Origin of the sequence: Agromyces sp. C10, assembly GCF_023217995.1 — a bacterium.
Lineage (GTDB): Bacteria > Actinomycetota > Actinomycetes > Actinomycetales > Microbacteriaceae > Agromyces > Agromyces indicus.
Map to the genome: position 1 here is coordinate 1 of NZ_JALPSX010000014.1, position 107,206 is coordinate 107,206.

The following is a 107,206-nucleotide window of genomic DNA, read 5'->3' on the forward strand; positions in this document are numbered from 1 at the left end:
CACGGGAGTCCGGCCGCGATGAGCTCGTCGCGCAGGCCGACCGCCCCGCCGGTGACGTCCGACCAAGTCCAGCGAGCGACCTCGCGTCCGTGGTGGCGCTTGAGGCGGCGCTCGCGCTCCTTCTCGCGCCACAGCACCTCCGCCGGCAGCGCGCCCCGCAGGTACTCGTCCGCCGAGTACTTGACGAAACCGTCGAACTCCCGCTGACGCCGAACTCCGGCCAGTCGAAGTCCACGACGGCCACCGAACCGTCCGGGTCGACGAATCGGCGTTGCAGCAGCGGCGGCGGGAACCCGAGGAGGTGGATGTGCGCCCGGCTGAGGGATTCGCCGGCACTCGCCGCCAGTGGGTCGCCGAGTTCGATCGCCCTGCGCGCCGTTCGGGTCCCGCGTCCGGCCGATGTCACCAGCTCGACCAGGTCATCCCGGCGCACCCCGCCGAGCCGGATCGGATCGGCGGACCGCACCTGCCCGTCGACGAACCGCCACGGCAACGTGCGGGTCGCGGGTCGCAGGGCCGCGTCGACGGCGGCCATCGCCGCCGGAAACGCTCGGGAGCGGGCGAGGTCGGCGGTGGTCCGCGCGAGGTCGGTGGTGCGAACCCCGTGCACTCGAGTCACCTGGTCTTCCCGCAGGACTCCCCGGTACCACCGGACGGCCGTCGATGATGCGGGCGGCGTGCGATCGGTGGTCGACAGGTGGACCCAGGAGGGGAGCGGGCGAGCCGTCGGCAGGCCGAGCAGCAGGGCAGCGCTCTCGCCCACCAGCACGGGGTCGTCCGGGCGTCGCCGAAGCGTGGCCGCGATCTGCAGGAGGTGCCGCTGCTCCGGTGTCAGCGCCATCCATGCCGAGCGCTCGGCGTACGCCCCGGGTAGGACGCGAAGCAGCTCTCCGTTCGCGGCTTCGCGCTGCAATCGCCGAGCGGATCGGCCCGACCCCAGCTCGTCGGCGACGTAGGAGATCGGAATGGGGAACTCGTGAGCCGTCATGCGCCCACGCTCGCGAGTCCCGCTGCACGGCGCGGGCGTCCCGGCGGCATCTGTGCGCCCCCGCCGCGGATGCCGGGTTGGGCAGGAGCAGTGGGCGCGAGCGCGCGTCTCCACGACGGGCGCGCGACCGCGGCCACGCGCGCTCGTCGCGAACCTGCGCGCTCAGACTTGGTCGGGCGAGCGCGGGCGGGGGGAGGGGAGCGGGTCAGGCCTCGCCGCGGGCGGCCCACCAGGCGAGGAGGCGCTCGCGTGCGGCATCCGTGCCGATGGGGCCCTCGTCGAGCCGCACGTCGAGGAGGTACTTGTACGCCTCGCCGACCACCGGCCCCGGACGGATGCCGAGCGTCGCCATGATCTCCTGCCCGTCGAGCTCGGGGCGGACTGCGGCGAGCTCCTCCTCCTCCGCGAGGCGGGCGATGCGCTCCTCGAGGTCGTCGTACGCGAAGCCGAGGCGGTCGGCCTTGCGGCGGTTGCGCGTCGTGACATCCGCTCGGGTGAGGATGTGCAGGCGCTCGAGCTGGTCGCCGGCGTCGCGCACGTAGCGGCGCACCGCCGAGTCGGACCACGCGCCGTCCGTGTAGCCGAAGAACCGCAGGTGCAGCTCGATCAGGCGCGCGACCGCCTTGATGGTGTCGTTGTCGAACCGAAGTTCGCGCAGGCGCTTCTTGGCGAGCTTGGCGCCGACGATGTCGTGGTGGTGGAACGACACGGCCCCGCCCGGCTCGAGCCGGCGCGTGGCGGGCTTGCCGATGTCGTGCAGCAACGCGGCGAGTCGCACGACGAGGTCCGGCGACTCGAGCCGACCGCGCGACACCTCGTAGTCGATGGCCTGGTCGAGCACCGTGAGCGAGTGCTCGTAGACGTCCTTGTGGTGGTGGTGCTCGTCGATCTCGAGCTTCAGGGCGGGGATCTCGGGCAGCACGCGCGCGGCGATCCCGGTGTCGACGAGCAGGCGGATGCCGCGCCGCGGGGCATCGGTGCAGAGCAGCTTCGACAGCTCGTCGCGCACGCGCTCCGCCGAGATGCGGTCGATCTCGGGGGCGAGCGCCGACATCGCCGCGAGGGTGCCCTCCTCGACCTCGAACCCGAGCTGGGACGCGAAGCGTGCGGCGCGCATCATCCGCAGCGGGTCGTCGCCGAACGACACCTCGGGCTCGGACGGCGTGCGGAGGACGCCGGCGATGAGGTCCTCGACGCCGCCCGACGGGTCGACCAGCGCGATCTGCGGCAGGCGCAGCGCGAGCGCGTTGACGGTGAAGTCGCGGCGGACGAGGTCGTCCTCGAGCGAGGTGCCGAAGACGACCTCGGGCTTGCGGGACGTGCCGTCGTACGCGTCCGCGCGGTACGTGGTGATCTCGACCGTGTGGCCGTGGACCTTCGCCCCGATGGTGCCGAAGTCGCGGCCGATGTCCCAGTGCGCCTCGGCGATGGGCTTGACGACCTCGAGGATCTCGTCGGGCGTGGCATCCGTGGTGAAGTCGAGGTCGTTGGTGCCGCGACCGAGGAACGCGTCGCGCACCGGCCCGCCCACGAGCGCGAGCTCGTACCCGGCGGCGGCGAACGCCTCGGCGAGCTTCGCGACGGTCGGCGAGGCCGCGAGACCACTGAGGCGGTCGAGGGCCTGCGCCACGCTCTGCATTGCTCCATGTTAGGCAGGGCGGCGAGGGCGATGCGTCGCGCGCCCGGCCCGCGAACCGGGGGCGGGCCGCCGAGACGTGGGTGACGGATGCCGCGAGGCGAACGGTGACGGACGCCCCATCCACACCCGACGGGCTCAGGGACGGCACGCCGTAGAATCGCTCGCATGCCGGCCGAGTCGACCACTCCTCGACGCCTCCGCCGACTCCTCGCCTTCACCGCGTCCGCGGCGATGTCCGCGCTCGTCGCGATGGGCGCCGCGGCTCCTGCCGCGGCAGCGTCCGCCGCCGCAGGCGTCGGTCCCGGCGGCCTCGGCGTCGTCGGCGTCGTCGCGCCCGCCGCACGGAACGGGTCGGGCCTGACGGCCGAGGCGACGGAGGACGGGGTGCGCGTCAGCGTGGCCCCCGCGGGTGCGACGGCCGTCGTCGCGGGGGCGGGCATCGACGTGGTCGTCGAGGTCGTCAACCGCACCGGCGAGGCGCTCGGCGCCGGCACGATCGCGCTGGACGTCGCGACGTCGGCGGTCTCCGACGCCGCGGACGTCGACGCCTGGTCCACGGGCGACTCCGCGGAGCGGCCCGAGGCGCGACGCGTCGCCGAGCGGGCCTCGGCCTCGCTGGCCGCCGGTGCCGCGACGACGCTCACGTTCACCATCCCACCGGATGCCACGGGGGAGTCCTGGCCCGCCGTGGGCGTCGCCGCGTCGCTCGAGATCGACGGCGACACGGTCGCCGCATCCACGTCGGTGCTCGCGAACTCGCGGGTCCCCGCCGCCGACCCGGTTGGCCTCGCGCTCGCGTACCCGCTCACGACGCCGCCGATCGAGGAGGGCCTGATCCCGGCGGAGCGCCTCGAGGCGTGGACGGCGCCGACCGGCGCGCTCACCCGCCAGTTGGAGGCGGTCTCCGGCGCCGCCGTCGCGATCGGCGTCGATCCCCGGATCCCCGCGTCGATCCGCGTGCTCGGCTCGTCCGCCCCGCAGACCGCCGTCGAGTGGCTCGCCGAGCTCGAGCGGATGCCGAACGAGGTGTTCCCGCTCGCCTACGCCGACGCCGACCTCGCCGCGCAGGCGCAGGCCGGGCTGGACGCGCCGCTCGAGCCGCTCGGCTTCGACGATGCGATCGACCCGGCCGACTTCACCGAGGGCGGCGAGGAGGACGGCACCACCGCGTCCCCCGGCCGGATCCCCGACGCGGAGGCGCTCCTCGACTGGACCTTCACGCGCACCGACATCGCCTGGCCGGCCGATGACACCGTCGCATCGGGCGACCTCGACGTCTTCGCCGCGGGCGGGCTCACGACCGCCATCCTCTCGCCCGGCAACGTCGAGCCCGTCGAGGACGCGGTGAGCGCCGGCGCGACGATCGACGGTCGCGCGGCCGCGGTCGCGGACGCCCGGGTGACGCCGGCGCTGCGCCGGGCCGCGGACGCGGCATCCGACACGGAATGGCGCGCCGCGACCTCGCGGGTGCTCGCCGAGCTCGCACTGGCGGCCGACGAGGGCGTCTCCACGGTCCTCGGCACGTTCGGACGCTCGGGAGGCGACGGCTCGGACCGCGTCGCCGCGACGCTGTCGGCGCTGGCCTCCACGCCCTGGTCGCAGCCGGCGACGCTCGTGGACACCGTCGGCGCGCCGCCCGTCGAGCGCACGCTCGTCTCCACGGCCGAATCGCAGCAGCGCCTCGACAACGTGGGTCGCATGCTCACCGCCGAGCAGGCGGTGGCCGACTTCTCCGACGTGCTCGTCGACCCGAGCGTGCTCACCGCGCCGACCCGGCGCGACCTGCTCGCACTGCTGTCCACGGGATGGATCCCGCAGCCGACCGAGTGGACCGCCGCCGTGGGGCGCTGGCTCGTCGACCGTCGCGCCATCACCGACGCCGTGTCGGTCGTCTCGAGCAGCACCGTGCTGGTCGTCGCGAGCGAGACCGGCATCCCGATCACCATCCTCAACGCGCTCCCGTACCCCGTCGAGGTGGTCGTCTCCGTCGCCCCGTCGAACGGCCGGCTCATCGTCGAGGACTCCGTCGACGTCACCGTCGAGCCCGAGACGCGCAGCACGGTGAGCGTTCCGGTGGCCGCGGGCGTCGGCAGCGGCGAGGTGAACCTCGAGGTCTCGCTCGCCTCGCCCGACGGCACGCCCATCGGCGACGCGGTCATCGTGCCCGCCAACGTGCAGGCCGACTGGGAAGGCGTCGGCGCGGCGGTGCTCGCGGCGATCGCCGTGGCGGTGTTCGCGATCGGCGTGCTGCGCAGCGTGCGCCGGCGCCGGCGCGACCGCGGGGCGGGCGCCGAGGGCGCCGCGGGTCCGGCGGAGACGGACGCCGCGGGTCCGGACGCCGAGCCCGAGAGCAGGGTAGCGTTCGACACCGCAGCACCCGAGCACACCGAGACCACCGAGGAACGACCGAATGGCTGAAGACCGGATCGCCCGAGCGAGTCTCTTCCTGGCGTCCGGCACGATCGTGTCGCGCCTGCTCGGGTTCCTCAAGGCCATCGTGCTCGCGGGCGTGGTCGGCGTCGCCTACTCGCAGAGCGCCGACGCGTTCGCCATCGCCAACGGCCTGCCGAGCATCCTGTTCGCCATCGTCGCGGGCGGCGTGCTGAGCGCGGTGCTCGTGCCGCAGATCGTGCGCGCGAGCGTGCACGCCGACGGCGGCGCCGCCTACGTCAATAAGCTGCTGACGCTCGCGCTCGTGCTCATCGGCGCGGCGACGATCCTCGCGACCGCGGCGGCACCGCTGCTCGTCCTGCTCTGGGGCGGGAGCAACCCGTCGATCGTGCCGCTCGCGACGGCGTTCGCGTTCTGGAGCCTGCCCCAGATCTTCTTCTACGGCCTGTACGCGCTGCTCGGCGAGGTGCTCAACGCCCGCCGCAACTTCGGCCCGTACACCTGGGTGCCCGCGCTGAACAACCTCGTCGCGATCGCCGGCTTCCTCATCTTCGGCTTCGTCTTCGGCTTCGACCCGACCGGCCAGCGCACGCCCGACGACTGGACCGCCGCGATGGTCGCGACGCTCGCCGGCTCCGCCACGCTCGGCATCGTGACGCAGGCGGTGTCGCTGTTCTGGTTCTGGCGACGCATCGGGCTGCGCTACCGACCGGACTTCCACTGGCGCGGCGTCGGCCTGCGGTCGGCGGGACGCATGGCCGGCTGGACCTTCGGCATGCTGCTGCTGTCGACGGCCGCGGGCATCGTGCAGACGCAGGTGGTCGCGACGGCGTCCAACCAGGGCGCGGCGAACGCGGCGATGGACACCGCCTGGCTGATCTTCATGCTCCCGCACTCGGTCATCACGGTGTCGATCGCGACCGCCTACTTCACGCGCATGAGCGAGCACGGGCGCGACGGCCGACACGAGCTGCTGCTCCACGACCTGACCTCGGCCGCCCGCACGGTCGTGACCCTGCTCGCGTTCGCCTCCGTGGCGCTCATCGTCATCGCGTACCCGTTCGCACGCGTCTTCCAGTCGGGCGACTTCGCGCTCGTCGCCGCCGTCGCCGACGTCATCATCGCGTTCGCGATCGGACTCGTCGGGTTCAGCGTGCTGTTCCTCGTGCAGCGCACGTTCTACGCGCTGAACGACACCCGCACGCCCTTCTTCTTCACGCTCTTCCAGGTGCTCGTCTTCACCACCCTCGCCCTCGTGGCGCTCGCGACGCTTCCGAAGGAATGGCTCGCCGTGGGCGTCGCGGCCTCGACGACCATCGCCGGAGGCCTGCAGCTCGCCGCCGCGCTCGTGCTGCTCCGACGGCGCCTCGGGACGATCGGCATCCGTTCGGTCGCCGTGTCGCTCGGGCGCGCGATGGCGGCGCTCATCGTCCCCGCCGCCGTGGGCGTCGCCCTCGTCTGGTGGCTCGGCGGCTTCGAGGAGGGCGGGTTCGCGGTGTCAGACCGCATCAGCGCGCTGCTGTCCATGGCCCTCGTCGGCACGGTCATGGCGGTGCTGTACGCGGCCTTCCTCCTGCTGTTCCGCTCACCCGAGTTCCGGGCTCTCGCGGTCCCCGTCGTCAGCCGCCTCCGTCGCCGCTGAGCGAGCTGGGAGCGGCCTGCGAGCCGCGCCGTGGGCCGGAATAGCGGCCGCCTAGACTGTGTTCACCTAGTCGTGGCATCCGCTCGGTAGGATGCCGCGAATCATCGCAGGACGAACAGGAGCGGGTTTGCGCGACATCATCATCATCGGTTCGGGACCGGCCGGGTTCACCGCCGCGATCTACGCCGCGCGCGCCGAGCTGAAGCCGCTCCTCATCGCCAGCTCGGTCGAGATCGGCGGCGAGCTGATGAACACGACCGAGGTCGAGAACTTCCCCGGCTTCCCCGAGGGCATCATGGGGCCCGACCTCATGGGCAAGATGCAGGCCCAGGCCGAGCGGTTCGGCACCGAGGTCGTCTACGACGACGTCGTGGAGCTCGACGTCGAGGGCCCGGTCAAGCGGGTCAAGCTGGGCAACGGAGGCGAGCACGAGGCTCGCGCCGTGATCTTCGCGACGGGATCGGCCTACCGCAAGCTCGGGCTGCCCGAGGAGGAGCGACTCTCCGGCTACGGCCTCTCGTGGTGCGCCACGTGCGACGGCTTCTTCTTCCGCGAGAAGACGATCGCCGTGGTCGGCGGCGGCGACTCCGCGATGGAGGAGGCGACGTTCCTCACCCGCTTCGCCGACAAGGTCTACGTGATCCACCGCCGCGACGAGCTCAAGGCGTCGAAGATCATGCAGAAGCGCGCGTTCGACAACCCCAAGATCGAGTTCATCTGGAACGCCGAGGTCGCCGCCATCCTGGGCGATGCTCAGGTCAGCGGCGTCACCCTGCGCGACACCGTGACCGGTGAGGAGCGCGCGCTCGACCTCGACGGGCTGTTCGTGGCGATCGGCAACGACCCGCGCACGCACCTCGTGCACGGCAAGCTCGACCTCACGCACGAGGGCACCATCGCGGTGCAGGGTCGCTCGTCGCGGACCTCGGTGCCGGGTGTCTTCGCCGCGGGCGACGTCATCGACCCGACCTACCGGCAGGCCGTGACGGCCGCCGGATCGGGCACCGTGGCGGCGCTCGACGCCGAGCACTACCTCGCCGCGCTCGACGACACCGACGACCAGCCGGCGGCCGCCGAGGCCGAGGCCATCGAGGTGGACGAGGCCGTCGCCGCCGACCTGGCGCGCGTCGACTGAGTATTCCGACCGCAGCATCCGTGCTCGGCGTCCGACGCCGGCGGCATCCGCTTCACGCAAAGGAGAGAGACACATGACTGCACGTGCAGTGACCGAGGCCACCTTCGACCAGGAGGTGCTCAAGAACGACCGAGCCGTGCTCGTCGACTTCTGGGCCGAGTGGTGCGGTCCGTGCCGCGCCGTGAGCCCCATCCTCGACCAGATCGCGACCGAGCACTCCGACAAGCTCGACATCGTCAAGCTCAACGTCGACGAGAACCCCGGCCTGGCCATGAAGTACCAGATCACCGCCATTCCCGCGATGAAGGTGTTCAAGGGCGGGGAGGTCGTGCACACGGTGATCGGCGCGAAGCCGAAGCCCGCGCTCGAGGCCGACCTGGCCGAGTTCATCGGCTGAGTCCGCTCCACTCGTCACGGCCCGTCCCGGTTCATCCGGGGCAGGCCGTCGTCGTCTCCGCGCATTCCCGGCGATCGGCGTCGCTCGGCCCCCGGCATGTCGAACCGATGCCGCGTGCGGCATGCACGCGCGCCGCGTCACGCAGCGGCATCCGCTTCGGGCCCCTCGCCGGCTGCTGACTAGCATGGGAACCCTGAGCAGAACGGAACCAGCAGTGACCCCTGACGGAGTGCCCCAGCGGACCGGCAACAACCTCGACCCCTGGTATGCGAACTACGCCGAGCGAGCCGCCGGCTTCGCCGCCTCCGAGGTGCGCGCCCTCTTCGCCGTCGCCTCCCGCCCCGAGGTCGTGTCGCTCGCCGGCGGGATGCCGTACGTGTCGGCGCTGCCGCAGGAGCTCATCACCTCGGCGTTCGAGCAGGTGATGCGCGAGCAGGGCCCGGTGGCGCTGCAGTACGGGTCCGGTCAGGGCATCCCGACGCTGCGCGAGCACATCGTCGAGGTGATGTCGCTGGAGGGCATCCGCGGCTCCGTGGACAACGTGGTGACCTCGACCGGCTCGCAGCAGGCCCTCGACCTCGTCGCCAAGCTCTTCCTCGACCCCGGCGACGTGGTGCTCGCCGAGGCGCCCTCCTACGTCGGTGCGATGGGCGTCTTCCGCTCCTATCAGGCGTCGGTGGTCCACGTCGCGATGGACGACGACGGCCTGATCCCGGAGGCGCTCCGCCAGACCATCGCGCACCTGCGCGGCCAGGGTCGACGGATCAAGTTCCTCTACACGATCCCGAACTTCCACAACCCGGCGGGGGTCACCCTCTCGGCCGAGCGGCGCCCGGAGATCCTCGAGATCTGCCGTTCCAACGAGATCCTCGTCCTGGAGGACAACCCGTACGGCCTCCTGCACTTCGACGAACCGGCGCCGCACGCCCTGCGCTCGATGGACGCCGAGGGGGTCATCTACCTCGGGTCGTTCTCGAAGACGCTGGCGCCCGGGTTCCGGGTGGGTTGGGCGCTGGCGCCGCACGCGATCCGCGAGAAGCTCATCCTCGCAGCGGAGTCGGCGATCCTGTCGCCGTCGTCCTTCAGTCAGCTCGTCGTTTCGGAGTACCTGTCGCAGGCGGACTGGCGCGGCCAGATCGACGCGTTCCGCGGTGTCTACCGCGAACGCAAGGACGCGATGATCGAGGCGCTGGGGGAGTACCTGCCGCAGCTGTCGTGGACCAACCCCAACGGCGGGTTCTACGTCTGGGTGACGCTGCCGGACGTCCTCGACTCGAAGCAGATGCTTCCCCGCGCGGTGCGCGAGCTGGTCGCGTACACGCCCGGCACGGCGTTCTTCGCCGACGGCCGCGGTCGGCACGCCATCCGCCTCTCGTTCTGCTATCCCACGCCCGACGCGATCCGGCTCGGGATCCGGCGCCTGGCCACGGTGGTCAACGGCGAGCTCGACCTGCTCGACACGTTCGCCGGCACCGGCCCACTGCAGCTGCCCGATCGCCCGGGCATCGAACCCGCCCCGCCCACCGACCTCAAGTAGCGGAGAAGTCCCTGATCATGAGCGAATCCACTGGTCTCTCCGTCGTCGTCCTCGCGGGCGGCATCTCGCACGAGCGCGATGTCTCGCTGCGGTCGGGCCGACGCGTCGCCGACGCGCTCATCGAGGCGGGCCACCGCGTCGAGGTCCGCGATCCGGATGCCGGACTCCTCCCGTACCTCGCCGAGCGCCGCCCGGATGCGGTGTTCCCGGCGCTGCACGGATCGAGCGGCGAGGACGGCTCCCTGCTCGAGCTGCTCGCGGCCCTCGGCGTGCCGACCGTCGGTTCGACGGGCGCGGCCGCCCGCCGCGCCTGGTCCAAGCCCGTGGCGAGCTCGCTCGTCGCGCAGGCGGGCATCGCCGTGCCCGAGTCGATCGTGCTCTCGCACGAGGCGTTCCGCGAACTCGGCGCCTCGAGCGTGCTCCGAGTCGTGCGCGCGGCGATGCAGGGCGACCTGGTCGTGAAGCCCGCGTCGGGCGGTTCGGCCCAGGGCGTCTCCATCGTGGACGACCCGACGGAGTTGCCGCGGGCCATGGTCGAGGCGTTCACATACGCCGAAGTCGCCATCGTGGAGCGTCGCATCGTGGGGACCGAGATCGCCGTCGCCGTGATCGGGACCGGTGACGAGGCGCGCGCGCTGACGGCGGTCGAGATCGTGCCCACGACCGGGGTCTACTCGTTCCAGGAACGCTACAACGCGGGGGAGACCACGTTCTTCGCTCCGAGCCGGCTCGATGATGCGGTCGTCGACGCCGCGACGGATGCCGCGCTGCTGGCCCACCGCACGCTCGGGCTCAGGGATCTGTCGCGCGTCGACCTGATCGTCGACGGACAGGGCACGCCGTGGTTCCTCGAGGCGAACGTGCTGCCCGGGCTCACGGAGACGTCGCTGCTCCCGCTCGCCATCGAGGCGTCCGGCGCGACGGCGTCGGCGGTCTACGACGAACTCGTGCGCGCGGCGGTCGCCCGCGACGCGTAGCTCCTGCCTGGACCGCGGAGCGGCCCGTCCGCGTCAGAGTCCTTCGAGGTCCGCGCCGAGTTCGGTGAGGATCCGGCGAAGGTCCTGAACGGTCGCGAAATCGATGCTGATCTGGCCCTTTCGTGCGCCGAGGGTGATCTTGACCCGGGTGTCGAGGCGATCGCCGAGGCGGCCCGAGAGGTCGTCGAGGAACTCCTGACGCTTCCCAGCGGCCGGCTTCGGTCGCCCGGGCTTCGGAGTTTCAGCCACGATGGCCTCGGCAGCCCGCACCGAGAGGTCCTCGTTGACGATCTTGTCGGCCAGACGCTGCATGGCCTCCGGGTCGCCGGCCGCCAGGATGGCGCGCGCGTGGCCGGCACTGAGCACGCCGGCCGCCACGCGCATCTGCACCGGCTCGGGCAGCTTGAGGAGACGGAGGGTGTTCGAGATCTGCGGGCGTGAGCGGCCGATCCTCGTCGCCAGCTCCTCCTGGGTGATGCCGAAGTCGGCGAGGAGTTGCTGGTACGCACTCGCCTCCTCGAGCGGGTTCAGCTGCGATCGATGCAGGTTCTCGAGGAGCGCATCGCGCAGCATCGCCTCGTTGGCCGTGTCCTTGATGACCGCCGGAATGGAGTCGAGGCCGGCTGCCTTCGTCGCGCGCAGGCGCCGCTCGCCCATCACGAGCTCGTACTTGCCCGCCTGGTCGGGGTGCGGTCGCACCACGATCGGCTGGAGGACGCCGAATTCCTTGACGCTGTGGATCAGCTCGGCGAGGTCCTCCTCGTCGAACACGGTGCGCGGCTGCTGGGCGTTCGGGACGATGTCGTGCGGGTTCAGCCGAGCGAGGTGCGCCCCAGGAACGGTCACGAGGTTGGCATCCGCGGCGTTCTCGACGGCCTCGACGGCTGCCTTGGGGGCCTCGCTGTCGGGGAAGAAGACATCCACCGGCCGAGTGGCGCGCGGGGCGTCGTCGGTGGTGGGGATGAGCGCGCCGATACCGCGGCCGAGGCCGGTCCGCTTCGTTGCCATCAGTTGGTCTCCTTGCTCTCCGACGCACCACGCCGGGCGATCTCTGCGGCAGCCTCGCGGTACGACAGCGAGCCGCTCGACGCGAAGTCGTAGCTGATCACGCTCTGCCCGTAGCTCGGCGCCTCGGACACTCGAACGGACCGAGGGATGATCGTGTCGAGCGTCTGGGTGGGGAAGTGGTCGCGAACCTCCTGCGCGACCTGCTGCGCGAGGTTGGTGCGCGAGTCGTACATCGTCAGCAGGATCGTGCTGAGGCGAAGTTCGGGATTGAGGTGCTTCTCGATCAGTTCGATATTGCTGAGCAGCTGCGACAGGCCCTCGAGTGCGTAGTACTCGCACTGGATCGGGATGAGCACCTCGCGCGCCGCGACGAACGCGTTGATCGTGAGCAGGCCCAACGACGGCGGGCAGTCGATGAAGACGTAGTCGTACGGCCGCTCCATCGTCTCGAGGTGGGCATCGAGCGCTCGGCGGAGGCGTTGCTCCCGCGCGACCAATGACACGAGTTCGATCTCGGCTCCGGCGAGGTGGATCGTGGCCGGCACGCAATCCAGCCGCTCGTGCTCGCTCGACGTCTGGATCACCTCGGCGAGGGGCAGGTCGGAGACGAGGACTTCGTAGACGCTCTGTCGCTCCGACCGGTGGTCGACGCCGAGGGCCGTCGATGCGTTGCCCTGCGGGTCGAGGTCGATCACGAGCACGCGGGCGCCGGCTCGAGCGAGGGCCGCGGCCAGGTTCACGGCGGACGTGGTCTTGCCGACGCCGCCCTTCTGGTTCGAGATCGTCAGGACGCGCGTCGACGGGGGCAGGGGCAGAACCGCCTCATCGAGCGCGAGGCGCCGGCGGGTCTCGTCGGCAATCTGATCGGCCAGGGGGGTTCCTCCGTCTGCGTGGGGTGTTTCACGTGAAACATCGGTGGCGAGCGTATCGCCTGCGGGGTGGGCTGCGGCGGACGGCGGCACTACCTCGGCGGTGCCCGCCGTCGCCGACGGGCGGTCGACCGATTCGTCCGCGTCTCGCGCTTCGCCTTGGGAAGGGTACTCCACCGGCTGCGCCGGTCGCGCCATCGTCACGGGCGCCTCGATGTCGATCGGCGGCGCCGGTCTTTCGCCGGCGACGTCACCTTCCGTGGTCGGCGCGTCCGAGGGGAGTCCGGGCGATGCGGTGGATGCGTCCTCCGCGGGGTCTGCGCTCGAGGCGTCGGCGGTCGGGGCGGGGGCCTCTGGCGACTCGCCCAGGTGCGCGGCGCTGTCGTCAGCGGCCACCGGCGAGGCGACGAGAGTGGTCGGCGCCGGAGCGGCTGAAGCGGATTCAGCCGCGGCTTCGCGGGATTCGGGCTCGTCTCGGCTCGGCTGCAGGCTCGACACCGTCTCGGCCGTCGCGTCGCCCACGATCTCCCGGATGATCTCCTCGAGCAGGCGGTCGGGGGCGCTGGACGGCAGGGGAGTGGGCGCTGTCGCGCTGGGCGATCCCTCGTCGTTGAGCGCAGCCGCGGTGGCGGCATCCCAGTCATATGCGGCCCTCGGTGCCGCCGGCTGCGGTGACGCAGGGGCCTCGACGGGTGTGCGGCCCGGTCCGTGGGCGACCGGAGACGAAGGCTGCGGGGCGGCCGTCGCGCTCGTCAGGCGGGGCTCCGGCCCGGCGGTCGGCCCGATCGGCCCGGTCGACCCTGGTTGATCGTCCGTTGACGGCGCGCTCGGCGGGTCGGACGGTCCATCGTTGCGCGACGGATTCACGAGGTCGTCGAATGCGCGGCGATCACCACGCGGTTCCGCGTAGGCGGTGGGCATGAATTCCGACGACGGCGCGTCGCCGCCGTGCGTTTCGTACGCCTCGATCCGACTCGGCTCGGGTGCGGCGGGCGCTGGCGTCGGCTCCGGTCGCGGCTTTCGTCGATGGAACCAGCCGCGTCCCCCACCGTTCGCCATTCCCACTCCAGACCTGCCGTCGAGATCGCCGCCATCGGGCCGGCTGCGTTCTTCGAGTTCCAAGCCTAACCGCCGCATCGGACGCGGGAACGGCGACGCCCCGGCCGTCCGTCGCCGTCCGCCATCGCGACCGCGCCTCGACCTTCGAGCGCCCGGCGACTCAGGCGTTTCACGTGAAACGCCCCATCGGGTTTCGCGCGCTCGTCTGCTTCTGGCGCCCTCCGCTCCGCGACGGGCCCGCCCGGGCCCGCCATGAATGCCCCGTAGCCGCTCCGCCGGCGACGGAGAGACATCTCGGGCAGCTCCCTATGAGAACGGGAGAAGAATGGCCCCTATTGATCGTCACGCCCGCGGGAGCGTGGCGCAGGGTGCGACGGTGTCGCCCGAGGGTCCTGGAGGCGTCGGTGCGGACGGGGGGAGACGCCGCAGTCTTCCGCGGCGCGGGCTCTGCCGACGTGGACGGGTCGGCCGCGCGGGCGGATCGTCGCGAAGCGTGCAGGACGACTGTACCGCCGCTCTTCCCGAGACGGTGACCCGGTGGGTGTCAGAGCCGGGCGGCTGGCGATCCGGGTCAATCGACCTTCCTCGGACGACTGAGGCGACGGCGTGCAGTCTCCGGAGCCACTGTAAGTTGCCAAGGCCGCGAGGCGCGCCATTTGCACATGGCCAGCAATCCGAGCGCCCGGCCGACCCATCACACGACCGCGGTGATCGGCCGTCTGCATGAGCGCGTACGCGTTACCCGGGCAGCCTGAAGCTCGCGGACCCGCGGTTTGAGATTCGCGCGGTACGTCTGGTTCCGCGGGATGGGAACTGGCCTCGAGGCGTTTCACCTGAAACCTCGTGCGCGCATGCCCGTTCACGTCCCAGCGCCGTACGCGTTTCACGTGAAACGGACGCGGACTCCGAAGCCTTCAGACGCGCGAGGAGGTGGCCCCTGCCTCGCGACTCTCAATGGGCGTGCCGGAAGCCGAGCTCCGCGGGCGGCGGCGGAGTCGCGCCGCCCATCGCGCGCTGCCCAAGCCCCCCTCAGTGGGCGGGTATCAGGCAAGGGCGCGTCATCCCCGGCGCTCCTGAGAGCATCGGCGGCATTCACCCCTCGGCCACCCCTCGTCGACGAGCGGGTCGGCGTGCCGGTGCGACGTACGACGAGCATCCTTGGGTACGGACAGCAATCGCCCCCGTGCGGCCTCACGTCGGGCTGGAGCCAGACGAATCGGGCATCGCAGCGTGGTCGGCGGAATCGGCAGCCCGAAAGGACGTTCCGCGCCTTGCTCCGCCAGCGGTCGCAGCGCCCGGAGCGAGTCAGCAGGCCGAAGAGGGTCCAGATCGCAGGGGAGGGCGCGCGCGACGGGAGCCGTCGAGCGAGTTCCGCTTGCCCGACCGCCCGAGAGCGTTCCGGTGCATTGCGTTCTGCGCGTTCGGACCCCCGATACGTAGGCGGGCACGTCAAGTCCGTCGATCCCGGAACCCCCACGCTCGCGGTGGACTTCACGCCGCTGGGCGAGACGACCCTCGGGTGGGCACGACTGCCTCGTGGTGGGCACCGGCCGCGCACGGGGTGGCGTCACCTGGCCGGCGACCGAGCAGCACATGCATCGGCGCACCCCCGGAGGATCGTCGACACCTCTCGCGTCTCGCCTGAACGCGACAGGCCATCGCCCAGACCAAATGGAACAGACCGGTACACCCGGTCCCGGGACAAGGGTGCCGCCATGGGACGGGCCGGGGGAGAGGCGAAGTGAAACTGTCGCCCCGCGCCCAGAGAACGGCGCGAGGCGGAGGTGTCGACCGTCGCTTCGCGAACCGTTACGCCGCCGTGGTGCCATGCGCTGACACGGCGGAGGATCACCGGGCTCGCCTGGCGCGGCGAACGACGAACCCGAGTCGGTCGCGCGGTGCAGCCCGCACCGCACGACTTCGTCGAACCCCGCCCGACATCACACCGAACAGCGAGGCACTCCCGCCCTGGCGCGCACCTCGAGGAGCCCCGCCGTCGCCGCTGAGCAGCTTCCGTTTCACGTGAAACGCCGCGGATGCGGCAGCGAACGATCGCCTATGCCGCAGGCACGCGCGCCCGGAACACCCGGGTCACGTCGTCGACCACGCCCTCGCCGAGCACGACGACGTCGACGTCCTGCAGCTTGAACTTCCGGATCGCCTTCTCGGCCGCGCCCATCTCGCCGGTCACGCCGGCGCCCTTCATGAGCAGCAACTCCCCGCCCGGCGCCAGCAGCGGGGACGTGATCGGGATGAGCGTCCGGAGTGCGCTCACCGCTCGGGCCGTCACCTGATCCAGCCGGCCGGCGAGCTTCGCCTCCTCAGCACGCGCGCGCACCACGTCGACGTTCTCGAGGCCGAGTTCGTCCACTTGCCGGTTGAGCCACGCCACCCGACGCTCCATCGGTTCGATGAGCGTGAGGTGCACGTCGGGGCGGGCGATGGCGAGCACCAGGCCGGGAAGCCCTGCGCCCGAGCCCACGTCGCCGACGCGGCCAGGACGGAGGAGTGGCGCGACGAGGCCGGAGTTCACGACGTGACGACTCCACAGCCGCGGGAGTTCGAGGGGACCGATGAGCCCGAGCTCCTCGCCGTGGCGAGCGAGGTGCTCGGTGAACTGCCGGACGATCGGCAGCCGATCGCCGAACACGGTCGCAGCCGAGGGCGGCTCCGGCTCGAGGGCGTCCTGCCAGTCGGGGGAGTTGTCAGTCATGTTCCACGTGAAACGTCGAGTTCGGCGGTCAGCCGATGCGCGTGATCACGGTGTGGCGGTCGGCGCCCTCGCCGCGCGACTCCGAGTGGAGCCCACGCTCGGCGACCAGGTCGTGGACGAGCTTGCGCTCGTACGACGACATGGGCGGGAGCGCAGCCTCAGCGGCGCCCTCCTCGAGGCGCTCGGCCGCGCGTGCGACGAGTCGCCCGAGCTCGTCACGGCGGGCATCGCGCGAGCCGCCGATGTCGAGGATGAGCCGCGAGAACGCGCCCGTCTTGGTCTGCACCGCCAGGCGAGTGAGCTCCTGCAGGGCGGAGACCACCTCGGACTTCGCGAGCAGCGAGAGGTTCGCGCCCTCGGAAGCGTGCACCGACACGTAGGCGCGACCGTTGCGGGCGTCGATGTCGATGTCGCCGTCGAGGTCGCTGATGTCGAGGAGCTCCTCGATGTAATCGGCCGCGATGTCGCCCTCCTCCTCGAGCTGCTCGAGGGTTCGGTTGGCCGCGTCGGGCTTGACGTCGGTCATCGGGGTCACTTCCTCTTCTTCTTCGCGCGGTTCTTGCTGACCGGCTGCTGACGCTGGGTGGTCTTCTTCTCGGGCTCCTCCGAGGCGGTGCCATCCGTCGGACCGTCGACGACGAGCTTGCCCTTCTTGGCCAGGCGAGCTTCACGCGCCTTGGCAGCCTCGCTGCCGGGGGTCGGCATGTTGCGGATGACGATGAACTGCTGACCCATGGTCCAGAAGTTCGAGACGAGCCAGTAGAACATGACGCCGAGGGGGAAGGCGACACCCGAGACGGCGAACACGAGGGGGAGCAGGTAGAGCAGGATCCGCTGCTGGCGGAACATGGGGCTCGCCTTGGTCTCCGGCGACATGTTCTTCGAGACGATCTGCAGCTGCGTGATGAACTGCGACGCGGTCATCAGGATGATCATGACGACGGCCACGACCATGACCTGCCACGGTCCGCCGGCGTTCATCGCCTCGATGAAAGTCGCCTTGAGCGGCGCCCCGAGGAACGTCGCGTTCGCGAAGGACTCGGCGAGCTCGGGAGTGAGGACGCCGACACCGCCACGCTCGGCGTTGCGCGAGGCGTCGTTCAGCACCGAGAAGAGGCCGAAGAAGATCGGCATCTGCAGCAGCAGCGGGAGGCAGGACGAGAGCGGGTTCGTGCCGGTCCGCTTGTAGAGGTCCATGGTCTCGCGAGACATGGCCTCGCGCGAGAACTGGTCCTTCTTGCCCTTGTACTTGTCCTGGATCTTCTTCAGCTGCGGCGCGACCTCGAGCATGCGGCGCTGGCTCTTGATCTGTCGCACGAAGATCGGGATCAGCGCGGCACGGACGACGATGACGAGGCCGACGATCGAAAGCACCCACGTGATGCCGGCCTCGAAGGGCAGGCCCACGAACGTCCACAGGGAGTGGAACGCGACGAGGATCAGCTCGATGACCCATTTGATGGGCCAGAGGATGATGCTGAAGATGTCCATTGGAGCGGGTCAGTCCTTTCGGGACATGGGGGAGAGGTCCTGGTCCGCGGCGTCGCGGGTGACGGATGCCGCAGCGGAGGGATCGGCGACGGCGTGCGCGTGCCCGGCGTGGCCCCCGACGGGCTCGGCGGCGACTCCGCCCGCCGCGGTCGCGGCAGCACGTCGGCGCCTGTGGCGGACGCGCCGGACGTGGCGTGCTTCGCTCGGCGCAGCGGGGGCCCACCCGGCGGGGATCACGAACCCGAAGCGGGTGAGGCGGAACCGACGCACGCGCGGCATGGGCACGTCGTCGACGCCGCCGCGCGACCATGGGTTGCAGCGGACGATCCGCCAGGCGGTGAGGGCGGATCCGATCACCAGTCCGCGGTGCTGCACCGCGCCCAGTCCGTACGCGGAGCACGACGGGTAGTAGCGGCAGACATCGCCGTAGAGGGGCGAGACCACGGCGCGGTAGGCGCGGATGAGCACGACGCCCACGTTGCGGGGCAGGAGCCAGACGAACCAGGCGAGGTCTCGCACGTCACGCATCTTTCGCTGCGAGGGGGCGGGCTGCGGCATCCGCTGCGATGGCGGGTCGCGAGCGGGAGGCGGACCGCCGCTCGTGCACGTGGAGTGCCGAGACCACGTCGGCCCGGAGGGCGTGGAAGTCGGCGTCGGCCGCCGTGGGCAGCGCGCGCACGACGACGTCGACGGCGGAGACGCCGCCGTCGACGAGCTCGCGGCACGCGGCCTTCAGCCGGCGGCGCACGAGGTTGCGCCGCACGGCCGAGCCGACCTTCTTGGAGACGATGAAGCCGAAGCGCGCGTCGGTGCCCGACTCCCGTGAGCGGAGGTAGCTCACGGTGTGGGCACCGGCGACCTTCGCACCACGGCGCACGATGGACCGGTAGTCATCGGCGCTCGTGACGCGATTCGCTTTGGCGAGCACCGATCGCTTACGCGGAGAGTTCGGTGCGGCCCTTGGCGCGGCGGGCCGACAGGATGGCGCGGCCGGCGCGCGTGCGCATGCGGGCGCGGAAGCCGTGCTTGCGGGCGCGGCGGCGGTTGTTGGGCTGGAACGTACGCTTGCTCATTCTTCTTCTCCGGCTTCAGGGATCTCCTCGACGGGCGCGTCAACGGTGCGCCGGCGGGAAAACTCGGTGCCCGAAAGGGCTGCGGTCAACTGATTAAAACTACGGCCTGCGGATGCGGCGGTCAAACCGAGCGCACCCCGAACCGGATATTCTCCACCGATCCCCAGCTTGCCGCGCGGAACGACACGCCCGCGCGTCGTGGATCCGCCGATCGGCATTTGTCGGGGGCACTCGCATTCGCTAGCGTGTGAACCCAGTTATCCCCAGCCTGTGCGGCGGAATCTCGCGCTTCTCGCAACTTCGCTCACAGGCCGTGGAGAACGCTGTGAACAGAGCCTTCGGGCCGCTCCACCTGTCGTTCGGGGGAGCGACGAGCGGCCGGACGACGGTGCGAGATTGCGGGGAGCGATGACAGAACAGCCCATTTCCGACACGTGGGCGACGGTCCTCGACCGGTTGTCGGGAGATGAGGCGATCACGCCGATGCTCCAGGGCTTCCTGAACCTGGTGGAGCCGAAGGGCATCGCGGCGGGCACGTTCTACCTCGAGGTCCCGAACGACTTCACGGCGAGCATGCTCAACCAGCGCATGCGCGTCTCCCTCCTCTCCGCGATGAGCGCGATCGACGCGCCGTCGCCGGTGACCTCGTTCTACGTCGTCGTGAATCCCGAGCTGGAGGACGTGCGGCCGTCGGTCGATCACGCCGGCCCGGGCGGAGCGCTCGGCGACGGCGCGGGGCTCGGGGGCGCGGCATCCGACGGCCTGCCCGACCCGGTGGAGCTGCCGGCGTCGCACCAGTCGGTGTTCGACAGTCCGACGAACCCCGACCGTCCGCGTGATGCCCGCCTGAACCCGAAGTACTCGTTCGACAGCTTCGTCATCGGCCAGTCGAACCGCTTCGCCCACGCCGCGGCGGTCGCCGTGGCCGAGGCCCCCGCGAAGGCCTACAACCCGCTGTTCATCTACGGCGACTCGGGCCTCGGCAAGACGCACCTCCTGCACGCCATCGGCCACTACGCGATGAGCCTCTATCCCGGCATCCGCGTTCGGTACGTGTCGTCGGAGGAGTTCACGAACGACTTCATCAACTCGATCGCGAACAACCGCGGTTCGCTCTTCCAGCAGCGCTACCGCAACATCGACATCCTGCTGATCGACGACATCCAGTTCCTGCAGGGCAAGGCGGAGACGCAGGAGGCGTTCTTCCACACGTTCAACACGCTGCACGACCACAACAAGCAGGTCGTGATCACGAGCGACGTGCCGCCGAAGCACCTGACCGGCTTCGAGGACCGCATGCGCAGCCGGTTCGAGTGGGGCCTCATCACCGATGTGCAGGCGCCCGACCTCGAGACCCGCATCGCGATCCTGCGCAAGAAGGCGCAGAACGAGCGCCTCCAGGTGCCCGACGACATCCTCGAGTACATGGCGTCGAAGGTGTCGAGCAACATCCGCGAGCTCGAGGGCACGCTGATCCGGGTGACGGCGTTCGCGAGCCTGAACCGCACGCCGGTCGACATGCCGCTCGTGCAGACGGTGCTGAAGGACCTCATCACGGATGACACCGACAACGTCGTCGCGCCGGTCGACATCATCACGGCGACGGCCGAGTACTTCAAGCTCACGGTCGACGACCTGTACGGGTCGAGCCGGTCCCAGGCGGTCGCGACAGCGCGGCAGATCGCGATGTACCTCTGCCGTGAGCTCACGAGCCTGAGCCTGCCGAAGATCGGGCAGCTGTTCGGCAACCGCGACCACACGACGGTGATGTACGCGAACAAGAAGATCTCGGAGCTCATGAAGGAGCGTCGCTCGATCTACAACCAGGTGACCGAGCTCACCGCGCGCATCAAGCAGCAGGCCCGCTTCCGCTGATCGCGTCCGTGCAGCGGATGCCGCCGGCATCCGCTCGCCCCTCGACACCGCCGCACCAGCGGGGTCGACCGGGGGTCGTTCGGCGTACCTGCGAAACGCCTGAGCCAATTCCACACAGGTGTGGACAATCTGTGGATTGTTAACGAGCAACCACGTCGCGACTGTGCACACCGTGTGTCGACCTGTGCAGAACTCCGAACACGCGTCGGAGACGTCGAGCCCTCGCCACGGGGATCTCCACACACCGTGCACAGCCCGGACGGGCCGCTCGCCCCGTCGTTCCGGGCATCTCCGAACGCCATCCACAGTTTCCACACCGGTTAACACCGTTAAGAGACAGATGGTTAATCCGCGGCGTCCGACAACCTCGGACGGCGGCGCTCCGCTTCGGGCGCGTGCGTGCGGAAATGCCCCGCGTCCGGAGTGACCGTGCGGATAGCATGGGAGCCATCCAGCACCTCCACGACGGGAGAACCGTGAAGTTCCAGGTCAATCGCGACGTCTTCAGTGAGGCCGTGTCCTTCGCCGTCAAGCTGCTCCCGCAGCGCACGACCCTGCCGATCCTGTCGGGGGTGCTGATCCAGGCGAACGACGACGGCCTCGTCCTCTCCTCGTTCGACTACGAGGTGTCGTCGCGCACCGAGATCAAGGCCGACGTCGAGGAGCCCGGCACCGTCCTGGTCTCCGGACGACTGCTGGCCGAGATCGCCGGCCGCCTGCCGAACGCCCCGGTGAAGGTATCGACCGAGGAGTCGCGCATCTCGGTGACGTGCGGCTCGGCGAGCTTCACCCTCCTCTCGATGCCGGTCGAGGAGTACCCCTCGATCCCCGAGATCGGTGAGCAGACCGGGCTCGTGCCGGCGGAGGAGTTCGCCTCGGCCGTCTCGCAGGTCGCGGTCGCCGCGTCGCGCGACGACGTCACCCCGGTCATCACCGGCGTGCAGCTCGAGGTGCGCGAGAACAACGTGAGCCTCGTCGCGACCGACCGGTACCGGGTCGCGATCCGCGAGATCGAGTGGGACGGCGGCGGCGTGGCCGGCGAGGGCGTCGACGCCCTGACCGCGCTCGTGCCCGCACGCACGCTGCAGGAGGTCGGCAAGACCTTCGGCCACTCCGGCAACCTCTCCATCGCCATCACGAGCCGCGACGACCGCGAGCTCATCGCGTTCTCGGCCGACCGGAAGACCGTCACGAGCCTGCTCATCAAGGGCAACTTCCCGCCCGTGCGCCGGCTGTTCCCCGAGACCGTCGACAACTACGCCGTGATGAACACGGCCGAGCTCATCGAGGCGACCCGACGCGTCGCGCTCGTGCTCGAGCGCGAGGCCGCGCTCCGCTACACGTTCACGGCCGAAGGCCTCACCCTCGAGGCGATCGGCTCGGAGCAGGCCCAGGCGTCGGAGTCGATCGACGCGATCCTCACCGGTGACGAGACCGTCGTCTCGCTGAAGCCGCAGTTCCTGCTCGACGGCCTGCAGGCGGTGCCGAGCGAGTTCGTGCGCATCTCGTTCACCAAGACCGAGAACCCGAACAAGCCCGGTCCGGTGCTCATCACGAGCCAGACCTCGCGCGAGCAGGCGGGCGCCGACAGCTACCGCTACCTGCTGCAGCCGAACCTCCTCCTGCGCTGACCGCCGGCGGCGATGTCCGCGGGGCCGGGTAGCGTGGTGGTTCGCAGGAAGGGAGCCGCATCGTGCACGTCGCCAGGCTCTCGCTCACCGATTACCGCAACTACCGCACGGCCGAGCTCGCGTTCGAGCCGGGCGCGACGGTCATCGTCGGCCGCAACGGCCAGGGCAAGACGAACTTGGTCGAGTCGATCGGCTACCTCGCCACACTCGGCTCGCACCGGGTCTCGAGCGACCAGGCGCTGATCCGCGCGGGTGCCGACGCGGCGGTGGTGCGCGCCGTCCTGTCGCACGGCGGTCGCGAGGTGCTCCTCGAGTTGCAGCTCAACCGCCAGGGTGCGAACCGGGCGCAGGTGAACCGCGCCGCGGCGAAGCCCCGCGACCTGCCGCGGTACGCCCACACCGTCCTGTTCGCTCCGGAGGACCTGGCGATCGTCCGCGGCGAGCCGTCGGTGCGCCGCCGCATGCTCGACGGCCTGCTCGTGCAGCGCATCCCGCGCCTGGCGGGGGTCATGGCCGACTACGAGCGCGTGCTCAAGCAGCGCAACTCGCTGTTGAAGAGCGCCCGCGCCCGCGGTCTCGCCGCAGCGCAGCTCACGACGCTCGACATCTGGGATGAGCGCCTCGTCGGCCTCGGCGCCGAGCTCATCGATCGCCGCCTCGAGCTCGTCGACGAGCTCCGCGAGCCGCTCGCCGCCGCCTACCGCTCGATCGTCGACGCCGACCACCGCCCGGAACTCCAGCCCGTCCTGTCGATCGACGGTGCCGATCCCGACGACGAGACGACGGATGCCGCATCCGGCGGCACCGCGACGGCCCTCGAAGCCGCCGCCGACCGGCCCGGCACGGCCGAGCGGTTCGCCGCCGCGCTGACGGCGCTGCGGCGCCGCGAGCTCGAGCGCGGGGTCACCCTCGCCGGTCCGCACCGCGACGACGTCCTCCTGCTGCTCAACGGCCTGCCCGCCAAGGGGTATGCGAGCCACGGCGAGTCATGGTCGTTCGCGCTCGCGCTCCGGCTCGCGTCGGCCGAGCTGCTCCGCCGGGACTCGGCCACGGGCGATCCGGTCCTGGTGCTCGACGACGTGTTCGCCGAACTCGACCGTCGCCGGCGCGAGCGGCTGGCGGCGGCGATCGGCGAATACGAGCAGGTGCTGATCACCGCGGCCGTGCTGGAAGACGTGCCCGAACCCCTGGCGGGCCGCGTGATCCACATCGACGCGGGCCGCGTGGTCGATGCTCCGACGGATCCGGGCGCCGACGTCACGCTCGAGGCGGAGGCGTCCGGTGTCTGAGGCGGCGCGCACCTACCAGCACTTCCGCGAGATCTTCGGCGGTGAGCCCCGGATCCGGCCGGGCCGCGCCCGCACGCGCCAGCGTGAGGCCGCCGGCAGCGAGCCGTTCGCGCCCGGGCGCGACCCGAAGCCGCTCGGTGCGACGATCGACGCCCTCACCGCGCAACTCGGCTGGAGCGGTCCGCTGTCGCAGCACGAGCTGCTCGCGACGTGGCCCGACATCGCCGGCCCCGAGATCGCGCAGCACTCCGAGCCGATCGCGATCGAGGGCGGGATGCTGCAGGTGCGCTGCGAGTCGACGGCGTGGGCGACCCAGTTGCGGATGATGCGATCGGAACTGCTCCGCGCGATCGCCGAGCGGTACCCGAATGCGGGTGTGGAGAACATCCGCTTCCAAGGGCCGGACGCCCCCACCTGGAAAAGGGGTCCCAGATCGGTTCCAGGGCGTGGTCCGCGCGACACCTACGGTTGAGAGGGCAAAATCGGTCACTCGGGCGCTCACGAGGCCGCAGATCGGCGCGGAGCGCCTTGGACCGGTCGCGTTGTTGATAGGATCAAGGGTCGCCAGAACGACGGTTTGGAGCCCGATTCACCCATGACAGCGGAACCGACGAAGGCCCAGCAGACGCCGGAATACGGCGCCGACGCGATCCAGGTTCTCGAGGGCCTCGAAGCGGTCCGCAAGCGGCCGGGTATGTACATCGGCTCGACGGGTCCGCGCGGCCTGCACCACCTCGTGTACGAGATCGTCGACAACTCGGTCGACGAGGCGCTCGCGGGTCACTGCGACACCATCGACGTCACGATCCTCGCCGACGGCGGGGTCCGCGTGGTCGACAACGGCCGCGGCATCCCCGTCGACATCCACAAGACCGAGGGGCGATCCACTGTCGAGGTCGTGCTCACGGTGCTCCACGCCGGCGGCAAGTTCGGCGGCGGCGGGTACGCGGTCTCCGGCGGCCTCCACGGCGTCGGCTCGTCGGTCGTCAACGCGCTCTCGTCGCGCCTCGAGGTCGAGGTCAAGCGCCAGGGCCACGTGTGGCGCCAGTCCTACACGGTCGGCGTGCCCGACGCGCCGCTCGAGCAGGGCGAGACGACGGATGCCACGGGCACCTCGATCACCTTCTGGCCGAGCGAGGACATCTTCGAGACCGTCGAGTTCGACTACGAGACGCTCCGCGCGCGCTTCCAGCAGTACGCGTTCCTCAACAAGGGGCTCCGCATCAACCTCACCGACCTGCGCGAGATCTCGCAGCTCTCGGACGGCGAGGAGGACGAGCAGGGTCACCGCCACGACAGCTTCCTGTACGAGCGCGGCCTGGTCGACTACGTCGAGTACCTCAACCGCTCCAAGAAGACCGACCTCGTCAACGACGAGATCATCTCGTTCGAGGCGGAGGACACCGAGCGCCACATCGCTCTCGAGGTCGCGATGCAGTGGACCACGGCCTACACGGAGTCGGTGCACACCTACGCCAACACGATCAACACCCACGAGGGCGGCACCCACGAGGAGGGCTTCCGCGCAGCGCTCACGACGCTCGTGAACCGGTACGCGCGCGAGAAGAACCTCCTGAAGGAGAAGGACGCGAACTTCTCCGGCGAGGATGTCCGCGAGGGGCTCACCGCCGTCATCTCGGTCAAGCTCTCGGAGCCGCAGTTCGAGGGGCAGACCAAGACGAAGCTCGGCAACACCGAGGCCAAGTCGTACGTGCAGCGCGTGACGAGCGAGCAGCTCGGCGACTGGTTCGACCGCAACCCGAACGCGGCCAAGGAGGTCATCCGGAAGGCGCTTCAGGCCGCGACCGCGCGCCTGGCGGCGCGCAAGGCGCGCGAGGCGACCCGGCGCAAGGGCCTGCTCGAGTCGGGCGGCATGCCCGGCAAGCTGAAGGACTGCCAGTCGAAGGACCCGTCGATCTCCGAGATCTTCATCGTCGAGGGCGACTCGGCCGGCGGCTCGGCCGTCCAGGGCCGCAACCCCGAGACGCAGGCGATCCTCCCGATCCGCGGCAAGATCCTCAACGTCGAGCGCGCGCGGCTCGACCGGGCCCTCGCGAACGCCGAGGTGCAGGCGATGATCACGGCATTCGGCGCCGGGCTCGGCGAGGACTTCGACCCCGAGAAGGTCCGGTACCACAAGATCGTGCTCATGGCCGACGCGGATGTCGACGGCCAGCACATCACGACGCTGCTGCTCACGCTGCTCTTCCGCTACATGCGGCCGCTCATCGAGCTCGGCTACGTGTACCTCGCGCAGCCGCCGCTGTACCGCATCAAGTGGTCCAACGCCGACCACGAGTACGTCTTCTCCGACCGCGAGCGCGATGCTCTGCTCGAGGACGGGCTCGCGCAGGGCAAGCGGATCCCGAAGGACAACGCGGTGCAGCGCTACAAGGGTCTCGGCGAGATGAACCACCAGGAGCTCTGGGACACGACGATGAACCCGGAGACCCGCACCCTCCTGCAGGTCACCATGGACGACGCGGCCGCGGCCGACGAGATCTTCTCGACCCTGATGGGCGACGACGTGGAGTCGCGCCGCAGCTTCATCCAGAAGAACGCGAAGGACGTGCGCTTCCTTGACATCTGACATCGTGAACCCGGGCGCCGACGAGAACGGCGAGGGCAACGGCATCCACGGTCGCATCGACCAGGTCGACCTCCAGCTCGAGATGCAGCGGTCGTACCTCGACTACGCCATGAGCGTCATCGTCGGGCGCGCGCTGCCCGACGTGCGCGACGGCCTGAAGCCCGTGCACCGCCGCGTCATCTACGCGATGTACGACGGCGGGTACCGGCCCGACAAGGCGTTCTCGAAGTGCTCGCGCGTCGTCGGCGACGTCATGGGCCAGTTCCACCCGCACGGCGACACGGCGATCTACGACGCGCTCGTCCGCCTCGTGCAGCCGTGGTCGATGCGCTACCCGCTGGCGCTCGGCCAGGGCAACTTCGGTTCGCCCGGCAACGACGGCGCGGCGGCGCCCCGGTACACCGAGACGAAGATGGCCCCGCTCGCGCTCGAGATGGTGCGCGACATCGAGAAGGACACCGTCGACTTCGGCGACAACTACGACGGTCGCACGCAGGAGCCGACAATCCTGCCGTCGCGCTTCCCGAACCTGCTGGTCAACGGCTCGGTCGGCATCGCGGTCGGCATGGCGACGAACATCCCGCCGCACAACCTGAGCGAGGTCGCGGCCGGTGCCCAGTGGTACCTCGAGCACCCGGACGCCACGCGCGAGGAGCTGCAGGAGGCGCTGATCCAGCGCATCAAGGGGCCCGACTTCCCGACGGGCGCCCAGATCCTCGGCACCCGCGGCATCCTCGACGCCTATCGCACGGGCCGCGGCTCGATCACGATGCGCGCCGTGGTCAACGTGGAGGAGATCCAGGGCCGCACGTGCCTCGTGGTCACCGAGCTGCCGTACCAGGTGAACCCCGACAACCTGGCGATCAAGATCGCCGACCTCGTGAAGGACGGCAAGCTCAGCGGCATCGCCGACATCCGCGACGAGTCGTCGGGTCGCACCGGCCAGCGACTCGTCATCGTGCTGAAGCGCGACGCGGTGGCCAAGGTCGTGCTGAACAACCTGTACAAGCACACGCAGCTGCAGGACAACTTCGGCGCGAACATGCTCGCGATCGTCGACGGCGTGCCGCGCACGCTGCCGATCGACGGCTTCATCGCCCACTGGGTCGACCACCAGATCGAGGTCATCGTCCGTCGCACCCGGTACCTCCTCAAGGAGGCCGAGGCGCAGGCGCACATCCAGCGCGGGTACGTGAAGGCGCTCGACGCGCTCGACGAGGTCATCGCGCTCATCCGCCGGTCGCCCGACGTCGACGAGGCCCGCACCGGGCTCATGGAGCTCCTCGACGTCGACCAGCTCCAGGCCGACGCGATCCTCGCCATGCAGCTGCGCCGCCTCGCGGCCCTCGAGCGCCAGAAGATCATCGACCGCCTCGCCGAGCTCGAGGAGCAGATCGCCGAGTACCAGGCGATCCTCGCCGACGAGTCCCGCCAGCGCGGACTCGTCTCCGACGAACTCGCCGAGATCGTCGACAAGTTCGGCGACGAGCGCCGCACGCACATCGTGCCCGGGTTCGACGGCGACATGTCGATGGAGGACCTCATCCCCGAAGAGGAGATGGTGGTCACGGTCACGCGCGGCGGCTACGTGAAGCGCACGCGCAGCGACAACTACCGGTCGCAGCATCGCGGCGGCAAGGGCGTCAAGGGCGCGCAGTTGCGAGCGGATGACGTCGTGGACCACTTCTTCGTCACGACGACCCACCACTGGCTCCTGTTCTTCACCAACCAGGGCCGCGTGTACCGGGCGAAGACGTACGAGGTGCAGGAGGGCGGCCGCGACGCCAAGGGCCAGCACGTCGCCAACCTCCTCGAGCTGCAGCCTGACGAGCAGATCGCCGAGATCCTCGACATCCGCGACTACGAGGTCGCGAAGTACCTCGTCCTCGCGACGCGCGACGGCCTCGTGAAGAAGACGGAGCTGACCGCGTACGACACCAACCGCTCGCGCGGCGTCATCGCGATCAACCTCCGCGACGGCGACGAGCTCGTCTCCGCGATGCTGGTCGACGAGCACGACGAGATCCTGCTCGTGTCGAAGAAGGGCATGTCGCTCCGCTTCGAGGCGACGGATGACGCGCTCCGCCCCATGGGGCGCGCCACGTCGGGTGTGAAGGGCATGAGCTTCCGCGCCGGCGACGAGCTGCTCGCGGCATCCGTCGTGCCGGGGTCGACCGAGGCCGAGGCCGCCGAGGCCGCCGCGGCACCGCCGGACGCGTCGGGCCAGAAGACGAGCCCCTCCGACGCGTACGTGTTCATCGTCACCGAGGGCGGCTATGCCAAGCGCACCCGCGTCGAGGAGTACCGCAAGCAGCAGCGAGGCGGACTCGGCATCAAGGTGGCCAAGCTGAACGACGATCGCGGCACGCTCGCCGGCGCGCTCATCGTCTCGCGCAACGACGAGGTGCTCGTGGTTCTTGCCAGCGGCAAGGTGGTACGCTCTGACGTCGCCGAGGTCCCCGCCAAGGGCAGGGACACGATGGGCGTGGTCTTCGCGAAGTTCGTCGCCGATGATCGCATCATCGCCATCGCGAAGAATTCCGAGCGGAATCTCGCGGAGGAGGCCGCCGAGACCGATGCGGCCGAGACCGCGGGAGAGGAGTGACCGTCATGAGTAGCGTCGCCGACAAGCTGGCCAAGAAGACCAACCGCAAGCCCCCGGGCAAGCAGGTGCGCCTGCGCCTGGTGTACATCGACTTCTGGTCGGCGGTGAAGCTGTCCTTCCTGGTCGCCGTGTGCCTCGCGGTGGTGAACATCGTGGCGTCGTTCCTCGTCTTCACGGTGCTGAGCTCGACCGGCATCTTCGAGCAGGTGAACAGCCTGGTCCAGGATGTCGCGGGCGCCGGCACCGACCTGCGCACGTTCTTCTCGCTCGGCAACGTGATGGGTTTCGCCGTCATCGTGTCGCTGCTGAACCTCGTCGTGACGACCGCCCTCGGCGCCGTCGTGGCGGTGCTGTACAACCTCAGCGTGAAGATCACGGGCGGCATCCTGGTCGGCTTCACCAACAGCTGATCGACCGGCTCCGGCTCGATTCGGAGATTCCCGCAGGGTCGGGTAGTCTGTCCTTCGGCCGAAATTCGGGGCTATAGCTCAGGCGGTTAGAGCGCTTCGCTGATAACGAAGAGGTCCCAGGTTCAAGTCCTGGTAGCCCCACTCCGATAACTCCACAACCGGATGCCACGCCATCCGCCTCGGGGCCTTAGCTCAGTTGGTAGAGCGCCTGCTTTGCAAGCAGGATGTCAGGAGTTCGAATCTCCTAGGCTCCACACTCCGTCGGCATGGCCGACCTCCCTCGCGGGAGTCCGACCTTCCCGGCAGTCATCGATGACGAGGCCCCTGTGACGCTCTCCCGACGCACCGCCCTCACGTGGATCGCGGCCTCGACCGCTGTTGCGACGCTCGGCGCCTGCGCCCCGCAGCCCTCCAGCGGATCCGCCGCGCCGACCCCGTCGCCGTCGGGCGGGGCGCGCCCCACGCCCACCCCGACGCCGACCCCGACGCCCACGCCGACTCCGACGGTCCCCGCGGCCCCGGACCTCGCGGCGATCGAGGAGCGCTACCGCACCGCGGTTCCGGCCGAGTGGGGCCTCCACGTGACGGGCGTGGTGAACCGGGCGCCCGAGGGCAGCACGGCGATCGCGCTCACGTTCGACGGCTGCGGCGGGTCCGGTGGCAGCGGGGTCGATCTCACCCTCATCGATGCGCTGCGCCGGCGGGAGGTCCCGGCGACCCTCTTCCTCAACCTCCGCTGGATCGAGGCGAATCCCGAACTCGCACGGGAGCTGGCCGCAGTGCCCTTCTTCGAGCTGGCCAACCACGGCACCGTCCACCGCCCGCTCTCCGTGAACGGGCGCTCCGCGTACGGCATCCAGGGCACGGGCTCGGTGCGCGAGGTCATCGACGAGGTGTGGACCAACCACCAGGCGCTCACCGAGCTCGTCGGGCGCCCGCCCCGCTGGTTCCGATCGGGCACCGCGCACTACGACGAGGTGGCCGTCCGCATCGTCGGGGATCTCGGCGAGACGGTCGTGGGGTTCGACGTCAACGGCGATGCCGGTGCGACGTTCGACGCCGGCACGGTCGAGGCATCCGTTCGATCGGCCACGCCGGGGTCGATCGTCATCGCGCACCTGAACCAGCCGTCGTCGGGCACGGCCCGGGGCGTCGACGCCGCGCTCGACCGCATGCTCGCCGACGGGGCGGTCTTCGGCTTCCCCGACGGCGCCGTACGACTCGCGCCGTGACCCGGGCGGAGTCGCCCTCCGAAGAATTTCCCATTCAGGTGCATCCGTTTCCGCGGTTCCGCCGGTAGTACTGGATGACGGGTGAACACGCACCCGACGACAGAAGGGGAAGTCCAATGAAGCGCATTCTCGCCACCGGATTCATCGCCGGACTCGCCACGTTCGGCTTCGCCGGCGCCGCGCACGCCGCGCCCGCCGACGCCGCGTGCTTCGGCCAGATCCACAAGACCCTCAACACCGAGGGCGCGCTCGGCTTCAACGGCGTCGGGGAGGTCGTCAAGGCAGCGGGCGGCCAGGGCAAGAACGAGACTGCGCGCGGGATCTGCGCCGGCTGAACGCACCCCTGACGCGCGAGGCACCGTCGTCGGCGGTCCGGAATCCACACATCCGGGCCGCCGTCGGCGTCTCGGAACGCCGATGACGTCGCCGCCGGTTGATACGGTCGTCGTCATGGGCACCGGCTCGCCGTCGTCGGGGCGCGCACGGGCGATCGCCGACCGGCTCCGCGCGGCCGGGAGCGTGTTCGCCGAGGAGGAGGCCGCCATCCTGCTCGATGCGGCGAGGGATGACGCCGAGCTCGCCTCGCTCGTCGCCCGCCGCGTCGCAGGTGAGCCGATCGAGCCGCTCGTGGGCTGGGTCCGCTTCGGTCCGCTCCGCCTCGAGGTCGGACCGGGCGTGTTCGTTCCGCGCCAGCGCTCGCTGCTGCTGGCGCGCGCCGCCGTGCGGGTCGTGCGGGCGCAGGACGAGCCGGTCGTGCTGGAGCCCTTCTGCGGCGTCGCCCCGATCGCGGCCACGGTGGCCGCCGCGGTTCCGACGGCCGAGATCCACGTCACGGACGTCGACGCGACACCGCTCCGGTTCGCGCGACGGAACCTGCCGTCCGGCGCGCAGGTGTACCAGGGCGCCGGGCTCGCGCACCTTCCCATGGCGCTTCGCGGTCGGGTCTCGCTCGCGGCATCCGTGCCGCCGTACGTGCCCGACGGCGATCGACATCTCGTGCCCCGAGAGGCGCTCGAGCACGAGCCGCCGGCCGCGCTGTTCGCCGGCGCGGACGGCCTCGATCACGTGCGCGATCTCGTGACCGGGCTCGCAGGATGGCTGCGCCCGGACGGACGGGCAATCATCGAGCTGCACCGGTCGCAGTGGAGCGCCGCCGCCGAGCATGCGCGGGCGCAGGGGTGGCGCGCGTCGCGTCGCACCGGCTCGGACGGCCAGACGGTGCTCCTCGATCTGCGGGCCGGGTAATACAGTGGCGTGATGGACATCCGCATCGCCGCGTACGGGGTCATCATCCGCGACGATGCCATCCTGCTCTCGCACTGGAACGAGCACGGGCGCTCGGCGTGGACCCTGCCCGGCGGGGGGATCGAACTGCCCGAGCATCCCTACGACGCCGCGATCCGCGAGATCCAGGAGGAGACCGGCTACGACGCCGAGATCGAGCGGCTCCTGGGGATCGACACGATGGTGGTGCCCGCGGCGAGACGGCACCACGGTTCGGCTTCGCTCTACGCGATGCGGGTCGTCTACCGCGCGCGCGTGACCGGCGGCGAACTGCGCAACGAGGTCGGCGGCTCGAGCGACGAGGCCCGCTGGTTCCCGCTCGACGAGGTGCGGAACCTGACCCGGGTGAGCCTGCTGGACATCGCCCTGCGCATGAACGACGAGCAACCCGCCGCCGGCATCCTGCCGAAGCGCTGAGCGCGCCAGCCCCGGAGACGGCGACGGCCCCGTCCGGCGGGCGGACGGGGCCGTGCGGTCGGGTCCTGCACGGTGGCCATGACGATCAGAGCGTCCGGGCCAGCAGGGCGAGGGTGGTGAAGTTCGACTCGCGCAGGCGGTCGGCCTCGCGCTGGAGCTCCGCGCGACGGCGCGGGTCCTCGCGGAGGCGACGTGCCTCGGAGGCCCGGCTCCACGCCAGGAGCGCGAGGCCCGCACGGCGCGCGAGGCGCTCCTGCAGGCGGCCGGCTCCGGCTCGAACGGCGTGCGCCGGTTGAGCGGTCGAACGTTGGGCGGTGAGTGCGGTGTTCACGGTGGTGTCCTTCTTCGGAGGTGGTGCGAACGGATGGCGCGCGCGGCAACGCGCACCGGGAGGAGACGAGTGGGAGCCCCGGGACGTCGCGCGGCGGCATCCGTCGTCGGCATGGACGCGGAGGAGCCGCTCGGATCGAGTCGAGGGGAGTGGCCGGCGGCTCGAGGCGTCGGGAGACGCGGAGCGATGAGCGGATGCCGGTGTGACGGGCGCTGCTCAGGAACGAGCGAGCATCGTCAGGCGGGTGCGGACCCTGCGGTCAGCGCGCGAGCGCGAACGGTCAGCAGGCCGCGAAGGGGGCGCCGAGGAAGGCGACCTCAGCGCGGATCGGGGTGTGCGTGTGCCGGATCATCATGTGGGTCTCGCCTCCTCTCGTTTGCCGTCGTGGCGGGCCGAGAGACGACATTAGCGGGAACCGCGATCGGATTGCAAGGGAATTCCCAGAATCTGGTGAAAGCGCCCACTGGCGCCTCGAGTTCGTGCTCGAGTGCGAGCCGGAGCGCGTGCGCGAGCGTGCCCCGAACACGGCGAAGGCCCCCGCCCGGATGGGCGAGGGCCTTCGAGAAACCGTGGTGCGTCAGATCACCGGCGACGGGCTGGCCTCGGAGCCGGCCGTGCTCGATGCCGACGGCATCGGCTCGTCGTCGGCGACCCACAGCTCGTCGTCGGCGCGGAACGTCTGCCAGACCGCGTAGGCCACACCGGCCGCGGCGATCACTCCGGCCCCGATGGCGAGGTACGTACCTACGCCGGGACCCTGCTTCTGCTTCACCACCGCAGCGGCACGCGGCGACACGCGCGCGAGCGCGCGGCGGACCCGCGTGTCGTTGGCGACGTCGCCGACGGACATGATCGCGCCCAGTGCCGTGCCGAGCGCACGCTCGGCGGTCCGGCCGGCGCCTCGGGCGACCGTGCGGGCCTGGTCGAGGCCCGGACGGACGTAGCTCTCGTAGCCCGTGCGCACTCGCGGAACGACCTCCTCCTGCGCGAGCAGGTTCAGCTGGTGGCTCGCCTCGCGGGCGACCTTGGCCGCCTGGTCGAGCACGTCCTGCTGGCCCCCCCACAGTTCCTCTGCACTGCTGCGCAGCCGCTTGAGTTCCTTCCGGCGCTTGCGTGACAGGCTCATCTCGACCTCCATCGTTGTGCAGCGAACTCCTCCATCCTGCCACCGAACCGGCTGGATGTGGGGTGGGAGTACGGGGGGTTGCATACCGCGCGGCGAATCCCCACGTGCGAGAATCGACGTCATGCCGAATCCCACCGCAGTCGCGACGATCACCACCAACCACGGCGACATCAAGGTCGATCTGTACGGCCACCACGCCCCCAAGACCGTCGAGAACTTCATCGGCCTCGCGACGGGCGAGATCGAGTGGACCCACCCCGCCACCGGCCAGAAGTCCACCGACCCGCTGTACGACGGCGTCATCTTCCACCGCATCATCCCCGGCTTCATGATCCAGGGCGGCGACCCGCTCGGTCAGGGCGTGGGCGGCCCGGGCTACCGCTTCGACGACGAGATCCACCCCGAGCTCGACTTCTCCGAGCCCTACGTCCTGGCCATGGCGAACGCCGGCATCCAGGGCGGTCGCGGCACGAACGGCTCGCAGTTCTTCATCACGGTCGGCCCGACCACGTGGCTGCACGGCAAGCACACCATCTTCGGCAAGGTGACGGATGCCGCGAGCCAGGCGGTGGTCGACAAGCTCGCCGCCGTGCCGACCGACGGCCGCGACCGTCCGCTCGACGACGTCGTGATCGAGAAGATCACGGTCGACCGCCGCTGAGTCCCCGACGGTGAGCGACGCGGCGCCCGAGCGCGAGAGCTTCTGCTACCGGCATCCGGACCGCCAGAGCTTCGTGCTCTGCCAGCGGTGCGGCCGCACGATCTGCGGTGAGTGCCAGACGCCGGCTCCGGTCGGGGTGATCTGCCCGGAGTGCATGCGCGAGCAGCGCGCGACGGCGCCGCGGACCAAGCCCGCCGTGCTGACGCGGGCGCGGTCGGCCGCGGAGCGCGGGGCGCCCGTCGTCACCTACTCGATCATCGGCGTGACGCTGGTGGTCTTCGTGCTGCAGCTCATCCCGGGGTTGGCGGTGACCGACCGCCTGCTCTATGCGGGCGTGTACTCGCTGCCGTTCAACTTCGAGCCGTGGCGCATGCTGACCGCGCTCGTCGTGCACTCGACCGGGCTGCTCTTCCACGTGGCCCTGAACATGTACACGCTGTGGATCTTCGGCCAGCTGCTCGAGGGCGTGCTCGGGCGGTGGCGGTTCCTGACGCTGTACCTCATCTCGGGGTTCGCGGGCTCGGTCGCCGTGCTGTGGCTCGCCGACCCGCGCACGGGCGTCGTCGGCGCCTCGGGGGCGATCTTCGGCCTCATGGGCGCGTTCCTCGTCATCCAGCGCCGCCTGGGCGGCAACGCGACCCAGCTGCTCATCCTCGTCGGCATCAACCTCGTCATCGGGTTCGTGCCGGGCTTCAACATCTCGTGGCAGGCCCACCTCGGCGGCCTCATCGGCGGCGCCCTCGTCGGCCTCATCTACGTCGAGACGCGCAAGCGCGACCAGCGCGGGCTCCAGGTCGGCCTGCTCGCGGCCCTGGTGGCCGTGCTGGTGGTGCTCTCGCTGCGGTACTTCTACCTTCCGCTCTTCTGAGCGGGGTGCGGCCTCGAGTCGGGGTTATCCACAACGCTGTCCACAGTTGGGGAGAGTTACACCGGTGTGATTCCGAACATCGTCCGGAAATCCGCGTTTTCCCGGCGTCCACAGCTTGTGGATGGTGTGGAGAACCCTGTGGATGATGTGGATAACACTGTGCAGAGATACGACGAAGGGGCGGATGCCGCAGCATCCGCCCCCTTCGTATCGTCGCCGGTCAGCGCCAGCGTGTGGTCATCAGGAAGCCGATGAAGGCGATGCCGAACCCGATCAGGATGTTCCACGACCCGAGGTCGGCCACCGGAAGCGCACCCTGGCTCACGTAGAACACGATGATCCAGAGGAGGCCGAGCAGCATGAACCCGAACATGACGGGCTTGAACCAGACGGGATTCGGCGCGTCCTCGCCGCTCGGCTGCTCCGCGCGAGCGGGCTTCGAAGAATTCGTGCGTGCCATGCCCGAGATTCTAGTCGATCCGCCGCGGGCACTCGGAGACCGCACATCCGAGGGCGAATAGAATCGCCCGTATGCCCGGAGGCCTGATCGAGGACCGGGTCGATCCCGCCGACGCCGAGGAACGGCCCGAGCGATCCGGCGCGCCCGAACCCGCGCGTTCCCGGGTGAGCTTCGTCGGCGTCCTCGGCGAACTCCTCGTCACGGCCGGCGTCCTCATCCTGCTCTTCCTGGGCTGGCAGCTCTGGTGGAACGACGCCATCATGGCGTCGCAGCAGTCGGATGCGGCATCCGTGCTCTCGTCGGAGTGGCGCGAACAGGCGCGGGCCCAGCACGGCGACACCCCGCCGCCCTCGCCCGAGGGCTACGGCGACCCCGTCGTCGACACCACCGCGTACGGCAACGGCGAGGCCTTCGCGGTCATGTACGTGCCGCGGTTCGGCGAGAACTCCCAGCGCGGGATCGCCGAGGGCATCGGCCTCGACGTGCTCAACAGCTTCCAGCTCGGGGTCGGCCACTACCCCGGAACGCAGATGCCCGGCGAGGTGGGCAACTTCGCCATCGCCTCGCATCGCAGCGCGTACGGCGGCGGGATGCACGAGATCGAGCAGCTGCAGCTCGGCGACGGCATCTTCATCCAGACGCGCGACGGCTGGTACACCTACCGGTTCCGCGACTTCGAGTACGTCACGCCCGACACGGTCGACGTGCTCGCGCCCGTGCCGCACCGACCGGACCTCCAGCCCACGGACCGCATCATCACGCTCACGAGCTGCAACCCCCTCTACTCGACCGCCGAGCGCATCATCGCGTACGGCGTCCTCGAGTCGTGGCAGCCCATCAGCGCCGGCCCGCCGGACGAGATCGCCGCGCAGGTCGCGGCGTGGGGGGAGTAGGACGTGTACGCAGCGCTCTGGCGCATCCTTCCCGGACCCGTCTGGGTCCGCATCCTGCTGCTCGCGGTGATCGCCGCCGCAGTGGTGTTCGCGCTGTTCACCTGGGTTTTCCCCTGGCTGGACGGCATCGTCAACCCAATCGACGTCACGGTGGAGCAATGACCCGGATCCTCGTCATCGACAACTACGACAGCTTCGTCTACACGCTGAACGGCTACCTGCAGGAGCTCGGCGCCGAGACCGAGGTCGTCCGCAACGACGACATCGCCGTGGCGGACGTCGCCGCACGCATCGCCGAGTACGACGGCGTCCTCATCTCGCCCGGACCGGGCAAGCCCGCCGACGCGGGCGTCTCGATCCCCGTGGTCGACGCCGCGCTCGAGTCGGGGCAACCGCTGCTGGGAGTGTGCCTCGGACACCAGGCGATCGCGGAGGCGTTCGGAGCGACGGTCACGAACGCCGAGGAGCTCATGCACGGCAAGACGTCGCGCATCGTGCACGACGACAGCGCGTTCTACGCGGGCGTGCCGCAGCCGTTCACGGCGACCAGGTACCACTCGCTCGCCGTCGTGGACGGCACCGTGCCGAGCGACCTCGTGGTGACCAGCCGCACGCAGGGCGGGGTCATCATGGGACTCCGGCACGAGTCCGCGCCGATCCACGGCGTCCAGTTCCACCCGGAGTCGGTGCTGACCGAGGGCGGCTACCGCATGCTCGGCAACTGGCTCGCCGACACCGGACTCGCCGAGGCGTCCGAGCGCGCACGCGCGCTGAACCCGCTCGTCAGGGTCGCTCAGCCCGCGCAGTAGACGAGCTCGACCTCGGACTTCTGCGGCACGTCGCCGGGCGCCAGCGACTGGCGCACGACCGGCGACCCGGCCTGCGACGGGCAGTCCGGATCGGGCACGGGCACGGGCGTGAGCTGCAGCGTGGAGGAGCCGAGGTACGACGAGGCGGCCTGCAGCGACTGGCCGGTGAGGTCGGGCAGCGTGACGTTGCCGCTCGAGACCGTGAAGTTGACCGTCGATCCGGTCTCGACCGAGGCGCCGGCCTCCGGATCGGTGCCGAGCACCGTGCCCGCTGCGACGGTCGGAGAGTTCTGCCGTGTCTCGCTTCCGGCCACCAGTCCCGCGCCCTCGAGGTCGGCCTTGGCCTCCTCGAGCGTCTTGTTCACGACATCCGGGACCGCGACCGCCTCGCGACCCGTCGAGATGAACACCCGGATCGGCGTGCCCGTGTCGACGATCTCGCCCTCGGCGGGCTCGGTCCGGATCACCTCGCCCGCGGGCACGGTGTCGTTCGTCTCGTCGATCCGCGTCGCGGGGAGCGTCAGCGCCTGCAGTTCGTTCGCCGCCTCCTCCCACGTCGCGCCGGCGAGCGAAGGCACTTGCCTCGCGTTCGACGGCAGGTCGTCGGCGGGCTGGAGGTTGAAGGCCCAGTACATGACCGCGACGACGATGACGACGACCGCGATGATGCCCGACCAAATCCAGATCGCCGGTGGGCGCCGCTGCGTGCGCGTCATCGTGTCGTCCTCGGCGAGCTGGCGCAGGGCCAGCTCGGACGTCGACAGCGACCCGGTGTCGGTGCCGAAGAACAGCGCCGTCTCGTCGACCTTCCGATTCACGGGCACCCGGCCCGCCGCCGCCTCCTCGACCTCGGCCCGGAACTCCGCGGCGGTCTGGTAGCGGATGTCGCGGTCCTTCGCGAGCGCGTGCAGGACCACGACATCGAGGGCGGGCGAGACCTTGGGGTTGATGACGCTCGGCTTGACCGGCCGCTCGCTCACGTGCTGGTACGCGACCGCGACCGGGGTGTCGCCGCGGAAGGGCGGACGCCCGGTCAGCATCTCGAAGAGCACGACGCCGGTGCTGTAGAGGTCGGTGCGCGCGTCGACCGGTTCGCCCTTCGCCTGCTCGGGCGAGAAGTACGAGGCCGTGCCGAGGATCGCGGTGGTCTGCGCGACCGTCGTGGCGGAGTCGGAGACCGCACGCGCGATGCCGAAGTCCATCACCTTCACCTGGCCGGTGGTCGTGATCATGATGTTGCCCGGCTTGATGTCGCGGTGCACGACCCCGGCGCGATGCGAGTACTCGAGCGCGGTGAGGACGCCCTCGATGACGCGCGCCGCCGCGAGCGGCTCGAGCGGGCCCTCGTGGATGATGTCCTTCAGCAGCCGGCCCTCGACGTACTCCATGACGATGAAGGGCAGCTGCACCTCATGACCGGAGCGGTCGAGCACCGTCTCCTCGCCGGCGTCGAAGACGCGCACGATGGTCGGATGCGCCATCCGTGCGGCCGACTGCGCCTCCTGCCGGAACCGCATGCGGAACGACGGGTCGGTCGCGAGCTGGGGCTTCAGCAGCTTGATCGCGACCTGTCGGCCGAGGCGCGTGTCGGTGCCCTCGTGGACGTCGGCCATGCCACCGCGCCCGATGAGCGCACCCACGCGGTATCGACCCGCGAGCATGCGACCTTCATCGTTCACGGTTCCTCCGATCGGTAGGGCTCTCGGCTGCGGACTAGGGCGCGACGGTCACCGGGGCGGCCGGCGAGAACGGCGAGTCGAGCTGGCCGCAGAAGTACCGGTAGGTCACCTCGAACGACTGGCTGCCGGCCTGCACGTTGACGCTCCGCGTGTTGGCGCCGACGGGGCTCGGCGCGGTCGCGTCTCCCGTCACGGCGACCTCGTACCCGCTGAGCTGTTGGCCGGAGGGGCAGCTCGCCGCGGGCCAGCTGACCTCGACGAGACCGCCCGGCTCGACCTCGGCCGGGTTCACGGTGGGCGCGTTGCCCGGGGCGCTCGGGGTCTCGGGAGCGCCGAGGTAGGTGACCGTGATCGCGGAACCGACGGCGAGGGTGCCGCTCGGGTTCACGTCGGAGACGGTGTTGGCCTGGTCGGGCGAGGTCGCCGCCGCACCCTGCTGGGTCGTGACGGCGAATCCGGCCTGCTCGAGCTCGGCGCGCACCTCGTCGACGTTCCGGCCGATGTAGGCGGCGCGGTCGACGACGACGGTCTGCGGCGCCTCAGAGGTGGGCGGCGGGGGCGCCTCGCTCGTCGTCTGCGGAGGTGCCGACGTGGTCTGCGGCGGCGTCGAGCGCGTGGGGTTCGGCTCGTCGTCGCCGCCGCCGAGGGCGAGGGCGATCAGCGTGCCGATGAGCACGAGCGCGAGCAGGATGATGAGCACGATCAGCGGCCAGGTCCACGGGCTGCGCTTCTTCTTCTCAGGCTCGCCGAGCTCTTCCTCGGTCTCGGTCGTGGTGACCGCGGCCGCGCCGGCCGGGAGGACGGTCGTTGCGGCCGTTCCCGGGCCGGACTGCTGGGGCAGGATCGCCGTGGCGGCGGTCGCGCCGGCCGCGGCGCCGAGCACCGCGGGGACCGCGGCGGCAGCGCCGCGCACGTCGCCCCGACGGAGGGCGTTCGCCGCGCGCGCCAGGTGCGCGGCGGTCTGCGGCCGATCGGCCGGGTTCTTCGCGATGCACGAGTAGACGAGGTTGCGCACCGGCTCGGACACCGTCACCGGAAGGTCGGGCGGCGTCTCGTTGATCTGCGCCATCGCGATCGCGACCTGCGACTCGCCGGTGAAGGGACGGCGGCCCGCGAGCGCCTCGTAGGCGACGATGCCGAGCGAGTAGATGTCGGTCGTCGGCGAGGCCGGGTGTCCGGACGCCTGCTCGGGCGAGAGGTACTGCACGGTGCCCATGACCTGGCCGGTCGCGGTGAGCGGCACCTGGTCGGCGATCCGGGCGATGCCGAAGTCGGTGATCTTGACGCGCCCGTCGGGCGTGATGAGCAGGTTGCCGGGCTTGATGTCGCGGTGCACGAGGCCCGCGGCGTGCGCCGCCTGCAGCGCGCTCGCGGTCTGGGCGACGATGTCGAGCACCTTGTCGGTGGGGAGCACGTGCTCGCGCTCGAGGATCGTCGAGAGGGCCTCGCCGGGGACGAGTTCCATCACGAGGAAGGCGCTGCCCTCCTCCTCGCCGTAGTCGAAGACGTTCGCGATGCCCTCGTGGTTGACCAGCGCAGCGTGGCGGGCCTCGGCGCGGAACCGCTCGAGGAAACCGGGGTCGCCGAGGTACTCGTCCTTGAGGATCTTGATGGCGACCTGCCGCCCGATGACGAGGTCGGTGGCCTGCCACACCTCGCCCATGCCGCCGATGGCGATCCGGGACTGCAGTTCGTAGCGCCCACCGAAGGTGAGCCCTGCGCTCGGTCTCATTTGTTCAGCACCGCCTCTAGTACCTTCTTCGCAACCGGCGCGGCAACACCGTTGCCGAACCCTTCCTGACCTAGTCCCCCGCCGTCTTCCACGAGGACCGTGATCGCATACTGAGGGTCGTCGGCGGGGGCGAACCCGGTGAACCAGAGGGTGTATGGATCGTCCTCGCCGTTCTCCGCGGTTCCGGTCTTACCGGCCACGCTGACGCCGTCTATTCTTGCATTACTCGCCGCGCCGTTCTCGACGCCGTCGACCATCATCTCGGTCATCGTCTGGGCGGTCTGCGCGCTGATCGCACGGCCGAACTCCGAGGCCGAGAACTCCTCGATCGTGCGGAAGTCGGGTGCCGTGATCGAGTCGACCAGGTCGGGGTTCATGACGATCCCGTCGTTGGCGATCGCCGCCGAGACCATCGCCATCTGCAGGGGCGTCGCCCGCACGTCGCCCTGTCCGAATCCGGTGAGCGCGGTCTGCGGCTCGTCCGGGTCGCCGGGGTACGTGCTCGTCTCGGTCGGGTTGGGCGTCGTGAAGTTGGAGTTGAACCCGAACTTCTCCGCCTGCGCGCGGATCGCGTCGTCGCCGAGCTGGAGTGCGAGCTCGGCGAACGGGATGTTGCACGAGAGCCGGAGCGCCGTCGCCAGCGTGACCTCCGAGCCGCCGCCGCACGTGCCACCGCTCGAGTTGCGGACGACCGAGCTCGTGCCGGGCAGCGTGAACTCGGCCGGGTTGGGGAAGGTGCTGTCGGGCGTGAACTGCCCCGACTCCAGCGCGGCGGCGGTCATGACGAGCTTGAACACCGATCCGGGCGGGTTCATGTCGCCGCCCGTGGCGCGGTTGAAGAGCGGGTCGCCCGGATCCTCGACGAGCGCCTGGTAGGTCTCCTCGACCTGCGTTCCGCTGTGCACTGCGAGGGCGTTCGGGTCGTACGTGGGCTTGGTGACCATGGCGAGGATGCGGCCGGTCGCGGGCTCGGTCACGATGACCGCGCCCGTGTAGTCGCCCAGCGCGTCCCAGGCCGCCTGCTGCGCGACCGGATCGATCGCGACCTCCACGGAGGCGCCCATGGGGTCCTGTCCGGAGATCAGCCGGTTCAGGGAGTCGAAGAACTGGGACTCGGACTGGCCGCTCAGCACGGGGTTGAGCGACTGCTCCAGGCCGGTCGCCTCTCCGTTCACCGGGATGAAGCCGGTGATGGGCGCGTAGAGCGGCCCGTTGGCGTAGATCCGTTGGAACTTGTAGTCGTCGTCGCTCGGCTCGGAGTACGCGATGGGCTCCCCGCCGACGAGGATGGGTCCGCGTTCGACCGAGTAGCTCTCGTACAGGGTGCGCGCGTTCCGCGGGTCGGCGGCGAGGTTCGACGCCTGGACGTACTGGATGACGGTCGTCGCGACGAACAACGTCAGGAACATGAGGAGGGCGACGATCGTCACCCGCTTGAGCTCGCGGTTCATCCGTCGATCACCAGCCTCGGGTGGTTGCGAACCGTGTCGGACAGTCGGAGGAGGAGGGCCACGATGATCCAGTTCGCCACGAGCGAGGATCCGCCGGCGGCGAGGAACGGCGTGGTGAGGCCCGTCAGGGGGATGACGCGGGTCACGCCGCCGACGACGATGAAGACCTGCAGCGCGACCACGAACGACAGGCCCACGCCGAGGAGCTTGCCGAAGTCGTCCTGGCCGGCGAACCCGATGCGGAAACCGCGCGCGACGAAGAGGACGTACAGCCCGAGGATCACGAAGACGCCCGCGAGCCCGAGCTCCTCGCCGAGGCTCGCGATGATGTAGTCGCTCTGCGGCACGGGCGTGAGGTCGGGACGGCCCTGGCCGAGCCCCGTACCGATCAGGCCGCCGTTCGCGAGCCCGAACAGCCCCTGCACGAGCTGGTAGGACCCGCCGGCCGCCTCGTAGACCTCGGGGTTGAATGCGTCGAGCCAGTTCCGGAATCGGCCGTTGACGTACTCGAGCGTCTGGCTCGCGAAGATCGCGCCGCCGAAGAACAGCGTCAGGCCGAGGACGACCCAGGAGAGCCGGCTGGTCGCGACGTACAGCATGACGAGGAACAGGCCGAAGTAGAGGAGCGCCGTTCCGAGGTCGCGCTGGAAGACGATGACCGACATCGATAGCGCCCAGACCACGAGCAGCGGTCCGAGGTCGCGGGCCCGCGGGAACTTCATCCCGAGGAACCGGCGGCCCACCATGGACAGCGAGTCGCGGTTGCGCACGAGGTAGCCGGCGAAGAACACGGCCAGCGCGATCTTCGCGATCTCACCCGGCTGGAACGTGGCGATGTCGCCGAATCCGATCCAGACCCGCGCTCCGCTCACCTCGCGTCCGAGCCCCGGGACGAGCGGCAGCAGGAGCAGCACGATCGCGATGAGTCCCGACACGTAGGTGTAGCGGAACAGGGTCCGGTGGTTGCGCAGCAGCAGGATCGTCGCGATCGCGGCGATGATCGCGATCGCGCTCCACACGATCTGGCGTACCGCGGCGCTCTGCCAGCCCGCGTCGCCGTACGCGATGTCGATGCGGTAGATCATCGCGATGCCGAGGCCGTTGAGCAGCGTCGCGATCGGCAGGAGGAACGGGTCGGCGTCGCGCGCGACGAACCGCATCGCGATGTGCAGGCCGAACACGAGCGCCGACAGGCCGGCGCCGAGCAGCACGAGCTGGGTGTCGACGCGTCCCATCGCACCGAGCTGCACGAGCACGATCGCGCCCGCGTTGATGAGGCACGCGGCGAGCAGCAGCCAGAACTCGAGGTTGCGCAGCTTCTGGGGCAGGCGGATGCGGCGGACGCCCTCGGTCGCGGGCGCGCGCTCGTCGGGTCGGGTGGCGCGGTCAGTCAACGGATTCCCCCAATCGCGCCACGATCCGCCGCGCCTCCTCGAGGGAGCCGGCGCTGATCGTCTGTTCGACGCGTTGCTGGTCGTAGGTCCGCAGGTCGGCGATGTCGATCGGCGTCTCGGAGTGCAGCTGGCTCAGGGTGATCGGGCCGAGATCCTGCTGGATGCCCTGGTAGATCGCCACGCGCCCGTTGTAGTCGCCCACGTAGTAGCGGGTCTGGGTCCACTGGTAGCCGACGACGAACGCGGTGACGATCGCGCCGATGAGGAGGACGATCCACAGGCTCCAGATCATCCGGCGGCGCCGGCGTCGGCGTTCGTCCTCTTCGATCAGCTCGTCGAAGTACTCCTCCGAGTCCGGCTCGAAGTGCGTCTCCTGCACCGGGTGCGGTCGGAACGGGGTGAGGCGGATGCCGGGTCGCCGGGCGGGTTCGGGCGTGCCGAAGGCGAGCGGCGCGGCGGCGGAGCCGACGACGAGCGGCGGCGTGTCGGGCGCGGGCGGGTCGCCGATGTCGACGACGACGACGGTGACGTTGTCGGGCGCGCCGCCGTCGAGGGACGCCTTGACGAGGCGGTCGGCGACCTGCTTCGCGCCTGCGTCGGACGAGAGCATCTCGTGGATCTCGTCGAACGGGACCACGCCCGAGAGCCCGTCGGAGCAGAGCATCCACCGGTCGCCCGGGTGCGTGTCGATGACGAGCGTGTCGATCTCCGGCGAGGCCTCCACGTCGCCGAGCACGCGCATGAGCACCGAGCGCCGCGGGTGCACCATGGCCTCCTCGGCGGTGATGCGGCCGGCGTCGACGAGTCGCTGCACGAACGTGTGGTCGGTGGAGACCTGGCTCAGCTCGCCCGAACGCAGGAGGTAGACGCGCGAGTCGCCGATGTGGGCGATGACGACGCGGTCCTGCTGCACGAGCATCGCACTCACCGTGGTGCCCATGCCGGTCAGCTCCGAGTGGTCGGCGACCGTCTCCTCGAGCGTGCGGTTGGCCGAGAGCAGCGCCTGCTCGAGCGCGGCCACGGCCTCGGCGGATGACGGGTAGTCGGTGTCGGCGACCTCGGCGATGCGCTGCGTGGCGATCGCGCTCGCGACGTCGCCGCCGGCGTGGCCGCCCATGCCGTCGGCGACGAGGAACAGCCGGCGCCCGGCGTACCCGGAGTCCTGGTTGTTCGAGCGGACCCGTCCGACGTGCGAGACCGCAGCGCTCGCCTTGACGCTGGCCATGGGCTACCGCCGCAGCTCGAACGTCGTCGCCCCCACCTTGACGGTGGCTCCGAGCGGGATGGGCTGCGGCACGGTGACCCGGGAGCCGTTGAGGAACGTGCCGTTGGTGGAGTCGAGGTCCTGGATCATCCAGCGGCCGTTCCACAGCATGAGCCGGGCGTGATGCGTCGAGGTGTAGTCGTCGCGGATGATGATCGCCGAGTCGCTGGACCGGCCGATCGTGATCTCATCGCGACCGAGGGGGAACTCGGCGCCCGCCTTGGCGCCGGAGGTGATCACGAGCCGGGTGGCGTTCTCGCTCGTGGCATCCGCGCCGCCGCCGCCGGAGGGCGGCGCCGGACGGTTCACCGCGGCGGTGGGGGCCGCGGGTCCGGCCGACGGGGCCGGTGCAGGTCCCGCGGCCGCGACATCCGGCTGCAGCTTCCGCACGCGCTGGCCGAAGAGGTCGCTGCGGAGCGCGTACACGATCGCGAAGACGAACACCCACAGCAGCACGAGGAAGCCGAGCTGGAGGACGAGGAGGGTCAGTTCACTCATTCGGCCGGCCCCCAGAAACCGCCCGCATCGCGGCGCTGACCGGGGTCGACTCGTCGCCCGACGGCGGTGTCGGACGGATCGGCTTGGGCGAGCACCCGGAACACGATACGCGAGCGCCCGATGCTGATGACGGAGTCGGGCTCGAGCACCGCCTCCTTCACGGGGGCGCCGTTCAACTGCGTGCCGTTCGTCGATCCGAGGTCGCGCAGGCGCGCGCGCTGGCCGTCCCACTGCACCTCGACGTGGCGGCGCGAGGCGCCGGCGTCGTCGAGCGTGACATCCGCTTCGCTGCCGCGGCCGATCACGGTGCGGCCCTTGAGGAGCGGGTACCGCCGGCCGTCGACGTCGAGGACCGGGGTCCACGCGACACGGCCCTTCACGTTCTGCGAGTCGACCTGGACCATGCCCTCGGACAGGCTCGTGTCGGCCTGCAGCTCGATGCGGATGCCGCCGGCGAACTGGAAGCGCTGGCTCGCCGCATGCTTCTGCACGAGGTCGACGAGTTCGTCGATGAGCGCCGGTCCGAGCGACGACATGCGCTCGTAGTCGGCAGGCGACATGCGCACCGCGAACCGGTTCGGCACGAGCACGCGGTCGCGTGACACGACCGCCGCCTTCGTGTCGATCTCGCGCTTGAGCGCCGCGGTGATCTCGACGGGCTGCAGCCCCGAGCGGAAGGTCTTCGCGAAGGCGCCGTTGACGGCGCGCTCGAGACCCTTCTCGAAGTTGTCCAGTAGGCCCACAGGTCTCCCGTCCGGTCCGTGACTCGACTGACATGCTAGCCCCAGCCCGTGCGAACGCGCCGGGGACGGCCCGGAACCAGGCGGTTCCGGGATGCGGCGTCAGTCGAAGACGGCGGCCGCCTCCTCTTCGTCGACGTCGAGCGACAGCGTCGGGATCGACGCGGTCAGCAGGGTGCCGTCGGCGCGGCGGGTGCCGCGCACGTTCTGCATGGTCGGCGCACCCACGCGGCGCGCGCCGTGGCCGTCGAGCGCGACGACGAGCGGGGCACCGGGGGTGACGACGAGACGCTCGCCGCGCACCTCGAGCGGCACCGTGGCATCCGCTTCGCCGTCTTCGATCGTGAACCGGATCGCCTCGGCCGTCAGGTCGACGCGGATCCGCGTGCCGCGCAGCGTGAGCCGGAACGAGAGGCGGTCCCAGCCGTCGGGCAGGCGCGGGTCGAACGTGAACCGGCCGTTGTGGTCGCGGAAGCCGCCGAAGCCGGAGACGAGCCCCGCCCAGACGCCGCCCGTCGACGCGACGTGCACGCCGTCGGCCGCGTTGTGGTGCAGGTCGGCGAGGTCGACGAACAGCGCCGAGCGGAAGTACCGCAGCGCCAGCTCGTGGTAGCCCACCTCGGCCGCGATGATCGACTGCACGACCGCCGACAGGGTCGAGTCGCCCGTGGTCAGCGGGTCGTAGTACTCGAAGTCGGCGAGCTTCTCCTCGGTCGTGAAGCGGTCGCCCTGCAGGTAGAGGGCGAGCACGACGTCGGCCTGCTTCAGCACCTGGAAGCGGTAGATCACCAGCGGGTGGTAGTGCAGCAGCAGCGGCAGGTGGTTGTCGGGGGTGTGCTCGAGGTCCCACAGTTCCTTCTCGAGGAAGGCCGAGTCCTGCGGGTGCACGCCGAGCTGCGGGTCGAACGGGATGTGCATGTGCGCCGCCGCGCGCCGCCAGCTCGCCACCTCGGCCGGTGTCACGCCGAGCCGCTCGACGAGGCGCTTGTGGGCGTCGGGGTGGTTCACCTGCAGGTTGTCGACAGCGGATGCCGCGGCCGCGAGGTTCGCCCGCGCCATGACGTTCGTGTAGAGGTTGTCGTTCACGACCGTCGTGTACTCGTCGGGGCCCGTGACGCCGTGGATGTGGAAGACGTCGTCGGTGTTGGTGCGCCAGAAGCCGAGGTCCTCCCACATGCGGGCGGTCTCGACGAGGATGTCGATCGCGCCGCGCGCGAGGAAGTCCTCGTCGCCCGTGGCCGCCACGTACTGGCACAGGGCGTAGGCGATGTCGGCGTCGATGTGGTACTGCGCGGTGCCGGCGGCGTAGTACGCGCTCGACTCGAGCCCGTTGATCGTGCGCCACGGGAAGAGGGCCCCGCGCTGGTTCAGCTCGAGCGCGCGGGCGCGGGCGGCGTCCAGCATCCGCTGCCGGAACCGCAGCACGTTGCGGGCCACGATCGGCGCCGTGTAGCTGAGGAACGGCATCACGTAGATCTCGGAGTCCCAGAAGTAGTGGCCGCCGTAGCCCGAGCCGGAGACGCCCTTTGCCGCGACGCCGCCGCCGTCGGTGCGGGCGGTCGCCTGCGCGAGCTGGAACAGGTTCCAGCGCGTCGCCTGCTGCAGCTCCGGCTGGCCGGCGATCTCGACGTCGGACCGCGCCCAGTAGTCGTCGAGCCAGTCGTGCTGCTGCTCGAACAGCTCGGCCACGCCGACCTCGGCGCCGCGGTCGAGCGTGCGGTCGCAGCGGTCGACGAGCTCGCGCGCCGGCACCTTGCGGGCGGTGTGGTAGCTGATCAGCTTGGTGATGCGGATCGGCACGCCCTGACGTGCCCGCACCCGGTAGGTGTGCTTCGCGAGGTCGTCCCCGATCGAGCCGGTCTCCGTGAACTCGTTCTCGGTCGCGATCGAGTGCCGGGCGCCGACCGAGATGGTCATGCCCGAGTTCGTGCACTGGTAGCCGAGGATGTAGTGCCCGCCGTCGCGGCGCTGCACGCGGGGCTGGAGCACGCGCTCGGTGAAGGTCTCGGCCTTCCGGGGGTCGAACGCGCCGGGCGTCTCGGTCACGCCGGCCCGGTACTCGTCGCGGCCGTCCTGCCGGTTGAGGATCTGGCTGGAGATCGTCACCGCGGCGTCGGCGTCGAGCAACTCGACCTCGTAGTCGATGACGCCCAGGTGGCGGTCGGTGAAGCTCGTCATGCGGCGGCTGGTGATGAGCACGCGCTTGCCCGACGGCGTGCGCCACTCGATACGGCGGCTGAGGAAGCCAAGACGGAAGTCGAGGCGGCGCTCGTACGACATGATCTCCGCCTCGGTGATGACCAGCGGCTCGTCGTCGACGTACAGGCGGATCGTCTTGGCATCCGGCGCATTCACGATGGTCTGGCCGACCCGCGCGAAGCCGAACGCCTCCTCGGCGTGGCGGATGGGCCAGGTCTCGTGGAAGCCGTTGATGAAGGTGCCGTGCATGTGGCCGTCACGGCCCTCTTCGACATTGCCGCGCAGGCCGAGGTAGCCGTTGCCCACGGCGAACAGCGTCTCGGTGCGGCCCATGTCGTCGGCGCCGAACTCGGTCTCGACGAGCGCCCACTCGTCGACGGGGAAGATCGAGCGGTTCAGGGGGTCGGTGTCGGCGAACCTCATGCGCGGTCCTCTTCGGTGGTGGTGCGTGCGGGGGTCGTGGGGTCGCCGTCATTGCGAACGGCGGATGCCTCGCCGGCGCGCTCGAGCGCCGGGATCAGCTCGTCGAGCTCGTCGACGATCACGTCGGCGCCGAGTTCGATCAGCGCGTCGCGGCCCACGCCGCGGTCGACGCCGACGACGAGGGCGAACGGACCGGACGCGCCGGCCTTCACGCCGGACTCCGCATCCTCGATGACGGCGCACTCCTCGGGCGGCAGCCCGAGCAGCTCGGCCGCGCGCAGGAACATGTCGGGCGCGGGCTTGCCGGGGATGCCCTCGCGCGCGGCGACCGCGCCGTCGACGACGACCTCGAACCGGTCGGCGATGCCCGCCGCCTCGAGCACCGCGGGCGCGTTCTTCGAGCTGGAGACGACGGCGACCTCGCCGCCGGCGCGCTCGATCGCGTCGAGCAAGGCGACGCTCGCCGCATACGGCCGCACGCCCTCCTCGGCGAGGGTCTGGTTGAACGCGTCGTTCTTGCGGTTGCCGAGCCCGTGGACGGTGTCGAGCGTCGCGGCATCCGTCACCCCGCCCTCGGGCAGGGTGATGCCCCGGCTGGCCAGCAGCGAGCGGACCCCGTCGTAGCGCGGCTTGCCGTCGATGTAGGCGTAGTAGTCGGCGTCGCGGTAGGGCTCGGCGCCGTGCCCCTCGAGGAACGGCGCGAACAGCCGGGCCCACGCGTGCATGTGCACCACGGCCGTCGGCGTGAGCACCCCGTCGAGGTCGAAGAGCCAGCCGCGGATGCCGCCGAGCTCGACCTCGGACGGGTCGGCGGGCGCGCTGCCGCGCAGGCTCGCGCGATCGTCGCGGGGGTGGGTCACGGGCGATCCTTTCGATCGGGGGAACTGGTCGGGGCGCCGGTGCCGGTAGTCAAGGCTATGCCCGCGTCGAGGGGCGGCGCGAGGGGTTGCAGCGACTCCGAGCGGATGCCGCGGTCGAGCGGTTCGGGGGAGGAGGAGTGGGCGGGTGCCACGCGGAGGTATGTTAGTCTCGGTTGGCTGGTTCGCACCTGTGTGGGAGCTGGTATGCGCAAGTGGCGGAATAGGCAGACGCGCACGGTTCAGGTCCGTGTGCCCGTGAGGGCGTGGGGGTTCAACTCCCCCCTTGCGCACCACTGAAGGAACGGCCCGGGTCATCGACCCGGGCCGTTCTTCGTTTCCGCGGCGATCGACGCCCGGGTGACTAGGCTGCCGGGCATGCACGCGTTCCTGCGCTCGTTCGTCCTCCCGGCGCTCGGGGCGATCGCGGTGCTCGCCGCCGCGGGCCGGGTCATCCGGGTCGTGGGCGGCGACGACCCGCGCGAGGACCGGGCGGTCCGCGCGCTCCAGTCCGCGTTCGGGCACGGAGCCGACGCCGCTCCCGTCGAGCCGACCGAGCGTCGCGAGGTGCTCGACCGGGTCACCGGTCCGCTCTCGTGGTATTCGGGCGTCCCGCAGACGATCGCGAACGGGGCGTTCTGGTGCGGCTGGATCGCGGTGCTCACGCGCGACTGGCGCTCCGCCGCAGCCCCCGGCGCGGCGCTCGCGCTCGAGACCGCGTGCTTCGTCGGTTCCGCGGCCCTCGTGGGTCGACCGCGACCCGATGGCGTGTGGCGGCCCGAGCAGCCGCACGCGACCTCGTCGTTCCCCTCCGGGCACACGGCGGCGGCCGTCGCGCTCCACACCACGCTGGCCGACCTCGTCGACCGGTACGGCCTGCGCGGGTCTCGCGTCCTCGGGCCGCTGCTGCGGTACGTGATCCCGGGCGGCATCGCGTTCTCGCGCATCTATCGCGGGCAGCACCACGTCTCGGACACGGTCGCGGGGGTCCTGCTCGGGAGGTGGAGCTCCCGAGTGGTCCGGCGGGCACTGCTGTCGCCGTAGGCGGGTCGCCGTCTGGTCACCGGCCGAACGCCGACGGCAATCGCATTGCCGGAGCGGGCTGCTCAGAGGAGCGTCGGCTCGTCGCCCAAGGGCTCGATGAGGCCCGGGTCGTGGGGGTCGATGCGGCGGTGGTTGTTCACGCGCGGGTCGACCTCGTACTCGGTGATCGTCGGCACGACCCGGTCGGACTGCGCGAGGAGGAACTCGACCATGGCCTGCGCGTCGCCGGGGGAGAGCTTGACGGGGTCGAGGTAATGGTCGACCGCGTCGAGGGGGAGGTAGACCGGCATCCGGTCGTGGATCTCGCCGGACGCATCGCGCGCCTCGCGCGTGATGATCGAGGTCGAGACCTCCCAGGTGTCGTCGTCGAGCTTGCGCGCGGTGGAGATCGCGGCGGCGGCGAGCAGGTCGTCGGGCCCGTGAAGGTAGTGGGCGCGCTTCTTGCCCGGCTCGCCCGTCCATTCGTAGTAGCCGCGCATCGGCACGATGCAGCGGCCGGACGCGAACGCCCCTTTCCACAGCCCGTTCGTCGCGACCGTCTCGATGCGACTGTTGAACTGCGGCCGCTTCGACTCCTTCATGAACGCGGGATGGAAGTCCCAGCGAGCCGGCTCGAGCCGCCGGACGAACTCGCCCGTGTCGGACTTCGCCCGCTCGCGCACGATCGGGATGGTGTCGGTGGGCGCGAGGCTGTAGGAGGGCCGCCAGTCGGCGAAGTCGTTCTCGGCGTCGAAGACCGCGGTCAGGTCGTCGACCTCCTGCGAGACCACGAAACGTCCGCACATGAGCACCCCTCCGATCCGGATGACGCGAGCCTACGCCCCGCGACCGACAGATCGGTCGGTAATGTGAGGAAAGCTCGGAAAGCGGTTGCTGACATTCGGCCGATTCATAGCTATGTTGGGGCCAGAGATGGCCCCAGTAGGGCTCGAGCCGCACGACGAGGTGCGGCTCGACTGCGTCCCGAAGGGCTCGATCGCTACCGCGAAAGAGAGGGCACCACTTCCATGAGAAACACGACTCAACCCGTGCGACGGCGCAGGCGCGCCATCGCCGCGGCCGGAGCCTTCGTGCTCGGCGCGTCGCTGATGACCGCCACGGCCGCCGCCGCCGAGGACGACCCCCGCGTCGGCATGCCCGGCGGCTACCTCGACGCCCCCGTCGCCACGAGCGGCGTCGAGCTGCTCGAGAGCATCCCGCGCCAGGGCGCGTTCGACGCCGCCCCGGGCAACTTCAGCTATGTGAACTCCGACCTGGCCTTCACGGGCGACCACGCCATCGTGGGCAACTACAACGGCTTCCAGGTCTACGACGTCTCCGACCCGGCCGCTCCGACGCTGAAGTCGCAGTTCGTCTGCCCCGGCGGCCAGGGTGACGTCTCGGTCTACGGCGACCTGCTGTTCATGTCGGTCGAGGAGGCGCGCGGTCGCATCGACTGCGGCACGACGGCGATGCCCTCGGTGAGCGCGGAGCGCTTCCGCGGCATCCGGATCTTCGACATCAGCGACATCGACAACCCCGTGCAGCTGCCCGGCGTGCAGACCTGCCGTGGCTCGCACACCCACACGGTCGTCACCGACCCGGATGACCCGAACAACGTGTACCTCTACAACTCGGGCACGTCGAGCATCCGCTCGGCCCTCGAGCTGGCGGGCTGCAGCACCGGCAATGCGACGAGCGAGAACCCCACGCAGTGGCGCATCGACGTCATCAAGGTGCCGCTCGCGGCCCCTGAGACGGCCTCGATCGTGAGCCAGCCGCGCATCTTCCAGAACTACGAGACCGGCGCGGTCAACGGCCTGCAGAACGGCCCGACCCAGCCGCGTCACCCGTCGGGCGGCACCTACTCGCCGAGCCCGAACACCAACACCTGCCACGACATCACGGCCTTCCCGGAGATCGGGCTCGCCGCCGGCGCGTGCCAGGGCAACGGCATCCTCCTCGACATCTCCGACCCGGTGAACCCGGTGCGCACCGATGCCGTGGCGGACGTCAACTTCGCGTACTGGCACTCGGCGACCTTCAACAACGACGGCACGAAGGTGGTCTTCACCGACGAGTGGGGCGGCGGCACCGGAGCACGATGCCTGCCCGACCAGCCGGCGTGGGGCGCCAACGCGCTCTTCGACATCGTCGACGGCAAGCTGCAGTTCGCCAGCTACTACAAGCTGCCCGCACCGCAGACCGCCCAGGAGAACTGCGTCGCCCACAACGGCACGCTGATCCCGGTCCCGGGCCGCGACATCATGGTGCAGGCCTGGTACCAGGGCGGCATGTCGATCTTCGACTTCACCGACACGAAGAACCCGAAGGAGATCGCCTTCCTCGACCGCGGTCCGCTCAACCCCAGCGCACTGACCCTCAGCGGCTACTGGTCGACCTACTGGTACAACGGCAACATCCTCGGCAGCGAGATCGCTCGAGGGTTCGACTCGATGGCCCTCACCCCGACCGCACAGCTGTCGGCCAACGAGATCGCCGCCGCCGGTGAGATCGAGTGGGATGAGCTCAACGCGCAGCTCCAGGTCCAGTACGCGCACGAGCCGAGCTTCACCGTGGTCCGGGCGTACCTCGACCAGGCCGTGCGTGCCGGCACGTTGGGCGGCAAGGCGCTGACCGAGGTCAACAAGCACCTCGAGCAGGCCGAGAAGCTGGTGTCGACGGGCGCGAGCGGCCGATCCGTGATCGCCCAGCTCGACAACGCGGCACGCAAGTCGGGCGCGGCGGTCGACTCGAACCTCGTCACCGGGCTGAACGCCCTGGCGGGAACCTTCCGCTGATCGCCTCGGGCGGGGAGCTCGGTCGGGTTCCCCGCCCCGGAACCACGAAGCCCCGGCGGTGACCTACCGCCGGGGCTTCATCGATCCCGCGTCGACGCGTCGAGATCAGGAGGTGCGGTCGGCGAGCATCTGCTGCATCCGCGTGATCTCGATCCCCTGGTCGCTCTCGACGTGACGGGCGAACTCGCCGATCGATGCCTCCTGTCCGCCGCCGGCGGCCCACAGGTCGGCGGTCATCTCCATCGCCCCCTGGTGGTGCTGGATCATGTACTGGAGGAACAGCCGGTCGAACTCGGCGCCCTTCGCCGCCTCGAGCTCGGCGAGCTGCTCGTCGGTGAGCATGCCGGGCATGTCGTGGCCGCCGCCGTGGCCGCCGTGCTCGTCGCGAAGCGGCGTGCCGCGCTCCTGCAGCCAGGCCGCCATCTGGTCCATCTCGCCGTCCTGGCTGATCTGCATCCGCTCCGCGAGCAGGCGGATGTCGCGGTCGCGGGTGCGATCCTCGACGTAGCCGGTCATGGCCAGCGCCTGCTCGTGATGCAGGATCATCATCTGCATGTACTCGATGTCGGCCTCGGTGTGGCCGGCCTGCTCGAGCGAGGCCGCCTCCTCGGGCGACATGGTGCGGTTCGGCTCTCCCGGTGCGCCGAGCTGCACGATCGGACCGGTCGGCTCCGGCACCTCGGGCGCACCGGGCGTGCAGGCGGTCAGGCCCAAGCCGAGCGCGACCGTCGTGCCGAACACCAGGGATCGCCGGAGCACCGTCATCCTGAATACCTCATCTTCGTCGAAGAGCATCGGACGACCGGCGATGGGTGCCACCGCCGGTCGGATGCGTTCCATTCAACTCGAAACCGGCGGCATGCGCGAATGGCGCCGAGCGGACGTTCAGGCGGCGGTCAGCGACCGCCGAACTCCTCCTGGTCGTCCTCCGGGTCGGCCACGTCCTCCATGACGACCTCGGTGTCCTCCTCGCCGACGCCCTCGCTCTCGAGCTCGAGCTCGTACTCGACCTCCGCCTCGCGGCCCTTGTCGAAACCCCGGCCCAGCGGGTTGTCGAAGTTGATGGTCATGGGGTTCCCCTTCCCTCATCGCGGGCACCGCTCGGTCGTCGGGCGGGTCGCGTGCAGTCAGGCTAGTCCGGCGGGCCCTGCCGGTGGAACGGGTTGACGCGGATCAGCGGCGCCGCAGCGCGAGGATGCGCTCGAACGCGGCATCCGCCACCGGGTCGACCTGCTGCAGCTCGGGGTGCGCGTCGTGGAACTCGATGATGCGCCGCGCGCCCTCGTCGAACGTCACGGTCGTGCGGAACTCCGGCACGAGCGCCTTCACCTTCGCGTTGTCGAACACCATCGAGTGCGCCTTGTCGCCGAGCAGTCCCGGCCCCCACTCCGGGTGCACGGCGGCGATGGTCTCGGATGCCACGTGCACGAACCCGGGATCGGCGACGCCCGCCGCGTCCGCCAACCAGCCGTAGATCTGGTTCCAGGTGGGCGCGTGGTCGCCCGTGATGTGGAACGTGTCGCCGACGGCCATCGGGTTGCCGAGGAGGCCGACGAAGGCGACGGCGAAGTCCGAGTGGTGGGTGATGGTCCACAGGCTCGTGCCGTCGCCGTGCACGATGACGGGCCGGCCGGCGCGCATCCGGGCGATGTCGGTCCAGTGCCCCAGCGTCGGCAGCAGCGTCGCGTCGTAGGTGTGGGACGGGCGCACGATCGTCGCCGGGAATCCGCGCTCGCGCATGGCCGCGACGAGCAGGTCCTCGCAGGCGATCTTGTCGCGCGAGTAGTCCCAGACGGGGTTCACGAGCGGCGTCGACTCGGTGACCGGGAGCCGGCTCGGCGGCGTCTGGTACGCCGAGGCCGAGCTGATGAAGACGTACTGGCCGATGCGTCCCTCGAACAGCTCGAGGTCGACCCGCACGTGGTCGGGTGTGAACGCGGTGAACTCGCACACGACGTCGAACTCGAGCGGGTCGCCGCCCTGCCGGCCGAGGGCCTCGCGCACCGAGTCGGGGTCGCGGATGTCGCCGACGACCTGCCGCACCTCCGGTGGCAGCGGCCGGAGGCTCGACGATCCGCCGCGGTTCAGCACCGTCACGTCGTGTCCGACGGCCACCGCGCGGGCGACGCACGCCGAGCTGATGATGCCGCTGCCGCCGATGAAGAGGATCCGCTTCGAGCTCATCGGACCATGCTGTCATCTTCGGGGGGTGGTGGGGGTCTCGGTACGGGCGCTTCGCGCGCTACTCGACCACCGGGTGGTCAGCCGGTGCGGCCCGCCCAGGGGTCGTAGTCGACGAGGAGCGGTTCCTGCTCGGGCCGCTCGCCCTCGGGCACGTGCTGCAGGTTGATGCGCACGCGGTACCAGAGCGAGCTCGATCCGCGCATGCCGTCGAGCATGACGTCGGCGGGCGACAGGTGCGCCACCACGTCGGCGTGCGCCGACTTCCAGCGTTCGAGCGCGTCGAGGGCCTCGGGCTTGGTCTCGGTGCGGGCGACCTCGATGAGCGGCATCCGCGACTCGCGGCGACCGGTGCCGCCCGACGCGTTCGACCCGCGCGGCGCCTTCTCGGCCGGGCCGAGCTCCTCTGCCAGGCGGAGCAGCCCCTCGAGCCCGCCGGCGGCATCGTCGATGCCTGCGTGCGGGTCGCCCAGCTCAGCGAAGCGCTCGAGCACGGTGGCCACGGTGAACTCCTCCGGTCGACGCGTGCGCACCTCGGCCCAGTCGAGCGGCGTCGAGACCCGAGCGTCGGGCAGCGGGCGCACCGAGTAGGCGGATGCCACGGTGCGGTCCTTCGCGTTCTGGTTGAAGTCGACGAAGACGCTCTCGCCGCGCTCCTCCTTCCACCAGCGCGCGGTGGCGAGCCCCGGTGCACGGCGCTCGACCTCGCGCGCCAGGGTCTCGGCGGCGAGGCGCACCTCGCGGTAGTCCCACTCGGGGCGGATGCGGACGAGCAGGTGCATGCCCCGCGAGCCCGAGGTCTTCGGCCAGCCCACGAGCCCGTGGTCGTCGAGCACGTCGCGCGCGATCATCGCGACGTCGACGATCTGCGACCAGTCGACGCCCGGCATCGGATCGAGGTCCACGCGCAGCTCGTCCGGGTGGTCGAGGTCCTCCGCCCGCACGGGATGCGGGTTGAGGTCGAGGCAGCCGAGGTTCACGACCCAGGCCAGGCCCGCGGCATCCCGAACCACCGCCTCTTCGGCCGACGTGCCCGACGCGTACCGGAGCGTCGCGGTGTCGATGAAGTCCGGATGGTTCTCCGGGACGCGCTTCTGGAAGAACGGCTCCTGCCCGATGCCCTTCACGAAGCGCTTGAGCACCATGGGCCTGCCGCCCGCGCCCCGCAGCGCGCCGTCGGCGACGGCGACGTAGTAGTTCACGAGGTCGAGCTTGGTGAGGCCGGCGTCGGGGAAGACGACCTTGCCGGGATGGCTCACGCGGACGTCGTGGCCCCCGACGTCGAGGACCACCGCGTCATCCTTCGCGGCCGCCACGACACCACACTATGGGGTGACGGATGCCGGCGCGACGGGCACGCCGTGCCCGTCGCCGGAGCCGGACGGGCCGTCCTCCTCGCCGCCCCAGTCCTGCTCGGCGGCGTCCGCCTCGTCGTCGACGGCCGGCGCGGCCGGGAGCAGCTGCATGAGGATCGCCCCGGCCAGGCAGGCCGCGCCGACCAGCGCGAGCAGCGACGCGACGGGTGAGGCGTCGCCGATCGGCCCGCCGAAGGTCGACGCGAGCTGTTCGCCGAGCCCGATGCCCGCGCCCCACAGGAAGAAGCTCGTCGCGTGGATGAGCAGCAGTCCGCAGGTGACCACGAGGTGGGTGTTCACGAGCCCGCGCGCCGCACCGACGAGGGCGGCGACGGCTGCGGCGATCGTGACGAACGCGGCGCCGAACGCCCACACGGCCGGCGTGGCGTCCACCCCGCCGGGGCCGGACCCGAGCACGAGGTAGATCTGACCCATGTCGAGCGCCGGCACCCGCGCGAGCGGATTCCACAGCAGCAGGTGCAGGGCGCCCAGCGCGATCACGAGGAGGTTCGCCGTCGCGAGCACGGCGACCGCGACCGGCACGCGCCCCGGCGGTGACGGATCACGGCGGTGCTCCGCGACCCCGAAGACGATGAGCGCGTACCCGATGACGGCCGCGGCGAGGGCGAGGAGGATGAGGAACGGCGAGCGCGCCGCGCCCGACAGCTGCACCACGATGGGCGTCGCCACGGCGGCCGCCACCGCGAGGGCGCGTCGCCAGGCGGCCGGTTCGCCCGCGGTCAGCAGGAGGGCCGTGCCCACCGGCAGCGCGACCCACACGCCGGCGAACTCCATCGCCTGCGAGGCCGCCGCGACGATGGCGCGCCACTGCTCGGAGGGGAACGTGAGCAGCGCGAGGTCGACCGACACGCTCGTCGCCGCCAGGATCACCGCCGCCGCGAGGAACGAGATGCCCGCGCGCGCGTGCCGACCCGCGAAGGGGGAGCGTCGCGGCATCCGGGCCATGGCGACCTCATCTCGTGCTCGGCAGCGCGTGCCGTTGCCACCAGATTGGCACGGATGCCGGTGTCAGGGAACCGGGTTGCGTTCCGTCGGCACCGGATCCTGCCGCTCGCCCCGCTCGGAACGGGGAACGGCGGCGTGCGCCCACGGGTGCAGCAGGTCGAGGAGGACGAGCACCGCGGCGAGCTCGACCACGCCCATCACGAAGTACAGCGCCTGCAGCGGGCTGAACGGGATGTAGACCATCTGGACGAACATCCACACGAGGATGCCGAAGCCGGCCACCGCGGCCGCGAGCATCGCCCAGCGCATGCGGCGCGCGACCATCACGAGCGCGACGGCCTGCGTGCCGCCCACCACGAGGCCGAGCGCGAGGCCCGGCAGGAGCGTCGACGCGAACGGCGAGCCCGCGAGGTACGAGTCCGGGATCGCGATCGGCGATCCGCCGAGGTCGACGACCGCGCCGATCACGAGCATCACGCCGCCCAGCACCGACGTCACCGCCGTGAAGCCCAGCGCGGTCAGCAGGACGATCCGCGCGACGCGCTGCAGCGACATCCGTCACCACCCCCTCGTTCGGACCTCTCCAGCATGGCGCCGCCGGGCCGTCGGCCGGGGGACCAAAGCCCCGGCGTCAGTCGCGCATCTGCACGCGCAGCCGGTCCATCGGCAGTGCGGGGATGTGCCGGAGGCTGATCCGCAGGTCCTGGTCGGGCACCGAGAACGGGCGCGTCGCGGCGAGCTGCGCGAACCGGGCGGTGAGCGCGATCGTCGCGGCCTCGCCCGGGCATCGGTGCCCGGTGGCGGCGTCCCCGCCGCCCTGCGGGACGAGGGTGTTCGGATCGCCGTCCCAGCCCTCGAACCGCTCGGGCAGGAACCGTCCCGGTTCCTCCCAGATGCGCTCGTCGTGGTTCGTCGCGTAGAGGTCGAGGATGACGCGATCGCCGGGCTCGAAGTCGCGGCCGCGCCAGTCGAACGGGCGCTGCACCGTGCCGGAGATGACGGGAAAGAACGGGTAGAAGCGCCGCACCTCGTTGGCGACGCGGGTCGCCGCGTCGGCGTCGCGCTCGACCTTCGCATGCCACTGCGGGTGGGTGTGCATGGCGTGCACGGTGAAGACGAGGTACCGGCTGACCGCGACGATCGGACGCAGCAGGTTCAGCACCTCGACGGCGGCGACCTCCTCGGGCAGCGGTGCGCCGTGGTCGTCGGAGCCGTCGGCGATCGTGCGGATCGCCGAGTCGGGATCGGCCTGCACGCGGGCCGCCCGCACGTCGGCGACGAGCTCGGCGGCCCACTCCTCGGCACCGCGGCGCCGCACCCTGGCGACCCAGTTCACCGGGCCGATCGAGCTCGCCCGGTCGACCATCGCGGCGAGCCGGCCGGCGAGGTCGCGGTCATCGACGCGGTCGGCCGGGATGCCCGCCCACGACAGCGCCGCGCGCGTCAGCACGAGGTTGCCGAGGTCGTACAGGGGCACCTCGTGGCCGGCGTGCTCGGCGCGCACGCGGGTCCACTCGCGTTCGAACGCCGCGACGAGCCGGGCGACGCTCGCGTCGTCGAGCATGCGCATGAACATGCTCTTGCGGTGCCGGTGGGGCGGGCCCTCGAGGGTCTGCACGCTGCCTTCGTCCTGCAGCAGGTGCTGCACTGACGACGGCATGGCGCGTTCGCGCGAGAACCGGTCGCCCTCGTAGAAGACGGATGCCGCCTCGCGCCCGTGCATCACGGTCGCGCGCATCCCGGCCAGCCGAGCCTCGAACGCGTCGCTGCCGAGCTTCCGGAACCGGCGGGTGCCGTAGAGGTAGCCGTTCTTGAGGAACGCCAGCGTGTCGTCGGGGGCGGGTGAGCGGGGGATCACGGTAGGGGTGTCGCTCATCGTTCCACGGTAGGCCGGATCGGCCGGGAGCGGGGACGGGGTTGACGATCGTCCGCCCTGCACCGCTCAGTCGGGACGATCGGATCCCGCCCCGACGGGAGCCTCGGTCCCATCCGTCCGCTCGACGAGCGCCGCGGCCTCCGCCGCGGTGAGCGGCTCGGCGAGGGTCACCGCGGGCGTGCGCGCCGGCGGCTCGGTGCGGAACCCGATCGACTTGTGCGAGCCGTCGCAGAACGGGCGCGTCGCCGACGCGCCGCAGCGGCACAGCGCCATGGTGCGGCGCTGGCCGTCGAGCGGTCGGCCCTGTTCGTCGACGAGGTCGATGTCGCCGCGCACGATCAGCGGCCCGTTGGCGCAGGCGGTGACGGTGACCGGTCGGGCGGATGCCGCGTCGCCGGACGTGCGGCTCATGGGAGCGGCATCCGCAGCGCCGACTCGCCGCGCTCGAACGCCTCGCGGAGCCCGCCCCACAGGCGGCCGTCGATCGTGAGGCACGCCGACGCCCCGAACAGGATGTCGTCGACGAGCGCGGGCTCGGTCTCCGCGAGCCCGCCGGCGAGGTCGTTCGCCGCGAGCTGCTCGTGCACCGCGTCGGCCTCGACGTGCTCGTCGAAGTACTCGACGACCTGCGGGTCGAAGCCGAGCCGGCGCAGGCCGCGCGCGTAGGCGCGGCACGGCAGCGACGAGGTCATCTCGTAGGCGGCGAGGTGGCCGACGATGGCGCCGCGCCACCGCCGGTGCAGGCCGAAGAACGACATGAGGTTCATCGACGCGTAGACGCGCGCCGGGACGTGGTCGGCGTAGGCGCCGTACCGGTCGTCGAGCCCCGCCGCGCGGAGCGCCGCCCCGTAGAGCGCCGCATGCTGGCGTTCGGGGCGGCCGTCGCCGTACTCGTCGGCCTGGATCTCGACGAGCGCCACCTTGGCACGGCCGTGCAGGCGCGGGATCGCCCACGTGTGCGGGTCGGCCTCCTTGAGCGTGTAGATCGACCGGCAGGCGAGCACCTCGCGCACCTGCTCCTCGGTCGCGTCGCGCTCGACCCACGCCGAGAGCCCCGGGGTGTCGTCGAGCGACGTCAGCTCGAAGAGGGCCTCGGGCACACCGCGCGTGGCGGTCGGCTGCGGCACCGTCCGTCGGAGCGCGAGCTCGAACGCGCGCTCGAGGTCGAGCCGCACCTGCAGCAGCCGCGGCTCCCACTCCCAGCTCTCGGGCACGCCCTCGATGCCGCCGTAGTGCAGCTCGTAGAGGAGGAACAGCGCGAGCTGGATGTCGTCGTCGTCGAGCACGTCGCGCGTGCGGGCGAGCGCACCGGTCGCGCTCGCGTCGACGAGGTCGAGCCCCGCCAGGCGCTGGTGCGTCATGGTGCGCAGCAGCGCCGCGCTGAGCGGTCCGCGCGGCGACGGCGGCGACATGGGCCGCATGGGGTCGGATGTCCCGTGGCCGGTCGGCTCGCCGTCGGGTCCGTCGTGCCCCGGATCGATCGGGGTCGGGGCGTCGGTCAACGTCACGTACCGCCTCCTCGCTTGTCGTGCTCGTCACGCTACGACGGTGCGACGCGGGCAGGCAGGGGGTTGACCGCCTCCGCGGGCCGGACTACGGCGCGACGGGCGCTCGGGTCAGTCGGTCGCGACCGGCGGCGCGGCCGCGTCGAGCGCGCGCTCGAGGTCGCGGACCAGGTCGTCGGGGTGCTCGAGTCCGACCGACAGGCGCACGAGTCCCTCGGGGATCGTCTCGGCCTCCGCGGGCCAGCGCCGACGCCGCTCGAGCGTCGACTCGACGCCGCCGAGGCTCGTGGCGTGCAGCCACACGCGCGTCGACTCGGCGACCCGCTCCGCGGCATCCGCCCCGCCCCGGACCACGATCGACACGATCGTGCCGAAGCCCGGGTACCGCACCTCCTCGAGCGCCGGATGCCCGTCGAGGCGCTCGGCGATCGCCCGCGCCGTCGACTGCATGCGCTCGAGCCGCACGGGCAGGGTGCGCAGGCCGCGCAGCGCGAGGAACGCCTCGAAGGCGCCCGGGATCGCGCCGTTGAGCCGACGCCGCTGCTCGATGCGGGCGAGCAGCTCCTCGTCGCGGCCGATCACGGCGCCCATGAGCACGTCGCTGTGGCCGGCGATCGACTTCGTCGCCGAGTGCACCGAGAGGTGCGCGCCCGCGTCGAGCGGATGCTGCAGCAGCGGACCCGCGAAGGTGTTGTCGACCGCGAACAGGGCCCCGGCATCGCGCGCGGCTCGGCCGATCGCGTCGAGGTCGGCGATCTCGAGGGCGGGGTTGGTGGGCGACTCGATCCAGACCAGGTCGGCGCCGGCCGCGGCATCCGCCACCTGCGGCGCGTCGCGCACGTCGATGTAGCGCACCTCGACCTCGCGGGCGGCGGCGAGGTCGTCGAGCTGGCCGATCGTGCCCGTGTAGGAGTGGCGGGGGGCGACGACGACGCCGCGCGTCGGCACGAGGTCGAACACGGCCGCGATCGCGGCGATGCCCGAGGCGAACGACACGCAGCGGCCGCCCTCGAGGGCGCCGAGGGCCTCCTCGAACGCGGTCCAGGAGGGATTGCCGTAGCGACCGTAGGCGACCGGCCCGCCCGCCGAGTAGGTCGAGGTGAGGTGCACCGGCGTGTTGAGCGGCCCGTCGGGCACGCGCTCGGGCCGGCCGGCGTGGACGGCGAGCGTCTCGGGGTGCAGGTCGTGCAGGTCGTCGTGGTGGGTCACTGGGGCTCCTCGGGTCCGTGCGTCATCCGATCCTCCCGCACTCGACGCGGTGGCCGGGGTGGGTTGCGGCGCGCGTTCCTTGACGCGAGCGCGCGGTCTCGCGACGGGCGCGCGGCCAACGCGCCGCGCGCTCGTCGCGGATCCGCGCGCTCGGGTGCCTCTGTCGAGGCTCCGCGTCAGGGGGAGGGCGCACACTGGAGGGGTGACCCCCGACCTCGCCCTCGACTGGCGGGCGCCGCACGAGACCTCGGTCGTGCAGACGCTCGGCCCGCTGCGGCGCGGCCCGGGCGATCCGGCGTTCGCGCTGGGGCCCGACGGGTCGGTGTGGCGCACCACGTCGACGGATGCCGGAGCGGCGACCCTGCGCGTCCGGCAGCTCGGTCCCGACCTGGTGCGGTGCGAGGCGTGGGGTCCGGGGGCCGAGGCGGCCATCGCGCTCGCGCCGTCGATGCTGGGGGAGCGCGACGACACGTCGGGGTTCGCCCCCGACCTGCCGGTGCTCGCCGACGCGCACCGCCGCAATCCGGGCCTGCGCGTGCCGCGCACCGCGCGCGTGATGGAGGCGCTCGTGCCCGCGATCCTCGAGCAGAAGGTGATCTCGCTGCAGGCGCACGCCTCGTGGCGCCGACTGCTCCAGCGCTTCGGGGCGGTCGCACCGGGGCCGACGCCCCGTCCCATGCGGGTCGTGCCGTCGGCGAGCGGATGGCGCGCCATCCCGTCGTGGGAATGGCACCGTGCGGGCGTCGACCCGCGCCGTGCGGCGACCGTGCAGCGCGTCGCGGCGTACGCCGACCGCCTCGAGGAGGCGGCGGACCTGCCGCCGGCGGAGGCGATCGCGCGCCTCACGCACCTCCCGGGCGTCGGGATCTGGACCGCTGCTGAGGTCGCCCAGCGCGCGCTCGGCGACGCCGACGCGGTCTCGGTCGGCGACTACCACATCGCGAACTACGTGGGCCATGCGCTGTACGGGCGCGACATGGCCGACGACGAGATGCTCGAGGCGCTCGCGCCGTGGGCGGGGCATCGGTACCGCGTCATCCGCCTGCTCATGGCCGCGGGCGTGCCGGGCCGGCCGAGGCGCGGGCCGCGCATGGCGTTCGTCGACCACCGGGCGTACTGAGGCGAGCGGATGCCGCGGCTCGAGCCGCGCCCTCTCCCGCCGCCGAGGGGACGCAACACGCCGTGCCGCAACGGCGGCCGCCGGCGTGTTGCGTCCCCTCGAGGGTGAGTGACGGGCGACCCTCGGCTCAGCGCGAGCCGGTGACGTCGAGCAGCTGCGAGAGCTCGCCGAGCGCGCCGGGGACGAGGCGGTAGTACGCCCAGGTGCCGCGCTTGCTCCGGGTCAGGAACCCGGCCTCCATCAGGATCTTCAGGTGGTGCGACACCGTCGGCTGGCTGAGGCCGACGGGCTCGATGAGGTCGCACACGCACGCCTCCTCGCCGTCGGAGGCGGCGACGATCGACACGAGGCGCAGGCGGGTCGGGTCGGCGAGGGCCCTGAGCTTGCGGGCCAGGAGGTCGGCCTGGTCGGGCGCGATCGCCTCGCGCGTCAACGGCGCGCAGCAGACGGCGGCGGTCGGCTCGGCCATCGGGAGCAGCTGCGGGGTCGTGGTCATACCGGCATCCTAGCTCGAATATTGACAAACTTCGATGGACTGGCCACACTCTGTATCGAAGTTCATCGATATCTCGGAGGCGCGCCCACCATGACCCTGATCGACCTCACCGCGCAGAGCCTGCAGGACCGCCGGCTCGCCACCCTCCCCGTGGCGATCATCGGCGCCGGCCCGGTCGGGCTGGCCGCCGCGGCCAACCTCGTCGAGCGCGGACTGGACTTCGTCGTCTACGAAGCCGGCGACGAGGTCGCCGCCAGCATCCGCACCTGGGGCCACACGCGGCTCTTCTCGCCCTGGAAGCACGTCGTCGACCCCGCCTCGCGTCGACTGCTCGAGGCCACGGGGTGGCTGGTGCCCGCACCCGACTCGCTGCCGTCCGGGGCCGAGCTCGTGGAGCGCTACCTCGAGCCCCTCGCGGCGCTCGAGCCGATCGCCTCCCGCATCCGGACCGGCGTGACGGTCGAGGCGGTCACCCGCCGCGGGATGGACCGCACGCGGACCGCGAACCGCGCGGCGACGCCCTTCCTGCTGCGCGTGCGCACCGCAGACGGCGTCGACGAGTTCACGGCGCGCGCCGTGATCGACGCCTCCGGCACGTACGACCAGCCCAACTCGCTCGCGTCGTCGGGCCTCGACCCGCTCGGGCTCGCCGAGGTCGCCGACCGCGTCACCCACGCGCTGCCCGACGTGCTCGGGCGCGAGCGCGCGCGCTTCGCCGGACGGCACACCACCGTCGTGGGGGCCGGCCACTCCGCGGCGAACACCCTGCTCGCGCTCGCCGAACTCGCCGAGGAGGAGCCGACGACCCGGATCACCTGGCTCATCCGCAACGCGAACGCGGTGCGCGTCACCACGTCGGAGGACGACGAGCTCGTCGCCCGCGCCACCATCGGCCGCCGGGTCGACCGGCTCGTGGCATCCGGACGCATCGAGGTCGTCGACCGGTTCGAGACGGTGCGGCTCGGCCGCACGGATGCGGGCGTGCGACTCTACGGCCTGCGCGGAGACGACCTCGTCGAGCACGAGACCGACCTCGTCGTGAACGCCACCGGGTTCCGCCCCAACCTCGACATGCTGCGCGAGATCCGCCTCGACCTCGATGAGATCGTGCAGGCGCCGCGCCGGCTCGCTCCGCTCATCGACCCCAACCTGCACACGTGCGGCACGGTCGAACCGCACGGGTTCGCCGAGCTCGAGCACCCCGAGCCGGGATTCTTCCTGGCGGGCATGAAGAGCTACGGTCGCGCGCCGACGTTCCTGCTCGCGACGGGGTACGAGCAGGTCCGCTCGATCACGGCCTGGATCGCGGGCGACCAGGCGGCGGCCCGCAACGTCGAGCTCGTGCTGCCCGCGACGGGCGTGTGCTCGACGAGCCTGCCCGCCGCCGCGGGTTCCTCGGGCTGCTGCGGGTGACGCGGGCGGTCGCGGGCTAGCCGGAGTCCGCGGCGCGGTGCTTCTCGGCGAGGCGCTCGAGCTGCCACTCGTCGACGTCGGTCAGCCAGTCGAGGAGAGCGCCCGGCCCGACCCGGGGATCGGCCGGGCTGCGGCCGTCGCGAACGGCCTCGACGTAGGCGCGATCCAGTTCGAGGCGCGCGCGGAAGTCCGCGGCGTCGCCGACCGACCCGTGGCCGGGGACGATGACCGCCACGCGATCCGCCAGTCGCTCGAACCGCTCCAGCGCGGCGAGGTGGTCGCCGACCGGGTCGTCGGCCGCCAGGTCGAGGAACGGCATCAGGATGTCGGAGAGCATGTCGCCGGCGACGAGCACACCCTGCGGCTCGAGCAGCACGGCCGCGTGGCCCGGGGCGTGGGCGCGATGCTCGATGATGCGCGCCGTGGGTCCGCGCCACGGCACGGTCGCGGCGTCGGCCGGCAGGGCGGTGATCAGGCCGAGCAGCTCCATGGGGATGTCATCGGCGTGCTCGGGCGGCAGACCCTCCGCGATCTGGTCGATCCAGTCGGGCTGCGAGAGCAGGTCGCGCATGGCCCGGGCGTTCCGAGCCGTGCCGTAGCGCGGCGCGTCGCCGAGGTCCGGGTGCCACAGCACGTGGTCCCAGTCCGGATGCGTGGAGAACGCCGCGACGACCGGCCGGCCCGTGTCCCGCAGTTCCCGGGCGAGCTCCGCCAGCTCGGCACGCGTGATGCCCGGGTCGATGAGGAGCACCCCCTCGTGGCCCTCGACGACCACGGCGTTGCTCTGGAGGAACTCGCTCTCGTGGACGTGCACGCCCTCGGCGACCTGCTTCAGCATGGTTCCTCCGCTCGCGGTCCGGACCCGTTGCTGCCGAACGCTACACCCGACCTCCGAGATCGCGCCTCAGTCGTCGAGCGCGAGGGTCATGAACACGCTGTTCGGGTCCGGGCGGTAGTCGCCGAACGGGTCGCAGTCGACGAAGCCGTACTTCGCGTAGAGGGTGCGCGCCGGGCGGAAGAACTCCTGCGACCCGGTCTCGAGGCTGAGGCGGCGGTAGCCGCGACGGGTCGCCTCGGCGAGGACGTGCTCGAGCAGGCGGGCACCGAGGCCGCGACCGCGGGCCGCGGCATCCGTTCGCATCGACTTGAGTTCGCCGTGCGTCTCGTCGAGCTGCTTGAGCGCGACGCAGCCCACGAGCTCGTCGCCCTCGGCGATGGTCCAGAACGTGACCTCGGGCACCGCGAGACCCGAGACGTCGAGCGCGTGCACGCTCTCGGCGGGCGAGGTCGCGAACATGTCGGCCAGGTGGTCCTCGAGCAGGCGCGTCACGCGCGGGTCGCGGAGGTCGCCGAGGTCGATGGAGAGCGTCGTCACCCGACAATGGTCGCCGACCGGTGTTTCGGACACGTGTCGGCGCCGCGCCGGCGGGCGCTCAGGCGGACGCGCGCTCGGGCAGGATCTCGGCGATGAGGGCCTCGACGCGACGGCGGATGTCGTCGCGGATCGGCCGCACGGCCTCGATGCCCTGGCCGGCCGGGTCGTCGAGCTCCCAGTCCTCGTAGCGCTTGCCCGGGAAGATCGGGCACGCGTCGCCGCAGCCCATGGTGATCACGACGTCGGACTCCTTCACGGCCTCGGTGGTGAGCACCTTGGGCGTGTTGCCGGCGATGTCGATGCCCTCCTCGGCCATCGCCTCGACGGCGACCGGGTTGATCTGGTCCTTCGGGGCGGAGCCGGCCGAGAGCACCTCGACGCGGTCGCCGCCGAGCTCGCGCAGGTAGCCGGCGGCCATCTGGGAGCGGCCGGCGTTGTGGACGCACACGAACAGGACGGTGGGCTTCTCGGTCATGACAAAAGCATAGACCAGCATCTATGCGATGTCGAGCGAGGCGAGCAGGTCCCGCACGTGCGCCTCGATGCGATCCCGGATGTCGCGGACCCGCTCGAGCGGCAGGCCCAGCGGGTCGTCGAGCTCCCAGTCGAGATAGCGGCGGCCGGGATAGATCGGACACGCGTCGCCGCAGCCCATCGTCACGACGACATCGGCCGCGCGGACCACCTCGTCGGTCAACGGCTTCGGGAACTCGCCGCCGACCGGGACGCCGATCTCGTCCAGCGCCGAGACGACCGCGGGCCGGAGCGCGTCGGCGGGCGCCGAGCCGGCCGTGCGCACGTGCACGCGGTCCCCGGCCAGGTGCCGCAGGATCGCGGCGGCCATCTGCGAGCGGCCCGCGTTCTGCACGCACACGAACAGCACCTCGGGCACCGAACGACCCCCATCGGCGCGCGGCTGCTGCGGCTCCGCCGTCGCCAACGCGCTCAGCCGCTCCGCGGCGAACTGCGCCGTGAGCGACGGCAGCCGCCGCGTGATCCCCGACCGCTCCGCGAGCAGCTCGTGGCTCTCGCGCACGTACCTCGCCACGGTCTCCGGGCCGAACACGCCGGCGAAGCGATCGGCGAGGTCGCTCGCGATGCGCTCCAGCACCGCGGCATCCGTCGTGGGATCGGCCGCCGATGCCGGCGCGCCCAGGAGGTCGCCGACCCGCTCGGCCTGGTCGGGCGCGACCGAGTACCACGCGCGCCGTCCCTCCGGCGTGCGCACGAGCACGCCCTCGTCGTGCAGCGCCTTCGCGTGGTGCGACACCGTCGGCTGCCGCAGCCCCAGCTCGGCGGCGAGCTCGGTGACCGTGGCGCGACCGTCGGGCCGCGCGAGGATCAGTGAGAGCATGCGCGCGCGCGTCGGATCGGCGATCAGCGCGAGGCCGCTCGCCGCGGCATCCGCTCGACCCGAGACCATAGATCACAGTCTATGCAAGTGACGGATGCCGCGGCCGAGTGACCTTCGGCCCTCACCGCCGACCCGCCTGCCGGGAGGCTGGACGCAGGCCGCACCCGCCGCGGTCGACGAAGGGGTGGTGCAGGTGTTCACGAGGACCGTGGTCGCATGGGACGGCTCGCCGCACGCCGAGGCCGCGCTCCGCTGGGCCGCCGCCCGAGGCAGCGACGAGGTGCTCGAACTCGTGCACGTCATCCCCGGCGAGGACCAGGCCAGCGAGTACCTGCGGGCGACCGGCGAGCTCTCGGAGCAGCGCGTCGCCCTCATGGATCGCGCCGGGGCCCTGCGCGCCGAGCACCCCGGCCGCACCATCACCACGCACACCGTGCACGGCCGACCCGAGAAGGAGCTCGGCGGACGCATGGGCCACGACGTGCTCGTCGTCGTCGGCACCTCGTCCCACGGCCGCGAGACCGCATGGACGCTCGGCGCCCGGCTCGCCGCGCACCGTTCGCGCGGCTCCGTCGCCGTCATCCCGGCCGACTGGGAGGCGACCGCGCGGCGCAACATCGTCGTCGGCGTCGACGGCTCCGTCGAATCGATGGCCGCGGTGCGCGTCGGCGTGGAGGAGGCCCGGCGCACGGGCGACGAACTCGAGCTCGTGCACTCCTGGGTCGTGCCGACCAGCTGGAACTCCGCCTACGTCGAGTACCTCGGCGACGTGCAGCTCATGGAGGACATGCGCCGCGACGTGCTCGACGAGGCGCTCGACTACGCGCGCTCGCTCGGCGGCGCGCCCGCCGGACGCCTCGAGCAGGGCGGCGCCGCGCCCATCCTCGCCGAACGCAGCCGCACCGCGAACCTCGTCATCGTCGGCAGCCACGCGACGGGCGGCATGGCCAGGTTCCTGCTCGGCTCGGTCAGCCATGACCTGCTCCTCGAAGCCGTCGGTCCCGTCATCGTCGTCAGCGACAACGAGTAGCCATGCCCGTCTCCCTCCGGTTCCTCGGCGGCGCCGACTCCGTCACCGGCTCCCGGTACCTCGTCGAGACGGATGCCGCGCGCGTGCTCGTCGACTGCGGGCTGTTCCAGGGCTACAAGGTGCTGCGGGAGCGGAACCGGCATCCGTTCCCGGTCCCGCCGGAGTCGATCGACGCGGTCGTGCTCACCCACGCGCACCTCGACCACTCCGGATACCTTCCCGCGCTCGTCCGCGACGGGTTCGCGGGACCCATCGTCGCGACGCCCGGGACGATCGAGCTCTGCCGGGTCATGCTCGCCGACAGCGCCTACCTCATGGAGGAGGAGGCGCGGCACGCCGCCCGGCGCGGCTGGTCGCGGCACGCCGACCCCCGCCCCGTCTACACGTCCGACGACGTGAAGGCGGCGCTCGGGCGGTTCCGCGAACTCGACTTCGGCGAGCCCCGGTCCATCGCCGACGGCGTGGACGTGCGCCTCGCGCCGGCCGGGCACATCCTCGGCGCCGCGCAGGTGCGCCTCTGCGCCGAGGGACGCACGCTGCACTTCACCGGCGACCTCGGCCGCCACGACGACCCGCTCATGCGCGCGCCCGCCGACCTCGAGCCGTGCGACGTGCTCGTCACCGAGGGCACCTACGGCGACCGCGCCCACACCGATGAGGACCCCGCCGACCGCCTCGGCGAGGTCGTCACCCGCGTGACCCGGCGCGGCGGCGTCGTGCTCATCCCGGCCTTCGCCGTCGGACGCACCGAGACCGTGCTGCTGCACCTCGCGCGACTCGCGGACCGCGGCGAGCTGCCCGACGTGCCCATCTACCTGAACAGCCCCATGGCCGTCGACGTCGCCTCCATCTACGAGCGGTACCCCGAGGAGCACCGCCTCGACCACGACCGGCTCACGCGCATGTACCGCCTCGCGACCCGCATCAGCACGGTCGACGACTCCAAGCTGCTCAACCTGCGCGGCGGGCCGATGATCATCATCTCCGCCAGTGGCATGCTCACCGGCGGCCGCATCCTGCACCACATCCGGGCCTACGGCCCCGACCGGCGCAACGCGATCGTGCTCACGGGCTTCCAGGCGGGCGGCACGCGCGGCGCCGCACTCGCCGCGGGGGAGCGGACGCTCCGCATCTTCGGCGAGGACGTCCCGATCCGCGCCGACGTCGTGATGATCGACAGCATGTCGGCCCACCCCGACGCCGACGAGATCCTCGACTGGCTCCGCGGCGCGGCATCCGCCCCCGGCATGACCTACGTGACCCACGGCGAGGCGCACGCCGCCGACGCCCTGCGAGCCCGCATCAAGCACGAGCTCGGCTGGCCGGTGCGCGTGCCCGAGCACGGCGAACGGGTTGCGGTCGAACCGGCGCCCGACCCGGTGGGGGCGCCCGCGGGCGTCGAACGCATCGAGGACGTCGGACCCGTCGAGGCGTTCGACGCCGCCATCTGACCGGATCCACGACCCGAGGAGGAGACATGGACGAGCAGGACGACCGGCCACCCACCCGCCACCTGGAGGAGGACGAGTGCTGGCAGCTCATCGAGGCCGCCCCCTACGGCCGCGTCGCGGCGGCCGCCGCCGGTGAGGTCGACATCTTCCCGGTGAACCACCGCGTCGACCACGAGGGCGTCGACGGTCGGGCGATCGTGTTCCGCACCGCTCCCGGCACGAAGCTCCTCGAACTCACCATCCACTCGAACGTCGCGTTCGAGGTCGACGGCTTCACCGACGACGAGGCGTACAGCGTCATCGTCAAGGGCGAGGCGCGCGAACTCGAGCGCTCGAGCGAGATCGAGCACGCGGAGGGGCTCGGCGTCACGCCGTGGGCACCCGAGACCAAGGACCGCTGGGTCCGCATCCAGCCGAGCGACGTGCACGGCCGGGCCTTCCAGCGCCGCCGCGTCGAGGGGTAGGCCCGGAACGCGCCTCAGCCGTCGATGAGCGCGTCGAGCGACGAGTGCAGGTGCCGGGTCACGAGAGCGGATGACGCGTGCCGGGCGCCCGCCTCGAGCGCCTGGTCGACGTCGGCGCCGTCGAGCCGCGCATGCAGCGCGGCCGACATGAACGCGTCGCCCGCGCCGTTCGTGTCGACGACCTCGACGGGCACGGCGTCGACGCGGTGCTCGGTCACGGGGCCGTCCGCGGACTCGCGGGCCACCGCGACCGCGCCCTCGGCGCCGAGCGTGCACACCACGAGCTGCGCCCCGCCGTCGATCACCTCGCGCATGAACGGCAGCGGGTCGGGGCCGATGCGGTCGCCGTTCATGAACACGGCCTGCGCGGCGTCGATGAAGGCCCGGTGGAACTCGGCCGTGCCGTCGTAGTCGTGGATGTCGGTCCAGATCGGCCGGCCGGACGCCCGAGCGTCGGGGATCATGCGCCGCGAGCGCTCCGAGAGGTCGAGCACGATCGCGGCGGCGTCCTCCATCGCGGTCGTGAGGCGGTGGTCCTCGGGGCTCGGGTGGTCGTCGGGCGTCGAGAGGTAGATGGAGACGCGCTCGCCGAGGGGCGTCATGAGGTTCAGGTGCCGCTCGGTGCGGGCGCCGTCGACGACGTGCAGGTCGAGGCCCGGCACGCGCCCGAGGATGTCGCGCAGGCGCTCGCCGTCGGCATCCGGACCGATGAGCGTGTGCAGCTCGACCGGCCGGCCGAACGCCGCGAGCCCGAGCGCCTTGCCGGCCCCGGTGCCGCCGACGGTCTCGTGGTCGTCGAGCGCGAACTGCATGTGCGGCCGCGGCTCGGGCAGGCGCTCGAGCAGGACGATCTCGTTCCATGACGCCGGTCCCGAGATGATCACCCTGTCGCCCACGCGCTGCTCCCATCCGCGCCGCGACGGTCGCGGCACCCGGTCCATCCTGCCGTGACGGATGCCGCGGCGCGACCGTGGTCGGACGATGTGGGCGGACCCGACTACGCTGTCGGCACCCCGGCAGTCCCCCGAAGGAGTTCCCCATGCCCCGGTTCGACCTGCCCGTCGACGAGCTCCGCACGTATCGCCCCGACGTGCCCGAGCCCGACGACTTCGACGCGTTCTGGGCCGACACGCTCGCGGCGTCCCGCGCCGTCGCCGAGCCGCCGCGGCTCACCCGGGTCGACTCGCCGCTCGCGCTCGTCGACGTGATCGACGTCGAGTTCTCGGGGTACGCGGGCGACCCGGTGAAGGGGTGGCTCCTCGTGCCGGCGGGCGCCTCCGGCCCCCTCCCGGCGGTCGTCGAGTACGTCGGCTACGGCGGCGGTCGGGGCCTCCCGCACGAGCGACTCGGCTGGGCGGCCTCCGGGTACGCCCACTTCCTCATGGACACCCGCGGGCAGGGCAGCTCGTGGGGCACGGGCGGCGGCACGCCCGACCCGCACGGCACCGGCCCGTCGCACCCCGGCTTCATGACCCGCGGCATCCACGACCCCGCCGAGTACTACTACCGGCGCGTGATGACCGACGCCGTGCTCGCGGTGGATGCGATCCGCTCGCTCGACGTCGTCGACGCGTCGCGCGTCGCGGTGGCGGGGATGTCGCAGGGCGGCGGGCTCGCGCTCGCCGCGGCGGGGCTCGTCGAGGGGCTCGTCGGCGCGATGCCCGACGTGCCGTTCCTCTGCCACTTCGAGCGGGCGGTCGGCATGACCGACAAGGATCCCTACAGCGAGATCGTCCGGTTCCTGTCGGTGCACCGCGACGCCGGACCCACGGTGTTCCGCACCCTGTCGTACTTCGACGGCGTGCACTTCGCCCGCCGCGCGACGGCGCCGGCGTTCGTGTCGGTCGCGCTCATGGACACGATCTGCCCGCCGTCCACCGTGTACGCGGCCGTGAACCACCACGCCGTCGCCGCCGAGGTCGTCGAGTACGCGTTCAACGACCACGAGGGCGGACTCGGCGTGCACTGGCAGCGCCAGGCGGCGTGGCTCGCCGAGCGGCTCGACACCCTCGCCGACGAGACCGCCGCCTGACGCGCGCGACGGCCGCTGCGCGGCGGCCCGTCGCGATCGGAGTCACTCGTGCGAGATGTACCGCTCGATCTCGTCGTCCGAGACGGCGATGCCCGCCTCCTCGAGGCGCTGACGGAGCAGGGCATGCTCGTCGTGCGCGTGGCCCATCTTCATGTCCTCGCGAACCTGCACGAGGATGCCGCGGATCTGCTCGCTGCGGCTCGCCTCGGTGGCACCGTCCTCGATGGGGGCGTTCTGGAAGCCGGGCTGCTCGGCCATGGGGTCCTCCCTTCGGGCGGCCCGTGCGGGCCGTCACGATCGATCGTGCCCCACGGCGCGGCATCCGTCGAGGCGTTGACAGGCGAGCGGATGCCGCAGCGCGGGGCCGCGGCATCCGCTCGCCGTCTGCCGTCCCGCGTCAGCGACGCGCGAGGTACGCCTCGATGCGGTCGAACGCACCGACCCAGGCCTGCGAGGCGAAGAAATCGCGGATCTCGGGCGTCGGGAAGCCCGACTGCACGACGCTCATGAGCGTGCCGCCGTCGACGGGCTCGAACGTGACCACGATGCGGGTGGTCATCGTCTGGCCGCTCGGGTCGCTGCCGGTGGATTCGGTGACGAGCCGGCGGGGCCGGTCGATCTCGAGGAACACCTGCTCCTCGCGGAAGAGGGTGTCGCGATCGGGTCCCCAGACGGCGACCTGGCGGCCGCCGACCCGGAGGTCGACCTCGATCTCGACCACGCCGGGCTCCTCGTCGAGGATCGAGAACCAGATCTTCTGCTGCTCGGCGTCGGTGTAGGCGTCGAAGACCTCCTCGGGCGTGGCGGGGAGCGTGCGTTCGGCGCGCAGCTCGATGGCCTCGGTGGTGTCGGCGGTGGCGCCGCCGGTCTGCTCGGTCATGATGCGTCCTTTCCGGTGTCGTTCGGTGTGGCGTTGCGCAGGGTGAAGTAGGCCTCGAGACCGTCGAGACGGCGCTCCCAGAGGCGCTGGTAGAAGGAGATCCACGCCATGGCGTCGTCCAATCGCTCGGCGCCCAGGCGGCACTGCCGGGTGCGCCCGACCTTCTCGGTGGTGGCGAGGCCCGCCTCGACGAGGACGTCGACGTGCTTGCGGATGCCCGTGAGGGTCATGCCGGCGGTCTCGGCCAGCTCGCTGATCGTGGCGGGCCCGTCGCCGAGCCGCACCAGGATGTCGCGTCGGGTGGTGTCGGCGAGGGCGGCGAACGCCCGGTCGAGCACCTCATGTTGAACCATGCGGTTCAGTGTAGGTCACTGAACCGAAATGTTCAATATCGGGATCTCCGCTTCCGAGGGGACGCAACACGCCGTGCCCGTCCGCGGCGCCGCGGCGTGTTGCGTCCCCTCGCGAGCGCGAGCGCGAGCGGGAGCGGGAGCGGGGGGCGGGGGCGGGCTACGGGCCCGGCGGGCGGACCGGACGACGGCTTGGCGCGGCATCCGTCGTCAGGTCACGGTGACGAGCACGCGCTGCCACCCGGTGGAACCGTCGGGCGCGATCGGGGCGCGCTCCTCGACCTGCAGTTCGCCGTCGCGGTTCACGGCCCGCGCCGTGACGTAGTGCGTGCCCGGCGTCGCCTCCCACTCCAGGTACCACTGCACCCAGGTGTCGACGTTGACGGGCGCCGAGAGCGTCGCCGGCTGCCAGTCGCCGTCGTCGATGCGCACCTCGACGCGCTCGATGCCCACCGTCTGCGCCCACGCCACGCCCGCGATCACCGCCGAGCCCGCCGCGACCGGCGTCCCCGAGCGCGGGGTGTCGATGCGCGACGAGAACTTGATCGGCGCCTCGGCGCTGTAGCCGCGAGGCGTCCAGTACGCCTCGTCGGCCGCGAACGTGGTGACCTTCAGCTCGGTGAGCCACTTCGTGGCGGACACGTACCCATACAGCCCGGGCACCACCATCCGCACGGGGAAGCCGTGCTCGAGCGGCAGCGGCTCGCCGTTCATGCCGACCGCGAGGATCGCGTCGCGGCCGGGGTCGGTGAGCGCGTCGAGGGGCGTCGACGCCGTGAAGCCGTCGACGCTGCGGGAGAGCACCATGTCGGCGCCCGACTGCGGCCCGGCGAGGGCGAGCACGTCGCGGATCGGCACGCCGACCCACTTCGCGGTGCCGAGCAGGTCGCCGCCGACCTCGTTCGACACGCACGTGAGCGTGATCGAGTACTCGTCGAGCCCCATCCCGACGAGCTGGTCGAACGTGAGCTCGACGCGCCGCCCGACGAGGCCGTCGATGACGAGCCGCCAGGTCGCCGGGTCGACCTCGGGCACCGTGAGCGCGGTGTCGACGCGGTAGAAGTCGGCGTTCGGCGTGTAGAGCGGCGTCAGGCCCGGCAGGTCGAGCTCTGCGCCGGTCGGCACGGTCACGGTCGACCGCGGGGCGGGCAGCCGCAGCGCCTCGCGGATCGCGTCGATCGACGAGGTCGCGGCGGCGACCACGCGCGACCCGACGCCCACCACGAACGCGGATGCCGCGGCGATCCCGGCCAGCGCGAAGAACCCGCGACGGTCGACACCGGCTCGTGCGGTTGCCTCGTCGGGCGCGACACCATCCGGTGCGGTGTCGGCGACGGATGCCGCGGCATCCGCTGTTCGGACGTCGCCGGCCCACGCCCGCAGCCGCCGTACGAGCAGTTCGAGGATGACGATGCCGGCCGCCGCACCCACCACCGGGGGGACCCAGGCGAGCGGGGTCGCGCCGGCCCGCGTGACGATCGCCGCGAGCGACAGCGCGCCGGCGATCCCGAGCGCCACCGACCCGAGCGGCGGGCGAGCGAACTGCAGCACGCCCGCGATCGCGCTCGCGACGAGGACCGCGATGCCGAGGCTGCCGAGGAGCACGACCTTGTCGTACGCGCCGAACGCGGCGATCGCGAACTCCTTCACGGGCTGCGGCACGATGTCGATGACGAACGCGCCGACCGCGAGGATGGGGCTGCCGTCGCGCGCCACGAGGAGCGCTGCGAGCTCGGCGGCGGCGAGGAACACGCCCGCGGCGACGATCCCGGAGACGGCCGCCCAGATCCGGAAGCGCCGCTGCGACGCGCCGGCAGCGGTCGCGTCGCCGGCCTGCTCCCGCGCGTGCGGTCGTGCGCTGCGCGCCATGCGACTGCCTCCCTCGGCGGGCCGCGATCGGGCCCGCACGAGAGTGGTTCGCGGCGGGCGCGGCTTCGGATTGCGGCGCCCCGCGTCCGGCGTGGCCGCGCGCCGCTGTCGGCGGCTCGTGATCGGGTGGGCGCATGGGGTTCGACGCGCGGTTCCTGGGGCTCGAGGCGGCGCTGCCCGCCGTGCCCGAGACGGATGCCGCGGCATCCGTCGCCCTCGACTACCTGCACTTCACCGTGGTGCTCGACACCGGCCGCAGGTTCGCCCGCGTGACCGGCGTGAACATCGACGGCGCGCAGCTCGTCGACGTGCCGCGCGGCGACGCCTGGCGGTTCGACGAGCGCATCCCCGAGGCGTGGCAGGCCGGGCCCGACGTCTACGCGCGCAACGACCTCGACCGCGGGCACCTCGTGCGACGCCGCGACCCGGTATGGGGGCCGCCGGATGTCGCGGCCCGCGCCAACGCCGACACGTTCCGGTATCCGAACGCGGCGCCGCAGCAGGCCGCGTTCAACCAGTCGCTCGAGCTGTGGAACGGGCTCGAGGATCACGTGCTCGCGTACGCGACGGTGCACGCGCAGCGCCTCAGCGTGTTCACGGCGCCGGTGCTCGACCCGGGCGACCCCGAGTACCGCGGCATCCGCGTGCCCCTGCGGTTCTTCAAGGTCGTCGCGTGGCGGTCGGGCGACGAGCTCGCGACCGCGGGGTTCGTGCTCGACCAGTCGCCGCTGCTCGACCTCGACGAGGCGGCGCGCGCGGCGCAGGCCGAGCGCGAGCGGGCGCGGCTCGCCGGGGGAGCGATCGCCGTGCCCGACCTGGGGCCGTTCCGCACCTTCCAGGTACCCGTCGCCGACGTGGCCGAGCTCGCCCGGCTCGAGATGGGCGCGCTGGCAGGCGCCGACCGGATGCCGCGTGCCGTGGCCGCCGCGGACTGGCGTCCGATCACGACGCCCGACGAAGTGCTGCTCGGTCCCTGAACGAAGGAAGGTGCCTTCGACCCTCCCGCCCGGGCCCTCGTGGTGACAGGCTGGGCGCATGGCGGAGTCCGAGACGCTGCGGACCGACGTGCTCGTCGTCGGGGCGGGCCCGAGCGGGCTCATGGCGGCCAACGTGCTCGCGAAGCTCGGCGTCGACGCGATCATCGCCGACGGCAAGCACGGCCCGACCCGCGAGTCGCGGGCGCTCGTCGTGCAGGCGCGCTCCATGGAGCTCTACGACCAGCTCGACCTCGCCGACCGCGTGGTGGCCGAGCGCGCCGAGGCCGTCGGGGCGGTGCTCGCGTTCCGTCACCGCGTGCTCGGGCGGGTGCCGCTCCGCGAGTTCGGCCGCGGCACGACGCCGTTCCCCGAGATCACGGTGCTCGAGCAGAGCCGCAACGAGCGGATCCTCGTCGACGGGCTCACCGCGCGCGGCCGCGCCGTGCAGTGGGGGCTCCGCCTGGTCGCGATCGAGCGGGGCACGGCATCCGTCACCGCCGTGTTCGAGCGGGTGCCGGATGACGCGGGGTCGCCCGGCGCCGGCGACGGGCCCGCGACGGTGCGCATCGAAGCGCGGTACCTCATCGGCGCCGACGGCGCGCACTCCGCGGTGCGCGAGCTCAGCGGCATCCGCTTCGAGGGCGTCACGAACGAGCACACGTTCTTCGTCGCCGACGCGCTCGGCGCGACCGGACTCGTCGACGGGCACGTGAACATCCGGATGGCGCCCGACGACCTCCTGCTGTCGTTCCCGATGGGCGAGCCCGGGCACGCGCGCATCCTCGGGGTGGTGCGCGACGCCGACCTCGAGGGCGGGCAGTTGCCCGAGCGGCTCGTGCGGTCGCGCATCGCGCGCGGGTTCACGGTCGGATACCGGTCGTCGACGTGGTTCGCGACGTACCGGCTGCACCACCGGGTCGCCGAGCGCTTCCGCGAGGGGCGGTGCTTCCTCATCGGCGACGCCGCGCACATCCACTCGCCCGTCGGCGGGCAGGGCATGAACACGGGGCTGCAGGACGCCCACAACCTCGCGTGCGCGCTCGCCGACGTGCTGGTCTCGCGCATGCCCCATCGGCGGCTCGACCGGTACGAGGCCGAGCGGCGGCCCGTCGCGCGGCGGCTCGTGGCGACCACCGACCGGCTGTTCGGACTCGTCACGGCCGACTCGGTACTGACGCGGTTCATCCGCGGGCGCGCCGTCCCCGCACTCGGTCCCGCCGCCGTGCGCGTGCTGCCGCGGGTCATCGGGGGCCGACGGCTGTTCGGGTTCCTGTCGCAGACGCGCATCAGGTACCGGATGTCACCCGAGCCGCCGACCCGCTCTCAAGCGCGTGACGACGTCGTCGGCAAGCGGCTGCCGTACACGGGCGCCGACCCGTCGAACTTCGACGCGCTGCGGTCGATGCGCTGGCAGGTGCACGGGTACGGCGCCCCCGCCGACCTGGTGCACCGCGTCGCCGAGCGGCTCGGGACGGAGGCGCACGTGTTCCCGCCCGACGCCGGCGGACGCCTGCGGTCGGATCGGCTCTACCTGGTGCGCCCCGACGGGTTCGTCGCGGCCGAGGCGAGCGTCGCCGCCGGACGCCGGGCCGGACGGGACGCCGTGCCGGCGCGGTTCCGCGAGCAGCTCGACGGGTGATGCCGCTCAGCCGGCGCGCTGACGCCGGCGCGCTCACGCCGGCGCGCTCAGCCGGCGCGCTCAGCCCGCGGTCGGCGCGCCCGGGCTCTCCGCGGCATCCGCACCCGCACCCCCGGCGGCGGCCGCCGGCACGACCGCGACCCGGGCCGACCAGCTCGACGCGTCCCGCGACATCGTCCACGGTTCGATGCGGCGCAGCCCGTGGCATCCGAGCACGACCTTCGCCACCCCGTCGGCGAGGTCGCGCGACGACGGCGGGTTGGTCCGGGTGAGCTCGTCGAGGCTGAACGCGTCGACCGCGATCGGCTCGAGACCGCCCGCCGGGTACAGCAGCAGGTCCCACGACTCGACGTCGTCGGTCACGACGACCCGGCGCAACTCCACGCGCCCCGCGAGCTGCACCTCGTCGTCGGTCAGGCTTCCGAATGGCTTCGTCATGCGCGCACCCCTGATCACAGCCGACCACAGCGGCGACCGCGGGCGGCGCAGGCGCGGGGGCGAGTCGCGCCGCGCAGGTCGTATCGTCGAGTGGTGCCCCACGAGACCACGCCCGCGCCGGCGGCCGCGATGACGGATGCCACGCTCCGCCGCCGCCGCTTCGCCGGTGCGTCGACGCAGCTGGGCACCGAGGTGTCGATCAACTTCGGCTCGTCGCTCGCGGGGCTCGTGATCCCCGTCGTCGGCTCGTTCGTGGTCGTCGCGGTGCGCCAGCTCGTCATGGCGATCGCGGTGCTCCCGTTCTACCGACCCAAGCGCGCCGAGCTCACCTGGCGGCGGCTCCGGCCGGCGCTCGCGCTCGGCGTGGTGCTCGCGGTGATGAACGTGACCTTCTACGAGTCCGTCGACCGGCTCGGGCTCGGGATCGCGGCGACGATCGAGTTCCTCGGTCCGCTCGCGATCGCGCTGTTCACCTCCCGGCGGCTGCTCGACCTCGCGTGCGCGCTCGCGGCGGGGGCGGGCGTGCTGCTCCTCATCGGCCCGTGGGCCGGCGGTTCGGGCGAGACGGATGCCGCGGCATCCGCTTCGGGCGTCGACCCGATCGGCGTGGTGCTCGCGCTCACCGCGGCGGCGAGTTGGGCGGCGTACATCCTGCTGACGCGTCGCGTGGCGACCCGGCTGCCCGGACTGGAGGGGCTCACGGTCGCGAGCCTCGTCTCGCTCGCGCTGCTCGTGCCGTTCGCCGTGGCGACCCTCGACGTGGGCGCGCTCGACTGGCGCATCATCGGGCTGCTGCTGGGAGTGGGCGTGCTGTCGTCGGCGCTGCCGTACAGCCTCGACACGTACATCCTGCGGCGCATCACGCCGCGGCTCTACGCGATCATCACGAGCTTCGGGCCGGTGATCGCCGCGATCTTCGGCGCGCTGGTGCTCGGCGAGCGGTTCACGCTCGTCGAGGCGATCGCGATCGTCGTCGTGTGCGGCGCCGCCGGGCTCGCCCTCGCCACGCAGCGCGACCGCCCGGTCACCCCGCTCGAGGCGACGGCCCAGGCGATCCCCTGATCGTGTCGCGGCCCGCCCGCCCGGGCGTCCGAGGCCGGCGCCCGGGTCGGTGCCGTGTCGGACGCCGCGGGCCGGGACCGCGTCGGACGCGAATCGTCGCTCGGGCGCGGCCACTCCGACGATCCGCGTCCACGGCGCGCTCGACGCGCGGGGGGTGGGGCCGCACGTCGCCGCGGGCGTAGCGTGGAGACGATCGCACGGCACGGGCGCCGCGCGACGCGACGTCGAGGAGGACGCGGATGGCGGTCATCGGGTGGATCGGGCTCGGACACATGGGCGGGCCCATGGCCACCCACCTCGCCCGGGCCGGGCACGAGGTCGTCGGGTTCGACGTCGACGCGCGCATGGCCGAGCAGGCGCGGGCCGGCGGCATCCGCACGGTGACGGATGCCGCGACCGCCGTGCGCGACGCCGACGCCGTCTTCACGTCGCTGCCCCGGTCCGAGCACTCGCGCCAGGTCCTCATCGGCGACGCCGGGCAGCCGGGCGTCTTCGACCGCGTGCGTGCGGGCACGCTCGTCCTCGACACGTCGACGGTCGACGTCGAGACCTCGCGCGCGTGCCACGAAGCGGCGGCGGCCCGCGGCATCCGTTTCGTCGACGCACCCGTCTCGGGCGGCATCGCGGGCGCGCACGCCGGAACGCTCACGTTCATGCTCGGCGGTGAAGCGGATGCCACCGCCGAGGCGGCGGCCCTCGTCGACCCGATGGCCGGGCACGTCTTCACCGTCGGCGGGCCGACGTCGGGCATCGCGGCGAAGCTCGCGAACAACCTCATGCTGTTCATCACCCTGCAGGCGTCGTCGGAGGGGGCGCGGCTCGCGGAGGCGCTCGGCCTTGACCCGGCGGTGTTCCACGACATCGCGACCGTGTCATCCGGCGACTCGTGGCCGCTTCGGACCTGGTACCCGGTGCCCGGCGTCGTCGAGACGAGCCCCGCGAACCGCAACTTCGACGCGACGTTCACGACCGGGCTCGCGGCGAAGGACCTGTCGTACGCGCTCGCCGCGGGCGACGCCGCCGGGCTCGACCTCGCGGCGGGGCGGCTCGCGATGGAGCGCTTCGAGCGCCTCATCGACGAGGGCTACGTCGACAAGGACTGCAGCCTCGTCGTGAAGTACGTCGGCCGCGACGGTCGCACCCCCGGCTTCGACCCCGCCGCCTGACCCGCCTGACCCCGCCGCCCGTCTCTCCCGCCTCTCACGGGCCGCGAAATGACGCAAACGGTTCCCGCGCGCGTCCCGAGGCGCACTCTGCGTCATCTCGCCGAACGTCCGGGGCGGGCGGGCGGGCGGCCGGGGCGGGCGGCGGGCCGGCGCGGTCTTCCCGGGCTCGCCCTCCGCCGGCCCTTCCCCCGACCCCCGGCCCTCCCGGCGCGCCCACCTGCCGACCCCTTCGCCTGACCGCCTGTCTCTCCCGCCCCTCCCGCCCCTCTGGGGCCGCGAAATGACGGAAACGGTTCCGGCGCGCGGCCGGAAGCGCAGGTTGCGTCATTTCGCGGAACGTCCGGGGCGGGGCGGGGCGGGGAGGGTACGGGGCGGGGAGGGGGAGGGGCGACATCCGTTCACCGAGGATCGGTACGGTGGAACGGGTGCGATTCGAGGAGGTGCGCATGGGCCGGTTCCGACTGCCGTGGCAGCGGCGCGAACCACGCCGCAAGATGGCCCCGTTCGACCGGTCGCGCCTGCCCGAGGTCACCCCCGCCACCTTCGACGACATGCTTGAGGAAGGCCTGCTCATGGCCGAGTCGGCGGCACGGATGGCGCTGAAGAACCGCCTCCTCGTCGACGCGCTCCGCAGCGACGAGCCGTACTCCGACGAGCGCGCCGCGGACCGCGCCCGCTCGGTCCTCTACGAGCTCGTGCAGGAGGCCGACGAGGCCGCCGAGCACGTGGCCGAGGAACGCGAGGTCGCCGCGAAGCGCGAGGGCCGCTCGCAGCACCAGCACGACTACCATCGCGACGACCTCCTGAACCTGCGGCGACGCGAGAAGGTGCACGCCGCCATCGCGAAGGAGCTGTGGACCCGCCGGTCCGACGACGAGTACGTCGCCGGGCTCATCGAGCGCGCCCGCGACGACGCATGGGACGAACTCAGCCGGGTCATCGAGCAGGAGCTCGACCGTCGCTGGCCGCGCTACGACGAGGAGCCCGACTACGCCGAGCACCGCTCCGAGCGGATGGCGGACGTCGGCGACGACCTCCTGCGCGACCTCGCACGACTCGAGGCGCAGCGGGCCGTCGAGGCGATCCCCGAGTACTGACGGTCGGGCGCGGCATCCGCCACACTGAACGGATGACGCGCAACTGGACCCCGCTCGCCGTCGTGTACCTCGTGGTCGCCGTCGCCGGCCTCGTCGGCACCTGGACCTACAACGCCATCGCGATCGCGCAGGGGAACGACTTCATCGGCGACCTCGTCTCGAGCGGACCGGCGGTGTCGTCGATCACGACCGACCTGCTCGTCGTCGCGGTCGCGGGCAGCATCCTCATCGTGGTCGAGTCGCGGCGCCTCGGGATGCGCTTCGCGTGGGCGTACATCCTCGGGTCGGCGCTCACCGCGTTCGCGTTCACGTTCCCGTTGTGGCTCGCGATGCGCGAGCGCCGGCTGGCGGCGCGCCGGGCCGAGGCCGATAGCGTGGGCGCATGAGCGACGCCGACCGCGCCCCCGCCGCCCCCTGGAACGCCGGACGCTGGAGCCGCGACCCTGTCGCGGTGCACGTCGACGGCGATGCGATCGTCGTCGAGGCCGCCGAGGGCAGCGACTACTGGCGCACCACCCACTACGGCTTCGTGCACGACGACGGGCACGCCCTGCTCGCCCCGTGGCCGACGGATGCCGCGGTCGAGGTGTCGTTCGACACGTCGACGCTCACGGGCCTGTACGACCAGGCGGGCCTGTTCCTGCACCTCGACGGTGAGAACTGGGTCAAGGCCGGGATCGAGATGAGCGACGGCGTGCCGCACCTCGGCGCGGTCGTGACGAACCGGATGTCGGACTGGTCGCTCGCGCCCGTGCCCGACTGGGCGGGGCAGGTCGTGACGATCCGAGCGAGCCGCTCGGGCGTCGAGGCCGACGCGATCACGCTGCGCGCCCGCGCCGGCGAGGGGGAGTGGCGCACCATCCGGGTGGCGCCCTTCGACGCGAACGCGGCGACCGCCGGGCCCATGGTCTGCGCTCCGACGCGGGCGGGCCTCGAGGTGCGCTTCACCGGGTGGGCGTTCGTTCCCTCCGACGTCGACCTGCACGAGGACCCGCCCGCCGCCTGACGGCTAGGGCGCGATGTGGTGGCTCGCCCGGAACACGTCGCCCGGGTCGACCTCGCGCTTCACCGCGCGGAGGCGGTCGAGCGTGGCGGGCGGGTAGATCGCCGTCACGTCGTCGCCGAACTCCGGCGAGAAGTTGGAGTACGCGCCGCTCGTGAACGCGATCGCCTCATCCACGCCCGCGCGCGCCGCCGCGACCTGATCGTCGGTCGCGTCGGCCGGGAGGATGCCGTTGACGGCGACGAGCGCGCGGCCGTCGCGATGGGCGACCGCCGTGGCATCCGTCGGCACGCGGGAGAACGCCCCGCCGAGCGCGCGCAGCAGCAGCATCGTCGGCACCTCGCGGTCGAGCGCCCGAACGAAGGCGTCGAGCGCCGCGTCGGAGAGGTCGGGGACGAAGCCGTTGCCGCCGACGAAGCGGAACGGCGGTTCGCCGGGCGGCGCGGCCTCGAGGAGGTCGGGGTACGCGACGGGCCCCAGCGACACGTCGGCGACCGAGGGCAGCGACAGCAGCGGCTCGAGGAGGTTTCGGAGCTCCTCCTCCGAACCGACGAGCGCGACCGACATCTGGGGGCCGGCGGGCATCTCGGGCATGAGCGGCGGCATCACGAGCAGCGTGGAGTTCAGCTCGTCGGGCCCGTCGCGGAAGACGTCCCTCCAGGCGCCGACCACCGCGCGCACGTCGGACTGGTCGAAGCGCACGTGCCCGCCGACGAGTCCGTCGACCGGCTGGGCCTCGAAGGTGAACCTCGTGACCACGCCGAAGTTGCCGCCGCCGCCGCGGAGGGCCCAGAACAGCTCGGGGTGCGAGTCGGCGCTCACCTGGAGCACGTCGCCCGCGGCCGTCACCAGCTCGACCTCGCGGAGGAGGTCGACCGTGAGCCCGTGCGTGCGCGCGAACCAGCCGAGCCCCCCGCCGAGCGCGAGCCCGCCCACGCCGACATCCGTCGTGTCGCCCGAGGTGACGACGAGCCCGTGCGGGGTCAGCGCGGCGGCCACGTCGCCCCAGTGGGCGCCGCCGCCGACGTGCACCAGACGCGAGCCGTCGTCGGCGAGCTCGACGGCGTTCAGTGCGGAGAGGTCGATGACCAGCCCGCCGGTGGCGGGCGCCGATCCGTGGCCGCCGCTCTTCACGGCGATCGGCGTGCCGGCCGCGACGGCGGCCCGCACGGCCTCGGCGACCTCGGCGGCGGAGGCGGGGCGCACGACGACGTCGGGCGTTCCGGAGCCGGCGAACACCGCGGCGCCGGCCTCGTACTCGGGGGTGCCGGGCGCGTGCACGCGCTGCGGCATCCGTTCACTCAGTTCGGCGATGAACGACATGGGGGTCAGTCTGGACCCGGCCGCCGATATCCTGCGAGCCCCGATCAGGGCACGAATCGTGCAGATCCCGCCAGAGGATCCCGGTGCGGGCCTCCGGCCTTCCTCGACCGCCGGAGGGTCACTCGCCGCTCGGGTGCGCCCCCGCCGCGTCGATGATCCACGCGTTCGCGAACGCGCGCTCGCGCCAGGCCGCGTACCGGCCGGAGACGCCGCCGTGCCCGGCCGCCATCTCGACCTTCAGCAGCGGGTCGGCGCCGACCTCGCGCAGGCGCGCGACCCACTTCGCGGGCTCGACGTAGAGCACGCGCGTGTCGTTCAGCGACGTGATCGCGAGGATCCGCGGATAGGTGACGGGGTGCACGTTCTCGTACGGCGAGTACGAGCGCATGTAGGCGTACACCTCGGGATCGTCGAGCGGGTTGCCCCACTCGTCCCACTCGATGACGGTCAGCGGCAGCGACGGGTCGAGGATCGACGTCAGCGGGTCGACGAACGGCACCTCCGCGACGATGCCCGCGAAGAGCCGCGGCGCGAGGTTCGCGACGGCGCCCATGAGCAGCCCGCCCGCCGAGCCGCCCTGCGCCACCAGGTGATCGGGCGTCGTGATGTCGTTGTCGACCAGGTGCTCGGCGGCCGCGATGAAGTCGGTGAACGTGTGCTTCTTGTGCAGCTTCTTGCCGTGCTCGTACCAGAGCCGGCCCATCTCACCGCCGCCGCGCACGTGCGCGACCGCGAAGACCATGCCGCGGTCGAGCAGCGACAGCCGCGGGATGCCGAAGCCCGGGTCGATCGCGTGCTCGTACGAGCCGTAGCCGTAGAGCAGCGTCGGGGCGGGCTCGCCGAGGGTCACCAGGTCGTGCCGGTAGACGAGCGAGATCGGCACCTTCGTGCCATCCGGAGCCGTCGCCCATTCGCGCTTCTGCGCGTACCGCTCGGGGTGGTAGTCGCCGAGCACCGCCTGCTGCTTGCGCACGGTCCGGGTGCCGGATGCCACGTCGACGTCGATCACGGTCGACGGCGTCACGAACGAGCCGTACCCGATGCGCAGCGACGGCTGCTCCCACGCCGGGTTCCCGCTGACGCCCACCGAGCACAGCTCCTCGTCGAAGGCGAGCTCGTGCAGCGTGTCGTCGGGGGTGGCGTCGGCGGGAAGTCCCTGCGGCGGCACCTTGGCAATCGCCACCCGCGGCAGGCCGTCGCGCCGGTACTCGAGCGCCACGAAGTCGCGGAACGCGTGCGCCGCCTCGATGCGCATGCGCGGGTCGTGGGGGAGCAGCATCCGCCTCGGCCCCTGCGGGTCGTCGGCGGCGACGCTCACGAGCTCGAAGTTCACGGCGTCGCCCTCGTTGTGCACGATGAGCAGCCGGTCGCGGCCGCCGGCGACGACGTGCTCGACGTCGTACTCGACGCCGTCGCGACGCGGCCACACGACCCGGAACTCGCCCGCCGGGTCGGCGGCGTCGAGCAGCCAGGTCTCGCTCGTCACGTGCGACCCGGCCTCGAGCACGAGGTACCTGCGGCTGCGCGTGAGGCCGACGCCGAGCCAGAAGCGCTCGTCGGGTTCGTGGAACACCCGCACGTCGGATGACGCGGGCGTGCCGACCTCGTGCCGCCAAATGGTGTCGGGCCGCCAGGCGTCGTCGACGGTCGCGTAGAACAGGTACCGCCCCGACGGCTCGAACACGGCGCCCGCGGCGGTGCCGGGGATCTCGTCGTCGAGCACGCGCCCCGACCCGTCGAGCGCGCGCAGCCGGATCGTGTACCGCTCGTCGCCCTCGACGTCGACCGCGTAGAGCAGGGTCGACCCGTCGGCGGTGAGGTCGAAGCTGCCGAGCGAGAAGAACTCGTGGCCCTTCGCCTCGTCGTTGTCGTCGAGCAGCACCTGCTCGCCGGGCAGGGGCGAGCCGTCCTCGGGGATCGCGGGGGGCTCCCAGTCGTCGGCGCCGCGCACGGGCACGCGGCAGTGGATGCCGTACTGCAGCCCCTCGACGGTGCGCGAGTAGTACCACCAGTCGCCCTCGCGCGTGGGCACGCTGAGGTCGGTCTCCTTCGTGCGGCGCTTGATCTCCTCGAACACCTGCTCCTGCAGGACCGCGAGATGCCGCGTCTTCGCCTTCGTGTAGGCGTTCTCCTGCTCGAGGTGGGCGATCACCGCCGGGTCATCCTTGTCGCGCAGCCACTCGTAGTGGTCGACCACGACGTCGCCGTGGTGGGTGCGTTCGGTCGGTCGCTTCTCGGTCACCGGAGGAGTCAGCACGACCCCACGCTACGCGGCCCGCCCGCTTCGCGGCATCCGTTCACAGCGTTCATGGGGCGAGCGGATGTCGCGTCGGCAGGCCGTGCGGCCCGTCACCGTTCGCGCGCCCACCCCCGGCGGTCGCCCCGCCCTTCGGTGCCGCGAGTGTCCAACGGATGCCGCTCCCCGGTGCCCCGCCCCGCATCCGTTGGACACTCGAACCCCCCCCGGGGGGCGCGCGGAGCGGTCGCGACGGCGGGGGCGAGTCAGGCGACGGATGCCGCGAGCTCGACCTCCACGGCGGCGCGCACGCGCGCGAGGGCTTCGGCGAGCTGGGTGTCGGTGGGGGAGCCGTAGCCGAGCACCAGGCCGGCGGGGCCCTCGCCGGGCACGGCCGAGTAGTCGGCGAGCGGCGAGACGGCGACGCCGTCGACGGCGAGTCGGGCGACCACCCGGGCCGCCACCTCGTGCGACGGCAGTCGGAGCACCGCGTGGAGTCCGCCGTCGAGCCCGGTGAGGCTCGCGCCCGCGATGCGCGACAGCCCGTCGAGCACCATCCGGCGGCGGTGCGCGTAGTCGCGACGGGCCGCGGCGATGTGCCGGCGGACCGCGCCACCGGCGAGCAGCTCGGCCATCGCCTCCTGGGCGATGCCCGGCACGGGGCACGTCTCGTCGTCGCGGACGCTCGCGACGGCCTCGCGGAGCGGGGTGTCGCCGGGCAGCACCAGGTAGCCGAGTCGCAGCCACGGCGTGAGCACCTTCGAGAAGCTGCCCACCAGCACCGTGCGGCCGCCCCGGTCGAGCGAGGCGAGCGCCGGCAGCGGGGCGCCGACATGACGGAACTCGCTGTCGTAGTCGTCCTCGATGACGACGACACCGGATGCCGCGGCCCAGTCGAGCAGTTCGAGCCGAGCGGCGACCGGGAGCCGCCCGCCGAGCGGGTACTGGTGGTGGGGCGTCACCATGACCGCGTGCGGGGCGGGGCGGATGCTGCGGAGTGCCGCCACGTCGATGCCGTCGGCGTCGACGGGCACGGGCACGGTGCGGAACGCCCCGCGGCGTCCGATGACCCGCCGCGCCGACGGATACCCGGGGTGCTCGACCGCGACGCGCGGCGTGCCGTCGACGAGCACGCGCAGTGCCGACGCGAGGAGGGCCACCGCGTCGCTCGTGCCCGCGGTCACGACGACGTCGTCCGGCGAGCAGGCGAGCCCGCGCGCGTGGCGGAGGTGGTCGGCGATCTCCCGCCGCAGGCGCGGCGAGCCGAAGTCGGGCGGGATGTCGCCCGGGACCGACATCCGCGACGCGTGCCGCCAGGCCGCGCGCCAGGCCCGCTCGTCGAGCCGCGCGGTCGATGGGAGCCCGGGACGCAGCTCGAGCATCCCCGGGGTGCTCGCGGTGGACGTGACATCCGTCACGCGCGCGCGCCGTTCGCGAATCGTCGCTTCGGCGCCCGCGAAGCGACGATCCGCGTCCGCCGCGACGGGGCCAGCCGCGACGGCGGGGTCGGCGTCGACGGCGGGGTCGGGCGCGACGAGCGGCGCGACGCGCGTGGGCGCACCCTGGCGCAGCTCGAGGTAGCCCTCGCCGGCGAGCTGGTCGTACGCGGCGACGACCGAGCTGCGTGCGACCCCGAGCTCGCTCGAGAGCGCGCGCGTCGAGGGCACCGGGTCGCCCGGGCGGAGCCGCCCGTCGAGGATGCCGCGGCGCAGGCCCTCCACGAGCTGCTGGCCGAGCGGCCGGGCGTCGTCGCGGTCGATGACGAGCAGCGGTCCGTCCATCGGGACCTCCTTCGCGGCGCACTGGACTGGTCGAGCACGCGGGAACTGGTCTGCCAACCATACCAGCCGCGCTCGCATGCTGGACGCATGACCACCGCCACCGCCACCGCCCGTCGCATCCGTCGCCTGCCCGACCGGCAGACCACCGACCGCTTCGCCCTCCACGACCTGCTCGACAGCGAACTCGTCGGCCACCTCGCGGTCGCCGTCGACGGCGTCCCGGTCATCGTGCCCATGGGCTACGCGCGAGTGGGGGAGCACGTGCTGCTGCACGGCTCGACCGGCGGCGGATTCGCCCTGCGCGCGGCATCCGCTCGTCGGTCCGTCGCCTTCTCGGTGACGGCGCTCGACGGCCTGGTCTACGCGCGCAGCCTGTTCGACAGCTCGATGAACTACCGCAGCGCGACCGTGCAGGGCGTGCTCGAGGCCGTGCCGGCCGATGAGACGGATGCCGCGCTGCTGGCGCTCTCCGAACGGCTCATGCCCGGACGCCCGGCCGAGGTGCGCGGCATGCACCGCAAGGAGGTCGCGGCGACCCGCGTGCTGCGCCTGGCCCTCGACGACGTCGTGATGAAGCAGCGCTCGGGCGGCCCCTCGGAGGAGCCCGACGACGGCGAGGACCACTCGACGTGGGCCGGTGTCGTCCCCCTCGAGCGGCGCTGGGGCGCGCCGATCGCCTCAGGGCTCACCCCTGCTGGGACGCCCGTTCCGGATTCGGTGATCGCCCTGTCGACCGGCAACGGGGCCGACGCCACGCCGAGGTAGGCGAATACGCCGATCGCCCGATGTCCTGAGGGTGCCTCAGGAACGAGGCTCGGGACGTCCCGGGGCACCGCCCGGGCGACCTGGAATCAATGGAAGGAGGTGCGTGATGTTCGCAGCGATGCTCGTGCTCGCCCTCATCTCGGTGTGGGCCGTGTCCGCCGCCGTGGTCGAGTTCCGCAACGACGGATACCGCCGCACGCCCACCCTCGCGCACTGAGGCGTGGCGCGACCCGAACATCCGCATCAGTCCCGTCTGAGGCCCCCTCACCGCCCGGACCGGCACGAAATAGGCACATCTCCCGATGAGCCGCCCCCACCTCAGAGCGCAGGCTCGGATCATCGCCCACCTCAGGAGGAGATCATGGACTACACCGCAGGCTTCGTGGCCATGCAGGTTCACACCGCCGACGTGCGCCGGGCGGAGGAGCGGATCGCCATGCAGCGCGCCGCCGCCGAGCGGGCCGCGGGTGCGGGCGCCGACCCGACCGGGTTCGCGTCGCGGGGCTCGTGGCTCCGCGTCGCCCGCCGGCGTCACGCCCGCCGTCAGGCCCCGCTGCTCGCGCGGTGACCGGCACCGGAGACGGGGTCGCGGCCGCGGCCGCCCACGGCGCGACAGACCCCTCGCGCGACGATCGGCACCGGGTCCACGGACCCGGTGCCGATGTCGTCGGTCGGTGGGACCATGGGATGGTGTCCAGCTCTTCGACGAGCCCCGCCATGGTCGGCCGCGACGGCGACCTCGACTGGCTCCGCAGCCTCATCGAGACGGTCCGCGCCGGCACGCCGGCGACCGCCGTGATCGGCGGCGAGGCGGGCATCGGCAAGAGCCGGCTCGTGGCCGAGTTCACCGCCGGCCTGGGGCCCGACGTGCGGCTCGTGCGCGGCCAGTGCGTCGACCTCGGCGACGTGGCCGCGCCCTACGCACCGGTCAAGGGCGCGCTGCGGCAGCTCGTCGCGCAGGTCGGCGCCGACCGGGCGCTCGACGCGGTCGGGCCCGGCCGGGCGGCCCTCGTCGCGCTGCTGCCCGAGCTTGCGGCATCCGTCGCCGACGGCACCGGCGAGATCGTCATCACCCCCGGCGGCGCCGGCAGCGGCCAGCTGCACGAGGCGGTCGCCGTGCTGCTCGAGACCCTCTCGAGAGACGAGCCCATCGTGCTCGTCATCGAAGACCTGCACTGGGTCGACGCCGCGAGCCTCGCGCTGCTGCGGTTCCTGCTCCGCTCGCTGGGGTCCAGCCGCCTGCTCGTGCTGCTCACCTACCGCACTGACGACGTCCCGCGCGGTCACCCGCTCCGCGGCTTCCTGACCGAGGCCGAGCGCGACCGGTGGGTCGAGCGCCGCGAGCTCACCCGGCTCTCGCAGGCGCAGGTGCACGAGCTCGTCCGCTCGCTCATCGTCGACGAGGCCCCGAGCGAACGGGTGCTCGACACGGTGTTCCTGCGCAGCGACGGCGTCCCCTTCTTCGTCGAGGAGCTCGTGGGCATCGACGGATGCCGCGACGAGGGCTTCGTGCCCGACACCCTGCGCGACCTCCTGCTCGCCCGGTACGAGCGACTGCCCGACGAGGCGCAGGAGTTCCTCCGGCTGCTGTCCACCGGCGGCGTCCGCGTCTCGCACGCGCTCCTGTCCTCCGTGCACCGCGGCGACGAGGCCGCACTCGATGCGGCCGCGCGCGAGAGCGTCCGCTACGGCGTCATCGAGATCGACGGCGACGATTACGCGTTCCGGCACGCGCTCGTGCGCGAGGCGATCCTCGCCGACCTGCTGCCGGGCGAGCGCGCGCGGTACCACGCCCGGTACGCCGAGGCCTACGAGGCGCAGGCGGCGGCGGGCGGGCGTCGCCTCGCCGCCGAGATCTCGTACCACTGGCTCGGGGCGCGCGACCCCGGGCGGGCGTTCCCCGCCACCATCCAGGCCATGCGCGAGGCGCGATCGGCGGTCGCCTACGCCTCGGCGGCGCAGCTCGGCGAACGCGCGCTCGAGCTCTGGAGCCTCGTGCCCGAGCCCGAGCGGGTCTCCGGCATGACCCGGCTGGAACTCATGGGTCGCACGGCCTCCCACCTGCGTCACGCCGGCGAGGGCGAACGCGGCCTCGCCCTCGTCAAGGCGGCGCTCGCCGAGTGCCCGCGCGACGATCCGCAGTTCCCGCGGCTGCTGCGCGACAAGGCGCTCTACCTCGCGACGGTCGGCCGCGGCGGCTCGATCCCGCTGCTCGAGGAGGCGCTCGCCGCCCTCCCCGCAGAGGGCGCCGACGAACTCCGGGTCACCGTGCTGACCGGGCTCGCGGGCCGGCTCATGATCGAGGGGCGCATCGACGACGGCGTCCGCGTCGCCGACGAGGCCTTCGAGCTCGCGCAGGAGATCGGCTACCCGCGGTACGCCTCCATCGCCATGAACATCGCCTCGGTGTGCCGTGCCGCTCGCGGCGAGGTCGAGCGGGCGCTCGCCGACCTCGAGCGCGCCCGCGAACTGGCGGCGGGCGACGGTGCGGCGCTGCTGCGGTACTGGGTCAACGCGTCCGACATGTACCACCTCGTGGGCGACCACCGCGAGGCGGTGCGCCTCGCGGAGGAGGGGCTCGAGCGGGCGCGACGCCAGGGCGTCGAGCGCAGCTCGGGCGTCATCCTCGCGTCGAACGCCGTCGACCCGCTCTTCGCGCTCGGCGAATGGGAGCGGGCCGGCGCCCTCATCGACCGCGCGCTCGCCCTCGAGCCGTCGGCGCCGTTCCGCGTGTACCTGCAGCGCGCCAAGATCTGGGGTCTCGTCTGGCGTGGCGAGCCCGAGCGCGCGGCCGAGCTGCTCCGCACCTTCCGGGCGAACATGGCGCCCATCATGGAGGTCGAGATGCAGACGCGGCTCGGCGTGGCGAGGGTCGCGACCGAGGTGGGCCTCGCGGTGGGCGACCTGTCGCAGGCGTGGCGCGACGGCCGCGGCGTCCTGCACGAGCGGCAACTGCCGCTCGCGGGGTACGCCGAGCCGCTGCTCTGGGCGCTGGCCCGGGTCATCGCCGCGGTCCGCGCCGATCCCACGCGGGTGCCCGAGGCCGAGGCCGCCGAGATCCTCGAGGCCGAGCCGACGCTGCGCTCGGCCATGGAGCGGTTGCACTTCTGGCCGACGCATCCGCTCTGGTCGGCGTTCGTCGACGCCGAGCTGCGGCCCAGCGAGGCGGCGTGGCGGGCGGCAGTCGACGCCGCGACGCCGGAGACCGCGCCCGGCTTCCTCCGCCCGTACGCCCTGCTCCGCCTCGGCGAGGCGCAGCTCGACGCCGGCGATCGCCTCGCCGCCCGCGAGACGCTGCAGGAGGCGTACGACGCCGCGGTCGCCGGCGGCGTCACCGCCGTGCAGTCGCGTGTCGCCCACGTGGCGATGCAGGCGGGCGTCGCGCTCGAGCGGGCGACGCACGGCGAGGCGACGCGGGGCTCGGCCGGCGTCGCGGGAGCGGACGACCCGGGCGACGCCGTGGCCGAGCTCACGTCGCGCGAGCGGCAGGTGCTCGAGCTCATCGCCGAGGGGCTCAGCAACCGCCAGATCGGCGAGCGGCTCTACATCAGCGGCAAGACCGCGAGCGTCCACGTGTCGGCGATCCTCCGCAAGCTGGGCGCGTCGAGTCGCACCGAGGCCGTGTACCGGGCCAAGGCGCTGCACTGAGGCTCCTGCGCGCGCATCCGGAGCCGCTTCCCAGCCCGTCCGGCTACCGTGGCATCCGTTGCCGGGCCGACGATGGCTGACGAAGGAGACCGACCGGTATGACCTCGCTCGAGACGATCCCGTTCCAGACCATGACCGGTGAGACCAGCACCCTCGGCGACTGGCCGGGCCAGGTGCGTCTCGTCGTGAACGTCGCCTCGCGATGCGGACTCTCGCCCCAGTACGCCAAGCTCGAGGAGCTCCAGCGGCGCTACGCCGACCGGGGCTTCACGGTGCTCGGGTTCCCGAGCAACCAGTTCTTCCAGGAGCTCTCGTCGAACGACGAGATCGCCGAGTACTGCTCGGCCACGTGGGGCGTGACGTTCCCCATCCTCGACCGCGTTCGGGTGAACGGCCGGCGCGCGCACCCGCTCTTCACCGAGCTCAAGCGATCGCGCGACTCGGCGGGGCTGGCCGGCCCGGTCGTCTGGAACTTCGAGAAGTTCCTCGTGCTGCCCTCCGGCGAGGTGCGGCGGTTCCGGCCGCCGGTCGAGCCCGACGACCCCGCGATCGTGCAGGCGATCGAGGCCGGTCTCGCCGACTCGGGCCGAGCGGATGCCGCGGCGGGCGGCTCCGGCGCATCGGCCTGACCCGCTCCGCGGAGCCTCCGCGCCGCCCTGCCGGACGGCCGCCGTCCGGCGAGCCTGCCGAGCCCACGTAGACTCGGGAGCCGTGCTTTCCTCGTTTGTCGTGATTGTTACAAATTGGTGAAGCACTAGTAATCCTGAAACGTCTGTTACATACTCGTGCGCAGACGTCGCTCACCGACGAGCGACCCGCACGAAGGGCTCGACATGACTGCACTCCCCCCGCGTACCCCCGCCCGCCGCGCGATCGCCGCCTCCGCGCTCGCCGCCGGCTCGCTCCTCGTCCTCGCCGGCTGTGCCACGGCGTCCGACGCCGACTCCGGCGAGTCCGCGTCCGGCGCCGTCGAGGTCGCGGGCATCGAGATCGCCGTCGACGACGCGGCCGCCGAGCTGCTGCCCGCCGACATCGCCGAGGCCGGCAAGGTCAAGGTCGCGACCGACGCGCCCTACGCGCCGTTCGAGATGTTCAAGGAGGAGGGCTCGAAGGAGCTCACCGGCGTCGACGTCGACCTGGGCCACGCGATCGGGGCGAAGCTCGGCATCGACTTCGCGTTCGAGCAGCAGGCGTTCGACGGCATCATCCCCGCCCTGCAGGCCGGCAACTTCGACGTGACCATCACCGCGATGACCTCGAGCGTCGAGCGCATGGAGGTGCTCACCTTCGTCGACTACTCCGCATCGGGCACCGGCATCCTCACCTCCGCGGGCAACCCCGAGGACATCGAGAGCTACCTCGACCTGTGCGGCGAGTCGGTCGCGGTGCAGGCGGCCACGAGCCAGGTCGACCTCGTCAACGGCACCTGGCAGGCCGAGTGCGAGGCCGAGGGCCTCGACCCGATCAAGCTCTCCGAGTTCCCGTCCGACGCCGACGCGCAGCTCGCCATCACGAGCGGCAAGGTCGTCGCCTCGCTGCTGACCAAGCCGAGCGCCGGCTACGTCGCCAAGACCACGAACGACGGCAAGACGTTCGAGGTCATCGAGGACCCGAAGGCCCCCAACGGCTACGACGCCACGCTGAACGGCATCGGCGTCCTCAAGGCGAACGAGGACCTCGCGAAGGCGATCCAGGCCGCGCTGCAGTCCCTCATGGACGACGGCACCTACGAGGCCATCCTCGACCAGTACGGCGTGACCGGCATCGGCATCGACGAGGCCACGATCAACGGCGCCGCCGAGGCCAAGTAGTCCGCCTCGACCCGATCGGAACGGAAGCACCACCCATGACCGCAACGCAGCCGTCGGCCACGGCGGCGCCCGCGGGGCCCACCGGCCCCTCGGGCGCCGCCCGCCCCGGACCCATCGAAGCCGTACCCGTGCGCCACCCGGGGCGGTGGATCGCCGCCGTCCTGGTCCTGGTCCTCGGGATCGGCGCCTTCGCGTCGATCCTCCAGAACCCGAACCTCGACCTCCCGACGGTCGGCGAATACCTCTTCAAGCCGCTGACCATCAACGGCGTCCTCATCACGCTGTGGCTCACGGCCGCGTCGATGGTGATGGGCGTCATCGGCGGCATCGTCGTCGCGGTCATGCGACTCTCGGCGAACCCGGTGCTGTCGGTCGCCGCGATGCTGTTCATCTGGGTCTTCCGCGGCACGCCGCTGCTGCTGCAGCTCATCTTCTGGGGCTTCATCGGGGCGTTCATCCCCAAGATCGTGGTCGGCGTGCCGTTCACCTCGATCGAGTTCTGGTCGTTCACGACCAGCGACCTGATCCCGGCGACGGTCGCCGCCCTGCTCGCGCTCGGCCTGAACGAGATGGCGTACGCCGCCGAGATCGTGCGCGCCGGCATCCAGTCGGTCGACCCCGGCCAGACCGAAGCCGCGCACTCGCTCGGCATGTCGCCCGCCAAGACGCTGCGGCGGGTCGTGCTGCCGCAGGCCATGCGCGTGATCATCCCGCCGATGGGCAACGAGACGATCACGATGCTGAAGAGCACCTCGCTCGTCGCCATCGTCGCGGGCGACGACCTCATGTCGAACATCCGCGAGGCGTACACGCAGAACTACAAGATCATCCCGCTGCTCATCGTCGCGGCGATCTGGTACCTCGCGCTCACCTCGATCCTGTCGATCCCGCAGATGTGGCTCGAGCGTCGCTACGGCCGCGGCTTCAACGGCGCCCGGCCCACGATCGGCTCGCGCGTGTCGACGTTCACGCAGAGCATCGCGCTGCCGGCCCGCACCGCCCGCGCGTCGAAGAAGGAGTCGGCCTCATGACCGCCACCATTCCCCACGCCGCGCCGCTCGCGGCGACGTCGGAGCGACCCATGGTCGAGGCCGTCGAGGTGCACAAGCGCTTCGGCAACCTCGAGGTGCTGAAGGGCATCACCATGTCGGTCGACCGCGGCCAGGTCGTGTGCCTCCTCGGCCCGTCCGGCTCGGGCAAGTCGACGTTCCTCCGCTGCATCAACCACCTCGAGCAGATCGACGCCGGCATGATCCGCGTCGACGGCGAGACGGTCGGGTACCGCGAGCGGAACGGCAAGCTCTACGAGCTCCGCGAGCGGGAGGTCGCGACCCAGCGCCGCAAGGTCGGCATGGTGTTCCAGCGCTTCAACCTGTTCCCGCACATGACCGCGCTCGAGAACGTCATCGAGGCGCCCGTCCAGGTCGCGCGTCGTTCGAAGGCGGATGCCAGGGAGCAGGCGCAGCGCCTGCTGGCCCAGGTCGGGCTCGCCGAGAAGGCCGACACCTACCCGGCTCAGCTCTCGGGCGGCCAGCAGCAGCGCGTCGCGATCGCGCGCGCGCTCGCCATGGAGCCCGAGGTCATGCTGTTCGACGAGCCCACGTCGGCACTCGACCCGGAGCTCGTCGGCGACGTGCTCGACGTGATGCGCGGGCTCGCCGAGAGCGGCATGACGATGATCGTCGTCACGCACGAGATCGGCTTCGCGCGCGAGGTCGGCGACGTGGCCGTGTTCATGGACGGCGGCGTGGTCGTCGAGGCCGGCGACCCGGCCCAGGTCCTCGGCGACCCGACGGAGGAGCGCACGCGCTCGTTCCTGTCGAAGGTGCTCTGACGTGGCGGGGACGACCGTTCGACCCCCATCCGCCGCATCCGTCACCGTCGACCACCGCGCCGACGCGCGCCGCGCCCCGACCGCGGAGGAACTGCGCCACGCGGCCCACGCGGTCGACGGCCGGTACCGCGACGACCTCGCGCACCTCGTCGGGATCGACTCGGGGTCGCACGACGCCGTGGGCGTGACGCGGGTCGCGGAGTGGGCGGCGGCGACGCTCGCCGCCGACGGCTTCGACGTCGAGACCGTGCCGACGCCCGAGCACGACGGCCGGCGTTTCGGCCCCGTGGTCGTCGCCCGGCGACGCGGCACCGGCACCGCGCGCGTGGTGCTGTTCGCGCACATGGACACGGTGTTCCCCGCGGGGACGGCGGCGGAGCGCCCGTTCCGCATCGCGGACGGCATCGCGTACGGCCCCGGCGTGTGCGACGACGTCGCGGGCATCGCGGCGGGCATCGCGGCCGCGCGCGTGCTCGACCGGCTCGGCTACGCCGCCTACGGCGAGCTCGTCATCGCCCTCACGCCCGACGAGGAGATCGGTTCCCCTGCGAGCCGCGAGATCCTCGCCGAGGTGGCCCGGGGGGCGGATGCCGCGCTGTGCCTCGAGTGCGCGCGGGAGAACGGCGACCTGGTCGGCGCCCGCAAGGGCGTGGCCGACGTCCTCGTCTCGATCCACGGCCGTGCCGCGCACTCGGGCGTCGAGCCCGAGCGCGGCATCAACGCCGCGGTCGAGGCGGCCCGGCTGCTGCTCGACGTCCAGGCGCTGTCGGGCGCGGAGCCCGGGCTGACGGTGAACGTCGGCCGGGTCGCGTCGGGTTCGCGCGCGAACATCGTGCCCGAGCACGCCGAGCTCCACGTCGAGGTGCGGGCGACCGGGCTCGCCGAGCTGGTCGCCACGCTCGACGCGATCGACGAGCGGGGGCGGCATCCGTTCGTCGACGGCGCGCGCATCGAGGTCACGCGGCTCGACGTGTGCCCGCCGCTCGAGCGGTCGGCGACCGACGACCTGGCCGTGCTCGCCCGTGAGGTGGGCGCCCGGCTGGGACTCGCGTTCGACGTCGCGGCGACGGGAGGCGCGTCCGACGCGAACTTCGTGGCCGCGCTCGGCGTGCCGACCCTCGACGGGCTCGGACCGGTCGGCGGCGGCGACCACGGCGTCGACGAGTGGCTGGACCTCGCGACCGTGCCCGAACGGGTCGCGCTCCTCGCCGGGCTCGTCGTCGCCGTGGCCGAGGCGGACGCCGGGGCGCCGGCCGCCGGGGCGTCCGACGCGGCGTGACCCGCGAGCGCCGGGGGAGGGCAGTACGGTGAGACGCGGAAGGGGGTCGTCGATGACGCTGGACGCAGGAACGGGCACGACCGGGCCGGAGGGCCGGACGTCGGTGGCCGAGACGATCCGCCGCGGCATGGCCGACTGCTCGCCCGCGGAGCGCAAGGTGGCCCGCGTCCTGCTGTCGTCGTACCCGTCGGCGGGCTTCGAGACCGTCGCGAAGCTCGCGGCGCGCGCCGGGGTCAGCGGCCCCACGGTGCTGCGGTTCGCGAACCGCATGGGCTACCGGGGCTTCCCCGAGTTCCAGCAGGCGCTGCGCGACGACCTCGACGAGCGCTCGGCGTCGCCGCTCGCGCTGTACGACCGGGGGCAGGGCACCGCGCTCGGTGGCGAGGGCACGCGGCTCGAGCAGGCGGGCGCGATCATGCGCACCACGCTCGAGCGCACCTTCGCGAACCTCGCGCCCGACGAGTTCGAGCGCAGCGTCGAGGCGCTCACGTCGGCGAAGGGGCGGGTGCTCGTCGCGGGCGGGCGCTTCAGCGGGCTCCTCGCGCGGTTCCTGGCGCAGCACCTGCAGCTCATGCGCCCCGGCGTGTCGATGCTGCCCGACGACGCCGGCGGCCGCGCCGAGGCGATCGCCGGGCTCGGGCGCGGCGACGTCGTCGTGCTCTTCGACTACCGCCGGTACGAGGAGCCGACCCTGCAGGTCGCCGCGGCCGCGCGCGAACGCCGCGCGCAGGTGGTGCTCTTCACCGATTCGTGGCTCTCGCCGATCGCGTCCGACGCCGACGTGGTGCTGCCGAGCGAGACGGGCTCGCCGTCGGCGTTCGACGCCATGACGCCCGTGCTCGCGCTGGTCGAGTCGGTCATCGCCGGTTGCCTCGAACGGCTCGGCGACGACGCGTCCGAGCGGATGCGGCGCATCGAGGCCGCCGGCGCGGAACTCGGGCTCTACTAGCCGAGGCCGGAGCCGACCCGGCCGCCGAGGGGGGCCGGGCCGTGGCATCCGCTCAGTCGACCGGAGTGAACCCCCGCGCCACCTCGGCGAGGATGCGCGCGCCGTAGCCCGTCGCGCCCTTCGAGCGCCACTCGTCGTCGGCGTCGGCGCTCATCGTGCCCGCGATGTCGAGGTGCGCCCAGGGGGTGTCGCCGACGAACTCGGCGAGGAAGAGCGCCGCGGTCGTGGCCCCGGCGTTCGTGCCGCCGAGGTTGGCGATGTCGGCGACGTCGGAGTCCATGAGCTTGCGGTACTTGCGCACGAGCGGGAACTGCCACGTGGGCTCGTCCACCGCCTCGGCGGCGTCGCGCACCCGGTCGACGAGGGGCTGGCTCGTGCCGAGCACGACCGAGTGCGTCTCCCCAAGCGCGCGCATCGCGGCGCCGGTGAGCGTCGCGATGTCGACGATCGCGTCGACGCCCTCCTCGGTCGCGAGCACGAGCGCGTCCATCATCACGAGCCGGCCCTCGGCGTCGGTGTTCTTCACCTCGACCGTCTTGCCCCCGCGGGCGGTCAGCACGTCGCCGAGCTTGTACGCCGAACCCGACGGCATGTTGTCGGTGCACATGAGCCAGCCGGTGACCTTCGCGGTCGTGCCGAGGTCGCGCAGTGCGGTGAAGGCGCCGAGCACCGCCGCAGCGCCGCCCATGTCCATCTTCATGAGCAGGTGCATGGGATCGCTGGGCTTCAGGCTGATGCCGCCCGAGTCGTACATGATGCCCTTGCCCACGAGCCCGAGGTGTCCGGTCGCATCGCCCGCGGGCTCGTACCGCAGCACCACCATGCGCGGCTCCTCCGCGCTGCCCGCGTTCACGCCGAGCAGGCCGCCGCAGCCGAGCTCGATGAGCTGCTGCCGGTCGAAGACCTCGACGTGGAACCCGAACCGGCCGCCGAGGAGCTCGGCGACGTCGGCGAGGTCGGTCGCAGTGAGGTGGCTCGGCGGCGTGTTCGCGAGGTCGCGGGCGACGGCGGTGGCCCGTGCGGCGACGAGTCCCGTGGCGATGCCGGCGGATGCCGCGTCGCGGTCGGCGTCGTCGATGCGGAGTTCCACGCGCGTGAGCCGGGCCTCGCGCGGCTCGGCCTTCAGCGCGTCGTACCGGTACCGGGCGAGCGTGGCGCCCTCGGTGAGGGCTCGCCCGGCCGCCTCCGCGTCGATCCCGCCGAGGGCGGGCACGCGAAGGCCGACGGTCGCGGCCTTCGGCACCGCCCGCACGAAGGCGGCCGCCGCGTCGCGGAGCGTGGCCTCGGTGGCCTCGGCGGCGGGCCCGCCGCCGACGACGATGATGAGCGTCCGGGCGGCCTGCGGGATCAGCAGCGTCTGTCCGGGCTTGGCCTCGAACCCGGCGCGCTTCAGGGCGTCCCGGTCGAGCCCGACGCCCTCGGGCAGGGGACCCTCGTCGTGCACGATCACGCCGATGGCGTCGAGTCCGGCGCCGCCGGTGCCGCCGCCGAACTCGTCGACGGCCACGACCTCGACGGCGTCGAACGCGGCGAGCGACGGGACGGGCGAGAAGTCCTCGGCGATGAGCTTGTGCGGGCTGCGGGTCACGGGCGTGCCTCCAGGTGGTCGGGATCGGCGACCTCGTCGATCGGATCGTCGTCGTCGGGCTCGTGCTGCTCGGGAAGCTCCCCTCCGCGGGGGCCGGGCGTCGCTCCGACAGTAACCCGCCGCGCCGGGGAGCGGTAGAGCACCGAACGGGGGCCCCGAACGGATGCCGCGGCGCTACTCTGTGCGAATGGACCCCGTGGCGATGACGACGAGAGGGCCGCGTCGATGACGACAGGACCGGACACCGGCTCCATCCGGGCCGCGGCATCCGCCATCCGTGCGCTCGCCGAGGAGCGCGGCCTCAAGGCCTCGATGTGGTTGGCGATCGTGCTCTCGGTGACGGCCATCGGGCTGGGCATCTGGGCGGGTTCGCGCGTGCTCGTGCTCGTCGCCGCGGTCGGCGTCATCGGCGTCGCGATGTCGTGGCTCGCGCTGCGCGCCTCCCGCGCCGCCGACGCCGGCCCCACCGAGCGGTACCCGTACGGGCGCGACGGCCTGACGCCGCTCGTCGGCGCGGTGCAGGGGCTCGCGGTGGGGGCGACGATCGTGTTCGCCGCGAGCGACGCGGTCATCGTCATCCTGAACGGCGGGCAGCGCGTGTCGGCGCTCGCGGTGGCGGTGTACGCGCTCGTCGCGGCCGTGGCATCCGTCGTCTTCGCCGTGTGGCTCCGCAGGAACGCCGAGGGCAGCGAGCTCATCGTCGCCGAGGCGTCGCAGTGGAACGCGGCGGCCGTGCGCCGGTTCGTGATCGCCGCGGGCGCGGCGCTCGCGCTGGTGCTCGCGCTCGTCGGCATCGAGTGGCCGCTCGACTACATCGACCCCGTGCTCGTGCTCGTCGCGTGCGCGCTCATCGCGCCGATCCCGATCCGGATGCTGCGCCGGGGCGTCGCCGAGCTGCTCGAGGGGCAGCCCGACGGGCACACCCTGCTCGCGATCGAACGCGCGGTCGACGGCGTCGCCGGACGATTCGACCTGCCCGGACCAGAGGTGCGCTCGACGAAGCTCGGGGCGAAGCTCTACGTCGACGTGGTGTTCGTGCTCGACCACGACACCGCCACCATCGGGCAGGAGGACGAGGTGCGCCGGGCCGTCATCAGCGCCCTGGCCCCACTGCCGTTCGACGTGTGGGCGACGGTCGAGCTCACCGCCGACCCGGCGCTCGCCGAGTAGCGGCGCACCGGTCCGTCCGAGACCTTCGTCCCGGCCTTCTCCGAGGACGCGCGGCTAGACTGCGCTCGAACCCACGACCGCGACGTCCGGGCGCGCGAGGTCGGCCGCCCGCCGCGGTCGATGACGGCGACAGGCGGTGACGTGGAGATCTTCGAGGGCTGGCCCCTTTCGGCGGCCATCGGCGTGCTGTTCGTGATCGTGCTGCTCCGTGCGGGCGGCACCTATGCGCTCGGTCGCGGGTCGCGCGCGGGCGTGAAGCGGCTGCTCGAGCGGCGCGGCCGGATGGCGCCGCAGCTCGCACGCGCGGAGACCGTGATCGAGCGCTTCGGCGCCCCGGTGGTCGCGCTGTCGTTCCTGACGGTCGGCTTCCAGACGGCGGTCAACCTCGCCGCGGGGGTGCTGCGGATGCCGCTGGTGAAGTACCTGCCCGCGCTCGTCGTCGGCGGGGCGATGTGGGCGACGCTCTACGGCGTCCTCGGCCTGGCCACGGTGAACGCCGTCATCGCCGCCGCGCAACGCGATCCCGTCGCGGCGATCCTCAGCGCGCTCGCCGTGGTGGCACTCCTGGTGCTGATCGAGTTCGCCACCCGCCGGGCGCGATCGTTCGCGGCCGCGCATTCGCGAGCGGATGCCGCCGAGCCGAGGCTGCCCGAGGACGCCGGTCAGACGGAGTAGTCCTCGACGGCGGTGGCGACATCGCGCTCGCCGCGGTCGGCGAGGGCGTCGACGAACCGGATGAACACGGAGATCCATCCGAAGATCGTCGCGAAGGCGAGCAGTTCGAAGGCGGTCAGGCTGTAGTAGCCGACGGGTTCGAACAGCAGCGCGCCGCCGAGCAGCAGCACGATGCCGCCCGCGCAGAGCCAGAAGAACCGCGACGGCATCCCCTTCAGGGTGAACGGCGCCGAGGCGAGCAGCCCGAGGAAGGTCAACGACATCCCGATCGCCGACAGGTTGTGGAGCAGCATGCTCACGTCGAGCGGGAACACGCCCACGCAGGCGAGGAGCGTGCCCATCACGACGAACACCGTCGACACGAACCGGGGGGTCCAGGCGTGCACGAGCACGCCCTGCCGGACCAGCGCGGTGAGGTCGCGGTGGACGTACAGCGCGAACGTCGTGACGAACGCACCGCCGAGGAGCACGGCGAGGTTGAACAGCGAGCTCGAGACGTCGTCGCCCGTGCCGAGCTGGCTGAAGTGGTACTCCCACCACGCCGGGTCCTGCGCGGTCGCCATGCTGGCGAGCACCGACGACGACATGAAGATCACGAGCAGCGAGGCGAGGCGACCGGTGGTGACCGCGGATGCCGACAGCGCGACCCAGTAGGCAGCGAGGCCGGCGGATGCCGCGGTGGCGCCGGTCGCGGTGAACGCGTCGACGATGATGCCCTCGAAGGCGCGCTGCAGCGTCGTGAAGACGACCACGGTGACGATGCCGGCGATCACGGCGTGGACGGCCGAGACCGTCGCGACGTCGAGCGCCGTCTTCCAGGGGCGCAGTCGGCGGCGCCACTCCTGCCCCGGCAGGTCGCGCGAGCGCGCGTAGGCGACCGCGCCGATCACGAGCGTCGTGACGAGGACGCTGATGGCGGCGACCGCGCCGACCGACCACCGCCCCCACAGGGGCCACACGAGCCCGCGGAAGAACAGCCACGCCACCACGGCGCTCGTCGTCGCCGCGATGAGGCCGCCGACGAGGGCCTCGGTCTCGACGGCGAGGCGTCGGCGAGCGGATGCCGCGGCCCGACCTCGTCCCGGTCCGGGCGGTCGCGCCTCGGCGCTCGGTCGAGCCCGGTCCGCCGGCACCGTCGAGGAGGACATGCGCTCAGGCTAGGACCGACCGGCCCGTCCGGATCGGACCAAGGTCCCCACGCGCCGAGCGGCCGGATGCCCTGCGATTCCACCGCGCCCGCAGCGCGGGGTCAGGGCGCGGGCGTCTCCGTGCTGCGAAGTGCCCCGTCGAGCGAGCCGAGCAGCCCGTCGGTGAGGGCGTAGGCGGTGCCGCCCAGGACGCCGTACGCGAGCGTGAGCGAGTCGAGGCTGACGGTCCCGCGCACCTGGAGGGTGGCCGTGCCGCTCGCGTCGAGCACGCCCGAGAAGAGCACCTCGCCACCGCTCGAGACCGTGAACGGTGCGCCGGGCTCGCCGGTCACGGTCAGGGTGCGCCATCCGTTGGAGCCGGGTCGGCTGAGCTCGGCCGTGATGGGCGTGCTGCCGGTCGGCGGTGCCGGCTCGGAGACCGGCGTCCGGCCACCACCGGTCGCGGGCGTCGTCCCGGCCGGGGGCGCGGCGGCCGGCTCGTCGTTCGGCGTGCTGCCGGAGGGTGCGCCCGAACTCCTGCCTTGCGGCGTCTCCGCCGCGTCGGGCGCCGGCGCGGCGCCGGCGGACGGCTGCGGGCCGGCGTCCGGCTCCGTCGGTGCCGGCGCGGTCGGGCTCGGTGCGTCGGGCAGTTCGCTCGAGACCACGACCGGCGGGAGCACGCGCGGCGCGGAGGCCGCGACGTCGTTCGTCGACCCGGGGTCGGCCAGGATCCGGGAGTCGTCCTCGCCGCCGCCGTTCCAGACGGACAGCCCGGCGACGAGTGCGGTGGTGGCCGCGATGCCGCCGAGGGTGGCGCCGACCGCGGCCGCGCGTCGGCGCGGGCTCGTGCGGAGCGCGGCGACCAGTGCCGCGGGCAGTGCGACGAGTCCGGCGACGCGCCCGATGCCCGGGGTCGTGTCGGCGTCGGCCGCGGCCTCCGTCTCGGCGGCCGTCTCGGCGAGGGTCGGCACCGGCTCCGTCGCTGCGGCGGAGGCGCCGCCGCGCACGGACTCCAGGAACGCGATGCCGCCGCCGGCACCCAGCAGGAGGATCGGTAGGGTCGTCACGGCGCGACGGGCGACGGCCTCGGGCGGTGCGGCGACGACCCGGCAGCGCGGACACTCGTCGAGGTGGGCGCGGGCGCGACGCCCCGACGCGGCCGCCGCGGTGCGGCACTCGGCGTCGTCGGGCAGCTCGGCCAGCCGGAGGGAGTTCCACTCCGCGCGAAGGGCCGCCTGCGCGTCGGCGACCATCGACTCGGCGTCGCCCGCCGTGAGGCCGAGTTCCGCGGCGAGCTCGGCGGTGGTCAGGCCGTCGACCTCGGTGAGCCAGAGGGCCTCCTGCCACCGGGTGGGCAGCGCGGCGAAGGCGGCGGCCGCAGCGGACCCATCGCCCATGCCGTCGGGGAGCACGTCCTGGTAGGTCTCGACGGGCGCGAGCTCGAGCGGAGCGTGCGGCGCCGATGCGCCACCGGCGGACGCGGCCGGCTCCGGCGGCGGCATCGCGCTCCCGTCCGCGATCGCCCGGCGGGTCAGGGCGAGCAGGTGCGGCCGGGTCGCGCCCGCCGGGCCTCCGCCGTCGCCGAGCTCGGCGACGAGGCGCTCGGCGGTGCGGACGACGACCGGCTCGGCGTCGGGCCGGCCGGTTGCGGCGCGGGCCGCGCGCCACGCCACCGAGAGGTGGCGCTGCCAGAGCCGGGTGATCGCGAAGGAGTCGCCGGTATGGGCGGCGTCGACGAGTTCCGCGTCGGTCGGGGTCTCGATCACCGAGGGTGCGTCGAGGGGTGACGGTTCGCGGTTCGCCGCGTCCTCCACGTCCACTCCTCTCCGCCCCTGGACGCACGGGAGGCGGTGGCTCGCTGCCCGTCCGGGGGATGCGCCGGGTCGCGGCGCGATCGGGGTTGCTGTCCGTCCGGCCCGATTCGGCGTGTGCGAGGGGGGCGCCGGTATTCGGCGTCGCGCTCCTCGACGTGCATGCCGGGTGCGGCCCGACGGATGCGCCCGAGTCTACGACCCTCGACCGGGCGTTCCGCAAGACCCAGTTGTCGCGGTGCTCGGATGAGCACGCGGGCTCAGCTGCCGATCTGGGGTGAGGCGACGCCCGTGCGCAGCAGCGCTCCCTCGTGCCGGACCGTGGCCGCGGCGATCTCCATCGCCTCGCCGAGCGCCCGCGACCACGCCTCGGCGTCCGCCGGCACGCCGTCCGCGGCGATGCGGTGCACGACGGCGGCGAGGGTCGCGTCGCCGGCGCCCATCGTGTCGACGACCGGGCCGTCGAGCTGCACGATGTCGGCGTGCACCTCGATGCCGCGGTGGTGCAGCGATGCGCCGTGGCGGCCCGCGGTCGCGAGGACGGCCGGCCCCGCGGCATCCGTCGACCCCCCGCCCCCGAGGCGCGCCACGAACTCGTCGAGTGGCGCCCCGAGCAGGAGGTCGGCGTCCTCGTCGCCGGCCTTGACGAGCAGCGATCGGGCGGCGACGCGCTCGAAGTTCGCGAGGAACCGGTCGCGGTCGTGCAGCATGCCCGACCGCGGGTTGCCGTCGACGATCAGGCGGTGCTCGGGACCCTCGATCGCGTCGAGCAGCAGGTCGACCTGCTCGTCGTCGTCGAACGGGTAGCAGCTGACGACCACGAGGTCGGCGTCGGCGAGGGCGGCGCGCGTGTCGTCGTCGAAGTGCAGCTGCCGGTGCTGCGCCGCCTCGTTGAACTCGTACCGCGGCTCCCCGTCGGTGCGGATCGAGACCGCACGCGACGTGCCGTGCTGCGACGGGCTCGCGACGAGCCGCACGCCGTAGTCGTCGAGGAAGGCGTGGATGCGCTCGGCCGGCTCGTCGTCGCCGACCATGGCGATGAGGGTCGCGTCGTCGCCGAGGAGGGCGAGGCCCACCGCGACGTTCAGCGCGGCGCCGCCCACGAACTCCCGGGCGCCGGAGGGGTCGCGCAGTTCGTCGATGAGTGCGTCGCCGACGACGCTGATCCGGGCTCGAGACGTGGATGCCATGTGCCCAGCCTCACGCCGTGCGGCGCACCCGTCAACTGCGGCGGCGTCGCTGCCCGGTCCGTCGTCGACGGATGGCGCGGAGTGGCCCCGCGGCCCCCGGCGGCAATACAGTACGGTGTCACGCGTTCCCGCCCCAGAGGAGTCGAATGAGACCCGGACCCAGACGCAGCCTCACCCACCCCGAGATCCTCGACGCCGCGTTCGAGCTGCTCGAGACGAAGGGGTTCGACGCGGTGTCGGTGCGCGGCGT

General features: G+C 72.2%; 97 protein-coding genes, 3 tRNA genes and 2 pseudogenes. 51 read left to right on the top strand and 51 right to left on the bottom strand.

All coding sequences use genetic code 11. From position 1 onward, the window contains the following. Both M1L56_RS14870 and M1L56_RS14875 read right to left on the bottom strand, forming a co-directional pair. Positions 1-988 (bottom strand): hypothetical protein (locus M1L56_RS14870; protein ID WP_248599829.1); only part of this gene is annotated, 988 nt, incomplete at its 3' end. A gap of 205 nt (positions 989-1,193) precedes the next feature. Next, entirely contained in the window at positions 1,194-2,627 is a 1,434-nt protein-coding gene (locus M1L56_RS14875; RefSeq protein WP_248599830.1) for a CCA tRNA nucleotidyltransferase, read from the bottom strand. A 165-nt stretch (positions 2,628-2,792) separates the two neighbouring features. On the opposite strand from M1L56_RS14875, the gene M1L56_RS14880 reads away from it, so the two are divergent. From M1L56_RS14880 to M1L56_RS14905, 6 genes are all read left to right on the top strand, one after another. Then, entirely contained in the window at positions 2,793-5,045 is a 2,253-nt protein-coding gene (locus M1L56_RS14880; protein WP_248599831.1) for a DUF6049 family protein, read from the top strand. Beyond that, complete coding sequence (gene murJ / locus M1L56_RS14885) at positions 5,038-6,660, top strand: murein biosynthesis integral membrane protein MurJ (RefSeq protein ID WP_067947528.1); 1,623 nt, start codon at positions 5,038-5,040, stop codon at positions 6,658-6,660. Before M1L56_RS14880 ends, murJ begins: the two co-directional genes overlap by 8 nt. A gap of 127 nt (positions 6,661-6,787) precedes the next feature. Then, positions 6,788-7,795 (top strand): thioredoxin-disulfide reductase, encoded by a 1,008-nt coding sequence (gene trxB / locus M1L56_RS14890; protein WP_248599832.1) that lies wholly within the window; start codon positions 6,788-6,790, stop codon positions 7,793-7,795. A gap of 73 nt (positions 7,796-7,868) precedes the next feature. Continuing rightward, positions 7,869-8,192 (top strand): thioredoxin, encoded by a 324-nt coding sequence (gene trxA, locus M1L56_RS14895; protein WP_067947531.1) that lies wholly within the window; start codon positions 7,869-7,871, stop codon positions 8,190-8,192. Between the two features lie 214 nt (positions 8,193-8,406). Next, complete coding sequence (locus M1L56_RS14900; RefSeq protein WP_067947533.1) at positions 8,407-9,729, top strand: PLP-dependent aminotransferase family protein; 1,323 nt, start codon at positions 8,407-8,409, stop codon at positions 9,727-9,729. 17 nt (positions 9,730-9,746) lie between these two features. After that, positions 9,747-10,706, top strand: coding sequence for an ATP-grasp domain-containing protein (locus tag M1L56_RS14905; protein WP_248599833.1), 960 nt, complete (start codon positions 9,747-9,749; stop codon positions 10,704-10,706). A gap of 33 nt (positions 10,707-10,739) precedes the next feature. Here M1L56_RS14905 and M1L56_RS14910 read toward each other — a convergent pair whose 3' ends face one another. The 8 genes and pseudogenes from M1L56_RS14910 to rpmH form a co-directional block, all read right to left on the bottom strand. Then, positions 10,740-11,714 (bottom strand): ParB/RepB/Spo0J family partition protein, encoded by a 975-nt coding sequence (locus M1L56_RS14910; protein WP_248599834.1) that lies wholly within the window; start codon positions 11,712-11,714, stop codon positions 10,740-10,742. Next, on the bottom strand, positions 11,714-12,781 hold the full coding sequence (locus M1L56_RS14915) for a ParA family protein (protein WP_374257000.1): 1,068 nt from the start codon (positions 12,779-12,781) through the stop codon (positions 11,714-11,716). The genes M1L56_RS14910 and M1L56_RS14915 overlap by 1 nt, the downstream gene beginning before the upstream one ends. A 2,917-nt stretch (positions 12,782-15,698) precedes the next feature. Further along, complete coding sequence (gene rsmG, locus M1L56_RS14920) at positions 15,699-16,355, bottom strand: 16S rRNA (guanine(527)-N(7))-methyltransferase RsmG (protein WP_248599835.1); 657 nt, start codon at positions 16,353-16,355, stop codon at positions 15,699-15,701. A 28-nt stretch (positions 16,356-16,383) separates the two neighbouring features. Beyond that, positions 16,384-16,881 carry a R3H domain-containing nucleic acid-binding protein gene (locus tag M1L56_RS14925; protein ID WP_248599836.1) on the bottom strand — a complete coding sequence of 166 codons (498 nt, stop codon included), beginning with the start codon at positions 16,879-16,881 and terminating at the stop codon, positions 16,384-16,386. 5 nt (positions 16,882-16,886) lie between these two features. Continuing rightward, complete coding sequence (gene yidC / locus M1L56_RS14930; protein WP_248599837.1) at positions 16,887-17,846, bottom strand: membrane protein insertase YidC; 960 nt, start codon at positions 17,844-17,846, stop codon at positions 16,887-16,889. A 231-nt stretch (positions 17,847-18,077) separates the two neighbouring features. Then, positions 18,078-18,374, bottom strand: a pseudogene (gene yidD, locus M1L56_RS14935) (membrane protein insertion efficiency factor YidD); the annotation flags it as partial. After that, complete coding sequence (gene rnpA / locus M1L56_RS14940; protein ID WP_248599838.1) at positions 18,367-18,774, bottom strand: ribonuclease P protein component; 408 nt, start codon at positions 18,772-18,774, stop codon at positions 18,367-18,369. The pseudogene yidD and the gene rnpA, both read right to left, overlap by 8 nt. A 7-nt stretch (positions 18,775-18,781) precedes the next feature. Then, on the bottom strand, positions 18,782-18,919 hold the full coding sequence (gene rpmH / locus M1L56_RS14945; RefSeq protein WP_067947540.1) for a 50S ribosomal protein L34: 138 nt from the start codon (positions 18,917-18,919) through the stop codon (positions 18,782-18,784). A gap of 408 nt (positions 18,920-19,327) precedes the next feature. Here rpmH and dnaA point away from each other — a divergent pair, with 408 nt between their 5' ends. The 13 genes from dnaA (at position 19,328) to M1L56_RS15010 (ending at position 32,252) form a co-directional block, all read left to right on the top strand. Further along, entirely contained in the window at positions 19,328-20,794 is a 1,467-nt protein-coding gene (gene dnaA / locus M1L56_RS14950; RefSeq protein ID WP_248599839.1) for a chromosomal replication initiator protein DnaA, read from the top strand. A 476-nt stretch (positions 20,795-21,270) separates the two neighbouring features. Continuing rightward, positions 21,271-22,425 (top strand): DNA polymerase III subunit beta, encoded by a 1,155-nt coding sequence (gene dnaN / locus M1L56_RS14955; protein WP_248599902.1) that lies wholly within the window; start codon positions 21,271-21,273, stop codon positions 22,423-22,425. A gap of 62 nt (positions 22,426-22,487) precedes the next feature. After that, positions 22,488-23,714 carry a DNA replication/repair protein RecF gene (recF, locus tag M1L56_RS14960; protein ID WP_248599840.1) on the top strand — a complete coding sequence of 409 codons (1,227 nt, stop codon included), beginning with the start codon at positions 22,488-22,490 and terminating at the stop codon, positions 23,712-23,714. Next, a complete protein-coding gene (locus M1L56_RS14965) occupies positions 23,707-24,186 on the top strand; it encodes a DUF721 domain-containing protein (RefSeq protein WP_067947547.1) in 480 nt (159 codons plus the stop codon). Before recF ends, M1L56_RS14965 begins: the two co-directional genes overlap by 8 nt. Before the next feature lie 123 nt (positions 24,187-24,309). Further along, entirely contained in the window at positions 24,310-26,304 is a 1,995-nt protein-coding gene (gene gyrB / locus M1L56_RS14970) for a DNA topoisomerase (ATP-hydrolyzing) subunit B (RefSeq protein ID WP_067947548.1), read from the top strand. Positions 26,305-26,386: 82 nt separating this feature from the next. Further along, positions 26,387-28,909 (top strand): DNA gyrase subunit A, encoded by a 2,523-nt coding sequence (gyrA, locus tag M1L56_RS14975; RefSeq protein ID WP_374257004.1) that lies wholly within the window; start codon positions 26,387-26,389, stop codon positions 28,907-28,909. A 5-nt stretch (positions 28,910-28,914) separates the two neighbouring features. After that, entirely contained in the window at positions 28,915-29,319 is a 405-nt protein-coding gene (locus M1L56_RS14980) for a DUF3566 domain-containing protein (RefSeq protein ID WP_067947550.1), read from the top strand. Positions 29,320-29,386: 67 nt separating this feature from the next. Beyond that, positions 29,387-29,460 (top strand) — tRNA-Ile (locus M1L56_RS14985). 40 nt (positions 29,461-29,500) lie between these two features. Next, positions 29,501-29,573: transfer RNA gene (locus M1L56_RS14990), tRNA-Ala, on the top strand. A gap of 72 nt (positions 29,574-29,645) precedes the next feature. After that, positions 29,646-30,551: a polysaccharide deacetylase family protein gene (locus tag M1L56_RS14995; RefSeq protein WP_308198882.1), complete on the top strand. Its 906-nt coding sequence runs from the start codon at positions 29,646-29,648 to the stop codon at positions 30,549-30,551. A 116-nt stretch (positions 30,552-30,667) separates the two neighbouring features. Next, positions 30,668-30,886 (top strand): hypothetical protein, encoded by a 219-nt coding sequence (locus M1L56_RS15000; protein ID WP_067947553.1) that lies wholly within the window; start codon positions 30,668-30,670, stop codon positions 30,884-30,886. 115 nt (positions 30,887-31,001) lie between these two features. Further along, entirely contained in the window at positions 31,002-31,796 is a 795-nt protein-coding gene (locus tag M1L56_RS15005; RefSeq protein ID WP_248599841.1) for a hypothetical protein, read from the top strand. A gap of 12 nt (positions 31,797-31,808) precedes the next feature. After that, complete coding sequence (locus M1L56_RS15010; protein WP_248599842.1) at positions 31,809-32,252, top strand: NUDIX hydrolase; 444 nt, start codon at positions 31,809-31,811, stop codon at positions 32,250-32,252. An 85-nt stretch (positions 32,253-32,337) separates the two neighbouring features. On the opposite strand, the gene M1L56_RS15015 is transcribed toward M1L56_RS15010, so the two are convergent. Both M1L56_RS15015 and M1L56_RS15020 read right to left on the bottom strand, forming a co-directional pair. Further along, positions 32,338-32,583 (bottom strand): hypothetical protein, encoded by a 246-nt coding sequence (locus M1L56_RS15015; RefSeq protein ID WP_248599843.1) that lies wholly within the window; start codon positions 32,581-32,583, stop codon positions 32,338-32,340. A gap of 577 nt (positions 32,584-33,160) precedes the next feature. Next, entirely contained in the window at positions 33,161-33,709 is a 549-nt protein-coding gene (locus M1L56_RS15020; RefSeq protein ID WP_248599844.1) for a hypothetical protein, read from the bottom strand. Between the two features lie 121 nt (positions 33,710-33,830). Between M1L56_RS15020 and M1L56_RS15025 the strand changes: the two genes are divergently transcribed. Next, a complete protein-coding gene (locus M1L56_RS15025) occupies positions 33,831-34,370 on the top strand; it encodes a peptidylprolyl isomerase (RefSeq protein ID WP_067947568.1) in 540 nt (179 codons plus the stop codon). 10 nt (positions 34,371-34,380) lie between these two features. Next, positions 34,381-35,238, top strand: coding sequence for a rhomboid family intramembrane serine protease (locus M1L56_RS15030; RefSeq protein WP_248599845.1), 858 nt, complete (start codon positions 34,381-34,383; stop codon positions 35,236-35,238). Between the two features lie 220 nt (positions 35,239-35,458). Here the strand turns inward: M1L56_RS15030 and M1L56_RS15035 are convergent, their stop codons facing one another. Next, the gene (locus tag M1L56_RS15035; RefSeq protein WP_248599846.1) at positions 35,459-35,698 is read right to left on the bottom strand and encodes a cell division protein CrgA; all 240 of its coding nucleotides are present in this window, start codon (positions 35,696-35,698) and stop codon (positions 35,459-35,461) included. Between the two features lie 71 nt (positions 35,699-35,769). On the opposite strand from M1L56_RS15035, the gene M1L56_RS15040 reads away from it, so the two are divergent. The 3 genes from M1L56_RS15040 to M1L56_RS15050 are packed head-to-tail and all read left to right on the top strand — an operon-like array spanning position 35,770 to position 37,400. Beyond that, complete coding sequence (locus M1L56_RS15040; RefSeq protein ID WP_248599847.1) at positions 35,770-36,591, top strand: class E sortase; 822 nt, start codon at positions 35,770-35,772, stop codon at positions 36,589-36,591. 3 nt (positions 36,592-36,594) lie between these two features. After that, positions 36,595-36,753, top strand: coding sequence for a hypothetical protein (locus tag M1L56_RS15045; protein ID WP_197466980.1), 159 nt, complete (start codon positions 36,595-36,597; stop codon positions 36,751-36,753). Next, positions 36,750-37,400: an aminodeoxychorismate/anthranilate synthase component II gene (locus tag M1L56_RS15050; protein WP_248599848.1), complete on the top strand. Its 651-nt coding sequence runs from the start codon at positions 36,750-36,752 to the stop codon at positions 37,398-37,400. The genes M1L56_RS15045 and M1L56_RS15050 overlap by 4 nt, the downstream gene beginning before the upstream one ends. Here the strand turns inward: M1L56_RS15050 and pknB are convergent. From pknB to M1L56_RS15095, 9 genes are all read right to left on the bottom strand, one after another. Beyond that, entirely contained in the window at positions 37,385-39,061 is a 1,677-nt protein-coding gene (gene pknB, locus M1L56_RS15055) for a Stk1 family PASTA domain-containing Ser/Thr kinase (RefSeq protein WP_248599905.1), read from the bottom strand. The genes M1L56_RS15050 and pknB overlap by 16 nt on opposite strands. Before the next feature lie 52 nt (positions 39,062-39,113). Next, a complete protein-coding gene (locus M1L56_RS15060) occupies positions 39,114-40,811 on the bottom strand; it encodes a serine/threonine-protein kinase (protein WP_248599849.1) in 1,698 nt (565 codons plus the stop codon). Continuing rightward, entirely contained in the window at positions 40,808-42,262 is a 1,455-nt protein-coding gene (locus tag M1L56_RS15065) for a penicillin-binding protein 2 (protein ID WP_067947577.1), read from the bottom strand. The genes M1L56_RS15060 and M1L56_RS15065 overlap by 4 nt, the downstream gene beginning before the upstream one ends. Then, positions 42,259-43,656 carry an FtsW/RodA/SpoVE family cell cycle protein gene (locus tag M1L56_RS15070; RefSeq protein ID WP_248599850.1) on the bottom strand — a complete coding sequence of 466 codons (1,398 nt, stop codon included), beginning with the start codon at positions 43,654-43,656 and terminating at the stop codon, positions 42,259-42,261. The genes M1L56_RS15065 and M1L56_RS15070 overlap by 4 nt, the downstream gene beginning before the upstream one ends. Further along, positions 43,649-44,881 carry a Stp1/IreP family PP2C-type Ser/Thr phosphatase gene (locus M1L56_RS15075; protein WP_248599851.1) on the bottom strand — a complete coding sequence of 411 codons (1,233 nt, stop codon included), beginning with the start codon at positions 44,879-44,881 and terminating at the stop codon, positions 43,649-43,651. The genes M1L56_RS15070 and M1L56_RS15075 overlap by 8 nt, the downstream gene beginning before the upstream one ends. Before the next feature lie 3 nt (positions 44,882-44,884). After that, positions 44,885-45,418 (bottom strand): FHA domain-containing protein, encoded by a 534-nt coding sequence (locus tag M1L56_RS15080; RefSeq protein ID WP_248599852.1) that lies wholly within the window; start codon positions 45,416-45,418, stop codon positions 44,885-44,887. Continuing rightward, positions 45,415-46,161: a DUF3662 and FHA domain-containing protein gene (locus M1L56_RS15085; protein ID WP_248599853.1), complete on the bottom strand. Its 747-nt coding sequence runs from the start codon at positions 46,159-46,161 to the stop codon at positions 45,415-45,417. Before M1L56_RS15085 ends, M1L56_RS15080 begins: the two co-directional genes overlap by 4 nt. A 99-nt stretch (positions 46,162-46,260) precedes the next feature. Next, complete coding sequence (locus M1L56_RS15090; RefSeq protein ID WP_248599854.1) at positions 46,261-48,780, bottom strand: glycoside hydrolase family 65 protein; 2,520 nt, start codon at positions 48,778-48,780, stop codon at positions 46,261-46,263. Beyond that, positions 48,777-49,505 (bottom strand): HAD-IA family hydrolase, encoded by a 729-nt coding sequence (locus M1L56_RS15095; RefSeq protein WP_248599906.1) that lies wholly within the window; start codon positions 49,503-49,505, stop codon positions 48,777-48,779. The genes M1L56_RS15090 and M1L56_RS15095 overlap by 4 nt, the downstream gene beginning before the upstream one ends. Positions 49,506-49,846: 341 nt before the next feature. Here M1L56_RS15095 and M1L56_RS15100 point away from each other — a divergent pair. Beyond that, positions 49,847-49,933, top strand: a tRNA-Leu gene (locus M1L56_RS15100). A gap of 82 nt (positions 49,934-50,015) precedes the next feature. Next, a complete protein-coding gene (locus M1L56_RS15105; RefSeq protein ID WP_248599855.1) occupies positions 50,016-50,681 on the top strand; it encodes a phosphatase PAP2 family protein in 666 nt (221 codons plus the stop codon). A 62-nt stretch (positions 50,682-50,743) separates the two neighbouring features. Here the strand turns inward: M1L56_RS15105 and M1L56_RS15110 are convergent, their stop codons facing one another. Next, positions 50,744-51,466 (bottom strand): SOS response-associated peptidase, encoded by a 723-nt coding sequence (locus M1L56_RS15110; RefSeq protein ID WP_248599856.1) that lies wholly within the window; start codon positions 51,464-51,466, stop codon positions 50,744-50,746. A gap of 243 nt (positions 51,467-51,709) precedes the next feature. Between M1L56_RS15110 and M1L56_RS15115 the strand changes: the two genes are divergently transcribed. Then, entirely contained in the window at positions 51,710-53,461 is a 1,752-nt protein-coding gene (locus tag M1L56_RS15115; protein ID WP_248599857.1) for an LVIVD repeat-containing protein, read from the top strand. Positions 53,462-53,566: 105 nt separating this feature from the next. Here the strand turns inward: M1L56_RS15115 and M1L56_RS15120 are convergent, their stop codons facing one another. The 10 genes from M1L56_RS15120 to M1L56_RS15165 all read right to left on the bottom strand — a co-directional run bounded on the left by M1L56_RS15120 (position 53,567) and on the right by M1L56_RS15165 (position 62,553). Beyond that, entirely contained in the window at positions 53,567-54,226 is a 660-nt protein-coding gene (locus M1L56_RS15120; protein WP_248599858.1) for a DUF305 domain-containing protein, read from the bottom strand. A gap of 131 nt (positions 54,227-54,357) precedes the next feature. Then, entirely contained in the window at positions 54,358-54,531 is a 174-nt protein-coding gene (locus tag M1L56_RS15125; protein WP_248599859.1) for a hypothetical protein, read from the bottom strand. Between the two features lie 103 nt (positions 54,532-54,634). Next, on the bottom strand, positions 54,635-55,645 hold the full coding sequence (locus tag M1L56_RS15130; RefSeq protein WP_248599860.1) for an SDR family oxidoreductase: 1,011 nt from the start codon (positions 55,643-55,645) through the stop codon (positions 54,635-54,637). Between the two features lie 77 nt (positions 55,646-55,722). Continuing rightward, positions 55,723-56,958: a non-homologous end-joining DNA ligase gene (gene ligD, locus M1L56_RS15135; protein ID WP_067947599.1), complete on the bottom strand. Its 1,236-nt coding sequence runs from the start codon at positions 56,956-56,958 to the stop codon at positions 55,723-55,725. 9 nt (positions 56,959-56,967) lie between these two features. Then, complete coding sequence (locus tag M1L56_RS15140) at positions 56,968-57,963, bottom strand: hypothetical protein (RefSeq protein ID WP_248599861.1); 996 nt, start codon at positions 57,961-57,963, stop codon at positions 56,968-56,970. 63 nt (positions 57,964-58,026) lie between these two features. Then, a complete protein-coding gene (locus M1L56_RS15145; protein WP_248599862.1) occupies positions 58,027-58,518 on the bottom strand; it encodes a hypothetical protein in 492 nt (163 codons plus the stop codon). Between the two features lie 76 nt (positions 58,519-58,594). Beyond that, entirely contained in the window at positions 58,595-59,839 is a 1,245-nt protein-coding gene (locus tag M1L56_RS15150; protein WP_248599863.1) for a cytochrome P450, read from the bottom strand. A gap of 66 nt (positions 59,840-59,905) precedes the next feature. Then, entirely contained in the window at positions 59,906-60,250 is a 345-nt protein-coding gene (locus tag M1L56_RS15155) for a CDGSH iron-sulfur domain-containing protein (protein WP_248599864.1), read from the bottom strand. Beyond that, on the bottom strand, positions 60,247-61,347 hold the full coding sequence (locus tag M1L56_RS15160) for an iron-containing redox enzyme family protein (protein WP_308198884.1): 1,101 nt from the start codon (positions 61,345-61,347) through the stop codon (positions 60,247-60,249). Before M1L56_RS15160 ends, M1L56_RS15155 begins: the two co-directional genes overlap by 4 nt. A 108-nt stretch (positions 61,348-61,455) precedes the next feature. Next, entirely contained in the window at positions 61,456-62,553 is a 1,098-nt protein-coding gene (locus M1L56_RS15165; protein ID WP_248599865.1) for a PLP-dependent transferase, read from the bottom strand. A 202-nt stretch (positions 62,554-62,755) separates the two neighbouring features. On the opposite strand from M1L56_RS15165, the gene M1L56_RS15170 reads away from it, so the two are divergent. Then, positions 62,756-63,673: a DNA-3-methyladenine glycosylase 2 family protein gene (locus M1L56_RS15170; RefSeq protein WP_248599866.1), complete on the top strand. Its 918-nt coding sequence runs from the start codon at positions 62,756-62,758 to the stop codon at positions 63,671-63,673. A 127-nt stretch (positions 63,674-63,800) separates the two neighbouring features. Here the strand turns inward: M1L56_RS15170 and M1L56_RS15175 are convergent, their stop codons facing one another. Further along, positions 63,801-64,169, bottom strand: coding sequence for a metalloregulator ArsR/SmtB family transcription factor (locus M1L56_RS15175; RefSeq protein ID WP_248599867.1), 369 nt, complete (start codon positions 64,167-64,169; stop codon positions 63,801-63,803). Between the two features lie 90 nt (positions 64,170-64,259). Between M1L56_RS15175 and M1L56_RS15180 the strand changes: the two genes are divergently transcribed. Beyond that, positions 64,260-65,582, top strand: coding sequence for an NAD(P)-binding domain-containing protein (locus M1L56_RS15180; RefSeq protein WP_248599868.1), 1,323 nt, complete (start codon positions 64,260-64,262; stop codon positions 65,580-65,582). Positions 65,583-65,598: 16 nt separating this feature from the next. On the opposite strand, the gene M1L56_RS15185 is transcribed toward M1L56_RS15180, so the two are convergent. The 4 genes from M1L56_RS15185 to M1L56_RS15200 all read right to left on the bottom strand — a co-directional run bounded on the left by M1L56_RS15185 (position 65,599) and on the right by M1L56_RS15200 (position 68,380). Next, on the bottom strand, positions 65,599-66,420 hold the full coding sequence (locus M1L56_RS15185; RefSeq protein ID WP_248599869.1) for an MBL fold metallo-hydrolase: 822 nt from the start codon (positions 66,418-66,420) through the stop codon (positions 65,599-65,601). Positions 66,421-66,486: 66 nt separating this feature from the next. Beyond that, the gene (locus tag M1L56_RS15190; protein ID WP_248599870.1) at positions 66,487-66,957 is read right to left on the bottom strand and encodes a GNAT family N-acetyltransferase; all 471 of its coding nucleotides are present in this window, start codon (positions 66,955-66,957) and stop codon (positions 66,487-66,489) included. A gap of 58 nt (positions 66,958-67,015) precedes the next feature. Then, positions 67,016-67,432, bottom strand: coding sequence for an arsenate reductase ArsC (locus M1L56_RS15195; RefSeq protein ID WP_067947620.1), 417 nt, complete (start codon positions 67,430-67,432; stop codon positions 67,016-67,018). A 21-nt stretch (positions 67,433-67,453) separates the two neighbouring features. Continuing rightward, positions 67,454-68,380 carry a metalloregulator ArsR/SmtB family transcription factor gene (locus tag M1L56_RS15200; protein ID WP_248599871.1) on the bottom strand — a complete coding sequence of 309 codons (927 nt, stop codon included), beginning with the start codon at positions 68,378-68,380 and terminating at the stop codon, positions 67,454-67,456. A 25-nt stretch (positions 68,381-68,405) separates the two neighbouring features. On the opposite strand from M1L56_RS15200, the gene M1L56_RS15205 reads away from it, so the two are divergent. Genes M1L56_RS15205 through M1L56_RS15215 form a run of 3 tightly spaced genes read left to right on the top strand, consistent with a single transcriptional unit; the run spans position 68,406 to position 71,256 of the window. After that, the gene (locus M1L56_RS15205) at positions 68,406-69,341 is read left to right on the top strand and encodes a universal stress protein (RefSeq protein ID WP_248599872.1); all 936 of its coding nucleotides are present in this window, start codon (positions 68,406-68,408) and stop codon (positions 69,339-69,341) included. A gap of 2 nt (positions 69,342-69,343) precedes the next feature. After that, positions 69,344-70,792 carry an MBL fold metallo-hydrolase RNA specificity domain-containing protein gene (locus tag M1L56_RS15210; protein ID WP_248599873.1) on the top strand — a complete coding sequence of 483 codons (1,449 nt, stop codon included), beginning with the start codon at positions 69,344-69,346 and terminating at the stop codon, positions 70,790-70,792. 26 nt (positions 70,793-70,818) lie between these two features. Continuing rightward, entirely contained in the window at positions 70,819-71,256 is a 438-nt protein-coding gene (locus M1L56_RS15215) for a pyridoxamine 5'-phosphate oxidase family protein (protein WP_248599874.1), read from the top strand. Positions 71,257-71,270: 14 nt separating this feature from the next. Here M1L56_RS15215 and M1L56_RS15220 read toward each other — a convergent pair whose 3' ends face one another. Next, complete coding sequence (locus M1L56_RS15220; protein ID WP_248599875.1) at positions 71,271-72,152, bottom strand: carbohydrate kinase family protein; 882 nt, start codon at positions 72,150-72,152, stop codon at positions 71,271-71,273. 143 nt (positions 72,153-72,295) lie between these two features. On the opposite strand from M1L56_RS15220, the gene M1L56_RS15225 reads away from it, so the two are divergent. Further along, positions 72,296-73,288, top strand: coding sequence for an acetylxylan esterase (locus M1L56_RS15225; RefSeq protein WP_248599876.1), 993 nt, complete (start codon positions 72,296-72,298; stop codon positions 73,286-73,288). A gap of 42 nt (positions 73,289-73,330) precedes the next feature. On the opposite strand, the gene M1L56_RS15230 is transcribed toward M1L56_RS15225, so the two are convergent. The 4 genes from M1L56_RS15230 to M1L56_RS15245 form a co-directional block, all read right to left on the bottom strand. After that, positions 73,331-73,546, bottom strand: a complete 216-nt coding sequence (locus M1L56_RS15230) for a hypothetical protein (protein ID WP_248599877.1) — start codon at positions 73,544-73,546, stop codon at positions 73,331-73,333. Between the two features lie 139 nt (positions 73,547-73,685). Next, positions 73,686-74,168, bottom strand: a complete 483-nt coding sequence (locus M1L56_RS15235; RefSeq protein ID WP_248599878.1) for an SRPBCC domain-containing protein — start codon at positions 74,166-74,168, stop codon at positions 73,686-73,688. Next, complete coding sequence (locus M1L56_RS15240; protein ID WP_248599879.1) at positions 74,165-74,521, bottom strand: metalloregulator ArsR/SmtB family transcription factor; 357 nt, start codon at positions 74,519-74,521, stop codon at positions 74,165-74,167. Before M1L56_RS15240 ends, M1L56_RS15235 begins: the two co-directional genes overlap by 4 nt. A gap of 207 nt (positions 74,522-74,728) precedes the next feature. Beyond that, on the bottom strand, positions 74,729-76,387 hold the full coding sequence (locus M1L56_RS15245) for a molybdopterin-dependent oxidoreductase (RefSeq protein WP_248599880.1): 1,659 nt from the start codon (positions 76,385-76,387) through the stop codon (positions 74,729-74,731). A 134-nt stretch (positions 76,388-76,521) separates the two neighbouring features. Here M1L56_RS15245 and M1L56_RS15250 point away from each other — a divergent pair, with 134 nt between their 5' ends. Both M1L56_RS15250 and M1L56_RS15255 read left to right on the top strand, forming a co-directional pair. Further along, positions 76,522-77,364 carry a DNA/RNA non-specific endonuclease gene (locus M1L56_RS15250; RefSeq protein ID WP_248599881.1) on the top strand — a complete coding sequence of 281 codons (843 nt, stop codon included), beginning with the start codon at positions 76,522-76,524 and terminating at the stop codon, positions 77,362-77,364. A gap of 58 nt (positions 77,365-77,422) precedes the next feature. After that, complete coding sequence (locus tag M1L56_RS15255) at positions 77,423-79,003, top strand: FAD-dependent monooxygenase (protein WP_248599882.1); 1,581 nt, start codon at positions 77,423-77,425, stop codon at positions 79,001-79,003. Between the two features lie 60 nt (positions 79,004-79,063). Here M1L56_RS15255 and M1L56_RS15260 read toward each other — a convergent pair whose 3' ends face one another. Beyond that, on the bottom strand, positions 79,064-79,441 hold the full coding sequence (locus M1L56_RS15260) for a hypothetical protein (protein ID WP_067947636.1): 378 nt from the start codon (positions 79,439-79,441) through the stop codon (positions 79,064-79,066). 93 nt (positions 79,442-79,534) lie between these two features. Here M1L56_RS15260 and M1L56_RS15265 point away from each other — a divergent pair, with 93 nt between their 5' ends. The 5 genes and pseudogenes from M1L56_RS15265 to M1L56_RS15285 all read left to right on the top strand — a co-directional run bounded on the left by M1L56_RS15265 (position 79,535) and on the right by M1L56_RS15285 (position 83,772). Next, positions 79,535-80,503 (top strand): DMT family transporter, encoded by a 969-nt coding sequence (locus M1L56_RS15265; protein WP_248599883.1) that lies wholly within the window; start codon positions 79,535-79,537, stop codon positions 80,501-80,503. Positions 80,504-80,724: 221 nt separating this feature from the next. Further along, a pseudogene (locus M1L56_RS16230) lies at positions 80,725-81,669 on the top strand (NAD(P)-dependent oxidoreductase); the annotation flags it as partial. Between the two features lie 416 nt (positions 81,670-82,085). Next, positions 82,086-82,766: an asparagine synthase gene (locus tag M1L56_RS15275; RefSeq protein WP_248599885.1), complete on the top strand. Its 681-nt coding sequence runs from the start codon at positions 82,086-82,088 to the stop codon at positions 82,764-82,766. 32 nt (positions 82,767-82,798) lie between these two features. After that, positions 82,799-83,152 carry a DUF2834 domain-containing protein gene (locus M1L56_RS15280; RefSeq protein WP_067947654.1) on the top strand — a complete coding sequence of 118 codons (354 nt, stop codon included), beginning with the start codon at positions 82,799-82,801 and terminating at the stop codon, positions 83,150-83,152. Beyond that, positions 83,149-83,772, top strand: coding sequence for a DUF1349 domain-containing protein (locus M1L56_RS15285; RefSeq protein ID WP_067947656.1), 624 nt, complete (start codon positions 83,149-83,151; stop codon positions 83,770-83,772). Before M1L56_RS15280 ends, M1L56_RS15285 begins: the two co-directional genes overlap by 4 nt. Before the next feature lie 3 nt (positions 83,773-83,775). On the opposite strand, the gene M1L56_RS15290 is transcribed toward M1L56_RS15285, so the two are convergent. The 3 genes from M1L56_RS15290 to M1L56_RS15300 all read right to left on the bottom strand — a co-directional run bounded on the left by M1L56_RS15290 (position 83,776) and on the right by M1L56_RS15300 (position 89,109). Further along, positions 83,776-85,092 (bottom strand): FAD-binding oxidoreductase, encoded by a 1,317-nt coding sequence (locus M1L56_RS15290; RefSeq protein WP_282573704.1) that lies wholly within the window; start codon positions 85,090-85,092, stop codon positions 83,776-83,778. 118 nt (positions 85,093-85,210) lie between these two features. After that, positions 85,211-87,349, bottom strand: a complete 2,139-nt coding sequence (locus M1L56_RS15295; protein WP_248599887.1) for a S9 family peptidase — start codon at positions 87,347-87,349, stop codon at positions 85,211-85,213. A 245-nt stretch (positions 87,350-87,594) separates the two neighbouring features. After that, on the bottom strand, positions 87,595-89,109 hold the full coding sequence (locus M1L56_RS15300) for a PLP-dependent aminotransferase family protein (RefSeq protein WP_248599888.1): 1,515 nt from the start codon (positions 89,107-89,109) through the stop codon (positions 87,595-87,597). Between the two features lie 87 nt (positions 89,110-89,196). Here M1L56_RS15300 and M1L56_RS15305 point away from each other — a divergent pair, with 87 nt between their 5' ends. From M1L56_RS15305 to M1L56_RS15350, 9 genes are all read left to right on the top strand, one after another. Then, entirely contained in the window at positions 89,197-89,874 is a 678-nt protein-coding gene (locus tag M1L56_RS15305) for a pyridoxamine 5'-phosphate oxidase family protein (RefSeq protein WP_248599889.1), read from the top strand. Between the two features lie 361 nt (positions 89,875-90,235). Continuing rightward, a complete protein-coding gene (locus tag M1L56_RS15310) occupies positions 90,236-90,442 on the top strand; it encodes a hypothetical protein (RefSeq protein ID WP_248599890.1) in 207 nt (68 codons plus the stop codon). A 122-nt stretch (positions 90,443-90,564) separates the two neighbouring features. Next, the gene (locus tag M1L56_RS16015) at positions 90,565-93,522 is read left to right on the top strand and encodes an AAA family ATPase (RefSeq protein WP_308198885.1); all 2,958 of its coding nucleotides are present in this window, start codon (positions 90,565-90,567) and stop codon (positions 93,520-93,522) included. 98 nt (positions 93,523-93,620) lie between these two features. After that, entirely contained in the window at positions 93,621-94,151 is a 531-nt protein-coding gene (locus tag M1L56_RS15325; RefSeq protein ID WP_248599891.1) for a glutathione peroxidase, read from the top strand. Positions 94,152-94,355: 204 nt separating this feature from the next. Continuing rightward, complete coding sequence (locus M1L56_RS15330; RefSeq protein WP_248599892.1) at positions 94,356-95,333, top strand: ABC transporter substrate-binding protein; 978 nt, start codon at positions 94,356-94,358, stop codon at positions 95,331-95,333. 35 nt (positions 95,334-95,368) lie between these two features. Then, the gene (locus tag M1L56_RS15335; protein ID WP_248599893.1) at positions 95,369-96,364 is read left to right on the top strand and encodes an amino acid ABC transporter permease; all 996 of its coding nucleotides are present in this window, start codon (positions 95,369-95,371) and stop codon (positions 96,362-96,364) included. Continuing rightward, positions 96,361-97,167, top strand: coding sequence for an amino acid ABC transporter ATP-binding protein (locus tag M1L56_RS15340; protein WP_282573705.1), 807 nt, complete (start codon positions 96,361-96,363; stop codon positions 97,165-97,167). The genes M1L56_RS15335 and M1L56_RS15340 overlap by 4 nt, the downstream gene beginning before the upstream one ends. Before the next feature lies 1 nt (position 97,168). Next, positions 97,169-98,446 (top strand): M20 family metallopeptidase, encoded by a 1,278-nt coding sequence (locus M1L56_RS15345; RefSeq protein WP_248599894.1) that lies wholly within the window; start codon positions 97,169-97,171, stop codon positions 98,444-98,446. Between the two features lie 52 nt (positions 98,447-98,498). Next, on the top strand, positions 98,499-99,395 hold the full coding sequence (locus tag M1L56_RS15350) for a MurR/RpiR family transcriptional regulator (protein ID WP_248599895.1): 897 nt from the start codon (positions 98,499-98,501) through the stop codon (positions 99,393-99,395). A gap of 52 nt (positions 99,396-99,447) precedes the next feature. On the opposite strand, the gene M1L56_RS15355 is transcribed toward M1L56_RS15350, so the two are convergent. Beyond that, positions 99,448-100,983 carry a leucyl aminopeptidase gene (locus M1L56_RS15355; RefSeq protein ID WP_248599896.1) on the bottom strand — a complete coding sequence of 512 codons (1,536 nt, stop codon included), beginning with the start codon at positions 100,981-100,983 and terminating at the stop codon, positions 99,448-99,450. A gap of 225 nt (positions 100,984-101,208) precedes the next feature. On the opposite strand from M1L56_RS15355, the gene M1L56_RS15360 reads away from it, so the two are divergent. Continuing rightward, positions 101,209-102,153 carry a cation transporter gene (locus tag M1L56_RS15360; RefSeq protein ID WP_248599897.1) on the top strand — a complete coding sequence of 315 codons (945 nt, stop codon included), beginning with the start codon at positions 101,209-101,211 and terminating at the stop codon, positions 102,151-102,153. Positions 102,154-102,294: 141 nt separating this feature from the next. After that, positions 102,295-102,828 (top strand): VTT domain-containing protein, encoded by a 534-nt coding sequence (locus M1L56_RS15365; protein WP_248599898.1) that lies wholly within the window; start codon positions 102,295-102,297, stop codon positions 102,826-102,828. On the opposite strand, the gene M1L56_RS15370 is transcribed toward M1L56_RS15365, so the two are convergent. The 3 genes from M1L56_RS15370 to M1L56_RS15380 all read right to left on the bottom strand — a co-directional run bounded on the left by M1L56_RS15370 (position 102,816) and on the right by M1L56_RS15380 (position 106,956). Further along, complete coding sequence (locus M1L56_RS15370; protein ID WP_248599899.1) at positions 102,816-103,976, bottom strand: hypothetical protein; 1,161 nt, start codon at positions 103,974-103,976, stop codon at positions 102,816-102,818. The genes M1L56_RS15365 and M1L56_RS15370 overlap by 13 nt on opposite strands. Before the next feature lie 101 nt (positions 103,977-104,077). Further along, positions 104,078-105,769, bottom strand: a complete 1,692-nt coding sequence (locus M1L56_RS15375; RefSeq protein ID WP_248599900.1) for a hypothetical protein — start codon at positions 105,767-105,769, stop codon at positions 104,078-104,080. A 257-nt stretch (positions 105,770-106,026) separates the two neighbouring features. Beyond that, a complete protein-coding gene (locus tag M1L56_RS15380; RefSeq protein ID WP_248599901.1) occupies positions 106,027-106,956 on the bottom strand; it encodes a carbohydrate kinase family protein in 930 nt (309 codons plus the stop codon). Positions 106,957-107,206 lie beyond the last annotated feature (250 nt).

What these genes read in the sequence shown, in the direction of transcription:
- M1L56_RS14875 (WP_248599830.1), bottom strand. Translation starts at nt 2,627, where the DNA reads ATGCAGAGCGTGGCGCAGGCCCTCGACCGCCTCAGTGGTCTCGCGGCC.
- M1L56_RS14880 (WP_248599831.1), top strand. Translation starts at nt 2,793, where the DNA reads ATGCCGGCCGAGTCGACCACTCCTCGACGCCTCCGCCGACTCCTCGCC.
- murJ (WP_067947528.1), top strand. Translation starts at nt 5,038, where the DNA reads ATGGCTGAAGACCGGATCGCCCGAGCGAGTCTCTTCCTGGCGTCCGGC.
- trxA (WP_067947531.1), top strand. Translation starts at nt 7,869, where the DNA reads ATGACTGCACGTGCAGTGACCGAGGCCACCTTCGACCAGGAGGTGCTC.
- M1L56_RS14905 (WP_248599833.1), top strand. Translation starts at nt 9,747, where the DNA reads ATGAGCGAATCCACTGGTCTCTCCGTCGTCGTCCTCGCGGGCGGCATC.
- M1L56_RS14910 (WP_248599834.1), bottom strand. Translation starts at nt 11,714, where the DNA reads ATGGCAACGAAGCGGACCGGCCTCGGCCGCGGTATCGGCGCGCTCATC.
- M1L56_RS14915 (WP_374257000.1), bottom strand. Translation starts at nt 12,781, where the DNA reads ATGGCGCGACCGGCGCAGCCGGTGGAGTACCCTTCCCAAGGCGAAGCG.
- rsmG (WP_248599835.1), bottom strand. Translation starts at nt 16,355, where the DNA reads ATGACTGACAACTCCCCCGACTGGCAGGACGCCCTCGAGCCGGAGCCG.
- M1L56_RS14925 (WP_248599836.1), bottom strand. Translation starts at nt 16,881, where the DNA reads ATGACCGACGTCAAGCCCGACGCGGCCAACCGAACCCTCGAGCAGCTC.
- yidC (WP_248599837.1), bottom strand. Translation starts at nt 17,846, where the DNA reads ATGGACATCTTCAGCATCATCCTCTGGCCCATCAAATGGGTCATCGAG.
- rpmH (WP_067947540.1), bottom strand. Translation starts at nt 18,919, where the DNA reads ATGAGCAAGCGTACGTTCCAGCCCAACAACCGCCGCCGCGCCCGCAAG.
- dnaA (WP_248599839.1), top strand. Translation starts at nt 19,328, where the DNA reads ATGACAGAACAGCCCATTTCCGACACGTGGGCGACGGTCCTCGACCGG.
- gyrB (WP_067947548.1), top strand. Translation starts at nt 24,310, where the DNA reads ATGACAGCGGAACCGACGAAGGCCCAGCAGACGCCGGAATACGGCGCC.
- gyrA (WP_374257004.1), top strand. Translation starts at nt 26,387, where the DNA reads ATGCAGCGGTCGTACCTCGACTACGCCATGAGCGTCATCGTCGGGCGC.
- M1L56_RS14980 (WP_067947550.1), top strand. Translation starts at nt 28,915, where the DNA reads ATGAGTAGCGTCGCCGACAAGCTGGCCAAGAAGACCAACCGCAAGCCC.
- M1L56_RS15000 (WP_067947553.1), top strand. Translation starts at nt 30,668, where the DNA reads ATGAAGCGCATTCTCGCCACCGGATTCATCGCCGGACTCGCCACGTTC.
- M1L56_RS15005 (WP_248599841.1), top strand. Translation starts at nt 31,002, where the DNA reads ATGGGCACCGGCTCGCCGTCGTCGGGGCGCGCACGGGCGATCGCCGAC.
- M1L56_RS15010 (WP_248599842.1), top strand. Translation starts at nt 31,809, where the DNA reads ATGGACATCCGCATCGCCGCGTACGGGGTCATCATCCGCGACGATGCC.
- M1L56_RS15020 (WP_248599844.1), bottom strand. Translation starts at nt 33,709, where the DNA reads ATGAGCCTGTCACGCAAGCGCCGGAAGGAACTCAAGCGGCTGCGCAGC.
- M1L56_RS15025 (WP_067947568.1), top strand. Translation starts at nt 33,831, where the DNA reads ATGCCGAATCCCACCGCAGTCGCGACGATCACCACCAACCACGGCGAC.
- M1L56_RS15035 (WP_248599846.1), bottom strand. Translation starts at nt 35,698, where the DNA reads ATGGCACGCACGAATTCTTCGAAGCCCGCTCGCGCGGAGCAGCCGAGC.
- M1L56_RS15040 (WP_248599847.1), top strand. Translation starts at nt 35,770, where the DNA reads ATGCCCGGAGGCCTGATCGAGGACCGGGTCGATCCCGCCGACGCCGAG.
- M1L56_RS15050 (WP_248599848.1), top strand. Translation starts at nt 36,750, where the DNA reads ATGACCCGGATCCTCGTCATCGACAACTACGACAGCTTCGTCTACACG.
- pknB (WP_248599905.1), bottom strand. Translation starts at nt 39,061, where the DNA reads ATGCTCGCGGGTCGATACCGCGTGGGTGCGCTCATCGGGCGCGGTGGC.
- M1L56_RS15060 (WP_248599849.1), bottom strand. Translation starts at nt 40,811, where the DNA reads ATGAGACCGAGCGCAGGGCTCACCTTCGGTGGGCGCTACGAACTGCAG.
- M1L56_RS15065 (WP_067947577.1), bottom strand. Translation starts at nt 42,262, where the DNA reads ATGAACCGCGAGCTCAAGCGGGTGACGATCGTCGCCCTCCTCATGTTC.
- M1L56_RS15075 (WP_248599851.1), bottom strand. Translation starts at nt 44,881, where the DNA reads ATGGCCAGCGTCAAGGCGAGCGCTGCGGTCTCGCACGTCGGACGGGTC.
- M1L56_RS15080 (WP_248599852.1), bottom strand. Translation starts at nt 45,418, where the DNA reads ATGAGTGAACTGACCCTCCTCGTCCTCCAGCTCGGCTTCCTCGTGCTG.
- M1L56_RS15090 (WP_248599854.1), bottom strand. Translation starts at nt 48,780, where the DNA reads ATGAGGTTCGCCGACACCGACCCCCTGAACCGCTCGATCTTCCCCGTC.
- M1L56_RS15095 (WP_248599906.1), bottom strand. Translation starts at nt 49,505, where the DNA reads ATGCACGCGTGGGCCCGGCTGTTCGCGCCGTTCCTCGAGGGGCACGGC.
- M1L56_RS15105 (WP_248599855.1), top strand. Translation starts at nt 50,016, where the DNA reads ATGCACGCGTTCCTGCGCTCGTTCGTCCTCCCGGCGCTCGGGGCGATC.
- M1L56_RS15110 (WP_248599856.1), bottom strand. Translation starts at nt 51,466, where the DNA reads ATGTGCGGACGTTTCGTGGTCTCGCAGGAGGTCGACGACCTGACCGCG.
- M1L56_RS15120 (WP_248599858.1), bottom strand. Translation starts at nt 54,226, where the DNA reads ATGACGGTGCTCCGGCGATCCCTGGTGTTCGGCACGACGGTCGCGCTC.
- M1L56_RS15125 (WP_248599859.1), bottom strand. Translation starts at nt 54,531, where the DNA reads ATGACCATCAACTTCGACAACCCGCTGGGCCGGGGTTTCGACAAGGGC.
- M1L56_RS15130 (WP_248599860.1), bottom strand. Translation starts at nt 55,645, where the DNA reads ATGAGCTCGAAGCGGATCCTCTTCATCGGCGGCAGCGGCATCATCAGC.
- M1L56_RS15140 (WP_248599861.1), bottom strand. Translation starts at nt 57,963, where the DNA reads ATGGCCCGGATGCCGCGACGCTCCCCCTTCGCGGGTCGGCACGCGCGC.
- M1L56_RS15145 (WP_248599862.1), bottom strand. Translation starts at nt 58,518, where the DNA reads ATGTCGCTGCAGCGCGTCGCGCGGATCGTCCTGCTGACCGCGCTGGGC.
- M1L56_RS15150 (WP_248599863.1), bottom strand. Translation starts at nt 59,839, where the DNA reads ATGAGCGACACCCCTACCGTGATCCCCCGCTCACCCGCCCCCGACGAC.
- M1L56_RS15155 (WP_248599864.1), bottom strand. Translation starts at nt 60,250, where the DNA reads ATGAGCCGCACGTCCGGCGACGCGGCATCCGCCCGACCGGTCACCGTC.
- M1L56_RS15175 (WP_248599867.1), bottom strand. Translation starts at nt 64,169, where the DNA reads ATGACCACGACCCCGCAGCTGCTCCCGATGGCCGAGCCGACCGCCGCC.
- M1L56_RS15180 (WP_248599868.1), top strand. Translation starts at nt 64,260, where the DNA reads ATGACCCTGATCGACCTCACCGCGCAGAGCCTGCAGGACCGCCGGCTC.
- M1L56_RS15185 (WP_248599869.1), bottom strand. Translation starts at nt 66,420, where the DNA reads ATGCTGAAGCAGGTCGCCGAGGGCGTGCACGTCCACGAGAGCGAGTTC.
- M1L56_RS15195 (WP_067947620.1), bottom strand. Translation starts at nt 67,432, where the DNA reads ATGACCGAGAAGCCCACCGTCCTGTTCGTGTGCGTCCACAACGCCGGC.
- M1L56_RS15200 (WP_248599871.1), bottom strand. Translation starts at nt 68,380, where the DNA reads ATGGTCTCGGGTCGAGCGGATGCCGCGGCGAGCGGCCTCGCGCTGATC.
- M1L56_RS15205 (WP_248599872.1), top strand. Translation starts at nt 68,406, where the DNA reads ATGCCGCGGCCGAGTGACCTTCGGCCCTCACCGCCGACCCGCCTGCCG.
- M1L56_RS15210 (WP_248599873.1), top strand. Translation starts at nt 69,344, where the DNA reads ATGCCCGTCTCCCTCCGGTTCCTCGGCGGCGCCGACTCCGTCACCGGC.
- M1L56_RS15215 (WP_248599874.1), top strand. Translation starts at nt 70,819, where the DNA reads ATGGACGAGCAGGACGACCGGCCACCCACCCGCCACCTGGAGGAGGAC.
- M1L56_RS15225 (WP_248599876.1), top strand. Translation starts at nt 72,296, where the DNA reads ATGCCCCGGTTCGACCTGCCCGTCGACGAGCTCCGCACGTATCGCCCC.
- M1L56_RS15230 (WP_248599877.1), bottom strand. Translation starts at nt 73,546, where the DNA reads ATGGCCGAGCAGCCCGGCTTCCAGAACGCCCCCATCGAGGACGGTGCC.
- M1L56_RS15235 (WP_248599878.1), bottom strand. Translation starts at nt 74,168, where the DNA reads ATGACCGAGCAGACCGGCGGCGCCACCGCCGACACCACCGAGGCCATC.
- M1L56_RS15240 (WP_248599879.1), bottom strand. Translation starts at nt 74,521, where the DNA reads ATGGTTCAACATGAGGTGCTCGACCGGGCGTTCGCCGCCCTCGCCGAC.
- M1L56_RS15245 (WP_248599880.1), bottom strand. Translation starts at nt 76,387, where the DNA reads ATGGCGCGCAGCGCACGACCGCACGCGCGGGAGCAGGCCGGCGACGCG.
- M1L56_RS15250 (WP_248599881.1), top strand. Translation starts at nt 76,522, where the DNA reads ATGGGGTTCGACGCGCGGTTCCTGGGGCTCGAGGCGGCGCTGCCCGCC.
- M1L56_RS15255 (WP_248599882.1), top strand. Translation starts at nt 77,423, where the DNA reads ATGGCGGAGTCCGAGACGCTGCGGACCGACGTGCTCGTCGTCGGGGCG.
- M1L56_RS15260 (WP_067947636.1), bottom strand. Translation starts at nt 79,441, where the DNA reads ATGACGAAGCCATTCGGAAGCCTGACCGACGACGAGGTGCAGCTCGCG.
- M1L56_RS15280 (WP_067947654.1), top strand. Translation starts at nt 82,799, where the DNA reads ATGACGCGCAACTGGACCCCGCTCGCCGTCGTGTACCTCGTGGTCGCC.
- M1L56_RS15285 (WP_067947656.1), top strand. Translation starts at nt 83,149, where the DNA reads ATGAGCGACGCCGACCGCGCCCCCGCCGCCCCCTGGAACGCCGGACGC.
- M1L56_RS15290 (WP_282573704.1), bottom strand. Translation starts at nt 85,092, where the DNA reads ATGTCGTTCATCGCCGAACTGAGTGAACGGATGCCGCAGCGCGTGCAC.
- M1L56_RS15300 (WP_248599888.1), bottom strand. Translation starts at nt 89,109, where the DNA reads ATGGACGGACCGCTGCTCGTCATCGACCGCGACGACGCCCGGCCGCTC.
- M1L56_RS15305 (WP_248599889.1), top strand. Translation starts at nt 89,197, where the DNA reads ATGACCACCGCCACCGCCACCGCCCGTCGCATCCGTCGCCTGCCCGAC.
- M1L56_RS15310 (WP_248599890.1), top strand. Translation starts at nt 90,236, where the DNA reads ATGGACTACACCGCAGGCTTCGTGGCCATGCAGGTTCACACCGCCGAC.
- M1L56_RS15325 (WP_248599891.1), top strand. Translation starts at nt 93,621, where the DNA reads ATGACCTCGCTCGAGACGATCCCGTTCCAGACCATGACCGGTGAGACC.
- M1L56_RS15330 (WP_248599892.1), top strand. Translation starts at nt 94,356, where the DNA reads ATGACTGCACTCCCCCCGCGTACCCCCGCCCGCCGCGCGATCGCCGCC.
- M1L56_RS15335 (WP_248599893.1), top strand. Translation starts at nt 95,369, where the DNA reads ATGACCGCAACGCAGCCGTCGGCCACGGCGGCGCCCGCGGGGCCCACC.
- M1L56_RS15340 (WP_282573705.1), top strand. Translation starts at nt 96,361, where the DNA reads ATGACCGCCACCATTCCCCACGCCGCGCCGCTCGCGGCGACGTCGGAG.
- M1L56_RS15350 (WP_248599895.1), top strand. Translation starts at nt 98,499, where the DNA reads ATGACGCTGGACGCAGGAACGGGCACGACCGGGCCGGAGGGCCGGACG.
- M1L56_RS15360 (WP_248599897.1), top strand. Translation starts at nt 101,209, where the DNA reads ATGACGACAGGACCGGACACCGGCTCCATCCGGGCCGCGGCATCCGCC.
- M1L56_RS15370 (WP_248599899.1), bottom strand. Translation starts at nt 103,976, where the DNA reads ATGTCCTCCTCGACGGTGCCGGCGGACCGGGCTCGACCGAGCGCCGAG.
- M1L56_RS15380 (WP_248599901.1), bottom strand. Translation starts at nt 106,956, where the DNA reads ATGGCATCCACGTCTCGAGCCCGGATCAGCGTCGTCGGCGACGCACTC.